Here is a 115,343-nt window from a genome sequence, read left to right as displayed (position 1 = left end):
GAGCAATACCTCATCTGCTATTTTGCCAATGAATATGCATCGAAACCAGAGCCGGATGCCATTCATACATTGATACAGGAGCACGACCTGCAACGCCGAGATATTCTAATGATCGGCCACACAAAAACTGACGAGCTAAGTGCAGAAGCCAGCGGAATAGATTATCTTGATGCCGGAAATTTTATAAGAACCACATCTAAATAAAAACTTATCGCATTTTATTCTGTCATAGGAATGATAAATAATTTGAGCTAATAAACTATTTATCAAAAAGATGCGTAAGAGTAAAAATGAACGCTATGAATAAAGTATTACTATTCCTGTTATTAAGTTTAGTTCTTTTCGGCGAAAGTTGTAAGAAAGATAAAGCATCCGGTCCAACAGGATCAACATTAGATCTGATTCGCGATTCGGTTTTCCTGTACGCTAAAGAAGATTATTACTGGTACGATGCCTTGCCTACTTATGATGTTTTTAACCCAAGAAGCTTTACCGCAACTGCCGATGTAGACGCGCTTACCAAAGAGGTAAATGCTATATCGCAATACAAAATAAACCCGGCTACCAACCTGCCTTATGAATATTATGCAGCCAGTCCTGGCCAGGCAAAATATTCGTTTATTGACGAAGGTGAGGTTTCGACCAGGTTAAACGCTGTAACCGGCGATTTTGGTTTTGCACCGGCATATCTATATAACAGCCTTAACGATTTAAGGGTTAAATATGTTTATACAGGTTCGCCGGCCGATTTGGCAGGTATTAAACGGGGCTACCGCATTACAGCTATTAATGGTAAAACCGATTTAACCTATGATGGTACCACAACATCAACCAACGTTAATTTTATTGTTAACGCTTACAGTAACAGCAGCTCTATAACCATGACGCTGCTTAAGCCCGATGGTACAAGCTTTAATGTAACATTAAATGCTGCTGTTTATACCATTAACCCGGTTATTACCAGTAAAGTAATTGATTTGGGCAATGGTAAAAAAGTAGGTTATATGGTGTTCAATAGCTTTGTAGTTTTAAAAAATGCCCAGCCGCAAATTGATGCTGCTTTCAACACTTTTAAAAACGCAGGTATTACAGATCTGGTGATCGATTTACGTTACAACGGTGGTGGTTACGTAGAAACTGCCGAATATTTGGATAACCAGATAGCGCCTGCATCAACCAATAACTCTTTAATGTATACTGCTTATTATAACAGTACCTTAACTGCAGGTAAAGCAGTATTGCTTAAAAACCAGGTGCGTAAGGATGATAATGGCAAAACGTATAATTACGCACAGGTTGATTTTTCGGTAGCGGGTAACCAAACCAAATTTGGCACCACTCACCCTTTTAATTTAAATCGTGTATTTTTTATTGTAACAAGTTCAACCGCTTCGGCCAGCGAGCTTACTATCAATAACCTGCGCCCTTATATGAATGTACAATTGATAGGCCGTACAACTTACGGTAAGCCGGTTGGTTTCTTTGATATCGATATTAATAAATACACCATGTATATCCCGGAGTTTGAAACCAAAAACTCGGCAGGGCAGGGTGGCTATTACACAGGTATGGTACCGGCATCAACCGATTATCCGGGCTATAACGCACCGGATGACCTGAGTAAAGAGTTTGGTGATGTTACCGAAGGTTTATTCGCTTCTGTGTTGAATGATATAAAGGCAGGTACCTACAAAGTAAGTTCTGCAAGTGTGCAGAGCTTAAATACAGCTACCATGTCGATCGATCAGCAAAATGCGCTGGCATCAAAGATGGATAACGATAAGTTTAAAGGGATGCTTTACAGAACCCCGAAACATAAATAAGATTTTTGATCAGATATTGAAAAGCGCTTTGGGAAACTGAAGCGCTTTTTTTGTTAGTCGGCCAGTTCGCGCAAATCGACAGGCACTACACGTGATACGCCCTGCTCAACCATGGTTACTCCGTAAATAACATCTGTGCTGGCAATGGTACGTTTGTTATGCGATACTACGATAAACTGCGAATCGACTGAGAATTTGCGGATAATGTTATTGAACTTATCAATATTGGTATCATCCAGCGGCGCATCAACCTCATCAAAAATACAGAATGGGGCAGGCTTTAACAGATAAAGTGAGAACAGGATAGCCGTAGCCGTTAACGTTTTTTCACCACCTGATAGCTGGTTGATAGAGAGCGGGCGTTTACCTTTTGGCTTGGCAATAATATCAATATCCGATTCTAATGGCTGGTTAGGATCAGTCAGGATCAAATCGCACGAATCTTCCTCATTAAACAGCGAACGGAATACCTTGATAAAGTTTTCGCGCACCATGATAAAGGCGGCCATAAACTTCTCGCGGGCGGTATCATCAATCTCTTGTATTGTTGCCAGGAGTGATGCTTTGGCCTCTAACAAGTCTTTCTTTTGGGCATTGATGAACTGATAACGTTCGTCCATCTCGTTGTAAGCTTCGATGGCCATCGGGTTAATGGCACCAAACTCGTCTAATTGCTTTTTAAGCTTTTCTGTTTTATCGCGCAACTCGCTTTCCGTTTCTTCGGCAGGGGGAGCAGTATCCAGCAAGTCTTCAATATCTACGCTAAACTCTACCGAAAGGCGTTCTTTTAATGCGTTCAGATCAAGCTTTAAATTATTGCGTTTCTCACGCAGTTCATTTTCAATTACCTCGGCTTGGTCTTTTCGGCGGCGCAAGGCACTTACCTCATTTTCGATCTCGGTAATTTTACCGCGAGATGCATAGTAAACTTGCTCGGCTTCGCTGGTAGCCTTTTCCATTTCCTCGCGCTGCACGTACATGGCAATCAGGTCCTCGTCCGAGTGGTCGGTGTCCTTCATGGTTTCCATCATATCAACCTTTAATTTCTCCAGTTCCGAAGCATTTTGGTTGATGCGGGTCTCTAAACTATCGTGCTGTGTTTCACGGTATTCGAGATCCTTAAATAACCCCGAAACCTTATTTTGTTGTTGATGAAAGCGGATATTCTCCTGGTTATAAGCGCCTGATTGTACGGTTACATATTCATTCAGCTCATTAAAAGCTTGTTGCTTATCTAACAGCAATTCGCTTTGTATCAGCTTTTGTGTTTTAAACTCGGCCAGCTGCGGCTCTGCTGCCTGCATATCAGCCAGTATGGTAGCTATTTTGGCTGCAATATCTTCTTTACGATTGCGGCTGTTCTCGATGAACGATTGATACTGTTCCTGCCGGGTTTTAACGGTAATGAGCTCAGTATTTAACCTGTTCAGATCCTGCTGTTTGAGGCGAATCTCTTCAACACGCGTTGAAGCTTTGAGCGCAGTAAGTTTGCTTTGTAATTGCTCAATATTCTGATTGGCCTTGTTTACATCAGCCTCCATTCCCTTAATCTCACGGGCAAGGTTCTCGAGATTTTTAGCGCGACCAATCCGTTTACCCTCAAACAAACCTACAGAACCACCGGCTACGGTATATTTAGATTTATTGAACTTTCCGCTTTTGCCCAGCAATACGATGCCATCGGGCAATTCAGCATTGTTCAAATCGTTTTCTGATGCATCATCTATCAGGTAAACATTTTTAAGCAGGTTGCTAACCAGGTTTTTATAACGATTATCTACCTCAACCACACTCAAAGCAGGCACATGGCCCGAACTTGGGATATCAGAAGTATTACTTGCCGGTTGGTAATTATTCAATACAAAAAATTGCGCACGCCCTTTTGCTGAATTACTTAACAGGTTGATGGCACTGATGGCATCATCGTAAGTATCAACCACGTAATAGTTCATCAAAGGCTCGAGATAATTCTCTATGGCGATGCGGTAATCTTCCTTACAAAAAAGGACATCACTAAACAATGGCGCGTTTTTAGACCAGCCTGCATTCTTCTTCAAAAACCGGATCGACTCGGGGAAACCCTCCAGGTTATCCACCATGCTTTTAGTCAGCGTATATTCGTTTTGTTTGGCATCCAGCTTACGGCTTTCCTGCCTTACATACTCTTTTATACGGGTAATTTCTGCGTCGGTATCTTTAATCTGCTCCTGTAGGTTGGTTTCGCTTTCTACAGCCTGGTTATATTCTGTTTGCAGGGTTTCGGTGCGATAATCCAACTCGGCTACCAGTTGGTTAAAGTGTGATAGCTCAACCTCTTTACCAGCCGCATCTTCCATATTACGCTGGCTTTCCTGCTCGAGGGCCTGTTGCTGGATGCGCAGAATATCAATGTTTTTCTCGGTTTGATAGATCTGGTTTTGCAGGCGGTTGTTGATGCTGTTCAGCTCGTTTAATTCCTCGCGCGATGCAGTTTGATCGGCTCTCAATTCATCAACAGCTTGCTTTAATTCGGCAACACGGCTTTGTACGGTTTGCAGGGTTTCTTCTTCCTGTAACTTTTCTTCACTTAAACGTTTGATGTTGTACAGTACGTGGTTTAACTGGTTGCGGTCGCGTTCCAGTTCCTCGTTCAGGCGGCTTTCTTTATCTTTCTGGTATTTAAGCTGCTCGTTACGTACTTTCTTCTCACTCTCGTAAGCACGGATCTTGCTGATAAACTCATTGGTAGCTTTTTGCTGAACAGAGAGGTTTTTCTCATTGGTCAAACTATCCAACTTTTGCTGCTGGATGCTTGCTTCCAGGGTATCTATCTGTGCAACAATGCCGGTTTTACCTTCTTTCTCCCTTTGTTCCTGCTCCTCAATACGGCTTAGCGATTCGCTGAAGGATACAATGCGGAACGAAGCCAGCATTATGCTCAGCGTTTTGTATTGCTCTTTTAAACGATAATAACGTTCTGCTTTTTTGGCCTGGTTTTCGAGTGTTTTTAAGTTCTTTTCGATCTCGAATAACAAATCCTCTACCCGTGAAAGATCCCCCTCGGTATCTTTTAACTTGCTGAAAGTCTGTTTTTTGCGGAGCTTATATTTAGAAATACCCGATGCTTCTTCAAACAAATTACGGCGCGAACCTTCTTTGTTGGTAATGATCTCGTCGATCATTTTCAGCTCGATGATAGAGTAGGAGTCGGCTCCGATACCGGTATCCAGGAACAGATCCGTGATGTCCTTCAAGCGGCATTGCACATCATTTAAACGATATTCACTTTCGCCGGTACGGTATAATTTGCGGGTAATGGTAACCTGCGAAAATTCGGTAGGGAGGATATTCTTTGTGTTATCGAAAGTTAACGATACCTCGGCCAGGTTGGCTGGCTTACGGCTTTTGCTGCCATTGAAAATGATGTTCTCCATTTTCTCCGACCGCAACATCCTGGTGCTCTGCTCACCCAGCACCCAACGGATACTATCAACCACGTTAGACTTACCGCAACCGTTTGGCCCAACAATGGCGGTAATACCCTCATTAAAATTGATGGTTATTTTATCGCCAAAACTTTTGAAGCCTTTAATCTCTAATCGCGTAAGCTGCATCTACAGGGTAATTTCTGTCTTTAATCAACCTTCAAAGTAATCATAAAAAACTGAGTTTTGAAAGAAAGATTAAAGAATTAAGGAGGAAAGAGAAAGGAAAATGGACTTTTGAAAAAAGACAAACACGGATGCGATACTGAGCTCCGTTGAAGTATGGTTTAGATGGCCTACGCTTATCCTTCCGACTGAGATCAGGATGACAACGCGCTTTTTTGTCATTCAGAGCGATAGCGAAGAATCTTCTTCGATCTGTATAACCGCTGTGCCTGGAGCAGAAGATTCTTCACTGCGTTCTGAATGACAAATTTGCTAAATAAATATGACGTGCAATTTTAAGAAGATCTTTAATCCTTTGTCTTTCCGTCCTTTATCCAACTAAACATAAATCTCCCCTTTTAAATAAGTAACCGCCTTACCGCTCATCAGTACCCGGTCGCCTTTTAGTTCGCACCAAAGTTCGCCTTTGCGGGCTGATACCTGGTAGGCGTGGAGTTTGTTTTTGCCCAATTTCTCTGCCCAGTATGGAATAAGGTTACAGTGTGCCGAACCGGTAACGGGGTCTTCGGGAACGCCTGCGGCAGGGGCAAAGAAACGCGATACAAAATCGACCGTGTTACCCGGTGCGGTAACAATTACACCGATGGTGTCAATCTCGGCCAGGGCCATGTGGTTGGGGTTAATATCGAGTACATCCTGCTCGTTTTCATAAACCAAAAAGTAATCGCGCGAGCGGAGTATGGCTATGGGTTCTTTACCATTATCGCCCAGAGCCTCTAACAAACCCGTGTTTAAGTCTACCGGGATAGGTGGCCTCGATGGAAAATCGAGTGTGTACTTATCATCGTGCTTTGACACTTTTAATATGCCTGCTTTTTGTGTGTTGAATAATATTTCTTCGCCTGTATAGCCAAGCTGGGTATAGATAATGTGAGCCGTGGCTAAGGTAGCATGGCCGCATAGGTCTATTTCCAGTTCTGGTGTAAACCAGCGCAGGTGAAAGCCGTGGGCTGTTTTAACGAAGAAGGCAGTTTCGGCCAGGTTATTTTCTGCCGCTATTTTCTGCATGGTTTCGTCGGGCAGCCACTCTTCGAGGGGACAAACTGCAGCCGGGTTGCCGCCAAACAAACGGTCGGTAAAGGCATCGGCCTGGTAGATAGGGATAGTCATGATGTCTCGGTTTATCTAATTACCACTAAGGTATCCGTAAGTTACCAATTCTTCTCTGTTTTCAATCAACCTGGTAGCGCCATTATTAATCAAAATAATTTTATCGCTGATCTCCAGAATGTTCTGATACTGATGATCTGTAATAATGAAACCTTTATAAGGCGAACGTTTGCGGATAATGGCCTTTATATCTTCGGCCTGTATGGGCGATACGTGTGTAAATGGTTCATCCAGCAAAATGTAATTGGCTTTGCTGTAAAGTATCATCAATGTTTCCAGCTTGCGTAATTCGCCACCTGAAAGGTCGCGTGGTTTTTTGTGCTGATGCTCCTGGTAAAGCGGATAGGAGCTAAATTCGTCCCAAGCCAGGGGATCAACCAGCATTGGCGCAAGCTGGTTAATTACCATGTTTTGCGGTAAATAATTATGCTGTGGTAAATAAGCAATTTTGTTATCCAAATAACCTTTAGCTATAAATTCGTCATCAATGCTTACATATTTATAATTGGGCGTAAGCGTGCCGAAGATGATTTTGAGTAAGCTCGATTTACCGCAGCCATTTCTACCTAGTAAACCGATTACTTCTCCGGCCTTGCAATCAATATAAACGCTCTGCAAAATTTTACGGCCGCCGAAATCCAACTGTACACTATCGACCTTTAACATGCGAAATATGTAAGGTGATTAAGTAGCCTGAAATGATTAACAGGTATGATAGAAAATCAAAAGAGAAAGCGTAGATATAGAGCTTTTTGATTGACTGGCCCGCATTGCGATAATAGAAGTATACGTATTTATAAAAATACGTCTGAAAGCTGAATATGCCCAAATACCCGATTAATTTGATAATGATACTATTACCTGTATTGCCCGGGCCGCCTATATAGACTGCGTATAGCGCAAAACCTGTGAATAGTAAGTTCCACGATAAAAAAGATTTGTAAAACTGTAGTAAGAGGGCGTAAGATTTGAGCATTTAGGTTTGAAAATAACTAAACGTCGGGTTGAATTAAATATTACAGCTTTACTCGATCCAAAGTACAGAGTTGCCTGTGCCGAACTGGTTTTGTTCCCATTGTTTGTTACCCGGATCGAGGATCCAGTTACCGTCGACCAAAAACTTGTAGAGATATTTGCCGGGCTTTAACCGCATACTGATTATCCATTCGTCGCCGCGATGCTCCATGGTATAACCTTGTTCGTTCCAGTTGGTGTAATCGCTCATAAAACGTACGGTATGTGCGTTAGCATAGCCTTTTAGTACAAAGGTGTGGTTGGGCCTTACAGATACATAAGAGTTGGTTTTGCCATCTACAGTAATCTGGTGTGGATTTGCCGGGTCTGTAATAAATTGATCATCTACCACAAATTTATACTGATAATTCCCGGCAGGAATAACATAAGTCAACACCCAACCTGTTGCTGTTTTAGTAAGCGGCAGCATATCGGCATCCCAATTATTAAAACCGCCTGTAAGGTATACTTTATGTGCTGTAAGATAGCCGTTCAGTTTAAAAGTAATTGTTTCGCCCATGAGCAATACCGAGTTTAATACTCCATTTTGCATTTGGGTCAGCTTATTAGCAGGGTCGGTTATAGTGGTGTTGTTTACAATAAAGCGATACAGGTAATTGCCATCATGCAGATAAAGCGAGGCTTCCCAAACCCCGTTTCTTAATCGCATTGGTATATCTGCCCATTTATTAAAACTGCCTTCTACACTAACTTTTTGTGCAGATGTATTGCCTGCCAGCTTAAACGTATAATTATAGCGGTAATAAATAGAGTTAGTGTTACCCGCGCCGTCGTCTTCAGTCAGGTAGTTGTTTACATCAATAGTCCAGTTACTGTTGATGATGAATTTGTAGGCATATTTACCAGGTTCCAGCCTGATATCTGCAACCCAACCGCTGTCGGTTTTATTCATCAGGCCTTTCATGGTGCTCCAGTTATTGAAATTGCCTGATACAAACACCCGCCTGGCCTGCGTGTTACCGGGCACGAAGAACCGGGTAAAGCCGTTAGGTAATTCGCGTACGGTAGTTTTAGCAAAATTATTTACGCCATAAGCTACCTCGGCAGGGTAGCCAGCTCTCGAACTTGCTTTATATACATTGCTGCTGAGCAGGTATGGTGTAGTGGGAGTGGTTTGTGTAACGTCTTTTAATGAGCGGTTAAGTTTGATAATGTTATGCTTTGCATTAACAGTCCAGCCGTTTTTAGTGGCGGCAGTGTAATTACCGCGAATTAACATTTCGGCAGTTTGGCCGGTAATGCCAGCTACTTTTAAAAGGCTGTCAATCTCGGTTTTACTTGTACGGGTATTAATAGTTAACAGTATTTGTTTGCGCTGAAATATTAATTGATTACGCGTCTGAGCCATTGCTGCAAATAAGCAGCAAAGCATCAGTAACATTGTAAATAAATGTCTCAGCGTCCTCATTTTGTACTATTGATGGTTGTAAATGTACATTTCAAATTCTTTTTTAGCGAAGTTTATACTGAAAATGCCGCGCGCAAAAAAGTCGTAACCCAATATCCCGTCAACCGAATAACCATAAGCCTTGCCTATGTTTTCGAGGTTTGATACTAATACCCTGTTACTTACAAACGGATAATCGCCAATAACAAGCTTGTCGAAATGGGCATAGATCATTTCATAAGATGAGCCGCCAACGCCAACCACATTACTGCGGTTAATAACCTGTAATGATTTGATCACCTTTTTAGGTACGTGTAAATCGAGCATATTGGTTTCGGCACCGGTATCAAAAGCAAACCAGATGCTTTTATCAGTTACATTACCTTTAATAAAAATCACATCGTTCATGTATTTAAAGGTGGTTTTCATGTCTGGCTTATCAAAAACCCGTTCATCGGGAAGGATGTCGTTATTTTTATCGAGTTTGTGAATGTAAAGCAGGTTCTTAGAAAGATCGATAGTGATGGCCAGCTTGGCAAACAGTCGTGTACCCAGCAAGCCAAGGATCTTTATCTTTTTGCTGTTTTCTATACCGGAAAGATCGGTTACATCGGCCACCAATCGATCGTAATGTAAATCGAAACCTAAGGAAAAGTTATGTACTACGGCAGTAAATGTTCCGCTTGCGCGACCGTTAACCCCGCCGGCATCCTGCTCAATGATTTTAGGCAGATCACGGAAGTAGGTGGAGTTTAAAATAAGGTAGGGTGCCCCGGTATCCAGTACAAAATTACCTGCTACCGAATCTAACTGGGCCTCTACAATAATCAGGTTACCAGCTCTTTTAATGGGCACGGTTAAAACTTTGAAATCGCCATAAGGCTCAGAGTCGCCATCAAAAGCTTTGAGGTTTACGCCACCGATCACAATTCCGCTTTTACCCATAGCCATATTGCAGCATAAAGCTGACAGTAATAAGGCCATAAATAAAACACGGTTGAGCATAGGTGTTGTGGTCTGCTAATAAGACGCAGCAAAATGAAATTCGTTACAAGGAGAGAATCAAGACAGCTTCGAATGTCGAATATTGAATTATGAATGTTGAAGTAGGGTGAGTTTTGTCTTGTTTCTTGGCTCTTGATTCTCTTTTGGGGGCTTAGAATAAATTCAGTTGCGTATCTTTTCCGCCATCATCAACCCTTACTTTGTTTACGAGAATATGCGCTTGCCTTGTAGGCTCGGGGATGCGATAACCTTTGATACAATTCTTAATCACTTCCACGCTTTGCTCCATACTGATACGGTGCCCGGGCGAAATGTAGATGGGGTTACAGTTCTTTTTGCTGCGTAGTGCTGTGCCAATTATTTCGCCCTTATCGTACATCGGGCTTTGGGCAAATACTTCATTGTCTGGTTCTGTATAACGGCCACTTAACCGGCTTTTAGCGCTGCCGATAGTTGGTGTGTCTGTTATCAGTCCGAAGTGTGTTGCTATGCCTAAGCGGCGTTCGTGAGCTATGCCTTGACCGTCTAAAACTAACAGATCGGGTTTAATGTCGAGTTTGTTCCACGCTTCCAGCAAAGCAGGTACTTCGCGGAAGGCTAACAGGCCAGAGATATAAGGAAAAGAGGTGCGGCTAATTACCGATGAGTGGCCAATAACGGTCATCTCCGGATATTTAAGCAGGATGATGCCGGCATAAACAATTTCAGAATATTTATTGAAGGAAATATCTGCACCACCGATAATATGGATTGGTTTATCCAATGGCTCAATCCTGATCTGTAGCCTTAACTCGTTCTGGTAAGCAATGGCCTGGGCAGGAGTGAGGGTTTCGTAATCGGAGGGTTGCATTATGTTTATATAAAACAAAATAACCGTGGTTGTTTACCAAGGGCTCCCCAATATTTTATTGGAAAGCGATCAATTATTTAGTCAGAAAGAAGGGCTTGTGAAAGATGGTTGCCTTATTAAGCGTTTGCTGAACCTTATAAAGCATTGTAGCAACTTCAAAACGTTCTTTATAGGTACGTTTTAAGGCTTCTTTTAGCAGCTTTAATTCCGCCTCATCAAATTGTTGATCTTTTTGCGTCATGCTATTTGCTTTGGGCTTTAACAAATTTACATAATTTATTAATACGCCTTTATAAAACAAAAAAGCCTCCGGTTGTTTACCGGAGGCCCTCAAATATTTTATCCTAAATAAGACTTCAGAATTTTACTTCTGGAAGTGTGTCGTAGCCTTTGCAGCGCTTTGTCTTTAATCTGGCGCACACGCTCGCGGGTTAAATTGAACTTTTCGCCAATTTCCTCGAGTGATAGCGGGTGGTTGGTGCCTAAACCGAAGAATAAAACGATTATCTCGCGCTCACGCTCGGTAAGTGTAGATAATGAACGTTTAATTTCTTCTGATAATGACTCGTTAATTAATATCGAATCTGTGTTTGGCTCCTGGTTTTCCAGTACATCTAACAAGGTATTTTCTTCGCCCTGTACAAACGGTGCATCCATAGATACATGGCGGCCCGAGTTGCTCAGTGTGTCAGAAATTTTGTCAACTGTAGTTTCCAGTATGTCGGCAAGTTCTTCTGGTGACGGCTCACGCTCGTACTCCTGCTCTAATTTTGAGAATGCCTTACTGATTTTACTTAATGAACCTACCTGGTTTAATGGTAAACGTACAATACGGGATTGCTCGGCAATGGCCTGCAAAATAGACTGACGGATCCACCAAACGGCATAAGAGATGAACTTGAAACCCTTTGTTTCGTCGAAACGCTTGGCTGCTTTAATTAAACCTAAATTGCCTTCGTTAATCAAGTCGCCCAAGGTAAGGCCCTGATTTTGATATTGTTTGGCAACAGAAACCACAAATCGGAGGTTTGTTTTTGTTAACCGCTCTAAGGCAGCCTGATCGCCCTCGCGAATCTTTTGTGCTAATATTACTTCTTCTTCGGCAGTGATTAGGTCAACCTTACCAATCTCGTGAAGGTATTTGTCGAGTGACTGTGATTCACGGTTGGTAATGGATTGAGTGATTTTGAGTTGTCTCATCTATTTTTATTACCTCTATTCTTGTTATAGAATTGAACGCGCAAAGCTATAAAATTGTTATTAAATTTTTTTGTTTATGCGAGAATTTACATTAAGCCAAAAATCTCAAAAATGAAATTTGCACATCAATAAAGACACTCTTTAGCATTACTTTTTAAAGATATAAAAAACAACTACAATTCGTCAAGTGCAAAGGTATCTTTTACCCTAATCCCTTTTTCTGTGTGTTGCAGGGTACAACATTCGTTAACAGAATCGTGTTCGAGATAGAGCACATATTCTTTTTCAACGGCTTCATTAAAAAACAATTTCCGTTCGGCCATAGTAGTCAGCGGGAACATATCATAAGCCATCACATAGGGGATAGGCAGGTGCCCAACAGAGGGCAAAAGATCGGCCATATACAAAATCTGTTTGCCTTTATAGTTAATGAGCGGCAGCATCATGGCTTCGGTATGGCCGGATACAAAACGGATACTAAAATCATTTGTAAATGGTGTTTGTTCAGATACATCTACGAACTTTAATTGTCCGCTTTCTTGAATTGGTAATATGTTTTCTGAAAGAAAAGATGCTTTCTCGCGTTCGTTAGGGTTTACAGCCCAGTCCCAATGGTTGGGATTGCTCCAGTAGGTTGCGTTTTTAAAGGCGGGGGTTAGTTTTTCGCCATCTCGTTTTACAGCACCACCCACGTGGTCAAAGTGCAGGTGGGTTAAAAATACATCGGTAATATCATCGGTACTGAAACCTTTTGCTGCTAGTGATTTTTGCAGGGTATCATCGCCGTGCAGATAGTAATGACTAAAGAATTTTTCGCTCTGCTTATCGCCAATACCGGTATCAATTAATGTTAAACGATCGCCATCCTCAACCAGCAAGCAGCGCATGGCCCAGGTACACATATTATTATCATCGGCCGGGTTTGTTTTTTGCCAGATGGATTTGGGCACCACGCCAAACATTGCGCCGCCATCTAATTTAAATAATCCGGTGTTGATAGTGTGTAGATTCATAGTTCGGGAGTCCGGAAGTAAAGAAGTCCGGAAGTCCGAAAGTAGTTATTAGTTAGAAAGTCCGCAAGTTAGGAAGTCCGAAAGACAGGAAGTCTGGAAGACAAGCAAGAACTATCAATGTCCATTAAAACAAGAAAGTCCGGAAGCTTAACACTTCCGGACTTTCTACCTTTCCGTCTTTCGGACTTCTTTAATTTCCGACTTCCGGACTCAATACTATAAGTGTATCACTTCACCATACGCATCAGCGGCAGCTTCCATAATGGCTTCGCTCATGGTTGGGTGAGGGTGTACTGTTTTAATAACATCATGGCCGGTAGTTTCCAGCTTACGTGCAGTTACTACTTCGGCAATCATTTCGGTAACGTTAAAGCCAATCATGTGCGCGCCTAAAAACTCGCCATATTTAGCATCAAAAATTACCTTAACAAAACCTTCTTTTGCACCGGCAGCGCTTGCTTTACCAGAGGCAGAGAATGGGAATTTACCAATTTTAAGTTCGTAACCTGCTTCGCGGGCTGCTTTCTCGGTGTAACCAACAGAAGCAACTTCAGGCGAGCAATAAGTACAACCCGGGATGTTGTTATAATTGATCGGCTCAACATGTAAACCTGCAATTTTCTCAACGCAAGTAATACCTTCTGCTGATGCTACGTGAGCAAGGGCCTGGCCTTTTACAATATCGCCGATTGCGTAAATGCCTTCAACGTTGGTGCGGTAGTAGTCATCAACCAATACTTTACCTTTGTCAAACTTAACGCCGGTTTCTTCTAAGCCGATACCTTCTATATTAGTGCTGATACCGATAGCCGATAATACAACCTCTGCCTCCAGCACTTCCATGCCTTTTTCAGTCTTAACGTTTACTTTGCAAAGCTCGCCGCTGGTATCAACAGATTCAACTGTAGAGCTGGTCATGATGTTGATACCTTGTTTCTTTAAACTGCGGTTCAGTTGTTTTGAAACTTCTTCGTCTTCTAACGGAACGATGTCGCCTAAAAATTCAACCACGGTAACTTTAGTACCTATAGAGTTATAGAAATAAGCAAACTCGATGCCGATAGCGCCCGAACCTACCACAACAATTGATTTTGGTTGTTTAGGTAAATTCATAGCCTGGCGGTAGCCGATAACCTTAACACCATCTTGCTTAAGGTTAGGTAACTCGCGCGAGCGGCCGCCCGTAGCTAATATAATATGTTTGGCCTGGTGTGTAGCAACGGTACCATCTGCAGCTTTAACCTCTACATTACCTTTACCTTTAAGTTTACCAAAGCCGTTAATAACGTCGATCTTGTTTTTCTTCATTAAAAACTGTACGCCTTTGCTCATGCCATCGGCAACACCGCGGCTGCGTTTTATTACTGCATCAAAATCAACCACACCCTGGCCTTCTATTTTAATACCATAATCGGCAGCATGGTTAAGGTATTCAAATACCTGTGCGCTTTTTAGCAATGCTTTAGTTGGGATACAACCCCAGTTAAGGCAAATACCGCCCAATGATTCACGCTCAACTACAGCGGTTTTAAAACCTAACTGGGAAGCACGGATTGCAGCAACATAGCCACCCGGACCAGACCCTATAACAATGACATCGTAGTTCATGATTTTTAAAGATTATGCTTTTTTGTTTGAGGCCAAAACTAAGTAAAAACCGTGAAATGCGAAACATGTAGTGGTATTGCTACAAAATTGATGACGCTCTAATTATGATAGGCTAATGTAATGCGGGTAATTGTTGCGTATTGATTGTAAAAAACGTAATAAAGCTGATACAATCAATTGGCGAAAATGTCAGTTTTACGGTTTAAATTAGGTTTTGTTGCGACTTTTATTATATTTTTGATATAATGTTGATAAAACCCAAGCTTTATTAACATTGCCTTAACATTGGAAATGAGCCTTATATATATCTTTGCTCGTTATTTTAAATTAAACATTAACAAACAAAACACGTATGAGGAAGATTTTACTTCTTTTATTCGCCACTGTTTTTAGCCTGGGCATTACTTACGCTCAGGGCAATGGCGGCAAACTGATTACCGGTAAATTGTTAGATTCACAAACTAAAGAACCGTTAATTGGTGCCACAGTTACCATTAAAGGTACAACTAAGGCAGTTTCGGTATCTCTGGATGGTACTTTCAAAATCCGGGTGCCTGAAGAGGGAACCACTACATTGGTATTCTCTTATATTGGTTACATATCAAAAACACTTGATGTAGCCGACAAAAATCTTGGAACTATTACGCTTGATCCAACTACATCTTCAGTAAAAGAGGTTGTGGTAAACGCCAGCTCACCTATTGCTGTTAACCGTTCTACCCCAATCGCTGCATCATCTGTTAACCAGGTGTACATTGAAGAAAAAGGCGCAGGCGCTGAGTTTCCTGAGCTTTTAAAATCAACTCCAGGCGTGATGACGTCAAGAACCGGTGGTGGTTATGGCGATTCACGTATTAACATCCGTGGTTTCAGCAGCAACAACGTTGCGCTTTTAATTAACGGTATCCCTGCCAACGATGTTGAAGCCGGTAAACTTTACTGGAATGACTGGGCTGGCTTGCAAGATGTAACTACATTTATGCAGGTACAACGCGGTTTATCTGCTACAGATATCGCAGTTCCATCATTAGGTGGTACTATCAACATCCTTACCCGCAACACTGAAAAAGATCCGGGTGGTACTATTTCACAATCAGTAGGTAGCTTTAACTCGTTTAAAACTGTGTTAAGCTATGCAACCGGTTTAAATGATAAAGGATGGGCAAGCTCATTCTTGTTATCAAGAACTTCTGGCGATGGTTATGCACAAGGCTTATACTACACTGGTTATAACTATTTTGCTAACATTTCAAAAGTTTGGAAAAACCAAACCTTGTCATTTAACATCATGGGTGCTGCACAAAGCCACGGTCAGCGTTATACCTTTAACACCATTTCTACTTACCGCGCTGCACCAGACGGTACACAGTACAACTCTGATTTTGGTATCTACAACGGTAAAGTTTACAGCGCAGAGCAAAACTTCTATAACAAGCCTTTAGCATCTTTAAACCATAACTGGACTATCGATAGCAAAACTTCGTTATCAACTATTCTTTACGGTACTTATGGTTATGGTGCTGCTGATTATTTATCTGCTGCCCCAGGCGTAAGTGGTACAACTCCACAAGGATATGTTACTTTAACTCCGGGTAGCCCTACAGGCGTGCCAAGAACAGGCGGTACTTATTCACCTATCGACTTTAACTCTATTATCCAAACTAACGTAAACAACCCTGATGGATCATCAACCCGTATTATGCAAAATGTTGTTAACAAACATGTGCAAGGCGGTTTAATCAGTACCTTCAAAAAGGTATTCGGTGATTTCCATACTTTAGGTGGTTTAGACTTACGTTACTACACCGGCGAACACTACAACACTGTAGCTGATCTTTTAGGCGGTGATTACATTACTGACGCAAGAGTAAACAGCGCAACTTCACCAACAGGTAACATTAATAACCCCAATGCTCACGTTGTTACCGGCCAAAGATTTAATAACGATTACCGTTATGATGTAGGCAGCGAGGGTGTTTATTTGCAAACAGAGTACATTAAAAATGACCTGAGCGCGTTTGTTTCACTTGCTGGTAACTATACCAACAACCGTCGTACCGACTATTTTAACTACACTCCGGGTAACCAAAACAGCCCATGGGTTAATTTCTGGGGATACCAGGCAAAAGGTGGTGTTAACTACAACATCGATGCACACAGCAACGTTTACGTTAACGGTGGTTATATCCAACGCTCACCACTTGTTGCAGCGATATTCCTGAACAAGCAAAATGAGGTTAACGCTAACGCGAAACCAGAAAAATTATTAGATTACGAAGTTGGTTACGGTTACCAGAGCGGTATCTTCACTGCTAAGGTAGATGCGTTCAGATCTACTTACCGTGACAGAACTGTTGTAAGATCAACAGGTGCGGTAGATACTGATGGTACTCCAATTGTAGTTAACATTTCTGGTTTGAACGAAGTTCACCAGGGTTTTGAATTTGAAGGTAAATTACGCCCTGTAAAAGATATAACCTTTACAGGTTCATTAACTATTGCAGATTACCATTACCTTACTAACACAGGTCCTGCACAAACTACAAGCTCAACCGGAACAACAGTTACCCAATCATCTTTATTATTGAAAGGCCTTAAAGTTGGTGAGTTTGGTAGTGCACCAACCAGTGCGCAAACTACTGCTGCTTTAGGTGTTGATGTACAAGTATTACCTGCAGTAAAAATTGGCGCTAACTGGAACTATTACGCCCGTTACTATGCAACCTTCGATCCTACGAAGCTTACTTCAACCGGCTATACCAACTACGAAGTGCCAAACTATTCTATCTGTGACTTAAACATCGTTTACCGCTTTAAATTTGCTGGTCTTGATGCTTCATTCGTAGGTAACGTTTACAACTTGTTTAACACTGAGTACCTGTCAGATGCTTATGAGCTTAACCCGCCACTTACCCCTGCAGGCCAAAACTTTGCAACACGTACAAATGCTTTAGGTGTTTGGTACGGAGCGCCAAGAATGTACATGACTACATTAAAAGTTAAATTCTAATAACGATATTAATTAAAAAAGATATGAAAAAAGGACATTATTTGTTCGCGATTGGGGCAGTAGTTATGGCGCTTGCGTCATGTAAACCCATGAACAAAACTTATGACGCGATTGACGGATTAGGAAAGCCGGCTGCCGGCCTCACTTATACAATACAAGCGGCAGATTATACTAACGTAAATATTTATGCAAGTACAACTACTGTTTACAAAAACAAGTCGTACGCTAATATTGCGGATGCAAACGCAAACATCCCGGCGTTGTTGAACTACAAGTTTTTTGATTATGGTGATGGTTCTAACGCAAGCATAACCTTTACCCCAGGTACGCAGAATGTTGTACAGCCAGACAGCGTTGGTGCTGCCACAAAATACACTTTAGTAAACAATGCTGACTATCTATTACTGCCGGGTAACAAGTTTGCCGACTTTAGCGTAGCTCAATTAATGAGCTGGTTGCCAAATAAATATCCAAACCCTGCTGCAAATGAGCAACACCTTTTAACCTGGATATTTTACCCAACTATTGCAACTACAGCACCTCAAATTTACCCTGGTCTTTCTATTGCCAGCACAGTAAGCGGTACTGCTACCACTACTTTGGCTACCGGTTCATTTGCTTATATTAATGGTGCATGGGTTCAGGATTATTACATTACTCCGGCTCAATATGCAGCAGTTGGTCGTGGTCAGTACAACCAGTTCACTTCAGCAGACGATGCTAACCTGGTATCAACTTTCAATAGTATTTTAAAGGCAGATGCAGGTATTATGGCTACTACCAAACCAGGTAGTGTGCAATATGTAAGCTTTAACTATTACAGCAGTACTAAAGTTACATCTCAACGTCTTTTCACAATGACTTTTGATGGTAATAACTGGGTACACACCTCGGCTCCTGTAACGTTAACATTTGTAAAAAGCAGTGGTAAATGGATACCAGATCCAACTATTTTCTATACCACAGTTGCAGCTGATTACGCAACAATTGGAAAAACTGATCCAAGCTTATTAGCTGGTGCAACTACCGGAACCACTGGTGCTATTGGCAACTATGCGCAGTATGGTACATTTACTACTACCACTACAAGTTCAAGCTATTGGTCACCTGCTCAAATTGATGCAGCTTTAATTGTAATTTTGAAATCAGAGTTCCCAACACCAAAAGTTGGTATACCTTACCGTATTACTTATTACACTTATTCTGGCCCAACTATAACTACCTTCGCAACATTTAAGTTCGATGGTACTAACTGGGTTAAACAATAACTAATACTTTATAAAACAAGAAAGGCCCCGATATTATCGGGGCCTTTCTTGTTTTATGTCCGAATCAGAATTTACAGAATTTGAGAATTTACAGAATGAATGTTATATCACATTGAATTAAAGTAATTCTGATTATTCTTAAATTCTGTAAATCCTGATCAATGATACACAAACTCGCCAAACTCAGAGCGGATAGTTACCTGCTTTTGCTCAGCAGCTTCAACGCGGCCTACAATTTGGGCATCGATGTTAAAGCTTTTTGATATGCTGATGATGTCTTCAGCAATCTCCTGTGATACATAAAGCTCCATACGGTGACCCATGTTAAACACTTTGTACATCTCCTGCCAGCTGGTGCCAGACTCAGCCTGGATCAGTTTAAACAAGGGCGGAACATCAAATAAGTTATCTTTTATGATATGCAGGTTATTTATAAAATGCAGAACTTTGGTTTGTGCACCGCCACTACAATGTACCATACCATCAATCTGCGAACGATATTTATCCAGTATGGCTTTAATTACGGGTGCATAAGTACGGGTGGGGGATAATACCAATTTACCGGCGCTTACCGTTTCGCCGTTACCGATGTCGATCTGATCCGACAGGTTTTTACTGCCCGAGAATACCAAGGAGTAAGGTACAGCAGGGTCATAGCTCTCCGGAAATTGCTCGGCCAGTTTTTTATTGAAAACATCGTGGCGGGCTGATGTTAATCCGTTTGATCCCATGCCTCCATTATATTCTGTTTCGTAAGTGGCTTTGCCTGATGATGATAAACCCACAATCACATTACCTGCTTTAATACGGTCATTGCTGATTACATCGCTGCGTTTCATGCGGCAGGTAACTGTACTATCTACAATGATGGTGCGTACTAAATCGCCCACATCGGCAGTTTCGCCACCAGTAGAATAGATGCCCATACCGGCATCACGCAGTTCTGCTAAGATTTCTTCAGTACCATTAATAATGGCAGCAATAACATCGCCTGGTATCAGGGTTTTGTTACGGCCAATGGTTGATGATAGCAGGATATTATCAACCGCACCTACGCAAAGCAAATCATCCACATTCATAATAATAGCATCCTGGGCTATGCCGCGCCATACCGAAATATCGCCGGTCTGCTTCCAGTATAAATAAGCTAATGATGATTTGGTACCTGCGCCATCGGCGTGCATAATGTTGCACCACTCGGCATCGCCACCCAAAATATCCGGGATTATTTTGCAGAAAGCTTGTGGAAATATACCCTTATCAATGTTTTTAATGGCGTTATGGACATCATCTTTAGAAGCCGATACGCCGCGCTGGTCATACCTTTGCGAAGAAATCATGGGCAAATATAAGCATCCCAATACTTTTAAGCAGTAAAATCCTTAAATTGCCGGCCTTCGCATTCTATTCTCATGATAAAGACTCTTCTTCATTATATAAACGTTAACCGCTGGAGGTTAGTTAAGGTAAGTAAACATAACTTTTTAATTTATTGCAGCGTATTTGTGGGCCTGGTTGCCGGGCTTGGTGCGGTATTGCTTAAATACCTGGTACATTTTATGGAAGACCTGAGCCGCAGTATTTCCCTGCACCTGCCTTACCATTATACTTACCTGTTTTTACCGGCAGTTGGTATTTTACTAACGGTAGCTTATCAGCACCTGATTAACCGCGACCAGATTCAGAAGGGAATAGGTACATTGATCTATATCATTAAACGCAACAAGGCCAACGTAAAGTTCAATAATGTTTATTCGCACTTAATTACCAGTTCGCTTACGGTAGGTTTCGGCGGCTCATCTGGGCTGGAAGCACCTATTGTTTCTACAGGTGCGGCTATCGGCTCAAATACGGGTCGGTTCTTTAAATTAAGCCCGTATCATAAAACGATACTAATGGCTGCAGGGGCTTCGGCAGGTATTGCAGCGGTGTTTAATAGCCCGATAGCGGGTGTACTGTTTTCGTTGGAAATCTTATTAGGGGAGATGACCATCTCTACCTTTATTCCCTTACTTATTGCATCGGCTACAGGAGTAGTGGTAGCAAAGGTTTTATACTCGCGCCAGTTATTTCACCTCGTTACTGAGGGTTGGGTTATGGGTGCACTGCCTTTCTATATCATATTAGGTTTATTAAGCGGATGGGTGGCTATTTACATTACTAAGGTAGCCGAAGACCTGGAGAAAGGCATCTTTAAAAAGCAGAACAGGTATGTACGTGCAATTTTAGGCGGGTTATTGCTTGGTTTAATCATCCTCATTTTTCCCCCTCTATTAGGCGAAGGTTACCATTACTTGCAGGAGGCCTTAAACGGCAATATAGATGTGCTGAAAGAAGGATCGATGTTCGGTGCCTATATGGAGCATCCCTGGGTAATGGCTGGTTTTATGCTGGCTTTAATATTGATGAAAATTGTGGCGGCAGGTATTACACTGGGTTCGGGCGGTAATGGCGGTACTTTTGCACCAACTATGTTTACAGGGGCTTTCCTGGGCTTGTTTGTTGCCTATACCGTTAACCAAACCGGGTTGATCCATTTAAACACCAGTAATTTTATTGCGGTGGGCATGGCCGGGGCATTAAGTGGCGTACTGCATGCTCCGCTTACGGCTATATTTTTGATTGCCGAAATCACGGGAGGTTATGTACTATTTATTCCGTTGATGATCGTGTCTGCCATATCTTATATCATATCACGAAACAGCAATCCGCACAATATGTACTGGCAAGGATTGATCCATGAGAAAAATGTATATCCCGGCCAGGATGACCAAATGCTAAGTTCGATTGATTTAAGTAAGATCATCGATCATCATTACGTTTCTTTAACTAAAGATCAGCCGATAGCCGAATTATATAAGCTGCTTAGTGAAACTAATGCTAACCTGTTTGCTGTTTTAACCTCTGATCAGCAATTGGAAGGTGTGTTATGGTTGGATGAAATGAGAAAGGCGCTGTACGATCAATCCTTATCTGCTGAAGCTACTATTGCCGATGTTATGGTAATACCGCCCGCCATTATAGATTATAATCAATCTGTACAGGAAGTGATGCAGTTGTTTGATACCATTGATGCCTGGCGCTTACCTGTTACACGTAACGGTAAGTTTGTAGGGTTTATATCTAAATCGGCGCTGTTAAGTAAATATCGCGACGCGATGGTGATGCAGCATAAACAGTCAGATCTGTTTCATCAGAAATAAAAAAAAGCCTTAAAAACAGTAGAGGCGCAATATTTTGCGCCTTTGTGATATTATTATAAGAGACACAAGATGTTGTGTCTCTACGGTTCATTGTTCTTATTTGATAAATAATAACTCTCTGAATTTTGGTAACGGCCAAAGTCTGTCGTCAACCAGTTGCTCCAGCTTATCTACATGGTAACGGATCGGTTGGAAGAATGATTTTACCGTTTCGTCATAAGCAATTGCTTTCTCGCGGGTATCCTCAATAATGTTAGCCTTTTTGCGGGCTTCAACCATTTGATCGACATTGGTTTTGATAAAGTTGATATGCTCGGCCAGTTTATTGATAATATCCAGCTGTACGGTGTATGTATCAGCTTTTAAGCCGATGTCTTTTAAGCCTTTTACGTTTTCAACCAGTGCGCTTTGGTAGTTAATGGCGGCAGGGATAATTACGTTATCAACCAATTCGCCCATTACTCGTGCTTCTATCTGGAGTTTTTTGTAAAACTCTTCCAGTAAAATATCGTGGCGTGCATGTGCTTCACGGCGGCTGAATACGCGGGTTTCTTCGAACAGTTTTTCCGTTTTTTCGGTAATTAAAACATCAAGTGCTTTTGGCGTAGTTTTGATGTTTGATAAACCTCTTGCTGCTGCTTCTTTTTCCCACTCTTCGCTATAACCGTTTCCTTCAAAGCGGATAGATTTTGATTCTTTAATGTAACGTTTAATTACAGTAAGCAGGGCTAAATCTTTTTTCTCGCCTTTTTTAATCAGCTTATCAACCTCCAGTTTGAATTTCCTTAACTGATCGGCAACAATCAGGTTCAGGATCGTCATTGGGTTGGCCGAGTTTGCTGATGAACCTACAGCACGCAGCTCGAACTTATTACCGGTAAAGGCAAAAGGAGAGGTACGGTTACGGTCGGTGTTATCTTTCAGTATTTGCGGGATCTTAGGGATACCTTGCCACAGCAAAGCTTCTTCCTTCAGTTTTTTGCTGATACGTGAAGTTTCGATCTCATCCAATACATCATTCAGCTGGCTGCCCAGGAAGATAGATATAATAGCCGGAGGGGCTTCGTTAGCACCCAAACGGTGATCGTTGTTTACTGATGCAATTGATGCCCTTAACAAGTCTGCATGTTCTGATACTGCTTTGATGGTATTTACAAAGAAGGTTAAGAACATCAGGTTGTTTTTAGGCGTTTTGCCTGGCGATAACAAGTTTTTACCTGTATTGGTAATCATCGACCAGTTATTGTGTTTGCCCGATCCGTTTACACCTGCATAAGGTTTCTCATGCAATAACACTTTAAAGTTATGGCGTTTGGCAACCTTATCCATCAAATCCATTAATAAGGAGTTGTGATCTATAGCCAGGTTTATTTCTTCATAAATAGGGGCGCACTCAAATTGTGAAGGCGCAACCTCGTTGTGGCGGGTTTTTAATGGGATACCTAATAATAAGGCTTCGGTCTCAAAATCCTGCATAAAGGCGTAAACACGTTCTGGGATCGAACCGAAGTAATGATCTTCTAACTGTTGGTTTTTAGCTGACAGGTGACCAAATAAAGTACGACCAGTTAAATACATATCCGGGCGTGCATTGTATAAGGCAAGGTCAACCAGGAAATATTCCTGCTCGATACCCAATGAAGCATTAACTTTCTCAATGCTTTTATCAAAGTAATGGCAAACATCAACAGCGGCTTTATCTAAAGCGCTTAATGCTTTTAACAATGGCACTTTATAATCAAGCGCTTCGCCGGTATATGATACAAATACGGTAGGGATACACAATGTGCGGCCCATAATGAATGCCGGAGATGATGGGTCCCATGCAGTATAACCGCGGGCCTCAAATGTATTACGGATGCCGCCGTTAGGAAAGCTCGAAGCATCCGGCTCTTGCTGCGCTAAAGCGTCACCGCTAAATTTCTCTATTGCACCATCGGCAGTAGGTTCAAAAAAGGCATCGTGTTTTTCGGCGGTTGTTCCTGTTAATGGCTGAAACCAGTGGGTGTAGTGGGTGGCACCTTTGCTCATGGCCCAGCCCTTCATGGCAGAAGCTGTTTGCTCTGCAGTATCGCGTGCAATTGGTTCGCCGTTGTCAATAGAATTTACAATGCTTAGGTAAGCTTCTTTCGACAGGTATTCCCTCATTTTCTTTTTATCGAAAACGTTGGCAGCAAAGTAATCAGAAATTTTAGCGCTTGGTGTTTTAACCTCTGGAATAGAGCGTGTTAAGACAGTTTCTAGCGCTTTAAATCGAATGTTTGACATTTTAAACAGGATTATTGACAATTAATTCATCAAAAATAAAAATAGGATTATAAAACCCGCTAATTATTTAAGATTTATTCGCTAAAACTGAAAATAATTAGAAAAATATAAGCAAAACGGCAGGTAAACGAAAAATTTGATTTTTAAGCATTTTTGCATGAGAAAAAATATTGAAACATTGTTGCATTTAATAACAACAATTCCGTTCTTTATTTCGTTATATCACTAAACATTAAAACTTAAATTCATTTCACCATGCTTATTCCCAAATTTGATTTGTACAAGTCTGAGTGGCTCGACCTTGTATTTGAAAACCGTAACAAAAATTATGGCGCTTACGAACTGAGACAACACTATTCGCAAACCATGGCGAAGGCAATGGCGTTTACCTTGCTTGGTTTTGTTTCAGTGGCTATTACTATGGCTGTTATTACACGGCTCAATGCCAAGCCGGATGAAATTGTTCATATAATTCATCTTTCTGATCCTAAAGTTATTTTGCCTCCTCCACCTAAAAAAATTGACGAACCATTACAACCACCGCCAGCAAAAGCTGCACCGGTTAAACCTTTACAGGCTACACCATCAGGCCCAAGCGTTGTTATTCCAACACACGTAACAACTGAGCCTGTAACCACAGATCCGCCTACAATGGCTCAAATTAGCCAATCAACTATTAGTTCAGAGGCGTCAAAAGGTACTGGTCCGGCAGTTCAGCCTATTGCAGAAGGTACAGGTAACGGAACAGGAACCGGCGATAAAGTTGATAACGATACAGGAATACGTGATTTTGCAGAAGTATCTCCCGAACCTATGGGCGGTATGGCTGGATGGAGTAAATTTATACAGCGCAACTTAAGATACCCTGATACCGATGCCCAAGGCCGTGTATTTGTAAGCTTTGTAGTAGAGCGTGATGGCAGCTTATCAAATATTAAAATTTTAAAAGGTGTTAGCCCCGAACTTGATGCCGAAGCACTGCGCGTAATACGCATGGCGCCAAAATGGAAGCCAGGTATGCAAGGTGGGCAAGCTGTACGGGTACAGTTTAATATCCCAATAAATTTTCAACAAAATAATTAATCAATTGCAACATACTTGCAGAGGGATTGGCGGAAGCGTTGATCCCTTTTTTTGTTATAATTATATTTTGTCATTGCGAGGAGGAACGACGTGGATAACCGACCGGAGGGAGCTCATTAATACCAATGAAAACAAATACATTATTAATAATCTCGTAGCTCTACAGATCGAATATACATAATGTAGAAAACAGGGCGACTAAACCCCTCCCTGTCATCACACCACTCAACGCGCCCCTCCCGAGGGACTACCGTGAATCCACAAGTTCGCTCAGCCTAAATTTCTACCCCTTATTAACGTTATGGCAAGTTGCACAGATAGTAGTGTTCCCCTAAATTAGGGGAATGCACTGACAGTGCTACCACTTCCAACATTAATAAGGGGTATAAACTGTAGCAGGTTAAAAGATGTGGGTACACGGTAGTCCCGAAGGAGGGATTTGAAAAGTCTTGATTCCTGATTCTTGACTCTTTTCCCAACAGTATTATCAAAAACCTTCAAGCCTTTCCAATCATTTTACTAATTTTGCGAATCCTTTCATATAACACTTACAACATTGGAGCAACAGGAATTAACTACCGTTGAAACCGCCAAAGAATTAGGCTTATTACCCCAGGAGTATGACCGCATTAAGGAAATTTTAGGTCGCGTGCCTAACTTTACCGAACTGTCTATATTTTCTGTAATGTGGAGCGAGCACTGCTCGTACAAAAACTCAATCAAATGGTTAAAAACCCTTCCACGTGATGGCGCGCGTATGCTGGCCAAAGCAGGTGAGGAAAATGCCGGACTGGTTGACCTTGGCGACGGCATTGGCTGCGCGTTTAAGATAGAATCACATAACCACCCATCGGCTTTAGAACCTTACCAAGGTGCGGCAACAGGTGTTGGTGGTATTAACCGCGATATTTTTACCATGGGCGCACGCCCCATTGCACAATTAAACTCACTGCGTTTTGGTGATTTGGCATTAGACCGTACCAAATGGTTAGTTAAAGGTGTAGTTAAAGGTATCAGCCATTATGGTAATGCCTTTGGTATCCCAACTGTAGGCGGCGAACTTTACTTTGACGAAAGTTTTAACGTAAATCCGCTGGTTAACGCCATGTCGGCCGGTATTGTTAAGACTGGCGAAACCGTTTCTGCTACTTCTTACGGTGTGGGCAACCCGGTTTATATCGTAGGTTCTGCAACAGGTAAAGATGGTATCCACGGTGCGGCATTTGCATCAAAAGATATTACAGAAGATTCTGTTAACGATTTACCGGCTGTACAGGTGGGCGATCCGTTCCAGGAAAAGCTGTTACTGGAAGCTACTCTGGAAGTTATTAAAACCGGTGCTGTTATTGGTATGCAGGATATGGGTGCGGCAGGTATTATCTGCTCAAACTCAGAAATGTCAGCCAAAGGCGAGCACGGTATGAAAATCTGGCTGGATAAAGTACCAACCCGCCAGGAAAATATGAAGCCTTTCGAAATCCTGCTTTCAGAATCACAAGAGCGTATGCTTATCGTGGTTGAAAAAGGTAAGGAAGCTTTAGTACAGGCCGTATTTGATAAATGGGATTTAAACTGCGCTATTATTGGCGAAGTTACCGATACCAAACGCCTGGAGTATTACATGAACGGCGAACTGGTTGCCGATGTACCTGCTGATGATTTAGTATTAGGTGGTGGCGCCCCGGTTTACGACCGCGAATACCGCGAGCCTGCTTACTACCAGGAATATCAGAAATTTAATATAAATGACGTTGCCGAGCCTGAGAACTTGGTTGACGTTGCTGAGCATTTGGTTGCTCATCCAAACATTGCATCAAAACGTTGGGTAACCAACCAGTACGATTCAATGGTGGGTACGGCTACCATGACTACCAATCGCCCAAGTGATGCAGCTATTGTGGCTGTAAAAGGTACCCGTAAAGCAATTGCTTTAACAACAGATTGTAACTCGCGCTACGTAAATGCCGATCCGCAGAAAGGTACTTCAATTGCTGTGGCCGAGGCTGCACGTAACATTACCTGTGCCGGTGGTGAACCTGTGGCTATTACCAATTGCTTAAACTTTGGTAATCCATACATTCCGGAAGTTTTCTGGCAGTTTGTGAGCGCTATTAAAGGCATGGGCGAAGCTTGTACCAAATTTGGTACCCCGGTTACCGGTGGTAACGTAAGTTTCTACAACCAGTCGTCAGATGATGGTCCGGTTTTCCCAACGCCAACTATTGGCATGCTGGGTGTGTTGGATGACATTGATAACATGATGACATCGGACTTTAAACAACCGGATGATTTGATCTACCTGATCGGCGAATCTGTGAATGATATTGCATCGTCACAGTATCTGTCGTCGTATCATAAAGTTAAAAAATCACCTGCTCCGTATTTTGATATGGAAAAGGAATACGAAATGCACCAGATTGTAAAAGAACTGATTTTGCATAAAGTAATCCAGTCTGCACATGATGTGGCTGATGGTGGTTTATATATCAATTTACTGGAATCTTCATTGCCAAATGGCTTAGGTTTCAATATTGAATCTGATAGCGAGATCCGTAAGGATGCATTTTTGTTCGGCGAAGCACAAGGCAGGGTAGTAGTAAGTGTTGCACCGGCTGATGAAGAACGTTTTGTTGAAATGATGGCAACATCAGAAACTCCGTTCAGTCTGCTGGGTACTGTATCTCATCAGGGCAACCTGTTTGTTGATGATGAGCTTTATGGCAACATTACCGACATTAGATTGGTTTACGATAACGTATTGCATTCAATCTTAGGCGAATAATGCTAAAGCTTCACCGGGTACACCACGTTGCGATAATTTGTACCGACTATGCAAAGTCGAAACATTTTTACACAGAAGTACTCGGCATGAAAGCTGTTCGCGAAGTATTCCGCAAGGAAAGAAACTCATATAAGCTTGATCTGGAAGTCGGAGGACTATACCAGATCGAGCTTTTTTCATTTCCAGAGCCGCCACCGCGTCCATCTCGCCCCGAGGCCGCCGGTTTACGCCATTTGGCTTTCGAGGTTGATGATATCGAGGTAGCTATTGCTGAAGTAAACGCGCACGGTGTAATAACCGAGCCTATTAGGGTAGATGAGTTCACCGGTAAACGCTTCACCTTTATGGCAGATCCGGATGGGCTGCCAATAGAGTTTTACGAGGTGTAGGTTAGAGTTCGGAAGAAAAATTAAATAATAACGTCATTGCGAGGAACGAAGCAATCGCGAACTTTACAGGGCCGCTCTGTAAGTCGGGGATTGCTTCGTTCCTCGCAATGACGTTTATGATGTAAAGTGATGTTCCAATTCAAACAATTTGCTGTAGACCAAAGCGGTTGCGCCATGAAGATCAATACCGATGGCGTATTGTTAGGGGCACTCACACAAGCAAATGAACTCCAAAGTATATTGGATATTGGCACAGGCACAGGCGTCATAGCCTTAATGTTGGCTCAGCGATTTGTCACCGCTAAAATAGATGCAGTTGAAATAGATGAGGCAGCTGCAACAACTGCAGACCGGAACTTTAAAGCATCAAAATTTGCTGAAAGATTAACTGCTCATCATATTGGATTTGAAGAATACTTTCGACAAAATCCCAATCTGAAATATGATCTCATTATAAGTAACCCGCCTTTCTATATCAACTCGCTTAAATCGCCAGGCAAACAACGCACGGTTGCCAAACATACCGATGAGCAGTTTTTCGATAAATTATTAAGCACTACATCAAAGCATTTAACAAGTGATGGATTATTGTGGTTGATATTACCTGTTACTACATCAGGAGTAGTACAGGCTATCGCCAAAAACTATGGTTTGTATTTGCATACGCAGATCGATATTAAATCTTACCCGCAATCAGAACCTCACCGGCATATAGTTGCTTTCTCATTGCATGAATTGCCGGTTACCGTCACTGATTTTACTATCTACGCAGAGCCTAAAAAATATACAGCTCAATACGAATCTGCTCTGAAAGACTTCTTCACCATCTTTTAAGTTCAGTCCCGATTCTTGTATCTTGGCTCTTGTTTCTCAAAGGAGTCTCAAATCTAATATCTCACATCTCATATCTATTCTAAAGCATGACAAGAATTGGTCTTATCTCCGACACGCATAGTTACCTCGACGACGCTGTATTTAAACATTTTGCCGATTGTGATGAGATTTGGCATGCCGGCGATTTTGGTACGCTGGAGCTTGTCGATCAGCTGGCTGCGTTTAAACCATTGAAAGGTGTTTACGGTAACATCGATGGTAAGGACATACGTTTAGTGTACCCAGAACACCTGCGTTTTAAATGTGAGGATGTAGATGTTTGGATGACGCATATCGGCGGTTACCCCGACAGATATAGTGCTAATATAAAGGGTGAAATTTACACTAACCCACCCAATTTGTTTATCACCGGTCATTCGCACATATTGAAGGTGATTTTTGATAAGAAGATTAACTGTTTACATATAAACCCCGGCGCTGCTGGCAAACAGGGCTGGCATAAGGTACGTACATTGGTAAAGTTTGCTATTTCTGGCGATAAAATTCATAACTTACAGATTATAGAAATGAACAGATAAACGTAAAAAATACACTAAGCCTATGAAAGTAACCAAAACCCTCGGTCAATTTATTATTGAAAAACAAGCAGATTTCCCTTACGCTAAGGGCGAACTTTCAAGACTGTTGCGGGACATTGGTATCGCCGCCAAAATTGTGAACCGGGAGGTAAATAAGGCTGGCTTAGTGGATATTTTAGGCGAAGCGGGCACCACCAATGTTCAGGGCGAGTATCAGAAGAAACTGGATATTTATGCCAATGAACAATTCATCAGCGCACTGCAAAGTGGGGGAGAGTGTTGCATTGTAGTATCGGAAGAGAATGACGAATACATTTATATCGATTCGGAAATTTCTAAAGACGCCAAATATATTGTAGCCATCGACCCTTTAGATGGTTCGTCAAACATTGATGTAAATGTTGGGGTAGGTACCATCTTCTCCATCTACCGCAGAAAATCTGTTGAAGGCAAGGCAACGCTCGAAGATGTGTTACAACGCGGTACCGAGCAGGTTGCTGCCGGTTATGTGATCTATGGCTCATCAACTATGCTGGTTTACACTACTGGTAAAGGGGTTAATGGCTTTACACTCGACCCATCTATTGGTGAGTTTTGCCTCTCGCATCCCGAAATGAGGGTGCCGAAGGACGGTATGATCTACTCCATCAACGAGGGCTATTATGCGCATTTCCCCGATGGGGTTAAAAAGTATATTAAATATTGCCAGGTAGAGGATGATGCCACAAACCGCCCGTATACCTCTCGCTATACAGGTTCCATGGTAGCCGATCTGCACCGTAATATGATTAAAGGCGGCATATTTATTTACCCCATTACAGCCAGCGCACCTAAAGGGAAACTGCGCCTGGTTTATGAATGTAACCCTATGGCTTTTATTATCGAACAGGCAGGCGGTAAGGCCAGCAATGGCTATCAACGGATATTAGAACTCGAGGTAACCAATTTGCACCAGCGCTCGGCCATATTTATTGGCTCGGAAAATATGGTTAACAAAGCCGAAGAAATGATGGCTTGCTTTTCGCCCCAGGTAATGAAAAAGAATTTCGAAGGCGCTGTGGTAATACAATAAAAAAGATACAAGAAGCGAGAAGCAAGAGACAAGACGTTATATTATAAAATAGAGACAAGAATTGAGACTATGCAAATCAGTCTTGTTTCCTGGCTCTTATTTCTTGTATCTATCAAACTATATCAAATTCACGCGTCCGTTCTCGGCTTCAAACACGGTATCAATCAATAATTCTTTCGATTTAGATGCTGCTACGGCTAATTGATCGCAACGCTCATTTTCGGGGTGACCGTTGTGACCGCGTACCCATATAAAACGAATTTTGTGCAGTTTGCTTATTTCAAGGTAACGCATCCAGAGGTCTTTATTCTTTTTATCCTTAAACCCAATTTTTAACCAGCCGTAAACCCAGCGTTTTTCAATGGCATCAATAACGTATTTAGAGTCCGAGCAGATAACCACATCCTGATTTGGTGTTTTTAAGGCTTCTAAGCCCTTGATGACCGCCAAAAGCTCCATGCGATTGTTTGTAGTCTTTCGGAAGCCCTCAGAGAGTTCTTTATAGTGTTTGCCGGCACGCAGTACCACCCCATACCCGCCCGGGCCCGGGTTGCCGCTTGATGCGCCGTCTGTAAAAATTTCGATCATAGTATTTGAGCTGCAATTATAAGAATTTACCCTCAGGCTCACAGAATGTTATATTTTTTTTGAAAAAAGAGTTTGCAAACAACGCAGATATTTCTACTTTTGCACTCTCCAAACGGTAGATGTAGCTCAGTTGGTTAGAGCATCGGTTTGTGGTACCGAGGGTCGTGGGTTCGAGCCCCATCATTTACCCTTTTTCTAAAAAGCCTTTTTACAGCAGTAAAAGGGCTTTTTTTATGCCTTCGAAAAACTGCCCAACTTGACGAAAATGTTTACAACGGGTTTCGCCGGCATGGCTGCAATCAATAAAGTGGTCTCAAACTCTACAAAAAGGGAAGGGGTAGCGCATCCCTTATTAACAGTCATCAATAGCCTCTGTGATTATTGAATTAGATGAATTATTTAACAGGTATGTTGCTGATTTTTAAGTTGATATATGTATTAATTACAACAGCGCTGTATTACACTATCTTGAACTTTCTACAGTGTACACAAAGCTGTCGGCTCTATAATAGCCCAAATTATATTCAATAGGTCGTTCACCCTGGTCAAATACAAAACGTTTACGAAAGAGGATAGGTGCGCCCACCGATAACCTTAGTTTTTCTGCAATAATGGAATCTGCGGCCTTTGCACTGATTTCTTCTTTTGATAATGTAGCTATAACAGAATGTTCCTGCTCCAGCATTTCATAAAGCGGGCGTTTAAAATCCTCATCGCCGGTAAGGCCTACACGTGGGTGAAAATAAGATACAAAGTACACAAATGGTTCATCTGGTTTTCCTCTTACACGTTCCATTTTCAGAATTTTACGGTCAGTTTTTATTTCGAAAAAATTGGCCAGAAACTCATCCGGATAAACCCAGGTAACATGTAGTTCGAAATTTTTAATGGTAATTCCTCTCAGCTTCATTTCCTGCGAAAAACTTAGCCAATTATTCGATTTTGAACTAACCGCAGCTTGTGCAACTTTAGTGCCTGTTCTTTTTTTACGCACCAGCAAGCCTTCATAAACCAATTTATTAATAGCCTGCCTAAGCGTGGTACGTGATATAGCCAACTGCTTGGCCAGCTCCACTTCATTAGGCAAAACTTTGCCGTTCTGATATTCTTCCTCTGTAATCAAGCTACGCAAAAGCGTTTCAGCCTGTATATGTAGTGGGATAGGGCTTTTATGGTCTATAGAATACCTCATTTGCTTTATTGAGTTACAATATTAAGCATTTTTAAAATACTTAATATGTTTATACATAATGTATGGTGGTAACAGCGTAATTATCTGATTTTCCTAAGCAGGATAAAAATAATTTGCAATATGTTTGGAATCTTAAATTTATTTATATGTTTGTACATTATAACAATAAACCAACCATTTTTAAATTTTATTGGTCTACAATTTATCAGCAATGATATTTTTATGTAGCATTTAATATGTACATACATTACTACAAATAAAAATGAACTTAAATTCTACTAATGGTCATCAAGAGCCTGTTGCTTTGCAAGCACGTAAGTCTACGCAGTTTCCAATGCCTAAAAAGCTTAACAGAGCCCTTACTCCAGAAGGCGTTTATAACATATACCCATTTTGTGCGCTGGGCCATAATCGTATTTTTAATGGTTATGCATCACTTGCCAACTGGATAATTGAACAAAAAATAGCTATAGTTGATGGTTACGCCGGAGTTTTTTGGGATGAGATAAAAAATGGCTTAAATGAAGAATTCTTAGCAAAGGGCTTAAGCGTTAATTGGGTGGCCACTGTTGATTATTTAAAAAGCCCGGAAGAAATTGAAACACTTGTACAACCATATTTAGGAGCTCCGGATGCCGTGTGGGGAACAAAATGTACATTGAACCTCAACGAATTTTTTTTAACAGATCAGCTTTCGGTACAAAATCCCAACACAGAATTTGATATCAATATTGTAATAGGTACGGGTGCTACCTTGGTTAATTGGGATGCGCCGGTAATATATATCGACCTGCCTAAGAACGAATTGCAGTTCCGCATGCGTGCCGGGTCTATCACTAATTTGGGTACCGACGAGATTACTGAGCCTTTTATAATGTACAAGCGGTTTTATTTTGTAGACTGGGTTTTGTTGAACAAGCATAAAAAAGATATCCTCGATCAGATTACTGTGGTTGCAGATGGCCAGTGGCTAAATGATGTCAACTGGATGCTAAAGGCTGATTTAGCCGAAGGTTTAAATAAAATCAGCAATTCGGTGATCAGGGTTCGGCCATGGTTCGAGCCTGGGGCCTGGGGGGGGCAGTGGATTAAAGAGTTTATCCCTAATATCAATAAAGATGTAATTAATTATGCATGGTCCTTTGAGCTGATTGTGCCCGAAAATGGGTTGGTTTTCGAAAGCAATGGTAATTTACTCGAGGTATCGTTTGATTTTTTAATGTTTGCCAATCAGCAGCAGGTGCTGGGTAAACATGCCGAAAAATTTGGCGATGAGTTTCCGATCAGGTTTGATTTTCTGGATACGTTTGATGGGGGCAACCTGTCTATCCAATGCCACCCAAGGTTAAAATATATCCAGGATAATTTTGGCGAAACCATTACCCAGGATGAAACCTATTATATTCTCGATTGCAAAGACAATGCTGAAGTATACCTGGGTTTTCAGGAAAACATCAATCCCGAAGAATTTAAAAAGACACTAATAAATAGCCAGACCGAAGGTGTAGAAATAGAGATCAGAGATTTTGTTCAGGCACATGTGGCTAAAAAGCACGATCTGTTTCTGATTCCTAATGGTACCGTGCATAGCGCAGGCGCTAACAATATGGTGCTCGAAATTAGTGCAACCCCCTACATTTTTACCTTTAAAATGTATGACTGGTTAAGGCTTGATCTGGATGGCAACCCAAGGCCAATCAATATTGACCATGCCTTTAACAATCTCAACTTCGAACGTAAAGGTAAGCGGGTACAGGACGAACTCATTTCCAAACCAGCTGTGCTAAAAGAAGGTACAGATTGGAAACTGATTCATATACCTACACACGAACAACATTTTTACGATGTACACCGCCTTGATTTTAATACCCAGGTACAAGTAATTACAGATAATTGCTGCCATGTAATGATGCTGGTAGAGGGCGAGTCTGTGTTACTCGAAACAGCCGACGGCACTAAACATGTATTTGCTTATGCCGAAACTTTTGTGATACCGGCTGCGGCAAAACACTATACGCTTACCAATTTGGGTAAAAGCAATGCAAAAGTGATTAAAGCATTTTTAAAATAAGAAAAGCATGATAACCGCAACAGAACAAGATATCACAGTGAAAAAAAATGCCGGCTATTTATACCTGGTGTGCCTGGTGGCCGCGCTTGGAGGCTTTTTATTTGGCTTCGATACTGCTGTAATTTCGGGAACGGTAAACCTGGTAAAGCACGATTTTAAGCTTGATGCTGTTAATGAAGGCTGGTTTGTAAGCTGTGCCCTGTTGGGCTGTATTATTGGCGTGGCATGCTCTGGTAAACTGAGCGACAAATACGGGCGTAAAATTATCCTGATTTTATCTGCGGTACTGTTTTTGGCCTCGGCTTTGGGTTGTATGCTTTCTACCTCATTCACCGTATTAATTTTATTCAGGTTAGTAGGTGGTTTGGGTATAGGTGTGGCCTCCATGGTGTCGCCTTTATATATTTCAGAATTTTCGCCATCCCGTTACCGGGGCATGATGGTATCGCTTTACCAACTGGCTTTAACAATTGGTATTGTACTGGCCTATTTTTCTAATGCTTATCTGGTTAATCACGCAGCTGACAGTTTCGATTCCGAGAGCACCAAAAAGATTTTCTCGACCGAGGTATGGCGCGCCATGCTGGGCTTAGGTGCCTTGCCTGCGGGTATATTTTTGATCTCGCTTTTCCTGGTGCCCGAATCGCCCAGGTGGTTGCTGTTAAATGGTGCTAAGGCAAAAGCCACGGCCATATTAATAAAAATTGATGGTACAGCAGCTGCAAACAAAGAGGTGGCAGATTTTGAAACCTCACAGCATAACGAGCAGTCAACATCATTAAAAGAACTGTTTACACCAGTGTATCGTAAGGCATTGTGGATAGGCTTGCTTTTACCATTCCTGTCGCAGGTATGTGGTATTAATGCGGTAATCTACTATGGCCCTAAAATACTGGAGCAGGCCGGTTTTACACTCAATAATGCTTTAGGCGGCCAGGTTACCATCGGGCTGGTTAATGTGATATTTACCTTTGTAGCCATTTTTACCATTGATAAATGGGGCCGTAAGCCGCTCTTATATGTAGGTATTGGCGGCGCTGTTGTTTCCCTGCTTATTATCGGTGCTCTTTTTGCCTTAGGCATAACGCAGGGGCCGTGGATACTCATCTTCATTTTATCATTCATTGCTTGTTTTGCTTTTTCTTTCGGCCCGGTTTGCTGGGTTGTTGTGGGCGAAATATTTCCGAATGCCATTCGCGGCAAGGCCATGGCACTGGCTACACTTTCATTATGGGTGGGTAATTTTCTGGTGGGCCAGTTAACCCCTGTAATGCTCGAAGGCCTCGGCTCATCATTTACTTTCTGGGTTTTTGCTCTGTGTTGTTCGCCGGCTTTGTGGATCACCTGGAAACTGATTCCCGAAACCAAAGGCAAATCGCTGGAAATGATCGAGGACTACTGGAAAGAAAGTTATAAAAAAGAAACCAAAAACTGACCAATCAATATCCCAATTCAATAAACGCATCCCCCAATTAAAACCAATTATTATGAGCGTAAAATTATTACACAACTTAAAAAAGATCAAACGGCTGCCCATCAGGCAAATGGCAGTCGCGATGGCATTTACCATGCTGTTAAATAATACCTATGCCGAAGAAAGTAGCGAACATACAGGCGAGGTAAAATCTAATAAACAGCATTTAGCCAGCACCACGGTTACCGGCCGTGTATCTGATGAGCAGGGCCAGCCTTTGCCGGGTGTAAGTATTGGTATAGTGGGTACTGCATTAGGCATGGTTACAGATGGTAATGGTAATTATAAACTAAGCGTCCCGGAGGCTTATGCTAATAAATCATTATCATTTTCATACCTGGGTTTTGCTAAGCAGGAAGTACCCATCGGCGGCAATACCACTATCAACATTAAGTTAAAGGCCGATGCTAAGGCACTTAATGAAGTTGTTGTGGTAGGTTATGGTACACAAACAAAGGTATCATTAACAGGTGCCGTAAACCAGGTGAGCGCCAAAGATATCGGTGATAAACCGATATTGAATACGTTGCAAGCGCTGCAGGGCGAATCGCCCAACTTAATTATCCAGCAAACTACGATGGATCCCGGTAGTGGTGTTAATTTAAACATTCGTGGTTTGGGTACCCTGGGTGATAATACCCCGCTGGTAGTTATTGATGGGATAATTGGCGGCGATATTAACCTGTTAAACCCAAATGATGTAGCCAGCGTGTCTGTATTAAAAGATGCTGGTGCTGCGGCTATTTACGGTTCTCGCTCGGCCAATGGGGTTATCTTGGTAACCACCAAAAGCGGCAAATTGAATCAGAAAGCAAGTGTGAGTTTCGATGCCAGCTACGGGATCCAAAATCCAGATGTATTGGTTAAAAAAGTAAGCGCTTCTGATAATGCTTATTACAAAAACCAATCGCTTATTAACTCAGGCTTGCCGCCTGCTTACACGCCAGAGCAAATACAGCAACTGGCTGCGCAGGGTAATGGCACCTGGGATATTAATCACCTGTTAAAAAATGCACCCCTGCAATCTGAAAACATGAGCGTAAGCGGTGGTGGCGAGAACAGTTCTTACTTTATTTCGGCAGGTTACCAGGATCAGGGTAGTAACCTCATTGGTAACGGAGGTTCTGGAGGCGATTTCGGTTACAAAAAATATAACCTGCGCTTAAATCAAACAGCTATTGTGGGCAAGTTTAAGTTTAATGTGGTTTTGAGTTATGTAAAATCGCAAAACAAAACCAATACCGTTGGTGATAATAACATTTTTGCTGATGCTAACCGGGTGCCTATTAATTATAGCTGGCAGGATGCCAATGGTAATTATCTGACTAATCCAATTGCATCGCAATACAATGAAAAAGGTGTTTTAGAGCATGGCGGCTACGGCTTAACCAATAACGACCAGCTTTTTGGCAACCTGAACGGTACGCTAAATATCACTAAAGATTTGAAGCTGACCGGTATCTTCGGCGGTACCATCAACGATAACAGCCAGTTTTTCAGACGTGAACAGGTTAACTATTTACCATCGGGCGTTTATGGCGACGATCATACAGTTTTTGATAACAGCTACAGGAATCAGTTATTAAATACCCAGGTGTATGCCGAGTATAATAAGCAAATTCAAGAGCATAAATTCAAGGTGTTGGTAGGTGTTTCTAACGAATCGTATTCATCTAATGCTTTTCAGTTACAACAATTATATACGGATCCTCAATTGGGTATCCCAACAACAGGGACTACTATCGACGCGCAAAATAGCTACAACAGCAACTATCAGGATGCCAGCGGTAACCGTGCTACACAGGAAACCAGCCTTAATTCCTTATTTGGGCGCGCTAACTACTCGTTCAAGGATCGCTATTTCTTAGAGGGAAACTTTAGGGAAGATGCATCTTCGAAATTCGCTGCAGGGCACAGAACAGGATTCTTTCCATCGGGTGCTGCCTCATGGCTGGTAACTGAAGAGCCATTTATGGCGAAATTGAAGAATACGGTTAACCTCTTAAAATTCAGAACATCTTATGGTGTACTGGGTAATCAAAACGTAAATGCTTACCAGTATCAAACCACCTATTTTAACTATCCAAATGCTTATGGCTTTAACAATACCGTTGTGGGTGGGGCTGGATATAACCTGGGTAACCCCGATTTAACCTGGGAAAGGGCAACCACTTTTAATGTTGGTTTAGATGCGGCTTTCTTAAATAATAACTTAACCTTATCGTTAGATTATTTCGACAAAACAACCAAAGATATTTTAGCTGCCCGCCAGGATGTAACGGCTATTTTTGGTGCCGGTTTCCCTGATGCCAACGTAGCAAAAGTAAGGAACCATGGTTGGGAGGTAAGCATTGCGTATACCTTGAAAACCAACCAGGTTACACAAAATTTCAGCTTCAATATTGCCGATAACCAAAACAAGCTGGAGGCTTTGTCTTACGGTGTAAGCCAGGAAATTGTGAACGCCGATGTGTTCTCGTTTCTCCGCCGCGTCGGTGACCCGATCACACAATATTATGGCTATAAAACCAACGGTTATTTCCAAAATGCATCTGATGTGCAAAGCTATCCAAAACCGGCCGGGCAGGTGGTTGCACCTGGCGATCTCAAGTTTGTAGATCAAAATCATGATGGCGTGATTGATGATAAAGATAAAGTGCCGTTGGGTAACCCATTTCCGCGTTATACATTCGGTTTCACTTATCGCGTTGCCTATAAAGGGTTCGATCTTTCGGCCTTTATACAGGGTGTTGGCAAAAGAGATGTGTTTTTACGCGGAGAGCTGGTTGAACCTTTCCACTACAATTATGGCGCAACAGTTTACGAGCATCAAACCGATTTCTGGACACCTACTAACCCCGATGCACGCTTCCCGCAATTGGCGGCTATTGGTTCGGCATCAAACAATAACAACTGGAGAAACGGGTCTGATCTTTACAAATTCGACGGTGCTTACGCCCGTTTAAAAAATGTAAACATCGGTTATAACCTGCCTGCGTCTCTCACTAAAAAAATCGGGATCCAAAAATTAAGGGTATCGGTTATCGGCCAAAACCTGGTTACATTAACCAAACTCAAATTTATCGATCCTGAGACTTCTGAGTTTAACAATGATCTGAGCTTAAATACCTCTTCAAACAGTGCCCGCGCTTATCCCATGCCAAGGTTTTATGGGGTGGGTTTAAACGTCACATTCCAATAGATTATTAAAAAATATTCTCATGAAAAATTATATCAAAATATTCATTATAACACTACTGGTAGTTACTGCCGGCAGTTGTAAAAAACTGGATCTGGTGCCAACCAACAACTTTACTGATCAGAACTTTTACACCACAAGCGAAAATGTAAATAATGCACTGAATAACATTTACAGCGGCATGTATAACAGCGACCTGTATTTTTATAACGATGCGATGTCTGATAACGCTTACACTGCTCAAGGCTCATCTTACGGTAACGTAGACCAGGTTGGTGCAGGTACTTTTACTTCATCGCTGCCTAAATTTATTAATGACTGGTCTTTTTATTACCAGGGTATTAAAGCTTGTAATCTGTTCCTGGCTGGTATCGACCAAAATAAAACTTTAGGTGCCGACGTAATTGCCCGCATGAAAGGCGAAGTTCGCTTTGTACGTGCATGGCATCATTTTAACCTGATGAAATGGTGGGGCGATGTGCCTTTGTTATCAGCAGACATAACACCGGATGAAGCTAAGGTTATTGCCAGGACCCCAAGGGCAGCTGTGCTGAGTTTTATTACCAGTGAATTGGAAGCTGCCGCTGCCGCATTACCATCAAAAGATAAATATGCCGCTGCGGATAATGGCCGCATTACCAATGGTGCAGCCCTTGCTTTGGAAGCCCGTGTGCTATTGTACGAAGGTAACCGCATGCAGGACGTGGTAACTATTTGCGAAAAATTATTAAACAATCCGTCTACTTACGGCCAGTACGCGTTAGCGAGTGATTATGGTAGCTTATTTAGTGACCCTGCGGTAAACAAAACCAATTCTGAGTCGATGCTTTCACTTCAGTATGTATCTGGCGTGGCTGGCCGCACTTGGGCAGATGGGTTCGATTTTTATCCGATCTCGGCAGGTTCACGCACCAATAACCTGGCACCAACTCAAGAGTTGGTGAATGATTATATTATGAATAATGGCAAGGGGATAACTGATGCAGGCTCTGGTTACGACGAATCAAACCCGTACACTAACCGTGATCCAAGGCTTACTGCAACCATTGTTTATGATAAAGCCAATTTTAAAAATGCAGATGGCACAACGCAGGTCATCTACATTAAACCAGGATCAGACCCTAACCGCAGTGCCTTAAATGAGTATAGCCCTAATGGCCAGGTTTCTGCAACAGGTTATTACTGGCGCAAGTATTTTGACCCTAACCACCTGCCTCAGTTTGTATCGGGCCTAAACCTGCACCTCATCCGTTGGGCCGAAGTTTTATTGGATTATGCAGAAGCTAAAAACAGCCTGGGGCAAATGGATGCAAGCACCTGGAGTAAAACTATTATGGTATTGCGCCAGCGTGCCGGCTTTACAGACCCTAATGCATTAAATTTCCCTACTGCTGGTGACATGACCACCATTATCAGAAGGGAGCGCCGTACAGAGTTAGCTATGGAAGGCATCAGGACAGAAGATATCCGTAGGTGGAAACTGTCTGAAACCGTATTAAACGGTTACGTGCATGGCGCCAAATTTGGCGATCCTACTATTGATAATGGTTACCTGAGGGTGCAAAAACGCCAGTTCGATCCGGCTAAAAATTATCTGTGGCCGATTCCGCTTAATGAAGTAAATAAAGATCCTAACCTGAAACAGAACCCCGGGCTACTAAGCAATAACCAATTAAATTAAACGAGATGAGAAGATTAATTAATTTGAGCTTTATGGTTATTGCAGCCATAACGGCTTTTACATCCTGCAAAAAGGATGAAAGAACCTTAGACCTGAATGTACACCCCGTAAGCGTATTAGGTGCCCCGGCAGATCAGGCCAGCATTAGCTTACAACCGGCAACAGGGGCCAGTATGGTATTTACCTGGAATGCTACCCAAGCCGCAGATGGTGATATGGTATTGTATGAGGTAGCTTTTGATAAGGCTGATGGCGATTTTAGCAAGCCGGTTTATAAGGCGCTTTCTGATGGGGGAGGTGTACAGGCACAGGCTACTGTTACACAGAAGGATTTGAATAAGATTGCCTCGCTAGCAGGTATCCAGTCTTCAAGTACCGGTAAAATAAAATGGACTGTGCTGGCTTCTAAAGCAACTAATGTGGTGGCTGGTTCAGCAAGCCATACTTTGCAGATCACCCGTCCTGCCGGTTTTGCAGTTCTGCCTACCGCACTGTATATCACAGGGACGGCTACAGAAGCCGGCGATGATGTAACCAAGGCCATCGCCCTTAAACAAACCAGCGATGGTGTATTTGAACTTTATACCTCTTTAAAACCCGGTACCTATCAATTAACCGATAAGCAGAGCGCCAGCGGCACCAAATACTACCTGGATGCCAATGGTATTATACAGCAAGGTAACTCAACAACCACAGTTACCGCTGCCACACAACCTTATCGTTTAAGTTATGATTTTAGCGTGGCTACATCAAGCATTGTGGGCATTCAATCGCTGGGTTTATATGTATCTGCCTACGCTACAGAAACCGGGCAGCTAAGTTATATCGGGAACGGCACCTGGGAAGCAGCGAAGATCCCGGTTACGTTTTACCAATTTTCATGGGGTCGTGATGATCGATATAAATTTATCCTGCATACCGCTAAAGGTTTAGAGTATTATGGCAGCGAGAATGTAAATAACGACCCGCCTGCGGGTAAACCGGCTGATTATTTTTACCTGCTCCCGGTAACCAACGATCAATGGAATAACACCTATAAGTTTCCACCAGCCGCAGATACCCATAATGTAAAAGTGGATGTGTATTTCCAGGCTGGTGGCCCATACACGCATACGGCTACTGCATTTAATTAACGCACAAGTGCACCTACATTGCAGGTGCACTTTAATATAACATACTCATGAAAAACTTATTATACGGTGGCGTTGCGATATTGGTAGTTTTAATTGCCTCCTGTAGTAAATCGAAAGATACACCCAGCCCTGCTCCTCCAACAGGTGGTGGAAGTACGCCTCCGGTAACTACCGTGTCAACTTATTTAACTAATGCCAAGGCAACGCATGATTTTGTGACGGCGAATTATCTGACTGCCTATGGCAGTTACCGGGTAAATACAACTACCAATGTTAACAGCGCGTTCGAATGGTATAATGCCAGTCAGCTTTATGCTGATGCAGCCATGGTAGGTTTGGGCGATGCCACTTACACAACCGGCATGAACAAAACTTTCGCCTGGTTAAATAATCTTATTGACAAGAACGATGTAAATGGCGGTTACTTTGCTTTTGCCAACCTCGACGGTTCGGGTGGGAGCGGTACCAAATATGTAGATGATGATTCGCTAACGGGCATGGCCTACCTCGAAGCGTACGATGTAACTACAGGTACCACACAAACCAACTATTTAAATGCAGCAAAAGCATGTGCCAACTGGTTAATGAATAGTGGCCAATGGGATACAACTTTTGGTGGCGGTTTTTGGTGGGCGACTGATAAAACAGTTAAACCAACGCAATCAAATGCGCTTGCTTTACAGCTGTTTTTACGCTTATATAAAATTACCGGGCAATCTGTTTATCATGACTGGGCCGTATCTGTAAACAACTGGTTAAACAGCCAGATGTATGACAGCGCTACCGGGCTTTACATCTGGCAGATTGAAAAGAACGGGACTAAAGACCTTGCCAAGTTTACTTACGATAATGCCATTATGCTTGAAGCCGAGTTATTATACGTGCAGGCCATGAATGACGATACCTATTTAACCAAAGCACAGGCATTAGGCAATGCCATGATTAAGACACTTTGGGATGCCAATCATAACGTTTTTATATTCAATACAACAGACATCAGGATTAACCCATGCTATTGCGTTTGGGCTTCGCAGGCTATGATTAAGTTATACGAGGCTGATCATAACAGCAGTTGGCTTACTTATGCGAAAGCAAATATCGACCAGATTAACGTGGTGATGAAAAGCCCTGCTAGCGGTTATTACCAATATGCCGGTTTGGATGGCGCAGGCCGCTATACCAATATGGAAGGGGTAGACCAAGCCTGGATGCAAAGGGTGCAAACCTTGTTATCAAAATACAAATAATATACTTGCTGATCTGCTTTGTAGAAAAGCATGCAAATATCATCTAACATGAAAATAAATTTTAAATCGCTTGTTTGTCTGCTGGCACTGCTGCCATTAGCATCGCAAGCGCAAGATGTACTTCAATACGTAAACCCAAACATTGGTACTGCACATAGCCGATGGTTTTTTTATACCCCGGCTGCCGTACCCGATGGTATGGCTAAACTTGCACCATCAACCAATGGCCATTATGGTAACGCACAAGGCTGGGAAGCTGTAGGTTATGATACCCGCCAAAACTCTATCGAAGGTTTTGTGCATTTCCATGAATGGCAGGTAGGCGGCGTAAGCTTTATGCCCACAATCGGCGAGCTGAAAGTAAAACCCGGCGATCTGGATGTGGCCAACAGCGGCTACCGTTCGCACTTTGACCGTAAGAACGAGATTGCCCAACCCGGTTATTATAAAGTGCTGCTGGATGATTATCACATCACCGCAGAGCTGACTGCCACAAAAAGGGTAGGTTTCCACCGATATACTTTCCCTGCAAGCGAGCAGGCACATATTATATTAGATATTGGCAGTACGCAGGGCGAAAGCGGTGCGGTTACCGATGCAGGGGTTCACATGGTTGATGCTACCCACTTTGAGGGTTTTGTAAATACCTATCCCAAATATGTGGCTAATTATGATGCAAGCGGTACAGTAAATATGTACATCTATGGCGAGATCAGCAAAAAGCCTTTACATGTGGGCTCATTTACAGCGGCAGGGGTTGATCAGGCATCCTCATCGGCAAAAGGAAAAGGTGCCGGTTTGTATCTGGATTATCAAACAAAAGCCAACGAGTCGGTAGAAATTAAAGTAGGCTTATCTTATACATCAGTCGCTAATGCGAAAGCAAATTTACAGGCCGAAGCCGGTAAATTAACATTTGATCAGGCGAAAGCCAACGCACAGCAAACCTGGCAGCATGAGCTCAGTAAGCTCTATGTAGAAGGGAATAATACAGAAGCAAAGACCAAATTTTACACCGGTTTATTTCATGCTTTGCTAGGCAGGGGAGTAGCCAGTGATGTAAATGGCGATTATCCTAAACATGCCGGTTTAATTGGCCACCTACCGCTCAACGCACATGGTAAGCCCCTCGCCAATTTTATTAATACCGATGCTATATGGGGCGGATATTGGGATTTAACCCAGCTGTGGGCACTTTCGTATCCGGAGGCTTATGAAGATTTTGTACACACCCAGTTGCAGCTTTATAAGGACAAAGGCTGGTTTGGCGATGGCATTGCCAATAGCGAATACATATCGGGCGTGGGTACCAACATGGTAGGTTTAACAATTGCAGCTGCTTACCAGTTGGGTATCAGAAATTATGATGTTAACCTGGCTTATGAGGCGGTAAAAAAGAATGAACTGGGTTATAAAAACAGGCCGGTGGGGTCTGGAAAAATGGATACCAAGGCATTTATTGATTATGGGTACGTGCCCTTTCTGGAAGGCGACGGCCGTAATTTCGTGACTGATTCTACAGGTTCTAATTTTTCGGCGTCACATACGCTCGAGTATAGTTTCAGTACTTATGCGGCGGCTCAAATGGCGAAATCAATGGGTAAAACCGCCGATTATAATCAAATGATCAAACTTTCAAACGGTTGGAGGTATCTATTTAACCCGGAGAATAAATTACTCCAGCCTAAAAAAGCTGATGGTAGTTTTATTACTAAGTTTGATCCTTTTGCACCGTGGAGAGGATACCAGGAAGGCAATGCCATGCAGTATACTTATTACGTTCCGCAAAACCCTGCCGGATTGATCGCAGCTATTGGTAAAAAGAATTTCAACACCACGCTGAATGATATTTTCGAGAAGTCTGAAAAAGATGGTTTTGGTGGTGGTAAAACCATTAACGCTTTTGCTGGCATTACCTCCATCTACAACCATGGTAACGAGCCGAGTTTGCACATCAGTTGGTTATTTAATTTTTCTGGCAGCCCCTGGCTCACCCAAAAATGGACCCGCTTAATTTGTGATGAATTTTATGGTGTTGAACCTATACATGGCTATGGCTACGGTCAGGATGAAGATCAGGGGCAGCTAGGCTCATGGTATGTGATGGCAGCATTAGGGATTTTTGATGTAAAAGGTTTTACCGATGCCAAACCCATTGTAGAACTAAGCAGCCCGGTATTTAATAAAGCCACCGTGGCGTTAGGCAATCATAAAACACTGGTGATTGAGACAAAAAACAATTCAAAAAAGAACCTCTACATCCAGTCGGTAAGCTTTAATGGCAAGCCACTAAATAATAGCTGGCTATACCGCGACGAACTGATGAAAGGTGGTAAGATGGTATTTACAATGGGTAGTAAACCGAATGTAAACTGGGGTACTAAAGTGATTCCACCATCTGTACAATAACCAATATAAATAAACTCCCTATGTTAAAATCTTATAAAATAAAATTGCTGGCCGCTACCCTCTTGCTAATGGCTGGTGTCAGCGTATCGGCACAAAATAAAAAAGCCGATGTATACCTCGGCCGGGCGCAAGCGATGTATAACCTGATCTGGAAACATTACCGTAAACCACAATATGGTTTATTTGCCGAAAACTTTCCTTCGTCGGGTAAGGCAGATTCGCTGAACTATCTTCAGGGTAGCAGCGTGAAAGAAAAGGAGGTAAGTTTTTTATGGCCTTATTCGGGCATGTTTTCAGCTACTAATGTATTAATTAAAGTACCTGCATTTCGAAGTGCATACCGGATGAGGTTAGACACTATTGTTGCCGGTATGGAAAAGTACCATGATGTTTCGCGGCAGCCTCCGGGTTATCAGGCCTACCCGGTAATGTTTGAAAAAGCCGACCGTTACTATGATGATAACGGCCTGGTTGGGATTGACTACATGGAGTCATACTTCAATACCAAAAATCCGGTTTACCTGGAACGGGCAAAAGGAGTTTTTAAATTTATTATTAGTGGATGGAGCGATGATCTGGGCGGAGGGATAACCTGGTTAGAAGGCCATAACGACCAAAAGCCAGCCTGCTCTAACGGTATGGCCACCTTGGTTGCCTTGAAGCTTTACCAAGGCACAAAAGATCCATATTACCTGGATTGGGGCAAAAAGTTTTATAGCTGGATGTACAAAAACCTGCGCGATAGCAGCGGTGTTTATGTAAATGATAAAAAGCCCGACGGATCTGTAAACAGAACTTTTTGGACTTATAACTCGGGCTCTATGCTTGAAGCCGGCGTACTGCTTTACCGTTTTACCGGTGATAAACAATATCTAAAACAAGCTCAAGCTGTTGCTCAAAGCACTTACAAGCATTTTAATGAAGCTAAACATGACAGCCATCTTAGTATGCAGATTGATTTACCCTGGTTTGTCACTGTATTATTTAGAGGATATGAGGCTTTATATAAAGAGGACGGCAACTATAGTTATATCTCGTCCATAGAACAAAACCTTAATTACGCCTGGCAAAATTCAAGAGACAAGTATGGTTTTGTTACCCACAGCTGGACTTCAAGACCTGACGAACTGGGTAAACCCAAATGGTTATTAGATGAAGCCTGTATTGCGGAATTGTACGCAAGACTGGGGGTGTTGGCACAAAAAGAAGGTAAATAGATTGTTGATCAGGAACAAAAAAGATTATGCTGTAAAAGGTGGTTCAAGAGTTTATTATTTCGATCTTTTATAGGTTGAAGACCAGGGAAAAACCCATCAACCAAAATATTTAAACCTTCATAAATTTAAACGTTTTAGAATTTTTCCAATCACAATTTTTACAAAACAGAAATACTAATTTTACACCCGGGAGTTGTAACTATTGGCGGTAAAAATTATTTTTAGCCCATAATTATCAACCTGATTAACCTATGTCCTATCTGATAATACCGATTCAGGTCGATGCACTTTTGCTCAATCAGGGCAGTAGTTGTATCGGGCAGGATATAGATTTTAAAGAGCTCCCTTATTATAATAATTCTAAGGAAATATTTATTAATCAGGACAGGCCTTTTCTGGCCGAAAGTATCATCAGGCAGCCTTTCGCAAATGATAGTCTTTACCTCGAAAAGGGGGTTCATTTACACTGGGCTTTGCCGGGCCTGGTAACCAGCGGTAGACAAATAGAAGGGAAAACAGTTTTTCCGGCCGCACCTAATCGATGGTATATTCTTAAAGAAAAGAATGGTATTCGGGAAGAGTGGATCGTTGAAAGCGATTATATATGGGCTCCCGATGATTACACCTGTCCTATAAATAAACTTTGCACAGGCCCGTTAAACACCAATCTCGATTTAAAAGGTGCAGAACAGCCATACGCGTATCTCGGAAGAAAATACAGTTTAGAAGAGTGGCTTAATGCTTCATACGAGGCTAAACGCTACTGGCGCAATACACACAAAGAGCACCTTACCGCCACCGGCTGGGGCTCACTCGCTTTTGATACGTTTTATGCCAACAGCCGAAGCGTTTTTGGGATGCATGATGCCGATACGGATAATGCAGACCCTAACCAAACATTTCGCTATACAGTTTTAGGCTGGTATGATAAAGAGTCGGATGCTGCACAACACGATTTTATCCGTAATTTATTAAGCGAATGGAAAAAAGACGTAAATATAAATGAAACCGCTGCCGAAAACAGGCTTAAACTCTTTACAGAACGGGTAAACGCGTCTGTTTTAAACGCAGATTTAACCCCCATTAATGAAGCCGGACTATCTGATATTACAAACACAATGTGCTATGGCTTTATTGAGATGCATAATTGTACCGATGCCTTTCCTGCTGCGGATAACATACAAGTATCAGTTGCCACTACGCCTGCCGAGGCTATTTCTGCAATTATTATTGATTCGAAACACGAGGATCTGTCACTTGCCGGGCAACTTGTGGAAGAGGAAAGGCTGGAAGCAATACTTAACTTTGATGATATAAATGATTTACGGCTGGACCTGGCGCATCGTTTGCGGGAAACCCGGCATCAGAATGGTTTTATTCCGCGTGATGGCTTATTTAACTGGAGTATAATTTTGGAGGATACCCGTGGTAAGGCAACACCTGGTAACACGGAGGAGAACCCGGACGATGATGATGACGTAGATAGCCCCATCTTGCAGCTAACATCCAAACTTACATCCTTAGAGAAATCTTTGCGTAATGCGCAGTACAATTACGACTTAACAAAACACGAACTGAGTTCGGCGCTTGATGCCTTATACATAGATTGGAGCAGGTACATGATGTCGATGTATCCGCCCGAAGGGCAAACAAGGGATTATCCGGATGCAGATGAGATCCGGTTTCATATCGCCAATGGTTCGCTCAAAAATGCTGAAAAACTAAAACAAGATTTAGGCATATATCCTGATTTAAACAAGAGGGGCAACATAACTGAAAATACTTCGGGCGTGGGCAATAAAGTGGCTATGCTAATCAGCCAGATAGATAATGAGCTCGAAAAGCTCAATAAAAAACTTCACGAAAAATATCCACGCAAAAATTATAAACTGATACAGGAAGCAGGCACACAATACTGGGAGGCTTTGCCGCCAACACTTGTGCTGTTTACCGATGGCAGCAATAAACAAGCAAACGAATTACTTAAGTTTTCTGATCGCTTTTTAAAAGACGAAGAAATAGCTTTTTTAGTTGTAGATGATCAGAAAATTTTAAGTGACCAGATGCTGCAGCATGGTAGTGCTTTTTCGCTTGCACATGTAATGAAGTTCCTGAAAAATATCCGCCCTAAGCAAACAACATTTTTTGGGGAGTCGGGCAGTCCGGTAAATGCCTGGCATACCTTTAGGGTAGAGTGGAAGGTAGAATTATTTCCATTAGCTACGGGTAATGAAATTACTAAAAGCACCCGCAAGTTTGATACAGGTTTTATTACGCAAAACTATACCTTACCGGAAGATGATGTGGATTTGGGTGTTCACCAGTCGCTAAGTGGTTTAAGTTTGCTGGCCACTGGTTCTGTTTACACCGGTTCTTCGTTTGTAACAGATACAATCAGGCAGGGGTACATTAACAGGTTGGAGGGGTTTAAAACCAACGATAATACCGATAATGTATCAGGCGTAAAGCGTGCCAAAAAATACCTGGATACCTTAAAAGAAATTACTTTGCTGGGGCTTAACCTTACCGGTTTTAATGCGGCAATGTTACAGCAAAAAAACATATCAAGACTTGCCCCTGCAGACCCTTTCGGCTTTAATACACATCAAAATTTTGCCGGGCAGGTAGGCAATTTACTTGTTGGGGGAGAAGGCCGGAGCCCCGACCCCAGGTTTGCCTTCAATCCGATAAGGAGCGGTGCTGTAAAAATAGCCGCTATCCGGTTAATTGATATTTTTGGCCGGTCGCGCGATGTAGTTCCCACACGTTTAATTACGCCCACACCAAACAAGATAGCCCAGAAGGAGAGCTGGGTAAATTTACCGCCACGGCTTAGCCAACCGGCTACCATGAGTATGCGTTGGGTTGAATCGCGTACTAAAATTGTTGATAAAGATTCAAATTCCCAGGTTATTGAATCGCCTGTTTGCGGTTGGATGCTGCCGGTTTACATGAATCAGCGTATCGAGTTTTTTGATGCTGCCGGTAAGCACCTGGGGGCTATTACGCACAAAGGACAGTGGGAAAATTCAGTATTCGATCATGAGATTGCGCAATCAAAAAATCTGAATTTTGTTTCCAATATACCATTGCGGAAAGTAATAGAATGGATAAGGTCAAGATCATCAGATGCGAAGTTTCATGAAACCTTTATCCGTATTTTTCGTGAAACTACAAATAACATTCTCCCCGAATCGGCAAATAATCACTCACTTTTCGAAATTATTGCCGGTACGCCAATTGCAATCACCCAGATCAACCTTAATTTATATCTAAAGGGAAAAGCTTCTTTTGATGTGAGCTGGAATACCTATCGCTCAGAACTTGCACATAAAACAGGCCGCCATTCAAAAGGATTTACAGAAATAGAGTTTCCGTATGTGTTAGGCGATTTTCATCAACTGAACGATGGCGTTGTGGCTTATTGGAAGAACGATGGGGAAAAGATAGATGGCCCTGTATATTTTAATAATGCGATGAATGCCCGGCTTACTTTACCAAAACCGGTTTTAACCACATCGGAAGACGAAATATTACTACCATCAGGATTAGAAGACGAAATAGAATACAGGTACAATAAAAGGAAGAAATTTATCGACCTGCTTTTCGAGCTTAATGAAAATAATAGCCTTTGTAAGCACGAATTTACAAGGCGCTATGTTAAAAACGGCGCTAAATATTGGGACATTTTGATAGATGCCCAATGGATACAGTTAAAAGACAAAGACCATAAAGACATAAAGCGATCATTGGATAATGATAACATGACATGTACAATAGATGATCCGGCACAGCTATTTACCATGTTGATGCATCCAAAAGGTATGGTACATTTATCTACAGGTATTTTACCTGTAAAGAAATTACAATTACCCGAAGAGAGCTTTAAACGGGCATTACGAAGTATTGAGCTTGCATTTTTAGCTGCTCCTGTTATTACGCCGGCAAATCAATTGCAACTTTCACTACATCAGGATAGCCGCTTTGAATGGAGTTGGCTTAAAGCCGAAAAAAAGAAGAAAGAAGCATGTTCTGCAAGTAACCCGCCTGTATTTAAACGAACCTTGCAGCGCCCGCATATCCAAATGGATCATTTTATAAAAAGCTGGAATGATTACTACAGCAGTATAGCCGAAGCTGGTATAATGCTGGCAACTGATGCTTGGAAAGGGATGCTTGAATTTAAGTTTATAGAAAAGGCAAGGGTTTATGGAAAAGAAGGTTTTTTCTTTTTTAAACCAGACAAACTAAACGAAATAAAAGAACAACTTGAATCGGGCGGGCCAACGGTGACAAACGAAAATACATTACAAATGTACCAACTGGCAAAGCTATTAGAACCCTTGCTTCCCGCACTTATTAAAGGTATAACCCCTTTTGATGGCAAGGCCACTAAAGTAGTGCAGCAATGTATTACAGAAGGTTGGCTGGCAATTAAATCAACAAGATGATATGAACGAGAACAATAATGTCATTCGTAAACCGGTTTTCAATATCCCGATGGATGAACTTCGGGATAAAACGATTGTAAACCTTGCAGAGTTTCCAAACTCGCCGTTAAGGAAAATCTCTATGCTGGGCGAACCACAGGTGTACTATGATTATTTTATGGGTACATCTATAGCTTTTAAAGGCGCAGAGGCTACTGAAAAGCAAGAATTTACGCTGGCGTCCGCTACCGGTTTCTCGGCCGAATTATGGTTTAACGCCAATGTCTTAAAGAATAGCTCTCAACGGTTGTTGAGTTTAGATATTTCGTTGCCGGGCGATACAGGTGATACGTTTTATATTGACCTGGAGAGTGATGAGGAAAAAATGTGGCTTAAGGTATGCGCAATACGTGGAAACGAAGACTTGTTTAGTACAGAGATTATAGCTGATAGGTGGGTGCATGTTGCACTGGTTGCCGGGGCTAATAAATATGTGAAATGCTATGTAGATAACAAACAATTAGAGCCAATTATGGAATTGCCTAATTGGAACGTTCAGCAGTTACATAAAAGCAGTTTGGTAATTGGAGCCAGCGATTATGATGCATACTTTTTTAACGGAAAGCTATGCCAGTTTAAGTTGTACAACGATGTACTTTCTGAAGCTGATATTGATTTAAGCTTTGACAAAGGAAAAAACGCAAATGCTACTTTCAAAAGTACTTACCCGATTGATTTTACGCTTAACACAGTTGACAACGGAAATGAGTTACCGGTTTTATATATTGGTGATGGCACTACTGCCCACGAGCTAAAGCTGGGGATTATAAACGTATCGGGTACTCATATGCGGTTTGAAAATATACCCCAAATATCAGTATCAAACTATCACTTTCAGTTAAGGTTTAAAAAGCAGGTACTTGATAATAAAACGATAATCGAATTAAGTAATCATTCTAAACTGGGTGATAACTGGACTTACCTGGTAGGCAGCGATACCGAATTTTTGGAAGATTGGATCTCCTTTACCTGTAGCGGGATCGATGTGTTTTCGGGCTTGCTTAATATATTACTTAGCAATGTACAGGCAGCTGCGGCTACGGGTGCGCGTAATACCGTTGTTGAAATTAAATATAACAACATCAAGTATAAAGATTCTGCCGATATTCTTAGTGGATCGCTGACAAGGCACCTCGATATTATTAGCTACGGAGGTAAAATATTACAACCCTTCGATGCCGGGATAAAAGGTGCAGCCGAAATACTGAAGAGTGAAGCTGGAGAGTTCAAGATTTCTATTACAAACATAACCGGCAAGGCAATTAATTTTACTCCCGCAGGTAACAACAGGGTGTCAAAGTTCATTGTCTCGCTGAAAGAACCGGCCAAAGGAGTCCCTAATGCCGTGTTTGAAAAAAATAAATTTTCACCAAGAACTGTTGCGCAACTTGGAAACTGGAAGCAGCCTTTTGAATGTAACCAGGAGTACACTAAGCTTGATGAAAACGGCAGCCTCGTTATCGAAATATCTAATTTTCAACTTGAGCGCGCTTATGGTGGTATTGTAACCCTGTATATCGATTATCAAAACATACCGGGTTATGCTGATGGCTATTTAACCGTAAGTGTTAACCTGAGTAAGCAGGTAGATCATGATGCAAGAGCCGGGATAAAGCAGGCAGAGCAAAATACCGATGTTTCCCTTTACGTAGATGGCCGGGTAATGGATCAAACCGGTTACCTGATGCCTATAGGTGCAATTATCGCTTACGGCGGCAATAATGCGCCAGCAGGATGGTTGCTTTGTGACGGACAGCCGATTCTTAATGACTCTAAATACAGCGCGCTTAAAAATGTTCTTGGAAACGAAGGCCGCACCCCGGATCTGAGAGCAAGATTTATAGTAGGGGTGGATAATAGCAGGCCCGAATATAAACTTCGTGTTGCAAAAGGGGAAGAGCGGGTTACATTGGGAGAAAATGAAATGCCTGATCATTCGCATGATGTAAAGGAAGATTCTGCGAATATTTTTAACGGCAACTCTGGTAACCTGGTATTAATGCCAGAGGGCTCATATAATAATTACGTTTCCAGCGGTGGTATAACAGTGTTAGACAGGGCTGCAAAAGAAGGGGTTTTACTTAAAAATGCAATCATCCAGCATCACTCACACAATGTAAGGATCAATAGGGCCGGCGGCGGCGGCTCCCACAACAATTTACCACCATACTACGCACTAACTTATATTATTAAATATTGATTTAAATCTTAAAAATCTAAAAAAATGGCAGATCAACCAAACCCAACAACCACAACTAAACCGGCATTGGCAACCACAACAGCCGAAGCTTTACCGGTAACAAAAGAAACAGAAAAAGCCCCGGTATTAAAAGCGAAACCCGAAGATCCTTACAAGCCAATAAACATTAAGGTTATTCATTACCTAAAGGCAAAAGAATCTGGTACAGGCTATGAAAAAGCGAAAGACACTGAAAACTTTAAAGGCGTTGTAATATCATTCGATATGCCAACCGATGCTAACAATTCAATTGAATATGAATTTCAGCACTTTAACAAGGCCTTATTTACTAATAACCAACTTAAAACTTTCAGCTTAATAGAGCTTAAAGGTAATGATCCTAAAAATGAAGAATTCTTAATAGAAAAAGGTGATAACGATTTATTATACTATTTTTTAGATACGGGAGGCTTGAAAATCACAGTTAGTAAGTGCACGAAAAATTACCTCATTCAGGCTCGTCGAAAAAAAGCAGATGGCACTTTTAGCGATTGGGGCACTGAGTTGCATACCGAATTTATGATTAACGGAAAAGGCCAGATTTTTGGTGGTGATGTAGATGTCACCTACTCTACACGTAAACAAAGCGTGGGCATGACCGAAAGTAAATCATTCAAAATAAAATATGCGAGTATTCGTAAATCCGAAATGGGAAAGAATTTACCAGCGCAAATTTTTGAAGATAAACCAGAATCAACATTAATGGGTGTAACAGTCGAAGTTTCTAAACTAAACTATAATTTACGCAACAAAAATTTTCAGCTGGCGGTAAGTTTAAAGACCAACGATATTGACTTGAGCACAGACGATAAAAAACTTGAATATTGTAATGATGTGTTAGGTAACGAGCAGAAAAGTGACATAACAGAAAGAAAAAAAGATTACCCTAAGCTTACAAGTGATGATAATATGAAAAAAGCGCTGGAGACTGCAAAGAAAGTACAAGAAACGGGTTTAGAATTATTTCCGGGAGTTGTTATCAAAGAAATCAATTTTGCGGTTGAGATCACAGACGAAACTCCAACACTAAGTATTGCATAATTATCAGTATTGCACATGTATATAGGCATGCGCAAAAAGGTCAATTGTATTAGCCATGAGTGAGTCTCAACCTTCCAAAACAAAACTGGTTCTTACTGCAACCATGCAAATGGAAGTGTTCGGTGTGCCCGTTACTTTAAGCGGGCAATATGCCGGGGATGTGTGCACACTATCCTGTAAGGCAGATTTGTCTGAAAAAGGCGGAGAACTGAAAAAGCACTTTAGTGAGGTTGTACCCAAAGATTGGTTATATGTAATTGATAAAATAGATCTTCGGCAAATGCTTGTAGAAGTCCGGTTCTCACAAAAAACCGGGCTTCTGTATTACTCTATCGGGGCCGCAATATCGGTAGGGGGTAAATTATTAACTTTCCTGCTATTTAAACAAGATAAGGAGCTGCTGGTGAGCATGCACATGCAAGGTGCAATTGCTTTTTCTGCACTACCACTTGTAGGTGAATACCTTAGCAGAGATGATGGTATAGATGATTTGCAGGTTGTTTACTATAAAAGTAGCGATAATGCAGGCAATAACAACTTATACAAGTTTGTAAGCCCGCCAAAATTACTGTCGCGGTATCCGGATAAGCGCGCATTGCTGAAACCGGGTGTAAACATTTTTGCACATGCCCAGCTTGGCGCATTCAAAATGCCTTTATCTTACCCGCTTGATGTTATTGTTGATAGTCAATCGCAACCCGAAACATCACCTGCTCCTGATACTTTACCTGCAACTACAGCAGGCGTTCAACCGGTTAAAACGCAACCGGCGGGCAATCGTCAGTTTTTAGAGGTTAAAAAACTGGAGTTACTGTATACAGGTGGGCAAATTGGTGTCAAAATATCGGGTAAGGTTAGCGTAAGCATATTTGAGTTAGAAGTATTAGGCTTGCAGCTCTCGGCACCGCTGGATATATTCAGCAACTTTGATATCAAAAGGCTGAATTTCGACCTCGAAGGCCTTAGTCTTGATATACAAAAGCCCCCACTCTCTATTACCGGGGCATTTTTAAGGGTAAAAGATGATGCCGGTGATGATTACCTGGGATTGATCAGTGTTGGGTTTAATCAGTTTCAGTTTGCGGCCGTAGGTGCTTATTCCAAACGTGGCGATCAGAGCTCGCTGTTCATATTTGCATTTATTGGTATACCGCTTGGTGGCCCTGCGTTCTTTTTTGTAACGGGTTTAGCTTTTGGCTTTGGCCTTAACCGCGATTTTATATTGCCCGATATTAGTAAGATAGGTAGTTTTCCATTGGTAAGGTTGTGTGTAGAAAATAAACCGGCAACACAGTCGGCCGAAAAAAGCAAAAAAGACAGTGTGCTGGATATGCTCAAAATCCTGAGCGAATCCATTCCGCCTAATATAGGGTCGTATTTTATTATTGCAGGGCTTCGGTTCGAAACCTTTAAAATTATACGCACGGTTGCCATCGCCGTTGTAAAGTTCGGTAATGAATTCGAGATTAATCTGTTAGGGATCAGTACCCTTACCTTGCCTTCTGTTTATCTTGAACTGGCATTTTCTGTACAGTTTGCACCGGCAAAAGGCATCTTTATGGCCAGGGGCCAGTTTACCAACCGGTCGTACCTGCTATTTCCTGATGTGGCGCTTACCGGAGGTTTTGCCGCAGGTTTCTGGTTCTCCGGGATCTACAGCGGAGATTTTGTGATCACAGCAGGCGGTTATCATCCTAAATATAAAGTGCCTCCCCACTTTCCTTCCAATATACCACGTGTAGGTATAAGGGCGGTGCTTGGCGATGCTGTAATTATATCCGGCGAGCTGTATTTTGCCATAACACCCCAGGCTATTATGGCCGGTCTGGCAGTGTCGGTAATTTGCAATAGCGGCATGTTATACGCATGTATCAGCCTTAGGGCAGATTTGATTATCTTATGGAAACCGTTTTATTATGAAGCAATTGTTTCGGTAGATGTTTATGTGAAGTTTACCATCGGCAAAGGTTTCTTTAGCAAAGATTTTGATTTCAACCTGCATGCCTCAGTAGCGGTTTGGGGCCCGGATTTCTCTGGCAAAGCACACCTGGATGCCGGTATTAAAACCTTTGAGGTAAGTTTTGGGGCCAATGCACCAAGGTTTGCACCACCACTAACCTGGAACCAGTTTAAAGACGACTTTATCCCGCAAAAGCCTTGTGTTATTAATGTAGCCGGCGGCCTTATTGATAAGGTTAAAATTACGCCACAAGGCCAGGAAAATGAGATTGAATACCTTATTATCAACCCTAAAGAACTGGTGCTGGTAACAGACTCTGCCATACCCGCAACATTTGCCTTTTTCGGTGATCAAAAGCTAACCACTGCAAATATTGGCCGCCCGGGTATTGCCCCTATGAACCGCGCCGAATTTAATGCCAGGCATTCGGTATCGATTTACAAGATAGAAGCAGGCCGAAAGCAAATTGTAAATTTTGATAAACAGGGAGAACGGTTTAGCTATAAACAGTTAACTAAAAACCTTCCGATGGCAATTTGGGGCAGCCGCCAGCCGGATTCAAAGCAGCCACCTGATGCCAATAACAGCCTGCTCAGGGATGCCTTAACAGGTATTGAGATCAGGCCGGTAGAAGTAACTGGCGGGCAATCTGACGAACTTTCGGACAATAGCCTCAACTATCGTGAGCTTATCCATAAAAAGAATTATCATTCTGTAAAGGGAGTTCTTGAAATTGATGCCGAAAATATAGACATGAAAACATCACATCAGAACTATGCCGACGCTGCAAGAACGCGCGCAGCAGCTGTTACATTACTTATACCCAATATTAATGTTGATGAAATAGATATATCGGATATAGCAGGGGATATACCGGTATACTCTTATACCGAACCATTTATAGCAACGCACCTTGTCGACAAATAATTGAAACTGTGAATTCATTAACAACAAGCTTTCAGGCATATCATTACCCGGCACTCGAGGCAGGAGAGTATCTTGTTGAGCAAAAGCTGGAGGTTATATCGGATTATGCTGCGCAAAGCGTATTTCAGGCAGATAGCCAACGTATATATGTAGCCGGCGAACGTTTTAACATACCGCCACACCTCGTGTATTCGGCCTTCCCGCCTAAAGATAATGAAGGATTATATAACGCAGTATTACCACATATTGAGCTTATGAGAAGTACTTTACCTTGGGAAAGAAGTGCTTCGTTGAGCAACGATAAAGAGCGTACACCCTGGCTAGCTTTATTAATTGTTGCTGATGATGAGTTAGATGGGCTAAATGCCTGGTTGGGAGGCACTAAGATAAGCGATTATATTAACCTTCATCAATATAAAAAGGAGCTGGAAATTGATACGGATAATACGCAATTACCTTTATTTCTCTCTAAACCTGTTTTTTTAAAGAAATTGCTTCCATCACTATCCGATCTTAGGCTGCTTACTCATGTCAGAACGGTGAAAAATAAGGATCCGCTAAGCATGGCACATATCCCTTCGGAGCGGGCTGTTGTTGTAGCAAACCGCATGCCTGTGCCAGGGAAAAAATATACAGCATTGCTGGTCTCCCTGGAAAACAGGTACCGCAATGATGAATTTGATTACAAAACCGATAAAGACGGATTTATACAATTGGCTGTATTGTATAAGTGGAACTTTACAAGCATTGCAGACCAATTATATAAGATAGATACCGCAGCTATATCTCGTATTCTGCAATTAAACCAGCAATACCCGGGTGATAAATGGAATGGCGTAGTAACCAAGTTATATAAAATAACAGCGACGGATAAGAAAGTGCCACTGATAAGGGGCCGGCAAGAGTTTTTGGATTACCTTATCAATAATGGAATATTACCAAAAGCAGCCGATGACAGGCGAAAAGAATTAATACTTTCGGCCTGTACATTTGAGGCAGCTACTTCGCGGTCATTGTTAGAGAACCTAAACGTGGGAGCGTTTCATTTGCCCTTTTTTGAAGATAAAACAGAGACCCGCGAGATCAATAAATATTTACAACTGGGCTCAGTTGCTTTGCCGCACAATTTGCGGGCCGGGGGTAATACAGTTTCCTGGTATCGCGGGCCACTTATTCCCTTCGATGCTAAATTTCCGCCTTTTGATAAAGAGACAACTCAGCAGCATGCAGATGAGTTAATGCAATTTAATACGAGCACAGGTTTATTGGATTTAACATATTCGGCTGCCTGGGAGCTTGGCCGCCTATTGTTTATTAACGAACCTAAGTTAATTCAGCAGTTACAACGGTGGAAACTGGAATATACGCAGCAACTTAGGTTAGAACAGCAACGCCTGGATTTTCCGCATCTCAGCAGCTTTATGTCTAAAACAGAAACTGAGGCTTTTCCCGAACCTGTAGCCGGGTTCCTGGCCGAATGTCTGAAACTCAGAAATATTCCTTATAACTATCTCATTGCTGATGAGCGTCTTTTACCTGAAGAGTCATTGCGTTTTTTTAAAGTAGATGACCTGTGGCTTAAGGCCTTGATGTACGGTGCTTTGAGCTTAGGCGAAAGCATCGCCATGAAAAAAACGAATGAGATTATCGACAAAATTATAGCCGATAGTAATAAAAGTATGCCGCTTACTCCAGTAGGCCAAAAGCAGGCTATACATGGAGTACTGATTAAGTCTGAAGTTGTTGCCGGCTGGCCGGGATTGCAGGTAGAGGCTTATCTGGGTAAGTTGGGTGTAGCCTTATTTCATAAGGTTTATCTTTCAGATGAGGTAATGCTATGCTTGTTTGCCAATGCCTTTGACCATTTAGTTTTTTATTTACCGCAAGGGACATCACATTTTGGATTTGAGCGGCGTTCAAACAACCAGATAGTACTTATTAATGCCGATTCAAAACAGGAAACAGTGGCCCGTGTAAACGAATTAAATTGTGTTGATATTGAAAAGCTATCTATTGAAAGTAAAAAACGCACATCGGTTGAACTGGCGTTGGCATTATTGTATAAACAGGATAAAGTGATATTCGATATTCAATAATAAAAAAGGCCTTCATTTGAAGGCCTTTTTTATCCCCTTATAAGTAATAATTTAAAAGCAAACCGGATGTTAATCCAACAATGTCCAGGTACGTTTAGCCTGCACGGTTTGTACCATTTGCTGCTCGGCTACTACAATGTTTTCTTTACGTTGGCCGATGTATTCAAGTGTGCTTAGTTTGTTCCATAAGGCAATTATCACCCTTAAAAACTCATCAACCACGGTCATCGAAGATTTAATATCATGATGATTATATACCACTTCTATCAGGCGGGCTAACAGCTCCTCAAAGTTTCCGGGGGTAACATCTTTCCATTCGTAAAAGTATTTGAGCAGTTCTTCACGTTCTGCACCGGCTATGCTTTTTATCGAACTGAAAAAGATATGTGCCATCTCAGAAAAATAACCTACCAGTACTAATGGCGTTTGCTGAAAGGCTATGTTACGATACGAGAAGTAAATATGGGCAATATAGTCCAGCATTTTGTCGCATAACATCTTTACGTTTTTGCCGATAGGAGAGATGGTATCCTTTGAAGTTATTTTATCGATAATCCTAAAAGACAAAAGCTGAAAATCATTAAGCAAACTGCTGAATGATTCGTAATATTTAATTAAATCGCTATGGCTTAAAATGGCAGTGCAGGGCGGTATATAATCTGTTATTAATTGTATGCCTGCGCTGCTGCGGGTTAGTTTTCCAACTTCCAGGTAATGGTTATTTTTTGCACTGATCTGTGATGCCGGTAGTATGGTAATGCCATAAAAGCTATCCACTTCGGGGTAACGTAAAGGTGTTTCTTCGGCGTCGGCTTTCCCGGTTGCTATGCGCTCGTGTGGGTTAACCGTTAAAATGATATAATAGGTTTCAACGGCATCTGTTAACTGTTCCTGCGTAAAGTAATGGTTAAAAACCAGTTCTTCGCCCAATGCCGTTGGCGAAATACGAATGCGGTAACCTTCGGCAGTAATAGCGTTACACTGTTTGATTTTAACCTGGATTTGATTAGATGCCCGTTCGGTTATCTGGATATCCAGCGATGTGTTTTCGCCGGTGAAAGGGGGGAGCAGGCCAAAATTGTTATTGTTGAGGGTTATGGCATTGCTATCCCTAACCATATCCTGGATAAAGTTATCTGTTTGTACAAAATGGCCGCTTGAAATTTTCATTCCATCCACCCAGTTAACAGATCTATATTTTATTGGTAAATACATGTTTTGCTATTTTGTTAGGTTTATAAATAAACGGCTTCATCGCCTTTTCGCACGGGTGCATTGGCCACCTCCGAAACTCTTTTGGCAAAAATGGCAAAGCTTTCGGTTATATTGTTCTGTTCAATGTCCAGGTCCGGGTCTATAAATTGCCTTTGTTTAAAGAAAGAAGGCTTGATGTAGAAGATCCATTTATAAGTATCCTTACCGGCATTTTGATATTGTATCGGCGAATCGGGAAACTTCAAATTATAATCATCAATAAACTTCTGGAACCATAAACCAAAGTTCATGTTACGCGGGGCTTTGGCTTTTACTTTCAACGGTTCGGCATCATCGGTATGTTTATACAGGTTTACTTCTAACACCAACAGGCGGTTAAAGTCAAGATGCTCCATGCTGATGTCGACCGGGTACACCGGGTATTGCCAAACTTTGTAGATTTCGAGCGGGATGTTTAAGAAAGCTATATAGGCCCACCAGAAAACAACGGGTACCAGGAACACAAAGACTGATGATGATGCCCATAAGCCATATTTCAGGTCGTTAAGCCAGTCGAACCCAAGCTTAAACAGAAATACGCCCAACAAGCAGGTAATGAGGCAGCACACAAAGAAAAAGCCTTTGCGTTCTAATAGCTCTGTTTCGTAATAAATGCCTGCCAGCCATACAAACAGTATACCTATGGCCAGGTAATAAAGCTGGCAAATGAGGTATCCCCAAGGCATAAATTGCAGATCTAAGAATCCAAGTAATCCGGGCAGGCCCAAAATGATGCTTGTGACCAGGATAATAATAATAAGTTTTTTGTTGTTAAGAAGTTTGTTCTTTTTATTGATAATGGTCATTATCGCCGTGGTGATAACAACGATTACCGGGAACAGCAGGTAACGGATAAAGAAGGATTTAACGTCCATAAAAGTTATAGGTGTAGATGGCTAAAAAAGTCCAAATAATTAAATCTGAACTTTGTCTAATCAATTACCAATAATTGTGGTTATTGTTTTATAAAACACTGCAAAATCAGGTAAAATGATTGTAAAACAACCAAACCAGTTAGATACAGATTTTAAAGCGGTAACACTTGCTGCTGAGTTGATAGAACGAGGTGTTGTTAATGCCGATGAGGTAATTATTTTACCTGTAGGTGCCAAACAACGCGCTTATGCTAAAGAAATAGCCAGTGTAACCAATTACGAATCGGTTTACCGTAACCGTAAAATGCTGTCTGTCAATATTAACCGGGAGGGTTTATATGATATGCTGCCCGAGGGTTTGTTCCACTTGCCGCCATCTTCGAGCGTAATGATTACCGAGGAGGAGATGGTTAAAGATGTTGTTGCCCGCCGTGAAGAAGAAAAACAGGCCCGCGCCTTTTTTGCCCCTTTTGAAGCCGAGCTATATCACATCCGTACCATTGTTGAACTTTACGAAAGCCGCCTTGATAAAAAGAGCGAATACGACGAGCTGGTCAATATTTTCCTAAAAGAATGGCGCGAGTTTAAATGTTTTACCAATCAGCAAATGGTAATATTAATGCACGTATTGCCGGTAATACATGAGCAGCGTAACAACCTGCCCTTTATTAGTAATGTATTGAGCATTATGTTTAATGCCAACATCAGCCTGCAATATCAATTTAATGACAGTAAGCCGCTGCCAGCATCAGCCAAAGCTTTAGAAACCAAATTAGGATCTGGCGTATTGGGTGTAAACTTTATAGCAGGGCTGGTTAATGAGCCCGAAGAAGAACTGACTATTACCATCGGCCCGCTTAGTGCCAAACAGATGCTTACCTTTTTACCGGGTACAAGGTCTGCCGAGGCACTCGATGTTTTACTATCCTACTTTATACCACTGCAAACCGGCATCATTACCAAATTTATAGCCGAACCCGAATATCAGAAACTGGTATTAGGATTCGGCGAGGAAAATGCGTGCCTCGGTTTCACTACTTTTCTGGGTAATTAATTTACGAACAACCTATAGTTTGAATTAATTACGCTGCGGCTGCTTAATTTGGATTGTAACAGGCTGAGCAAAGTGTCCCAATCATCAGCAGATAACTTGGCATTACCTGCAGGCTTTAAAAATATGTCGACAGTTTTCTTAAAGCCTTCTTTGGGGTTGCTCGATACTTCGAGGCCTTTGCCAATTTTTACGTCGGTAATTTTATTGCCCAACTCGTAATAGCAAAAGCTAACCAGGTCTGCCTGCGTAACAATACGGTCTTTGGTGGTGAGGCCATATTTGTAGGCTTGTATACGGTCGGTAGCGCCTAATCTGTCGCGGCCACCAATAGTGCCGGTCATCAGGCGCAGGCTATCAGGTTTAATCTTTAACATTTCAAATTGCTGCAAACGTGTTCCCCGGCGTATGTTATTAGCGGCATCGGCCAGGGTGGTCCAATATTGCAAATAAATCATGCTGGCTTTTTCACCTGGCTTTACAATGAGGTAATTGAGCAGTTCAGAACCGTTTTCGGCCAGGCGCGATTTCTTTTCTATCAGGGCTAGGTTCTGCTCCAGTGTTTTCAGTATGTTGTTCAGAAAATCGGTACCGTAGCTTGCAAAAGCCGCTTTTTCATCCCTTAATAATTCAAATAAATATTCGATCAGTTGCTGCGCATTGCGCGAATCAAAACGTTCGGCACCGCCATTTCTAATGGAGTAGCTGCCCTCAAAACTTTGGTTAGCCTGTGTGTACGGGATTTCGCTATAATGCACATTACGGTCGTCGTATAGCTCTTTTACTGATAGAAAATGGTCGTTAACACCCACCTTTATCGGTATAATGTTATTCATTTCCCTAAGCCTGTATTTCTGCTCATGTCGCCTTCGGTTAACAACCGGGAGGCAATTGACCGAGATCTGCAATTCATCAATCACATGCGGCGTAATTACAGCCGGGAACACCAGCTTAATCCAGACGCAAGATTTTAACCTGCTAAGTTCGCTTGTATTAAATCCATTGGTAAAAGCCTCAGGGAAAGCCGACGTATAGTTGCTTGTATCGGTTAAGCGAATATCTGTCAGTGATATAAATCTATTGGTATAATATTCTTTAATATCACGTGTAATGAGGTTTATTACATCCTGCTCATAAAATACAGGGCGGTTTTTGGCTTCCTGCTCTTCCCGGTAAATAAGGCCGGGTTGGGTTTCCAGTTCATAATCACCCGCATAGCATTTTACTACCGAAAGTAGCTTGTAGAAATCATCGTTAGCGGTATAATCAGGCCATTCAAAAAACAAGGCGAGGTTTTGCAGGTTGATTAATCCGGGTACCGCCTCAATGCCCAGCCACAAGGTATTAGGCTCGATACCAAAGCCGGATGCCGAGGTTAGCAAGGTGTTTTTGCGCATATTCTCGTCATGCTCATACAAATTGCGGCCATTGGCGGTGTAACGGATATTGGCATTAAACAGGTTAACATCACCAACGGGAGAGAAAAATATATCTGCATCCTTGGTTTGCGCGGTATCTTTTGTCGCCTGGGTTTTATAAAAGAAGTGATTGTTGATATTGATTACCTCCTTAGCCTCTACTGGTTGTGCCTTTAAAACGGCATGAGCAGGCAGGGCAGAGGTCAAATAATCTGAAGCCAGGATCCTTGAAATTTTACTCAGTACCCGGTTCTCCAGGTTCTTAACATCGTTTGATACGTTAAAAAGTTCGGTGCTTAGCGCTTCTATCAGCAGCTTTGCCATGGGGTCAATATCATTTACGTTTGCCGTGCCCCAGTAATCCATGGCATTGCGCATCATACGTGTCCTGATATCTTCTTTGGTATTAAAAAAAATGTTGCTCATAAGTTTAGGCCGATAATGGGCTTAGAAATAACGATGTTGTAAACGTATAGTTTTCGCCGGTTTGGTGCATTTTGCCGTTTATTACAATTTCTACCTTCTTCTTAATCTCGCTCACATTACGTAAAGGATAAAATTTGTTAACCTCTTTAATGTGCGCATCGATCTGTACGTCGTAAATACGCTGCTCGTATTTGGTAATGGAACGAAGCAGCGATTGACGGAGCCTTTCTTCCCACATCCGCTCACTTACAATGAGCTCAAAATCAAGATCCCAGATCTCGCAGCCGAAGTTTGGATCATAGCGGTGCTCGCCGTAACGGGTAAAAATAATGAGCTCGATATATTGCGAAATTGAGGCTCCAATATCCTGTGATTCAAGGTCTTGTCCCTGTAAAAGCCGCCCCATTCCAAATGGTTTTTTATATAGTGGTATAGGCATATTTTATACTTGAAAATAACTGTGAGTTTAAATTTTTATAATCTGTAAACAAATCATTTCTTAAATAGTTGTATAAACATTCGTGCAGGTTGAAAAGTTATCCGTCTCGTCACAAGGACAGGTAGCTGATTTGAGGCGTCAGAACATTCGGATGCTTAATATTTGAACATTTTTTTCAGGAGAATACTTAAACCGTTTACTGATAAATTTTTTAATGAAACCAGTTAATAATAACGAACTACGAAACGCCTATATCCGGTTCATCTTATACTTTATTGTTTTGTTAGCCTGCAGCATCGTTGCTGTTTATTTCTTTTTCCTTACATCAACCCGCGAAGTGGCTTTGCTTAATGACAGGGCTAAGGAATCAGACAGGCTGGTATCCATCCGTAACGATATCAACAACAACTTCGATGTCATTTTGCAGCGCATGCAGCAGCTTTCGCAGTACACCAAAATGAATGCCGATGAGCTGAATAACCAAAATTTATTGCTGAATGATATCCAGGAGAGCAACCTGAAAATACAAGCCAAGCTGCAGCAAAACCCTATGCCTTTAAAAAGTTTCGAGCTGTACAAAAAGCTGAGTGATAATATTTCTACCGCAGCAAATGTTAAGGATTCGCTTTTTACAACCCGCTACCAGATCGAGAGCCTGCGTTCGCAGCTCGAATCGTGTAACAAGACCAACACCACCGCAGTTAACAAAATTAAAGGACGATTTGGCCGGTAAATATTATGATGAAGTTTAGCTTAAAAGAAAGACGCGAACGGTTCCTGTTCTTCCTGGCCCTGTTCTTATTTACCGCAGGGATATTATGTACAGCCATATTTTATAACTACGATAATGGCAGCAATGTATCCAAAGATGAATTTGCCAAGCACCTGCAAGAAGAAGAACGGTTTGAAGCCACAGTAACCGAAGCCATACCCACTATTGATACTACTTATGCCCGCATTGTAAAATTTAACCCCAACGTGCAGGCCCTGTTTTTGGAGAATGACATTAAAAACTCCATCGGTGCTGTACGTGCTTATTACAACAGCAGGCCTTATGATAGCCGGTACAAGATTTTCATCTACGCATCAAAAATACACGAAAACCTGTTCTATGATAAACGCGAGCTCAGAGGTAATTATAACGATATGAGCCGCTTAAATAAATTATTAGACGATTGTAAACTTTCTACCCGGCAGCTGCAGCAAAGTTTGGGTGCAGCCGGCCATTAATTAACCAGATCCTGTACAATAACACAACAACCACCTTTACCCATGCAAGACGAGTACAACAACGGCAGGCCAATTAATACCAACAGGCAAAACTATATTTTCCTGTACATAATTGTGAGCATATTGCTCTTAGCCGGCCTCATCTTTTTATTTAAAAGTTCGCTGTTTGATAAGAGAACTATAAACGCCCGGATTTTAAAAGAAGAGATTTTCCTGAACGAAGATCTTGTTTATTCAGACAATACGCCCAACGCCAAAACCTGGCAATGGGAGTTTGGTAACGGCGACCACGCTAACCAGCAAAACGGTACTTATCGTTTCAAAAAAGCGGGTGCCTACATCGTTCGCGTAACTGTGGACGGTAAACTACAGCAGCAGTTCCCGGTAAATGTTAAAGATACTGTGGCTACAGCTGTTAAAGACACCCTGCTTACCATTAACGGTCCAACGCGCGGCATTGTGAATGAAGAAATAAGGCTCGAAGCACAAGGCAACGCCCGTATCTACGAATGGTCGTTCGGTGAAACCGGCCGGGTTGATGTTAAAGGCCCGACAGCGCTTTATACTTACCATAACCCGGGAACTTATTTTGTAAAACTGAGCACCGATAATGCGACACACCCGGTATATCAAAAAGTATTAATCACCAATCCCGACTCTACCGTTAATGCGATTGTTGCTCCTGGTGAAGGCGAGGCTAAGGTTATCGACGATATCCGATCACACCTGCAAGCTATAGCCAACGGTGCTGATTTTAATGGTCAATACTATTACCTGGTGAACAAATATTTCTGCGGAGATGAAAAAGTAACCGTGAATGTGGAATCGAACGGCGAAAGTAAGCAGACTGATTTTTACTCGTACTGTATGCGCCTGACCTTTGGCGGCGGGGTAAATATTGATGAGGCACAAGTTACGCTGAAGCCTAAATCAACCTGCTCAAGTATGCTGAGTGTGAAACAGCATTCGGCCGCATCAAATGGTATTAAACATATTAAATAATCAGCCTATCCGCATCGCTATGAAAAATCTATTATATATCGCATTCATATTAACTACACTGGCGGCCAATGCCCAATCGCCGGTATCTATCAATAAAAAAGTAGCCACCTTACCGGCTGCTTTCGAAAAACCGAATAACAAAACCAACGTGTACGACGATGGCAAAAGCACATCGCTACCGTGGATCGTATTCTCTGACCGCGACGAGAACTATACCTATACCGCACCGGGGGGATCATTGGTAATGAAGAAGATCAAATTTATGGAGCCGTTTTATGTGAGCGAAACCCGCAACGGCTACCTCAAATTGATTAAATACCAGGATGGTATGGTGCAAGGCCGCAAGCTAACCAATAAAAAAGCTGCCTTAAGCTACGGCTGGATCAATAAGGATAAAGTATTGCTATGGCAATCAGCTTATGTAAATGCTAACAGTGGTTACCCAGAAAAAGCAATTGCCATAGTATCGGGCAAAGGTCCGCTGATTAACCCACGTGTTTATTACGATAAAAAGGATTCACTTTTTGTGTATACATCGCCAGAGATGGAGCATAAAAAAACTAAAGTTGCTTTAAACCAGATCGTATACATTTTCAAGAAATCACCAGATGGTAAAACTGTATTGGTAGGTTCAGAAGGCCAGTTACTGGCTGATAGTGCTGCCCGCAGTATTTACGGTTGGGTACCATCAGATGCGGTACACAGCTGGGGCGAACGCTTATACATCGGCGCTGCAAAACCCGGTTATGATGCCGAAGATTCTGCCGCTGTGATTATTAATCAGGGCATAACTTTCAATGGCCCTTCAACACCGTTTGTTTTTGATCCGCTGATGGATACTGGTGAACCTTTATTGCGCAGCTTACCTGTAACCTCTTATCCAACAGATAGTAATGCAACTGGTAATCTCAAAGTGGGCATCGCTACAGATGTTTACGATAAATCGCACAACAGCATTATGAATATCAAGGGCGGCCATTTAAGCTATAACGAGTATCTGGCTATCCGCAAAAACATTCACAAAATCAATGTCATATTTGTGGTTGATGGTGGTAGCGCTATGCGCAGCTATTTCTCGGGTTTAACCAGCACCATCCAATCGTTCGAAAACATTTTCGCACCATATTATAAAGGTAACCAGATTAGTTATGGCGCGGTTGTATATCGCAGCTCTATAGGTTGCAATGCGGGTGGTATCGATCAACAGCCTTTTAGCACCGACTATAGAAAAGTGATTAACTTTTTAGATAAGCAGGCTGCCATTACAAACGGTTGTACCGTTGGCGCTAACAGCCAGCCTGTGTTCGAGGGTTTGCACACTTCGTTAAATATGTTCAACGCACATAAAAACGAAACCAACCTGATTGTGCTGATAGGTAGTACCGGCAACAACCCAGAATCTGATAATACTTATGATATGGCCACCGAAGTTGCCAATGCTGATGCGCGTTTGTTAGCTATACAGGTTTATAGTGATTACAACCCGATCTATAACAACTTCGTAATCCAATCACGTAAGCTGGTATCAGAGTCAGCTGTTTTACTGGCCGAGCGTAAAAAGAACCGTATGGTAGTAGGCGAGGGCCTAAGCAATACGCAACAGTTCAATGTATCATTGTCAGATTCTATTTCTTTCTACCTCGATTATCCTAAAAACAGCTTAATCCAGGGCGCGGTTATTTTCCCGCCGAAAGGTGTGGTTAAAACCAACCTGGCTATGGATGGAGCATTGAAACGTTTAATGATGGAAACCCAGACCGACATTTACACCCAAACGCATACGCTGGACAGTGTGTTCCGTTTAACTGGCCGTGAGCATCGTTATGTAAACACCATTGTATCGTCGCAATTAGCTGCTCCGGTGCCTGATAGTTTGGGCGACAATATGCCGCATAACGCTTTCAAGTATTACATGAATGCAGAAGTGCCTGCCAACCTGGTAAGTGCGCACCCGGATCAGCTACAGTATCTGGTAATATTAAACCAGGCTGAGTACAAACAATTGTCAGACCTGCTTTCCTTAATGATTGGTGAAAACTTACAGCAGGATGCCGGTAATTATCGCAAACAGCTGTATAAGAACTATATCAACATTGTACGTAAAAATATGGGCTTAAAGGATTTCCCTAAGTCAGACATTAAGAACATGCAGTTGGGCGATTATATCCGTAAAACCACAGGTATAGTTGTGCCGGCTAATAAAAAGGAATTGTTGAAATACAAGGTTGTTGACCTGAAAGATGCCAGCGATATGCCGCAGCAACAGTTTGAGGCCTACATCAATTACCTGATTAAAAGCCGTAACACCATTAAACAGCAAGCCTTGCTGCAGCAACATTTTACATCAAACGGCAAAGTTTATTATTACATAACCCAGGCAAACTGGAGCAATTAAGCAATAAAAAATGAGCGTAATTAGTTTAAGCGAGTCGGTAAAAACAGCCGTAAGGGTGGCGCAATCTTTAGCAAAAGAGTACCATCATAAAGAATTCGGCCCGGCGCATTTGCTCAAGGGCTTAATGCACAACGAGGTTGGATTAAAAAACTTCCTGAACTCCATTGGTAAAGATGCCGCTTACATTAGCGACTGGGCCGATGTGCGCATGGAAGAGTACCCGCAATCTATCACCGTGCCCGATGAAATGCTGGGTAACGATGCTGTAAAGCTGGTGTTTGAAGAAGCCGACAATGTGCGGGTAAAATTAGGCCTTGATAGTATTACACCCGTTTGTGTACTGGTTGCCTTAACCAAACCCAACGTTGGGTTTGATGCCGGTCAGCTCAAATCATTCCCGGTAAAAGAAAAAGAAATACTGGATGTGTATATCCAGGATGAAGGCGTGCAGCATGCGGTTGCACCGTCAGCTCCGGGTGAAGATGGTAGTTCAGGTTCGAAATCAACCACAGCGTTATTAAAATATTGTATAGATCGTACTGATCTGGCACGTCAGGGAAAAATTGATCCTATCATTGGCCGTGATAAGGAAACACGGATGATTATGGAGATCCTGAGCCGCCGTACCAAACCCAATGTAATTATTACCGGTGATGCAGGGGTAGGTAAAACAGCTTTGGTTGATGGTTTTGCGCTGGATATTGTAAACAACCTGGTGCCTCAATCTTTGCTGAATGTAAACCTGTTTGAACTGGATTTGGGTTCGTTAATCGCCGGTGCATCATACAAAGGTGAGATAGAGGACCGATTGAAAAACATCCTGCGCGAGATTAAGCAGTTTGATAAAGCCATCTTGTTTATTGATGAGATCCATACCTTGTTAGATAACAAAGGCCCAATCGGCGGTGGCGTGGGTAATTTACTAAAGCCGGAATTGGCACGTGGCGAGATCACAGTGATTGGTGCTACTACCATTGATGAGTATCGTAAAATTATTGAACCCGAGCAGGCATTTAGCCGCAGGTTTGAGGTATTGCAGGTTAACGAGCCGGATATTGACACTGCTATTAAAATGCTGGAAAAACTGGTACCTTATTATGAAGAGCATCACGGTTTAAAGATAGATGACGAAGCCGTGAAAGATTGCGTTCGCTTAGCAAAACGCTATATGAAAGACCGCAGACTACCGGATTCTGCATTTGATTTGATGGACCGTACAATGGCTGCTATCAGGCTGATGAATGATACATCAGACATGACGCTAACCGAGCTTCAGGACAAGTTTAATGAACTGAAAAATACAGAAGTTGACACCGTTGATGTAAGCGATTACAAATGGTTATACAGCCTGATGCAGAATAAAACCAGTGCTGTGCTTCTGGGCAAGCTGGAGGACGAAACACAGGTAAGCGCCTTTGAAACACCTGATGAATATATCGAATACTTCGACCGCAATTTACCATTGTTGGAAACCCTTGCCAAAGATAAAAGCACGGTGGTTGATAAACAGGATATTGCTGCCATTATATCCTATAAAACAGGCATCCCGATGGGCAAAATACAAGCCCAGGAAAAAGAGCGCCTGTTAAATATGGAAAGCTTTTTAAACAAGCGCGTGATAGGGCAGGATCAGGCATTGAAAGCAGTATCGGATGCCATACTCGAATCGCGTAGCGGATTGAATAAGAAAGGTCAGCCTATAGGCTCGTTCTTCCTGCTTGGCCCAACCGGTACCGGTAAAACAGAACTGGCTAAATCTATTGCCGACTTTCTGTTTAATGATGAAAAGGCGATGATCCGTTTCGATATGTCGGAGTTTAAAGAAGAGCACTCTGCCGCCTTATTATACGGTGCGCCTCCGGGTTATGTGGGATACGAAGAGGGAGGGCTATTGGTGAACAAGATTCGTCAGCAACCTTACTCGGTATTGTTGTTCGATGAGATCGAAAAAGCCCATCCATCTGTATTCGATATCTTCCTGCAAATCCTCGACGAAGGCCACATGCACGACAGGCTGGGTAAGGAAGGCGATTTCTCTAACTCGCTTGTATTGTTTACGTCTAACATAGGCAGTGAGTGGCTAGCCGAGCAATTGAGCCAGGGCCATCTGCCAACTTCAAACCAGCTAATGGAGGTAATGGCCAAACATTTCAGACCGGAGTTTTTAGCGCGGTTATCTGAGATTGTTCCGTTTAAGCCAATCTCGGAAGAGAATGTGGTTCGCATTTTCGACATCCAATTAAAAAGCCTTACTGATTCGCTGGATAAAATGGGTATTGGCTTCAGTATCAGCGATGATGCAAAAAGCATGCTGGCTTTGGGTGGGTTTACACCTAAATACGGCGCAAGGCAGTTATCGGGCGTTATACGCAACCAGTTGAGAAGGCCAATATCGCGCTACATTATTTCTGGCGAACTAAAAAAGGGGCAAAGCGTTAACATCTCGAAACAGGATGATGGCAATGAACTTACCTGGTCAATTAATTAATTACTAAACAGTTAATGAATGTTGTTTAATAAAACAATTTTATAACAAAAGCATTATTATATAAATAAATTAAAGCATCTACACTTATCCTACATACCTATGTTCAACTACGAAATTGGAGGAAACGAGAAAAAAGTCGATACCTCAGAAGCATTTGGGGAGATAGCTCCCAATAAAACACTGTTTATCCAAAAACTGACTGACAACGAACCGCTACGCCCCGAAAAGGTTGAAGGTTTGAAAACAGTTGAAGATGTTTTTGAGCACTACAAGCCAAACGTTAATGTTTCGCTTGATAAACAGGATGGTTCAACCATATCAGAAAATTTGAAGTTCGAAACCCTGGGCGATTTTGGCGTTAAAAAACTGGTGCAGCAAAGTAATTATTTACGTAAGCTGAACATTGAGCGCGAAATGTACTTAAACATTATTAAGCAGCTTAAAACCAACAAAACGCTTAAAACCACTTTGGATAACGAAGAAACCCGTGCAGCATTTGTAAGCGCACTTAAAAACTTTGTTAAAGAACTCGAACAATAATTTCCCGATACCTTAAATAGCAATACTTACCACTATGGCAACACAAAACGAGCAAGCGCTCAACGAAACCTCGTCACAACCAGGGTTTAAAACCGCAGAGAGAACAGCTGCACCGGCGCTTAGTTTAAATGATAGCCTCGACAAGCTTTCGAGGGTCGGCGGATTTGATTTACTGGAAACCACCATTGACGGTTTGCAGAACCTTAACCCCGAGCGTAAAGCACGCAAGCAGATCTTTTTAACTGATGACGAAAAGAAACAGGAGCGTGAAGAGCTTAAACAAAAACTAAACCAATGGATTGAAGCCCTTGAAACCGGCGGTTCTGTTGGCGAAATGGTTGAAAAAAGTACAGAGAAGCTACAATCGGCGGAAGAAAATCTAAACCAAAATATTCATAACGTACTGCAAAGTACCCGTGAGCTGGAGCAGGCTTATCGTTCGCTGCATTTATTCTACAAAAATACCGAGGCTGATAAGCTGAAAAATGTGGTGCTGATGAATGCCAGCCTCGATCAGTTAAAAGAGCTGGATAACCCGCGCTTTATCGAGTATGTCGGCAATGAGCTTAAACAAAATTACGACCGTCTGGATCTTCGCCAGAATTATTCGATCATGGTTGTTCCGGGTTACCTGGGATCAAACAAGGTGGTAGAGCGCTGGTCTAAAATGGCCTTTGATAATAAAGTAATGCTGGTAACAGATTTTGCCGATCTGGATCAGCCGGATGATGTGATCGACTTGTTTACCTCAGCTAATTTAACCGGTGGCGACGCCTTTAAATCAAACACCATCATGACCTGTAACTGGATGGTTGGCCGCGGCAAAGTTGCCGAAGTAGGCGAGGAGGACGATCTGTATGTACCGGGCTCAGCTGCATTGGCAGGTAAAATGTATTATACGCTAATGTCTCAGGTTACGGCAGGTAAAAAACACGGTGCCGTTAACGAAGTTGATGGTGTACGTTTCGACCTGAAAAAGAGCGAGATCTCTCATCTTGAACGTATTGGCTTGGTTCCAATGGTTAACGAGTATGGCAAGGTAATGGCTTTCTCGGCCAAAACATTGTTCAATGGCGATAACATTGGTTTACAGACTTACTCGGTAGTACGTGTATTCGATTATATCACTAAAGTACTGTTCGACTTTTTGAACAGACGTGCCTTCGAAAACTGGAACTCTAAAACAGAGCAGGACCTGCGCTCGCAGATCGTTAAATTTTTAGATAATATCCAGGGACCAGACCGATTGATCGAGCGTTTCAAAATCGTGCGCTTCGAACGCGACGAGCAACAGAAAGACAGGATCCATTTGGATATAAATATCACTCCTTACTTCCCAGCCAAGAGCTTTGTTGTAAAGCTCGACGGTCATAAAGGCGAAGATGCCAGTACTACCTGGAACTCGGAGTACAAGCAGCAATAAGTACTTCAAAACCATCAATAATTCCATTACTTAAATAAGTAATGGAATTATTTTAATTTAATGTTAGCTTAAGTTTAACACCTGCTACCTTTATCGGTAATATCTGCTATTTTTGCCTTCGTAAATGAGGCAGGTAGTAATTATAAATGCAGATATTAACAAAGGCGAAACTACGCAATCGCTTATCGATGCCTATCGTAATGGTGCCGAAAGTGCAGACGCGCAGGTTAAGGATATTGTAATTGCCGACCTCAAGTTTAACCCCAATAAACAACTCCCCAACCGCATCGAGGAACCGGAACCCGATTTGATCGATGCCCTCGCAAAATTAAAATGGGCCAGCCATATCGTGGTGTTTTGCCCGGTTTTTAAAGAGTCTATCAACTTTAAGATCAAAGGTTTCTTCGACCGTATTTTTTTGCCAGATCAGGTGTTTGTGGTTAACCAGCCTAATTTTAGTAATGATTTTCGTGGCCGCTCGGCACGTATCGTATCCATCCTGGATGAGGATGCCTGGAACGACTGGCAAACCACACAAAAGGCCACTTACTTGACCATCAAAAGGAGTCTGCTTGAGAAATGCCACATCCAGCCGGTGCATACCAGCGCCATCGGGCATTTGTATTCTTTAGAAAATGAATACGCCCAAAAATGGCTTAAAAAGCTCTACAGCTTCGGTAGTAAGCTTTTGTGAAAATAATTATAGATTAATTAAATTTTCTCCAAACAATATATCGTACTTATCTGTAGTTAATATATAAATGAAATAGATGGTCTATTTCACAATTATTAACAGTAACCTTAAAATTTATCGTTATGGCTTTCAAAGCAAGATTAAATTTTTCGGGCAAAGAGTACGATGTACTTAATTGCTCGTATGCCTTAAACCGCGATGTTGACTCTAAAGGACGCCCGTCTTCAGGAGTATATGGCGGAACCATTGACATCGAAGTAGAATCAACAGAAGACACTTCAGTTATCGAATCAATGGTAAACAATCAGTACAAACCGCTTACCGGTACCTTACTGATCAAAAAATCGGAAGAAGATTCAAAAATGAAAGAGCTGACCTTTGAGGACGCTTACATTGTGAAATATTCTGAAGGTTTAAACATTATTGGTGATACACCGATGAGCTACAAATTCACCATTTCGGCACGCAAGTTAAAACTTGGTAACGCAGAGCATGTGAACGATTGGCCAGGCGTAAGCGCTAACTAATCCACAAAGCAATTAAGGGAGAATAAATAAGCCAACATTTTATGGTTCGGCCTGTTCTCTGATTACATCAATTTTTAAATTTTACAACAATGGCTTTCAAAGCAAGAATCAATATAGGCTCGAAAGAGTTTGACGTACTGCAATGCAGCTACGCGCTAAGCCGTGATGTTGATGCCAAGGGGCGTCCGTCATCAGGCGTATATGGTGGTACCATTCAGGTAGAGGTTGAATCTACCGAAGATACCTCGGTTATCGAATCAATGGTAAACAACCAGTTTAAACCACTGAGCGGTACTATCACCTTCAAAAAATCAGAAGAAGATGCCAAAATGAAAGAACTTTCTTTCCAGGATGGCTATATCATTCAATATAATGAAGGTATATCGATAGTTGGTAATGCACCAATGACCTTAAGTTTTGTGATCTCGGCCCGTACCTTAAAAATTGGTAACGCCGAGCACGAAAACGACTGGCCGAAATAAGCCGTTTAACAATTACTACTAATAGATACGGAGAAGATAGGGAATGTATCTTCTCCGTTTTTTTATCCGATCCAGTTCTTGATTTTTTATGAAAAAAAAGAAAAGAATAATAAAGCCGGGTTCGCCTACTGTGCACAAAAAAGTGAAGTCTGTAGCTCCTACAGCTATGGAGTACATTTTGCTTTTTAATACATGCGAGATCAACAAAGAGAAAATAGCCCAGGTGGATAAGATCATTGATGAAAAGATAGTTGTTAACCGGTCGAGGTACGAGGGAATTTCCAATTTGGTACGTGGGGGAGGTAACACCAATTTACTGTTTAATAACCAACAACCTTTATTTCAATCATCTTACACACCATTTTATAACCGTTTTGCCACTTCTCCTTTATTGGCTGATACGTCAATAACTTCAAGTCCATTTGGTATTACCAATAAGCCATTTGGCCAAACAGGGGGCCAGGGATTTGATTTGTTGCAGGGCAAGTTTACAGATAACAGTAATACATTCGGTTTAAATACAGATTTTTTCTCTAACAGCGGCTTCTTTAACAGTTCGGGCGTACCCTGGTATTTTATTGCCTGCGTGCATTATATGGAGTGTTCTTTTAGTTTTAAAAGGCACCTGCACAACGGCGACCCTTTAACCGGTTTTACCGTGCATGTACCGGCGCACAGGCCAAAGGTTGGACATAACCCACCGTTTACCTTTGAAGAAAGCGCGGTTGATGCCATTAAGCTGATGAAATACGACCAGGTAACCAACTGGAGCCTGCCTTTTATATTGTTGAAACTGGAGGGTTATAATGGTTTCGGCTACAACAAAAAAGGTATACATACACCTTATTTGTGGAGCTACTCTAACCATTACACCAAGGGTAAATATGTAAAAGACGGGGTTTACGATGCCGATGCTGTTTCGACCCAATTGGGGGCGGCTGTAATTTTGAAAAGGATGGAACAACGCGCCCTGATTAGCATACCAAGAAATTAAACCAATGATACCGCCTAAATTTTATACCTATACCATTATCCTGCTGCTGCTTATACAGTTTGGTTATGGCTGCAATAATAAACCTGCCAGCAATACATCATCAGTAACAGTTGTAAAAACAGTAAAAAAAGATTCAGTAATAGTTAAGGAAGAAGGATTAACCGACGAACAGCAGTTTAGACAATTTTTAAAGCAATTTAAAGATGCTGTTAAAACTAAAAGCAAAACGCAGCTCGTTACCATGTTTCATTTCCCACTGCAAACTTTGCCGCAATGGACTAATGATGAACTGAACAATACCACGGTTAAACCACAGGAAGGCCTCATCAGCCAAAATGAATTCCCGACCTATTTTGATGATATTTTTACCAAAGATGCTGTAAAATTGATACCGGCGAGCGGTGAAAATGATCTTTCGGAAATTGATAAAACTACTACAGAGAACTATTATAAAACCTTACAGCAGGCAACCGATAAAGGCAGCACTTTATATGAGCTGCAAAAGCAATATACAGAGGATAACGGTAAAGAAACCTCATTTGGATTTGTGTTTGGCAAAATTGGCGGTAAGTATAAAGCAATAAGCTACTACCGCCCATGGCCATTAAAATAATACTAAGCCTCATAATATGGAAACCAAGATAAAAGTAGATATAAGTATAGAGGGTACCCAGATAACGCATTTTTCGAGTTTCACGCTCGAGCAGCGTTTTAACGAGCACCACACCTTCCAACTGCGTTTTAATCACGATCAGGTAGAAAACACCAATAAAATAACCCTCGAAAAATCGAAAGAGTTTATGGGTAAAAACCTTACCGTACAATTTGGTCGCGGCGAAGAATATGAGCATCAGTTCATCGGTAAAATTACCCGGGTTGAAATTTCACAAAGCCATGGTTTCCAGGGCGATATTGTGGTGAGCGGTTTTAGTCCGAGTATTTTGATTGATCGCGGCCCGGATCTGGGATCGTATCTGGCAAAAGATCTGAAAACCATTGTACAGCAAGCAACCGCCGATGCACCGCAGAACGACATCAGCCTAAATATTAACCCGGCTTACACATCTCCAATAGACTATATCATTCAATACCGCGAAAGCGATTTCGATTTTATAAACCGTCTTTCGGCCGAGTATCATGAGTGGTTTTATTACGATGGTGTTAAACTTAATTTTGGTAAACCATCTAAACTGGATGAAGCACCGTTGATATACGGACGCGATTTACACAGCCTGCAATACGGCATGCAGATTGCGCCGCTCAATTACAAAAAATTCTCGTACCACTCACAACAGGATGAATTGCTGAGCTCGCAGCCATCAGATAACAGCTCTGGTTCGCCAGATCTGGCACACGCTGTGGCGGCATCTAACCAGGTATACAGTAAGCAATTTAATGAGCCACTTGACGTACGGGTTAACTCCCAACAAGAGATAGACACCTTTGTGAACGATGAGCATAAAGCCCTGATCTCTGAACTGCTTACCATTATGGGTAATGGCGATAACCCACAGGTAAAATTGGGCTGTATTGTAAGCATCAGTACCAGTATGCGTGCCGATACGGGTTTCCAGGTGCAGGATTTCGGCAAGTTTCTGGTGACTGCTGTGTACCATCAGTTAGATGGGGTAGGACATTATCAAAACACGTTCGAAGGAGTATCTGCCGATAGCGAAAAGCTACCGGTACGCGATGCTGATAAACCGTTTGCTGATATGCAGTTAGCTACTGTATTGGATAATGACGACCCGCAAAAGCAGGGCCGTATTAAAGTACAGTTTAAATGGCAATGTACCACTAACGACCCAACCGAATGGCTAAGGGTAATGAGCCCCAATGCAGGTCACGGCGATACTGGTAAGAACCGCGGCTTTTTAGTAGTACCCGAAAAAGGCGACCAGGTAATTGTAGGTTTTGAAGAAGGCAATATTGCTAAACCAGTTGTAATGGGCAGTGTTTATCACAGTAACAACGTGGATAGTGGCGGCTTTACCAATAGCAATATTAAGGGCATGATGTCGCGTAAGGGGAGTAACCTTACTTTTAATGATGCAGAGCATGCTTTGATGCTGGCCACTTCATTATCAAACATGATCCATGTTAATGAGCCCAATGGTACAATAGAAGCCACTGCTGCCAGCATGATAAGTAATAAGACCGGTAAAAATGCTATTGTAATGCAAAGTGGACCAGGTACCATTGGTATCGCCGCCGAGCATGAAGTTGCGCTTACAAGCGATGGAAATGGTATAAATATTACCCAGAAAGATGGTTCGATCTTAATTTCTGCGCACCAAAAAATAACCATTCAATGCGGTGGCAGTTCAATTGTATTAGATAGTGGTTCAATCACAATTAAGAGTGGTAAAGTTGATATCAATTAATAGACGATGAGCAATTTTAAATTTTTTGATGATCAGGCAGAAGCAACAGTCGGTAAAAAACTGACTAATAAAAACGCGGATGAAAAGAGTTTTAAGCAAAATACGGAAGACGATTTGCTTAGCTCATACAGATACAGGTGCGAGCAGTTTAATACCACGAAGGTAGAAGACCATATTAATTTCCATTGTGATACAAAAAAACAGTACCTGCTCCAACTAAAATCAAATAATAGGGCTAAGGTATTATTAGAGCAATATTTGTACAAAATAAATCCGGAGGCATTAAGCGAAGCCATCGCCGCGACCGAAGAGCTGGAGTACAAAAAGGAAAATGTTACATTTCGTTTAAATGAAGACAGATCAATCAACAGCATTGAAAACTTCGGTGAACTGCAGCAAAGCTGGGAAGATTTTAAGTTAAAACTAATAGATTCTAATTTCTATAAAACGCTTAATCTGCATAGCCCGGCTGCGGCAGAGGGGATTATTTCGGGCGGGAATATTGAGTTTGGAACAGAGGAAAGTTTGAAAAAAACGTATGATAAATCCCTGTTTTACCATGTTATGTTTAACGATTACGACCCCTTAAAGGATAGGGATGCGAAACAGATTTTGAGTTTTAATTCACAAATTTTTGTGAATATCCCGATAGAGATAGAACTAACCCACGGTATAATAGATGAGAATCAAATTACGACCGAAATTATGACGGTAGGAAAGCTTAATAAACAAAAGCTTGATAACGCAACATTAGAAGAACAGTATAACAAGTTTTACAGACCTTTAATTGAATATAACTTTACAGAGTATGATTATGAGTACATAATCAGGAGAACTATTGATAATAAATCGGGATTAATTATCAATGCAAGTGCCCGGTTAATGGAAGCTGTAAAATATAATTATCAGTTTGTTACCCAGTTTGATTTGAAAAGATTGGACGATTAGTAACGACAAGTAATGTACTAGCATTAAATCTTAGTTGCCATTGGTGTAAACGTATTTAAAATACTTATGGAAACGCAGCAATATACACAGCGGTTTTTATTGAATAAGGTGGTTACATTTCCTTATTATATAAATTATTTATTGGGGCTGATCATAGTTGTTCCATTATGTTTTTTATATGGCGAAATGGGCATGAGATACTTTGGTGTATTGGGCCTGATATTTACTTTTTTCATCTCAGGGCTAATTGTTCTTTCGGTTATTAAATTTCTCTCAAAGTCCGTAACTATTTATTTCGATAAGGACTCTTTATACGTTCTGTATGATGATAAAGATCCCGAGGTATATCCGAAAAAAGACGTAGCCGGCTTTTATAGTTACAATTACGAACAGGTAGAAAAATCTTTTATATCAATCCAAATACTATTAAAAAATGGGAAAAAGATTGACTTTACAGATATTAACATATCAGAAAAGGTTGATAAACAAAAAGCTCAAATGTTAAGAAACTTTTTAGTTGTTGCAAAAAGGGAATTACAGTTCACCTTAATTAAAAAAAATACTGCGCGTAGCTTACAAAAGCTTGGAGCAGAGTGGTATGCAAAAGCAAGCTAAAATTTTATTAATAAGAAGAGCCAATTTTAACAATTAATTTATAGATAATGAGCGCCTCATATATTCCAAAAAACGTAAACGCTATATGTACCTTTTCAAAGGACAGTTCACCGAGGATGTTTATAGATACCAGACCTCAGATAAGTGTTTTCTATAATAAAAATCAGGAAAGAACACTCCTGACAATAGCTGACCGTAATGTAAATGCTGAATTTCCCTGCAAAAGCCCTAAAAATGCGATGTGGAGTTTTCTGGCATTCGGCGCAGGGCTAATAGTAGGTGCGTTATTGCTATCAAACCCGGTGGGGTGGGTTATAGCTGCGGGTATAGGGCTTATGGCTGTAGGGGCATATTACGCAACTCAGGTAAACCACAAATGTACAGGTGCGCTGGGTAAAGGGAATTGGAAAGTTGAGCATCTGAGCGTACGGTTTAATCAGGAACGGGCAATCACGCATAACTCAATGCTGGTTTGTGATGCCGGCGGTGTTTTATCTCCAATTTTTAGCTCGGTTGTAGCTAATAAATATGCACAAAAAATTGAAGCTAATAACGCCAGCGAAACCACACTTAATACTATCGCCTCATTCTTTGGCGGGGCAGGAGCTGTACTTGCCATTGCTGAGGGCGCTGCCGCAGCAGGAACCTGGGGCGTTACAAAGATATTTATGTGGATGGGGGGTACCATGGCGGTTGTTTCGGCTGGTACTTATGAAGAAAAAGAGTTGATACGGTCAAACTCATTGAAAGATAATCAGCATTATCAGGATTTAAATAAAGCTGATCCTAATGATATTATGCCTGGTTATACAAAAGATCCTGCTACAATGACACCTGGAGATCTGGGTAGCCCGGATATACTGGAGGTAGATGGAAAAACCGGTTGGTTTGCCAAAGATGCTGAAGGAAAAACGATTGTTGTTTTTAACGGCAAGCAATATATTCAAGACATTAAAGGAAACTATACCGAATTAAAACAAGGAACACAGCTTGCCGGTGACCTAAAAAAGATAGAAGGGGTAGACCCGAGAGAAATGTATAAAAATGAGGATGCCAAGGCGATAGTAAAAAATATCAGAGAAGGTAAGTATTCGGAGAATTTGATCAAATCTTCGAAAGACGGAAACCAGGTCGTACGTCCGAGAGACCTAAACAAAGTTTTACCCGACATTAATACGGTGAAAATCCAGAATATGAAAAGTTTAGGAAAGTTGGGTGTAAAAGGCGGGGGCTTAGTGGCCTTTTTGTTCCCCTTTATAGCAACGGGATATTCAGAAGCGGCAAGGATGGATCTGGCAAATGCCATGGCCGAAGATATGGGTAATGGCATCTCAATCTACGCAGATCTGGCTTGATGATTTACATGCAATGATGCGTCTTTAATAATCAACTTTATGAAAAGGGTAATAGTTATTATAGTAGGCTGCCGATTTGGGTAGTAATGAAGCTGCCAATAATTTAAAATTACTTGAAGAGCGAACAGGGGCATAACGAATATACATCATCGTCATAGAAGATGAGATATAATCTCTATTTAGCAGGATTTATACTAATCCCTTTATTTTTTTTCTTCTATCTTATTTTACAGGTAGTACATGTAGATAAGGAAAATATCAAGCAGGAAGGTACAATTGCAGATTTTATTTCAAAATCTGCCGGGGCACGATCTGATAGAGAGGATGCTTTTATGCTTGAACAGTATCCGGCAATATTCAGCCGTTCTTATTCTGGGTTAAACAGGGTTATTGCACCAAATCTCAGGGCGCTTATATACGAACCTGCTCCCGCTAACAGTATTCCGGATATATATTATGAGCATCCGGTGCTAAAATCTAGAACAGATAGACAGGTTGACTTTTATATACCTAAACAGGATAAAGAGAAACTTAGTATTAAAGATTACAAAATTCCGTATATCTATCTAAAATTTAAAAATGAGCCCCATTCATCAACAGGCTATTATCTGGATGTATACTTATACGCCTATAAAACTTATTGGGGCGTAGCGTTAACATTTGCTTCACTTTTACTATCCATTCTATGTTGTATAGGAGCGGCAGGCGCGTATCAGCATAATAAATTTTTCCTGGCATATACTGCCTTTATCGTTGTTCTGCATTTTTTAATTCTAATTTTCTGATATGAAAACACCCATTGCGTCTGTTCGTATGCGTTTAGCAATCCCAATGCAATAACTTTCTTTTAAAAAACTTAGAGGTACTAAAAGTCAATTATCTCCCACAAACGGCAATTAATAACTTATTAAGCTTAAATTAATATCATACACTTAATTAGTGGTTAAAACGATATCAAGTCGTATTAACCAATCCTAAATAATTATGTGTAGAAAATTACTTACTATCACTCTCCGCTTATTTGCGATTTTATTTGTAACCAGCGTTAGCCTATGCTGCGTTTTAGATAAAGCTTTTGCCGAAAATGGAAAGTTGCTTGCCGGAACCTCTAAAATCAACATCACGCCCAAAACCAATGAACCGATACATGATTCGGTATATGCCCGTAGCCTGGTGCTTGATGCAAATGGCAAACGGCTTGCTTTTGTATCTGTTGACCTCGCCATTTTTACGAGCGACAGGCTGGAAAAAATATGCAAGGAAAAATATGGACTTACACAATTGATCCTGTGTTCTTCCCACACCCATTCAGAACCTCAGGTAGGCAACAAAATGGCTTTTCAGGGTAATCCGTACAATTCATTTTATGAAGATCAGATCATTAAGGTTGTTGGCGAGGCTGTGAACCATTTATTTGAAGCCAGGATAGGGGCAGGGCAACGATCATTTCCGCAACTTGGTTTTAATCGCTTAATTGTACGTGAAGATGGGCACGCTAAACAATCATGGATAGGCGACGCTCATTACAAGGTTGAAAACCCCGACCGTATCCCTTTTGGTCCGGTTGACCCTGAAGTGGGGGTAATTAAGATAGAGGACATGAAAGGTAATACCCGTGCACTGGTTATGAATTATGCGATGCATGCCGATATTGTTTGTTTTAATTACGCCATATCTGCCGACTATCCCGGAGTGGCGAGCCGTAAGGTAGAAGAAGCTTATAACAATAAGGTAAATTGCCTTTTCATACAGGGCGCAGGAGGTAACATCGAGGCGTTACAAATTAGTCCGCGCAGATCAGGCCCCAATGATGCTGTGCAAACCAATTATGCTCCAATGGAAAGAACCGGCGAGCTATTGGCATGGGAAGTGCTGAAACTGGCCAAAAGCATTACACCACTCGATGGTCAGACTGATATTAAATATGTGACTGATTCATTGCAGTTTACAGGCCGGTATCATAAATCGCTCAAATATGATGTTCATTTGTCAACACTTATACTAAATAACCAGATTGCAATAGCAATATGCCCTGGCGAATTATTTGTACAGTTTGAACTGGAATGGAAAAAGCACATGCAACTGGCTGATAAAAAAGGCTTCTTTTTCGGTTATAGCTGGAGCGGCGGCAATTGGCCGGGTTATGTTGCCGATGTAAGATCTGCTGCCTTGGGTGGCTACGGTGCCGATGAAAACGATGATTTAATTGAAGTAGGAGCCGGTGAAAACATCATGACGCAGCAACTGAAAAACTATTATAACCTGACGGGATTGATGCGACAAGAGCCACCAAAACAATAAACTAACACGCTGTGTTTGGTGGGTTAAAAAGGGTTATTTATCCCACCAAACACGGCCTGTTAAAACATCACCGCCGGGCAGGCGGGCAACCGCAGCTTTATAGTTATCAGGGTTATTGAGTATTTCGGTAGATAGGTAGATCATTCGGCGTGGAATGGTTCCATTGGTAACATTACCCGGATAATTTATAGGTATCAGCTTAGGGTAGCCGGATCTTTTCCAGTTAAACCAAGCCTCAATAAAGTTAAAATCGGTACCAGTTGTGGCCCAATATTGGTTATTGATCATTTCTAAAGCGGCATTGGTACTGCTTATATTCAGCGGGTGGGCGCTTATATAAGTTCCTATAGTAGCATCGGCGATGGCAGCCCCTGTATCTATCTGGGCCATAGATTGCAAAGATCCTTTTAGTCCATTGGCATAATGTTGCGCCGCCGATCCTGTTATATTCCATCCCCGTAAACTGGCTTCGGCAAGTAGTAGTTCGGTTTCGGCATAGGTCATGATGATGTTGGGGCCACCCAGTTTAAGATATACCGATGTACGCGGGCGCGAAAACTTACCCAAGGGGGCAAAGTCGCCACCTGTACCTGTGCCGCCCGGATAGTTAGGAGAAGTGCGAATGTCTGTAGTACCGCCTTGTAAATCGTATCCGTTAGGCATACCGGCTTGCACGGCCGGGTCTGTATTGCCTGCCATATTTTGGTTATTGTTATTGGCTAAGCCATCTTTAGCAACTTCGGCTATTACACCAAGCCGTGGGTCATTCGTATTCCGCAGAAAATCGATCAACGTTTTACTCCAGCGCACCTCACGGTAATCTGATGCGTTACGCATGGCAATAGATGTGCCATTCTGGTTTTTATAATTGGTGGCATCTGTAAGTACAATGGCGTTATCGTTCACATCATTAAATGTGCCGCCGGCAGCTGCTTTCTCTGCCCATTTTTGTGCCGTTACCGGGTCGGCTTTGGTTAAGCGCATAGCTACGCGCAGCATTAGTGAATAACCTAAACGCTTCCACTTATTAATATCACCGTTGTAAAATAAATCGGCTGTAGGTTGTGATTTATTGGGATCGAGCTTATTTACAGCGCGGTTCAGATCATTTAACATGCTGTTATAAATATCCTGCTGCAGGTCGTAAACAGGGTATTTAATGCCCTCGGTAGCTTTATCTGCTTGTGAGTAGGGGACATCGCCATACATGTCGGTAATGCGTTGTAATATCAGCACAAACATAATATCCCCTACGGCATTAAGGTTTGAGTATTTTACCGAATCCTTTTGCATGGCGAGCGTCTGCATTTCGCGTATGGTTGACGATTGGGCGTAACCTTCATCAAAAACACGGCCCTGGTAATCAGTAAAATTGGCTACGTTAATATATTTATCGCCGTTGTTATAGTAGTAATAGGTTGATGACAAGAGTTGCATCATCGTGCTCTCGTACAGCAATTGGTAATACCCGATGTTCGAATAATTGAACTGTGCGTTAGAAAGTAAAATATTAGGATCGGTATTGGCGGCGGTTGACTTGGTTGGATCGGTATTAATGTTATCCAACTGAGCTTTGGTACAACCCATTACAAACAGACTGCATATCAGGAAAACGATATAAATGTTTTTCATCGCCATATACTACCTGAATTTGATGTTAAAGTTTACACCCAATGTGCGTACCGATGGGAGCGAAGCACCCTCGATACCTGCATAAGTAAGGTTGGGCGAAAACTCAGATTCCGGGTCGATATTCTTTGAATATTTAAGCAAAGTAAACAGGTTTCTGCCAACCAGATCAATGGCTATCGACTGAATAAAACGCGTTTTTTCCGAATGTGGTATAATGGTATAACCCAAAGTTAACTGCCTGAATTTGATAAAGCTGCCATTAATAACCGATAGCTCAGAAATATTGGAAGCCAGCTGTGGGTAATAATTATAAGCAGGCACATTAATGGTGTTAGGTGTACCATCTTCATGCACGCCTTGTGCCACTACACCGGTTTCCCTGCCCACCAATGTGGCTTTATTTAAGCCATAAGTGTACGAGTAGTTCTCGGTAGCCGATAGAATCTTACTGCCCAATTTAAAATCAACTAAAAACGACAGACTGAAGTTGCGGTATCTGAACGTGTTGGTTATACCGCCAAAATCAGTTGGCAAGGTGCCGCCCATAGGTTTAAGATCTCCGCGCTCGGGTATGCCGTTGTTATCAATAATAATTTGTCCCTGTGCATTGCGCTTATAATCGTAAGCCATAATCTGGGTGATGGATTTACCTGTTACCATGGCTGTATTGGCATTAAGCGGCCTGTAGGTACCCGTAAGTACGTAGGTGCTCGAGCCGTCTATCGATAGTAATGTATTTTTAATGTGCGTATAATTCAACGTAATGTTCCAGCTAAAATTGCGGCATTTAACGGGTAAAGCAGTCAGCACAATTTCGGTGCCTTTGTTCAATGTCTTACCCAGGTTTACATACGCAGAAGTAAAGCCGGTTGTAACAGACTGTGCCGCATTTGTAATCTCATTATTGGTAACACGGTGAAAATAAGTGGCATCAATTCCTAAGCGGTTATTTAAAAACATGAGGTTTATACCTGTTTCAAACTCGTTTAGGGTAAATGGTTTCAGGTTATAGTTGGGCAAATCACGACCAAAGTCGCCGGTAGGTGTTTTATTGATAGGGTCGCCGGGTGTAAAATAGGTTTGCGTAGTGTAAGGCTGGCCAGGCTCGCCGCTGGTTTTGGCAAAGCTCATGCGCAGTTTACCATACTCAACAGCTGGTAAATGAACAAGGTCTGAAAATATAAAGCTACCTGAAACACCCGGCACAAAGATGTTACGATTGTTGGAGGGCAGGGTAGAGTAAACATCATCGCGCCCGGTTATGGAGAGGTTTAAATAACGCTTAAAATTTAAATCGGCAGTATAGTAAGCCGATTCTGTAACCAGCTGGTAAATATTATGGGTTGAAGTAATACTGGCCAGGTTTGATATTTCGTACACATAAGGTATAATGAACTGCGAGCCGCTGTAAACCAATTGATCCTGGTATCGTTTACGGAAATTGCCCCCTGCCGAAAAATCGAAGCTTAGATCTTTGGTTATATTTCTGTTTGTAGTGAAAAGTAGATCGGTATTGAGCTCGTAAGTTTGGCTGTTAATTTTATCGTTAAGTGTGCCTTGCTGGTTAATAGTAAATGCTGTGCCGGTAGGTAAAACATTAAGCAGGTTATCATTGCTTATATCGTAGCCGAAACGTGCCTGTAAATAAGTACGGTCGGCAATTTTATACCGGGCAACAGTAGAGGTTATAAAACGGTTGCGGGTTGAATTATCAACCTGTTTGTTAATTACAAAGTATGGGTTGGTTTTATATTCATCGCTATTCCAGGTTGTTTCAACACCAGTTTGAGGGTCGAAGCCAGGTTTTAATAAAGCCTGTTGCGCACTGGTAGCCAGAAACTCGATACCGTAATTTGCGTTCATCGGCCCATCGCTCAGGTATGATCTGTTTTTGCCGAGCTCGTAAACATAGTTGCCGTAAAAACTTACGTTAAGGCGCGGTGTAATATCGTACCCGGTATTTAAATTGATGGTTTTACGGTTAAGGCCGCTATTAGGCAACACTGATTCGTAACTAAGATTGGATGCTGACAGACGAAAAATTCCCTTATCATTACCTCCGCTCACGGCAACGGTATTGGTGAATGATGGGCCGGCGCGATAAAACTGCTGCACATTATCTTTTACAGCTACATAAGGTTGAGTTGTGCCATTTAGTTGCACGCTCGGCTGGCCATCCAGTTTTTCACCCCAGCTCGAGAGGCTCGATGCAATGGCGTTTTCCAGGTCATTTGGCCGTTTGTTTTGTATACCCTGCCCGTATACATATTGAAAATCGGTATTGTTCACTGCCTTATCGTACGACAGGTTCATGTTATATTCAACTGCAATTCCCGTATTCTTTTTAGCAGTTTTAGTGGTTACAATGATCACGCCATTGGCAGCCCTTGCACCATACAGGGCCGAAGCCGCAGAGCCCTTCAAAACGGTAAGTTTATCAATATCATCGGGATTTAAGTTACTGATACCATCGCCGTAATCTGCACCACCGTATTCGTTTGCACTGCCGCGTTGGGTGTTATCAATAGGCACACCATTTAAAATTACTAACGGCGAACCCGCATTCATACTGGTCGCACCGCGCAGTAAGATCCGTGAAGAGGAGGAAGGCCCGCCATAAACCCCGCTGATATTTAAGCCTGCTACTTTGCCCTCTAAATCCATCACCATATTGGCTTCGCGGGCACGGGTAATATCATCACCGTTAATCGTGCTTACAGCGTAACCTACTTTCCGGTCTTCTTTGCCGATGTTTAGGGCGGTAACTACAATTTCATTTAGCTGGTTGAGGTTTTGTTCCAATGCAATAATCAAATGGCCAATGCTTAGTTGCAATGCTATATCCTGGCTTTTGTAGCCAATATGTGAGATGATCAACTTTTGACCCGGGAGAACACTGATTGAGAATTGCCCTTTCTCATCTGTAACCGTACCGTTTTTACTACTGGGTAAGGTGATAGAAACACCCTGCATAGCAATACCCTCACTATTGATTATAATTCCGCTAATGGTAATTTTATTTGTATTGAGGTTGCGGGGGCTAACGGCAATCAGGTTATCGGCAAGCAGGGTGTATGTATAATCGGTACCGGTAAATTGTTTATCCAATACAGATAAAGCTTCCTGGTTTTTAACTTTTAGGCTGATTTGTTTGTTGGGTAAGTCGGCAGGGCTGTAAACAAAGCGGTAATTGGTTTGCTGTTTAATGGCGTTGAGAAACTCCTCGAACGTTGCACGGCGCAATGATAAGGACACCTTTGTTTGCGCATAAGCAGGCAGGCTTAAAACAACCATCGCCAAAGCAATGATAAATAGATGTATTACCCTAACAGTATTGCTGCCAAAGCTAAATTGCCTAACTCCCACACTTAGTTTAAATATAATCGGACCAATATAACCCTTAAAAGGATTTTTAATGGTATGGCGGTTAATATATCACTACACTGTTACCCTTTATCCGGTAATGGAAAGGCTTAACGGTTTGAAGTGATAATAATACCTGGTTTAAATCTTCTCTGTCGTAATCGCCGGTAAAGGTAGAATTTTTCAGGTTGTTATTATCAAACTTTATTGCAATGCCAAATCTGCGTGAAAGTGTGTTGGCTAATTGGTCAAACGGCTGATTCTTAAAGCTTAACTTATTGCTTAACCAGGCTGTTTCAACAATATCGCCGCCGGGCTGGTTGTAATAAGTTTGTTTGGTAAGCTGATATTGGTCGTTTTGCATTAACAGTTTATCAGTTGGTTTCAGCATTACTGCAGTGTTGGGTTGGTTTGGAAAAGTAACCCTGATGCTTCCGCGAATTAAAGTAGCTTCTTTAACCGCATCGTTATCGTAGCTCTTTACATCGAAAGCAGTACCCAGTACCCTAATGTTAAATTTTGAGGTATGTACAATAAATGGATGCTGCGCATCGTGCTTTACATCGAAATAAGCTTCGCCATTTAAATAAACTTCACGGGTTTTACCATCAAACGAAGCCGGATATTTAATGCTCGATTCTGAGTTAAGGGTGACCTGCGTACCATCGGCCAGTATCAGGTGCGATGTAATGCGGCTTGGGGTATGCAATTGCTTTAAAGCAGCATAAGCTGTTGCAGAGGTGTTTTTATTTAACAGTTTATAAGCGCCGAATGATAACAACAATACTGCTGCAGTTGCGGCAACGCCACGTAGCCAGTTATTTTGTTTTTTAAGCTGATAAATTTTTACTTTTTCCTGCTCTTCACGTTCGTGAATGTCGGTTCTTCTTTTAATATCTTCAAAAATACCGGCTATGTTGTTTTGAGGTTCCTCATCTTGCTGCCAGTAAGTTTTTAATGATTCATACTCTTTACGATAGCCTTCATTGCTGATCAACAGGCTGTTAAACTCCTGAGATTCTTCGGGAGATATTTCGCCTGTTAGCTTTTTGGCCAGCAATTCTGTAAAGCGGTCTTCGATCATTAGTGTAATTCGTACAATATAGGATAATCCCTTTTATTTTAAAAATGCCTACAAGCTATAGTAAAATAATAGACAAAGTTTAAAAATACCACCAGGGAGAGTAATTTATCGACGTGAGTAGATTTGCTGCCGGGTAATTGATCGGCATGCAGAATGGTTCTAAGCTTGGCAATTGCCCTGAAAAGTTGGGTCTGTACAGTGCGGGGCGAGATGTCCAAAATATCTGCAACCTCCTTGTATTTTAAGCCATTCTCCTTAATCATCTTAAAAACCATTCTCGACTGGTTGGGCAGCGTATCAATGGCAGTATCCAAACGGTGGTGCAGTTCCTTTAACTCCAGTTTCCTGGCAGGGTCGGCCAGATCTACCATTTGTACTTCGTGCGTACTCTCGATCTCCACCAGGTGAATACCCGAGAATTTTTTGCAGTGCTTTAGCGATTGATTTTTAACCGCAACAAACAAATACGTTTCCGGAAACTCGATATGGGTTAATGATTTCCGGTTGTTCCAGCAGCGTACAAATACTTCAGATACAATTTCTTCGGCAGGTTCACGCTGGTCTACATAATACATACAAAAGCGTATGAGCTTGTTAAACAACGTATAATAGAAGCTTTCAAAGGCTTTTATATCGTCGTTATTACAAATTTTGCTCCAAAGCTCTGTTACGTCCGGCTTCAATTTTCAGGGATGTTTTACAAGTAGGTGTTTTTGCTAAAATGGTTTTGCAAGGTAGTAAAGTGGTTAATAAAATCAAATATGAGTTAAGTTTTTATAAAAATAAAATTTCCTGTAGGCAATTTAACGCTGCGCTGGCTTTAGTATTATAATGAGGTGCACGGTTCGCAGCCGGGTATTTCAGGTCTCACATGTTTAATGAGTTTAAAGGACATTTAAACTGAGTATTGGATTTTTAGTTGTGGCCGGGGATTGAGTCTCCCCGGCCTTTTTTGTGGTAACATTTTGGAGATCCCATAAATATTATCATCAAAATTTTACCCCTTATGAATTTCTCTGCAAAGAGCACTTGCTGTAGTGTTCCCCTAATTTAGGGGAATGCAATGACAGTGCTATCACATCTCACATTAATAAGGGGTATAAATTAACCCGGCTAAAGATTCCTGACATGCCCTCATGTAAAGCCAAAATTACCCCACTGTAAAAAAATAAAAATTGTTGTAGGCAATTTTTTGTGGCTGTGGCTCTATACTCTAAACCATGCCATGTGTAAGCACATGGTATAAACTAAATCAACGAAAATCTAATAAATCAATTAATGAGTATGAAAAAACCATTACATCTAACATGTTTGCTGGTTTTTGCTTCTGCAGGTGCTTTTGCATCAACGCAGATGGCAAAATCTGCAGATGTTGCGAGATCTTTAACAAAGGCTAATGTGGTTGCGTTTACTAAAACAGTAGGGGCTGCCGCTGTGCAGGGCACCGTGCGCGACAACGGCGGTTTACCGCTTATCGGTGTAAGTGTTACCGTTAAAGGCACAACCAACGGTACACAAACAGATACCCAAGGTAAATTTAGCTTATCAACCAAAGCAGGCGACGTGCTTGTATTTAGCTACATCGGCTACAAAACGCAGGAAGTACCGGTAGGCGATGGCACCGCATTAAACGTTGTGTTGTTAAGCGATGAGAAAAGCTTACAGGAAGTTGTGGTAACTGCATTTGGTATAAAACGTTCGGAGAAATCACTTACTTATAGCGCACAACAAGTATCGGGCGATGAGTTAACCAGAGCAAAAAGCGATAACCTGGTAAACAGCCTGAACGGAAAAGTTCCGGGTGTTACCATTACGCCAAGCGCATCAGGTGTTGGTGGATCTGCCAAAGTTATTTTGCGTGGTAATAAATCTTTTTCAGGTAACAACCAGCCACTATATGTTATTGATGGTATCCCGATGACCAACAATGCTGGCTTAAACAGCACTGCTGGTAGCGGAACTGCAACAGGCCAGCCTAATAACCCATTCGGTGGTTCTACAAGTGTTGATAACGGTGATGGTATCAGCAACCTTAACCCCGACGATATCGAAAGCATGAGCGTTTTAAAAGGCGCTGCTGCTTCGGCATTGTATGGTAGCCAGGGTGCAAATGGTGTTATCTTAATTACCACTAAAAAAGGTAAAGCCGGTAAAACACAAATTAACTACAACTCATCTTATCAGCTTAGCAATATTGCCTATAAGCCAGAGTTCCAAAATGACTACGGTAGAACTACAGCAACTGCTAACGATAGCTGGGGAGCCAAAACCTCAGGCGCTTCTCAGGATAACCTGGATGCCTATTTCAGAACAGGTTATAACTGGACAAACTCAATTAACCTTTCGGGCGGAAATGAAGTTGCACAAACTTATTTTTCTTATGCAAACACCCGCGCCAATGGTGTTGAGCCAACCAATGAGTTAAGCAGAAATAACTTTAACCTACGCGAAACGGGTAAGTTTTTAAACAATAAGCTTACCGTTGATGGTAATGTTAACTACATTAGCCAGCGTATTAAAAATACACCTGCTTTAGGTTTGTATTTTAACCCGTTAACAGGTTTGTATTTGTTTCCAAGAGGGATGGACATTACCCCTTATAAAAACCAATACGAGTTTGCTAATCAAACCGGTTATGCGAGACAAAACTGGGATGTTAGTGAAGATCTTCAGCAAAACCCGTGGTGGATTGCCAACCGTAACCCTAACTTCTTAAACCGCGATCGTTTCTTATTTAACGGTAGTGTGAAATATGATTTTACGAATTGGTTAAGCTTCCAGGTAAGAGGTAACTTCGACCGTTCTGCCGATAGCTACGAACAGGACCTGTACTCGGGTACACAGGCTACCTTATCAAAACCAAACGGACAGTTTATCTTAAATAACCAAACCCAGGAGCAAAAATACGGTGATGCGTTATTGACATTTAAAGTGCCAATGAGCGGCCCGATTAAAATTGATGGTATAGCAGGCGGTAGCATTACCGATTCGAAAGTTGTTGGTACCAATCTTGGCGCAGGTTTAGGTTTATCTACTCCCAACTTATTTATAGCGCAAAATACAATTGTTAGCGGTACAAACAGTAACGCATCAACATTGCCATTAAGCCACAATCAATTACAATCTCTTTACGGTAACGTAAACTTATCGTACAAAGAGTGGTTATTCTTAAACTTAACCGCAAGAAACGACTGGTCTTCAAACCTTTCTTATACACCTAACGGTTCTTATTTTTATCCATCTGCCGGTTTATCAGTATTGCTTAATCAGGTGTTGAAACTACCTGCATTTATCAGCTATGCTAAAGTAAGAGGTAACTATGCCGAAGTTGGTAACACCGTACCACAGTACGTAACCAATCCGGTTAACTATTTAGATGCAACAGGTTCAGTAGTATTAAGTACAGTTGCACCTTTCGGTACATTGAAACCAGAAAGAACAAAAACCTATGAATTTGGTGCTGATGTACGTTTCTTTAATGACGATCTGAACCTGTCATTCAACTACTACAAATCAAACACCCGTAACCAGTTTGTACAGGTTACGCCTTCTGTAGCAACCGGCTATAGCGTTGGTTACATTAATGCAGGCGAGGTTGAAAACAAAGGTTTCGAGTTTTTAATCGGATATAACATCATCAACAACGGTAAGTTTAAATGGAACTCATCTGTTAATGCCAGCAGAAACATCAATAAAATCCTTGATGTAGATAGCAAAGACGGTATCAACCAGTTTATTTTAACAAGCAACGCTAATACCAACTACGAATCTATCCTGGCTAAAGGTGGTTCTTATGGCGATATTTATGGCTATACTGTAAAACGCGATGCTTCAGGCCGTATCTTATTAAATGATGATGGTACGCCTCAAACTAACAACGGCTTTAACAAAATAGGTAACCCAACACCTAAATTCTCAGCTGGATGGAATAACACATTCAACTACAAAAACTTCAATTTAAGCGTATTAGTTGATGGCAAATTTGGCGGACAAGTATTGTCGGAAACCCAAGCCATTATGGATCAGTACGGTGTATCAAAAACTACCGGCGATGCCAGGAATAGTGGTGGTGTTAGCGTTAACGGCGTAAATGCAACAACAGGCGCACCTGTATCAACAGTAAATGCCAAAACATGGTATACCAGTATTGGCGGCCGTCAGGGTGTTTCTGAGATGTACATGTACAGCGCTACTGTAGTACGTTTGCGTGAGGCATCATTTGGATATACTTTCCCTATTGATAACAAAGTTGTTAAAAACCTGAGATTGTCAGTTGTAGGCAGAAACCTGCTGTATTTCTACAAAAAAGCACCATTTGATCCTGAATTGTCAATGTCTACCGGTAACGGTTTAAGCGGTATCGACATATTTAACCAGCCGGCTACACGTAATATCGGTCTTAACCTGAATGTTACTTTCTAATGTCTGTTAAAAATAAAGCAATGAAAACTAAATATATAGCTACAATTACCGGGAGAAAGTGTATATCGCTTTTCTCTCTATTGATACTCATCATAGTTGCAAGCGGTTGCCAGAAAAATTTTGAGAAGTTCAATACCGATCAAACTGGTATATCAAATGCCAACCTTGATATTACCAGTGTGTTTAAACCACTGCAGCATGAGATTTTCCACGATTATCAAACAGCGCAAAATTTAAGCGCGGATGGTTTTGGAGGATACATGATGTCGCCAACCCCGTTTGCAGCGTCTTATGATCTTAACTATTCACTGGTTGATAACTGGGATAAAAACGGGTTTAACGATATGTATACCTACATCTATGCGCCTGTAAATAAAATTGCAAGCGTTGGTACCAAGAAAAACCTGCCCGATTTTTGGGCTATAGCTTTAATTGTTAAAGTTGAAGCCATGCACAGGGTAACCGATAAATTTGGCCCTATACCTTACAGCCAGGTTGGTAAATCATTGGTTGCTACACCTTACGATAGCCAGCAAGCAGTATATAACCAGTTTTTCCTGGAGTTAGATACTGCGGTAAATACACTGCAAACTTACGTAGCTGCTAATCCTGGTAAAACACCGTTTGCAAACTACGATCTGTTATATAATGGCGATTATACCAAGTGGATAAAATTTGCCAACTCGTTAAGGTTGCGTTTAGCGATGCACATTGTTAAGATTGACCCGGCAACGGCTAAACTACAAGGCGAAAAAGCATTGGCTAATACAGGCGGTTTAATGTCGGCCCCAAGCGATGATGCTGCTGTAACTGTAACCACAGGTACCAGCGATTTATACATGATTACCCACGATTGGGGAGACAACAGGCTGAACGCTACAGTAGGTACTTACCTTACCGGTTATAACGACCCTCGTTTAAGCATCTACGCAGCTCCGGCTACAGATCCTGCTGTTGCAGGTCAATACACAGGTATCCGTATTGGTTCAGCGCTTGCATCTAAAGATGATTATGAAGGTTATGCTTCACTTAATACGGCCACAACCTTTACGCCTTTAAAAGCAGAGCAATTAATGTGTGCTGCCGAAAGCTGGTTCTTAAAAGCAGAAGCAGGTTTACGCGGCTGGACCGGTGCCGGCGATCCGCAAACCAACTATGAGCAAGGTGTGAGAGTATCTATGCAGCAATGGGGAGCAAACGTGGGTAATTACCTGAGCGATGCAACAAGCACACAAGCTGCTTATACAGATCCTAAAAACTCGGCAAATAACTCTCCGGCGGTATCGTCAATCACTATTAAATGGGATGCAGGCGCTACTAATGAGCAAAAACTGGAGCGTATCATGACCCAAAAATGGTTGGCTATGTTCCCGGAAGGGCAAGAAGCCTGGACAGAGTTCCGCAGAACCGGTTATCCTAAACTGTTTACTGTTGTAAATAATAAAAGCAATGGTACAATTGATACACAGATACAGGTACGCAGATTAGCTTATCCTCAAAATGAATATACTACCAACGGTGCTGCCGTTCGGGCAGCCGTTCAACTACTTGGCGGTGCCGATAATGGAGGTACCCGTTTATGGTGGGACGTAAATAAAGCAAATTTTTAATATCTAAAATACACAGGCGAAACCTAACAGTTTCGCCTGTGCTACTTCATACTTATGAGAAAGAACGGTGGGTTTTTATTGTGTTGTTTAATTCTGACTACTTTTTTAAGTGCTAATGCACAAACCAAACTAACAAAATATGTAGACCCGTTTATTGGTACGGGCGGGCACGGGCATACATTCCCGGGTGCTACGGTACCTTTTGGAATGGTACAGCTAAGCCCTGATAATGGCCGTACAGGCTGGGACTGGTGCGGTGGTTACCATTACAGCGATTCTGTTGTAGTGGGCTTTAGCCATACACACTTAAGCGGCACAGGTATCGGCGATTGGTACGATATTTCTGTAATGCCCGAAACAAGGCTGATTACCGACACTGCCGACCATGGCGAGGTGAAATACAGCCACAAAAATGAGAAAGCAACACCTGGCTACTACCAGGTTAAATTAAATAATGGTGTAAATGTAGCATTGACTACCACCGAAAGATGCGGGTTGCATGATATAAGTTTCCCGACAGGCGTAACACCTGTAGTTAAAGTAAACCTCGGCTTTCATATCAACTGGGATAAACCAACATCTACCTATATTAAGCAGATCAACGACTCTACTATTGTTGGTTATCGTTATTCAACCGGTTGGGCAGAGATGCAAAGGGTTTACTTTGCTATCAGGTCATCGAAACCGTTTAAAAAACTATACCTCAATGCCGATGGTGCTAATGTAAATGGATCGGAAGCTAAGGCAACTGCGGTTATGGGCCAATTGTTGTTTGATGCACAATCTAACAACAAAGTGATGCTGAAAGTTGCGCTGTCGACTGTTAGTACCGATAAAGCAATCATCGCGTTGGGCGAAGTTAAAGGTTGGGATTTCAACAAAACCAAAGCAAACGCCGAGGCGAAATGGGAGCACGAATTAGCGAAAGTGCAGATTAAAACTGATGATGCTAAGTTACGTCGTGTTTTCTACACTGCACTTTACCATACCTGTATGGCACCTGCTTTATATTCTGATGCTGATGGTAGCTACCAAAACGCTAAAGGCGAGGTACATCAAATGCCGGCAGGTCAGCAGCGTTATACAGAATATTCATTGTGGGATACCTTCCGCGCCTTAAACCCTCTGTTTACCGTTACACAGCAAGAGCGCTACCTGGGTATTTTAAACACCATGCTCGCTTTCTACAAAGAAACTGGCTTGTTGCCGATCTGGGATTTAAGCGCTAACGAAACCAATTGCATGACTGGCTACCATGCCGTGCCTGTATTGGCCGATGCGGTTTTAAAAGGTATTAAAGGTGTTGATGCTAACCTGGCTTATGAGGCCATGAAAAAAAGCTCAATGCAAAACATCCGCGGAACAAACTTCTACCGTCAGTATGGCTACATCCCGCAGGATAAATTTGGTAGCAGCGTTACCATCACTTTAGAGTATTCTTATGACGACTGGTGCATTGCGCAGGTTGCCAAAAAACTGGGTCATAACGATGATTATAATTATTACATGACCCGTTCGACTTCGTGGAAAAACCTGTTCGATCCTAAAATTGGTTTCGCAAGGGCTAAAAATTCTGATGGTAAATGGGTAGTGCCTTTCGATCCTTATTATTCTGAGCACGATCCTGATAAGGCTATGTTTACAGAAGGTAACTCATGGCAGCACACCTTCTTTGTACCACACGATGTTACCGGTTTGGCTATGAAGTATGGCAGCTACGCCAACTTTGCTAAAAAGCTGGATTCATTGTTCTCGGTAAGCTCAAAAATGACAGGCGAGCACCAGTCACCAGATGTGAGCGGCATGATTGGTCAGTACGCACACGGCAACGAGCCAAGCCACCACATTGCTTATATGTATGATTTTATTGGTATGCCATGGAAAACCCAATCGCGCGTGCGTATGATCGTTGATTCAATGTACCACGATCAGCCTGATGGCTACGCCGGTAACGAAGATTGCGGACAGATGAGCGCCTGGGCAGTATGGAGTATTTCGGGCCTTTACCCGGCAAACCCGGCCAGCGGCAAATACATGTTCGGCAGCCCTTCAGCTAATGAGGTTGCCATTACCACCACTACCGGCAAATTCGTTATTAAAGCTAAAAACAATAGCAAAAAGAATGTATACATCCAAAGCGTAACGCTTAACGGCAAGCCTTATACCAAAGGATATATCACCCATCAGGATGTGTTAAAAGGAGGGGTGCTGGAGTTTACAATGGGGCCTGATCCAAAAATCTAACTGACCATAATAGATACAATCAATCCTATGTTTAACCCTAAAATCAATTGCCTATGAATTAAAATGTGAGTAGCAACTATCTTATTTAAACAGCTCCAACAAGAACCAAATTATACAAAAACCAAAAAATGTTTATGAAAAGATTTAGTAATTCGTTGTTAAAAAATGCGGTAGTACCATCGGCTTTAGTTATGCTGATGTTTGCTTCGGCTTGTAAAAAAGATGCAAATTCTGCTAACCCTGTTGGCACACCAGAGGCCAGTAAAGTAAAAACTGATGCCATTGGTGTTAGCGGGCCAAAAGGAGTTTGCTATGTTGAAGTGAACAATAATGACATCCGTGATGTGGGTAAATACAAACTATCTACCGGGCAGCAATTGTTTGATATTGCTATCATTTTTGCGGCCAACATCAACTATAATACCTCTACCCAGCAAGCGGTATTATACTACAACCCACAGGTTACTAACGTGCTGAATAATAAAGCTACTTACATTCAATCATTACAAGCCAAAGGGATTAAGGTTTTGCTGTCTATCCTGGGTAACCACCAGGGTGCCGGTATTTCTAACTTCCCTACACAGGCAGCGGCTACCGCTTTTGCACAGCAATTAAGCAATGCGGTTACCACATACGGCCTGGATGGTATTGATTTTGACGACGAATACGCCGATTACGGTACCAACGGAACCGGACAGCCTAACTCAAGTTCATTTGTTTATTTAGTTACCGCTTTGCGCCAGCTGATGCCGAATAAAATTATATCATTTTATTACTATGGCCCAGCTGCTTCCCGTTTATCATACAACGGTGTAACAGTAGGTTCTAAAGTAAACTACAGCTGGAATGCCATTTACGGTTCTTACTCGGTACCTAATGTACCTGGTTTAAGTGCGGCTAATTTAGGCCCTGCTGCTATTGATATTCAAAGCACCAGTGCAAGTACTGCAGCGTCATTGGCAACACAAACAGTAAATAACAACTACGGTATTTACCTGTATTATAATTTACCTGATGCCGATTCGCATACTTACCTAACCAGCGTATCTAATGCACTGTATGGTAAAGCAACAACCTACAACCCGTAATGGTAAGGTTGTAATACATTAAAATTAATTCGCCTGGTGATGCGTTATGTCATCAGGCGAATTTTATATTTATATCTATGCAAAGAAAACTTTACGCTTCTATTTTACTGTTATTTTCTACCCTGCAAGTTCCGTTGCTGAGTAAAGCACAGAGCCAGTATGAACTCAATTCGGATTGGAAATGTGCCAAGGCCGATGGGCTTAATCAATCCGGCGCGCAGATCAGCAAACCCGACTTCAATACAAATGCCTGGCTGCCTGCCACAGTGCCCGGTACGGTATTAACGACCCTGCTAAACGATCACAAAATCCCCGATCCTTTTTACGGGATGAACAATAAACACATTGCCGATATTTACGATAAAGGCAATGCCTACTATACTTATTGGTTTGTAAAGGATTTTACTGAAAAAAAGCCCGCTGCCGATAAAAAGATATTTCTGAACCTTAGAGGCGTTAACTATACCTGCGAGATTTATTTAAACGGCCAGCCGGTTACTGCTAAGCCCCATGAGGGGATGTTTCTGCGTCAATCGTACAACATTACTAACCTGCTAAGTGCAACCGGTAAAAACAGGCTGGCTATTCTGGTTCATCCGGCACCTGTACCGGGTAACCCCAATGGTGGCCAGGGTGGCGATGGTACTATTGCCCGAAACGTAGCCCTGCAATACACCGCAGGTTGGGATTGGATCCAGCCCATTCGCGATCGTAATACCGGGATTTGGGATAAGGTAACCATCCAGCAAACAGGCTTGGTGCGTATTCAAAACTCTCATGTAATAACATTGGTGCCCGGCATCCGTATGCCCGAAGGCCCGCAAAAACCGGCAACCATTAAAGCTGCTGCCGAACTCGAAAATGCAAGCAACAAACCCGTAAAAGGTGTTTTAAAATATATGATAGATGGCCGTATTGTTACCAAAGCAGTAACGCTTGCACCATCCACGACAACCGAAATAGCATTACCGGATTTAACGCTGAACAACCCCAAACTATGGTGGCCAAACGGTTATGGCACACCAAACTTATATGCAAGCCAGTTCCAGTTTTTAGTTAACGGACAGGTAGTATCCGACCAAAACAATGTGGAAGTAGGGGTAAGGCAAATTGAAACCACATGGAATGCTACCACCCAAAGCCGCCAGATAGCAGTTAACGGACAAAAGATCTTTATTAAAGGTGGCAACTGGATTGTATCAGACGCGATGCTGCGTTTAAGTGATGCACGTTACGATGCCGAGGTGCATTACCACAAGGATATGAATCTGAACCTCATTCGTGTTTGGGGTGGGGCATTGATTGAGCGACCAGAGTTTTATGCAGCCTGTGATAAATATGGTATGCTGGTTTTCCAGGATTTCTGGATGTCGGGCGATTGTAATGGCCGTTGGGTTGACCCGATGAAAAAGGAAGACCAATGGACTCGCCGCCAGTATCCGGATAATCATTCGCTTTATTTGGCTTCAGCTGCCGATCAGATTAAATTGGTTCGTAACCATCCATCACTGGCTATCTGGTGTGCAGGTAATGAGATCCCACCAACTGATGATATTTTGATCCCGCTTCGCGATAGTATCATGGCTAAACTGGATGGTACACGCTGGTTTATCGAATACTCTAACTCGAGCGAGATGTCGTACAATACCATTGGCGGTAATGGGGATGGTCCTTACGGGATCCAACCGATCGAAAGTTTCTGGAAAGACCGTACGTTCCCTTTTAACTCAGAAGTAGGTTCGGTTGGTGTGGGCGATTATGAATCGTTAACTCGGTTTATCCCTTCCAAAAATCTAACTACACCAAAATACAGTGCCAAGGTTGATGATGTGGATTCTGTTTGGGATTACCATAAATACAAAGGTGTTAGCTACCGCGATTATTTAAAACCTTACGGTGAGCCCGAAAGCGTGCGCGATTTTGCCATGAAGGCACAACTGGCCAATTACGACCAGTACCGTGCCCTAATGGAAGGCTTTAGCTCGCACATGTGGGAGTGGTATACCGGTACCATCATCTGGAAAACACAAAACCCATGGACTGCCATGCGAGGCCAGATGTATGATTATTACCTGGACCCCAATGCTTGTTTATACGGTTTGCGTACCGGCAGTGCGCCATTACAAATGGCCTATAACCCGGTTGATGGTATGGTTACCGGTATAAACAATACCTTTAAAACACACCGCAACATGATGCTGGTTGTTAAAACCTATGACATGACAGGAAAGGATTCTGTTTTAACGCAGGTGTTTACATCGATAGGCCCATCATCGGTACAAAAAATCCAATCTTTCAAAAAAGAAATTGATGAGCTGCGCGAAAAGCAAGGTGTGTTTTTGAGCCTGCAATTATTGGATCTGAATAAGAAAGTACTCAGTAATAACTTCTATTGGTTGCCGGATGCCAAAGGAGAATACTCGGGCTTGCAAAAAATTAAAAAGTCTGAGCTGAAAGTATCAGCCAAGCAGGTTACTAAAGGCAAGGTAGAGGTAACTTTGAGTAATCCTTCAAATGCGCCTGTTGCATTTTTCAACAGATTGGCGTTAATTAGCGGCCAAACCAAGCAACGCATACTACCAGCATTTGCAGATGATAATTATTTATCGGTTATGCCCGGCGAAACCAGGAAAGTTATTATCACTTACCCGCTGGAACAACAAACCGATATGCAATTAAACATCAAAGGCTGGAACGTTGCCGAGCAAACAGTTGCCATAACTAATTAACAAATACCTATATCTACATATTCTATATCAATGCAACGACGCAAATTTGTACAAAACATAGGCCTGCTATCAGCCGGTGTAATATTATCTAAAACAGGGCTGGCTGCGGCACCGGGGCAATTCCCGGTGGTGCGTGTAGCGGCAGATAAGAGACACTTCAGAAGTGAAGCTATCGAGGCCGCCATTAAACAATTTAAATCATCAGTTAAAGATGCCGAGCAAAGCTGGTTGTTTGAAAACTGTTTCCCAAATACCTTAGATACCACGGTATTTCATGAAGTAGTTAACGGCGTGCCCGATACTTATGTAATAACCGGCGATATTGACGCGATGTGGCTGCGCGATAGCTGTGCGCAGGTTTGGCCATACATTACCTTCATTAAAAATGATGCTAAGTTACGCGAACTGATTGCCGGTGTAATTAATCGCCAGGCCAGGTTTGTATTGAAAGATCCTTATGCTAACGCATTCTACAAGGATGCCAATAAAATAAGCGAATGGAAATCTGATCATACAGATATGAAGCCCGGTGTGCACGAGCGCAAATGGGAGATAGACTCGCTGTGTTACACCATCCGCCTGGCTCATGGCTATTGGAAAGAGAGCGGCGATACAAAACCTTTTACCAGCGAATGGAAAAATGCTATAGCCCTCATCCTGAAAACCTTTAAAGAGCAGCAACGCAAAACAGGCCCGGGTAGTTATCATTTCCAACGCGAAACAGATAAACCAACCGATACCATCCCGATGGACGGCTACGGTTTCCCGGTTAAGCCAACCGGCTTAATTTGCTCTATGTTTAGGCCGAGCGATGATGCTACCATTTATCCATACTTAATACCATCTAACTTTTTTGCGGTAGTAAGCTTAAAACAAGCTGCAGAGATGGTTAAAACCATAAGCGGCGACAATGCACTGTCGGCCGAATTACTGGCACTGGCTACAGAGGTTGAAGCGGCCATAAAACAACATGCCATTTACAAACACCCGGTATTTGGCGATATTTATGCTTTTGAGGTTGATGGTTTCGGCAACCATAATTTAATGGACGATGCCAACGTACCAAGCCTGCTTGCCCTGCCATACTTAAATGCAGTAGAGCTGAGCGACCCGATCTATCAGAATACGCGCAAGTTTGCCTTATCAGATTCGAACCCTTATTTCTACAAAGGTAAAGTTGCCGAAGGCATAGGCGGTCCGCATGTTGGTAAACCCGATATGGTATGGCCACTAAGCATTATTGCCCGCGGACTAACCAGTACCGATAACGAAGAAATTAAGCTGTGTTTGGCCATGCTGAAACGTTCGCATGCCGATAAGGGTTTTATGCACGAATCTTTCAATAAAGACAATGCTGCCAACTTTACCCGTAGCTGGTTTGCCTGGGCAAATACTATATACGGCGAGTTTTTATGGGAAACGCTGAAGAACAGGCCTCAGTTACTGGGTTGATAAATAACAAAGCCCGCTAAACGATTTAAACGCTTGCTTTTGGCAGGCGTTTTTTGTTTTCTCTGTTAATTAAATATCTTTATTGATAGATTATTAATCTATGACTTTCCCTTTCTCAGTTAGCTTTGATAGACGATTAAAAGCAACAATAACATCGGATAACCAACAGGAGATATTTCAATATATAAAGACAAGTATATTGAATGACAAAGCAGATAATGTTGTTATTGAAGATATGCATGTAATTTACAAAGGCTCGACATCTAACTGGAGAGGATCTTTATTTGGAAGTGTTGATGATGGTATCTTTAAATTAATCTATAAGGATAATAGTTGGTGGCTAAATTACCAGATAAACATGCGTAAGCTTTTTATTGGCACAGCAATATTATCAGGCTGTATGGGCATTTTTTCATTGGTAAATGACGGGCCCTGGTGGTTTGGCATAGCCGGATTTTTATGGTTGTGTGGTGCTAACTGGATTATCATTTTACTTACGCACGGAAGTTTAGCTACCGATATTGCAACTGGGATTGATGAATTAATATACGGTAAAATAGAGCTGCCTGAACAGGATAAAATGAACGGTGAGCTTAAAAGTTGGTTTTAATAAAATTAGTTTAATTGCCATTGATGTCCGGTCACAAAAAGTTCGCAGGTACTGCCAAAATCTGTGGAACGTTCCACCTTTGCGATATATTCTTATAACCGCTCCTTCATTAAATAAACATATTTTGATGCCTATCTTTGCCATCAATGAAAATTCTAATAATTGAGGACGAGCCCAAAGTTGCTTCATTCTTAGTAAAAGGCCTTCAGGAAGCTAATTACCAGGTTAGTTTGGCCGGTGATATTGCATCAGCCAAAAGAACGTTCGACAATGATCATTTTAACCTGCTTATTATGGACGTGCTGTTGCCGGATGGCAGCGGGATGGAACTTTGTCGCTATGTTAGAAAATCAGACACGGCTATCCCCATATTAATGCTTACGGCTTTAGATAGCGTCGACAGCAAAGTTACCGGACTGCAAGCCGGTGCCGACGATTATTTAGTTAAACCATTTCATTTCAGTGAATTATTGGCGCGTATTGAAGCCTTGCTGCGCAGATCGAAGAGTCAGCAAACAGATGCTCAAATCCTTACTTTTGCCGATCTCAAACTTAACACCTGGAACAAAACTGCCGAACGTGCCGGCACCGAAATTACTTTGACCGCCAAAGAATATGCCCTGCTGGAGCTGTTTATGCAACACCCCAACAAAACGCTATCCAGAGAATATATTGCCGAGAAAGTTTGGGGGATTGACTTCGATACCCGTACTAATTTTATAGATGTGTACGTTAATTACCTGCGCAACAAAATAGAGAAGGGCTTTAGCAGTAAGCTTATTTATACCATTATAGGCATGGGCTACATTTTAAAAGAAAAATAGCGGATGAAAATTAAAAACAGGCTGGCCTTCAATTTTTCGCTCATTACGTCGGGGGTGCTGCTTGGTATTTTAACCGTTATTTACTTTGTTTTCTACTCGTTTGTAAAGAATGATTTCTACGAACATCTGAAAGACCGCGCCAAAGTTGCTGCCCAACTCTACCTCGAGGCAGATGAAATTTCGACCGATTCACTCGGCCACGTGCGTGAGCGTTACCTCGATAAATTACCTGAAGAACTTATCGGTATTTATGATGAGCGCAACCAATCCTTCATCGCTCATAAGCATCAATACTGGTCGGATAAGGTTATCGATGACGTGCGCCGTAAAAAGCATGTCCAGTTTGCCGAAGGTAAAAGGCAGGCCGTAGGTATTTACTACAATGATAACCAGGGTAATTTCGTGATCTTGGTTTCTGCACTCGATGAGCAAAACAATAACCAGTTACTGGATATGGCCAAAATTATGCTGGTGGCCTTTATCATTATCAACGGTGGGATCTTTTTTGTAGGCCGTTGGTTTGCGCAGCGGTCACTATCACCTATTGACGGCTTAATCCGGCAGATGCAGCGTATTACCGTTAATGACCTGCATTTGCGGGTGGCAGAAGGCACAGGCAAAGATGAAATTACCGAACTGGCCCAAAACTTCAATCGCCTGCTCGAACGCCTGGATAATGCTTTCGAACTACAACAGACCTTTGTAACCAATGCCTCGCACGAGTTGCGCACGCCTGTAACCAGTATTGTAGGTGAGATCGAGATTGCCTTAAACAAGGAAAGATCACCGGATGAGTACAGGCACTTATTGAACTCCGTGTTAAATGATTCGGAAAGGTTAAACGATACGATAACCGGACTAATGGAACTGGCCCAGTCTGACATGGCGTACACCCGCGCCACCCTAAGCCCGGTAATGATTGATGAACTGATCTGGGAAATGCATGATTACTGGAGCAAACGAAGGGATGCGGGTAAGCTTATCATCGATATACAACAAATGCCCGATGATGCCAACGCTTTGGCTATTATGGCTAACAGGGCATTATTAACTATAGCTTTTAATAACGTTGTTGGTAACGCGTTTAAATTTTCCAATAATCAGCCGGTTACCTGTACTTTAAATGTAGATGATAGCTTTATCAATATCAGCATTAAAGATGTAGGCATAGGCATCCCGACTGAAGATACGCAGAAGATATTTACCTCGTTTTACCGCAGCCCTAACAGCCGTTCATTTAAAGGCAGCGGCATCGGGCTATATGTAACCCAGAAAATAATCCAGCTTTTTAATGGTACCATTGCCGTAAACTCAACCAAAGAAGGGTCAGAATTTCTGCTCAAATTCCCTGTTTCGAAATTCTAATCCCGTTCTAATGTGGTTTTAATACGGCTCTAATTCGGCCCGCATAGCTTTGTACAAACAAATAAACTATGCACCGAAAATTTGTTATCGTTCTTATCCCAATTCAACTATGGTGTATGGCTGTTATCGGTGCTTGTGCTTATGCGCAAGCACCTAACAGTGATACATTGAAGGTCAATATTAAGCAAGTTGAAGAACAATTCCTAAAAAATAACCTCACACTTATTGCGCAAAAGTATAACATAGACAATGCCAGCGCACAAATTATCACAGCAAGGTTATTCCCCAATCCAGATTTTAATTTTCAGAATGGTATCCTCAACGATACACACGATGCATACAAAAATCAGTCGGTAGGTATTTCTCAATTGTTTACTACTGCGGGTAAGCGCAATAAAAACATCCAGTTAGCCAAAATTGGCGTAGAGCAGGCCAAAGATCAGTTCTTTGACCTCATCCGTACATTAAAATTTACCCTGCGGACAGATTTTTATACCATTTACTATAACCAGCAATCGGCCAAGGTATATGATCAGGAGATAGGTTCATTAAGCAAAACCTTAACGGCGTTTAAAGAGCAATACGCCAAAGGCAATATTGCCCAAAAGGAAGTGCTGCGTATCCAATCGCAACTATATTCTTTACAGGCTGAATATAACGGCTTGGTTACCGATATAGACACAACGCAAAGTGAATTGAAAATGCTAATCAAGGCATCGCCCAACAGCTATATAGTACCTGTGGTAGATGCTGATCTGAACAGTAAGGAATCAGTTACTTCAATCCCTTATGGTAAACTGCTCGATTCGGCTTATGTAAACCGTTACGATCTTAAAAATGCCCGTGCCACGGTTGATTATAATAACATGAATTTGCAACTGCAAAAAGCTACTGCCGTGCCCGATGTTAATCTTTCTTTAGGTTACGATAAGTACGGATCATTCAATAATAATTACGTAGGAGGGGGGATTGAGTTTAACCTGCCATTCTTTAACCGCAACCAGGGTGGGATTAAACAAGCCCGCATTGCGATAGACCAAAGCAAGGTTCAACTCGAAAATCAGCAGAACCAGATAGCGATGGATCTGGCAACATCATACAAAGGTGCGTTGCGACTGGAGAAATTGTATAACAGTTTCGACCCGGCATTTAAAGGTGATTTTACGCACCTCATTCAGGAAGTATATAAGAACTATCAACTGAGAAACATCAGCCTGCTGGAGTTTATAGATTTCTACGATTCGTTTAAAACCAATACCATCCAGTTAAATAGTATCCAGCTGAGCAAAATCACCTCGCTCGAGCAGCTGAACTACGTTACAGGCACGCCATTTTTTAACCAGCAATAATATTTTAAGATACTGAAATGAAAAATTTATTGAACAAGCATAGTTTACCGGTAATAGCAACAGGTTTGTTATTGTTGAGCTTTTATTCATGCCACTCTAACGAAAACACCGAAGAAGTAAGGGAACCCTACGTAGTGCCCGATTCTTTAATGAAAACGTTGGAGGTGGATACGGTTAAAATGCAGAATATTACCTATGCCATTAAATTTAATGGTGCGGTTGATTTTAATACCGATAAAGTATCCAACATATTTCCACTGGTGAGTGGGGTGGTACAAAACATCAATGTAATGCCCGGCGATTTTGTAAAAGTAGGGCAGGTGCTGGGCCTGGTTAAAAGTAGCGAGATGGCCAACTATTCATCGTCATTAACTACTGCTGATGCTAATGTTCGCCTGGCTAAAAAGCAACTGGATCAACAACAGGATTTGTTTAAAAGCGGTCTGGCATCTAAGGTTGATATTACCAGTGCAGAGGTTAACTATGAGCAGGCTGTAGCTGCGAAAACCGCAGCGCAACGCGTACTGAGCGTTAATGGCAACAATACCAGTGGCGATTACTTTATCAAATCGCCTACAGATGGCTTTTTGGTGCAAAAGAATGTGACCAATGGCATGGCTATCCGCCCGGATAATTCGGCACCTATGTTTACGGTATCAAATCTTAAAAATGTATGGGTTGAGGCCAATGTTTATGAAGAAAACATTAGCAAGGTACATGAAGGCGATAGTGCCGATATAACAACCATATCATACCCCGATAAAGTGTTTAAAGGCCGTGTAAACAAGCTGATGAGTGTGATTGACCCTAACACTAAGGTAATGAAGATGCGGGTAATCATTGATAACCCAAACTACATTCTCAAACCGCAGATGTTTGCTACTGTAACGGTTAACAATACCGAAAATGATAAAGCCATTGCCATACCGAGTAGTGCTTTAATTTTCGACCATAGTCAGTATTACGTGATTGTGGTAAAGGGTAAAAAGGACGTGCAGATTCGACCGGTTGATGTTTTGAGTACCAATGGTAAAACCACCTACATTAAAAGCGGCGTTACACCCGGCGACCGTGTAGTTGCTTCGGATGCAATCCTGATCTATGGATCATTAAATAGTTAATCACCCCAATAAATAAACGAGCAAATGACTAAGTTTCTTAAGGGGATCATTGGATTTTCTTTAAAAAATAGAATACTCATCCTGTTTTTGGCAGGGGCGCTGGTGGTAACCGGTATCATTACCTTTATTCAGATGCCCATTGAGGCCTTCCCGGATGTAACCAATACCGAGATCGATATTATTACCCAATGGCCAGGACAAAGCGCCGAGGAGGTAGAAAAATTGGTAACCATACCGCTCGAAATTGCCCTTAACCCGGTGCAAAAGAAAATGAGCCTCCGCTCAACTTCCATCTTCGGGCTAAGCTATGTAAAGGTAATTTTTGAGGACGGCGTTAAAGACCCCGAAGCACGCCAGCAGGTAATGTACCTGCTTAATAATGCTACTTTACCTAATGGTATTGTGCCATCTGTACAGCCGCCGGTTGGGCCAACTGGCGAGATCTTCCGATATACATTAAGAAGTTCAGTTAGGGATCCGCGCGAGCTAAAAACCATTCAGGATTGGGTGATTGACAGGCGCTTGCGGGCCATACCCGGTATAGGTGATATTAACGCCTTCGGTGGTAAAAGTAAAACCTACGAGATTACCGTTAATCCCGAAAAACTGGCTACGCTTAACATTACGCCATTAGATGTATTTACTGCCGTACAGAAAACCAATATTAACGTTGGCGGCGATATGATTATCCAGAACAACCAGGCTTTTGCTGTGCGTGGTTTGGGTTTATTGAATGATATAAACGAGATCCGTAACATCATCGTCAGCAATAACAACGGTGTGCCGGTATTGGTAAAAGATGTTGCCGATGTTGAGATCTCGAACCTGCCCCGGTTGGGTTGGGTTGGCCGTAGCGATGCCGTAATTAAAAACGGCAAGCGAACTGTTACCGATGACCCGGATGCAGTGGAAGCCATTGTTGTAATGCGCAAAGGCGAAAACCCAACCGAGGTAGTAAAAGCACTAAAGGCAGAAGTTGATAAGATAAACAACGAGGTATTGCCTGCTGATACCAAAATTGTACCTTATTATGATCGTACCAACTTGATAGATTATGCAACGCATACCGTTTTGCATAATCTGATAGAAGGTATCGTGCTGGTAACCTTCCTGGTTTCGCTGTTTATGTTTAACTGGCGTACCACGCTTATTGTGTCTATCATTATTCCGCTGGCTTTGTTGTTTGCCTTTATCTGCCTGCACTTAATGGGCATGTCGGCCAATTTGTTATCACTGGGTGCGGTCGATTTTGGGATTATTATAGACGGGGCCGTGGTAATGGTAGAGGGGATGTTTGTAATCCTCGATCATAAAGCCATTCAATTGGGCATGGATCGCTTTAACAAGATCGCCAAACTGGGCCTCATCAAAAATAACGGTGCCATTTTAGGTAAGGCCATCTTTTTTGCCAAGCTCATTATTATAACCGGTTTGCTGCCTGTATTTGCGTTTCAAAAGGTAGAAGGTAAGCTATTCTCACCGTTGGCTTATACTTTGGGTTTTGCTTTGCTAGGTGCTTTAATTACTACGCTTACCCTGGTGCCGGTATTAATCAGCTTGTTGCTGAAAAAGAACGTACACGAAAAACACAACCCGTTTGTGCACCACCTTACTGCATTTATGCTGGGAGGTTTCGTGAAATCATTTAAGATGAAAGAGATTGTAGTAACGGTTTCTTTAATAGCGATGGTTGTGGGCTTATTCTCCTTTAAATTCTTGGGAAGCGAATTTTTACCCGAACTGGATGAAGGTGCAATATGGCTGCGGGTACAGCTACCTTACAGCGTATCGCTCGATCAGTCTGTGGCTACCTCCAAGCAGGTACGTCAGATATTGATGACTTTCCCTCAAGTGAAATACGCCGTTTCACAAACCGGTCGGCCGGATAATGGTACTGATGTGGCCGGTTTCTACAATAATGAGTTTGACGTGTTGATGTATCCCGAGGAAGACTGGAACCCTAAGATCAGCAAAGAGCAACTCATTGCTCAGATGAATGCCAAGCTGGATAAAATACCTGGTGCCGAGCTTAACTTTTCGCAACCGATTAGTGATAACGTGGAAGAAGCGGTATCGGGTGTAAAGGGCTCAATCGTAGTAAAGGTTTACGGCGATTCGCTCAATTACATGGAAACCAAGGTTAACCAGGTTTACCGTATCCTGAAAGATGTTAAAGGTATTGAAGATTTGGGTGTGCTGAAAAGTATCGGCCTGCCCGAACTGGATATTCAGCTCGATCAGCAAAAGATGGCGCAGTATGGCGTAGCTACTGCCGATGCCAACTCGGTAATTTCAATGGCTATTGGCGGTCAGGCAGCATCAACACTGTATGAAGGCGTACGTACGTTCGATATCAGAATCCGTTTCCCGGAAGCCTTCCGCCGAACGCCTGCTGATATTGGTAACTTGTTAGTGCCAACCCAAAGCGGTGCGAAGGTGGCTATTAACCAGATTGCCTCCATCACACAAAAAACTGGTCCTTGTTTAATTTTCAGGGATGGAAATGAGCGTTATGCTACGCTTAAATTCTCGGTACGTGGCCGCGATATGGGTAGTACCATTGCTGAGGCACAGCAAAAAGTAAACGCTAAAGTTAAACTGCAACGAGGTTACCACCTGGCATGGCAGGGCGATTTTGAAAATCAGCAACGTGCTCAGAAACGTTTAACACAGGTAGTGCCGATCAGCTTAATTATGATTTTTGGCTTACTGTTTATCATGTTCGGTAATGTGAAAGATGCAGCGTTGGTATTCCTCAATGTTCCGTTCGCCATAGTAGGAGGTATCATCGCTTTATTTTTAACCGGTACTAACTTCAGTATCTCGGCAGGTATTGGTTTTATCGCGTTGTTTGGTATCTGTATCCAGGATGGGGTATTGCTGATCACCGTTTTCAAACAAAATCTCGAAAACCTGAAACAAGGCGAAGGCTCAAATCTATATACGGCGATTAAACTGGGTGTAAATTCACGCATCAGGCCGGTAATGATGACCGCTTTGATGGCCGCCATCGGTTTATTCCCGGCTGCTATCTCGCACGGTATCGGGTCTGAAAGCTCGAGGCCTTTGGCACGGGTAGTAATTGGTGGTATTTTATGTGCTATGTTGTTCAGCCTTTGGGTATTCCCGTTAATATTTGGATGGGCATACCGTAAAGCTGACAAGCCGCATGGCGATAATTAAATTCTCAAAAACTGACTGACTATATAGAAGCGGCGGGCGATTTTGCCCGCCGTTTCATGTTTAAACAACGCCCTCAACGCTGATTTGCGCTCTTGCCTGTTTAGCAGCAGCAACCATGTTTACTAAAGCTGCCTTAGTTTCTGGCCATTTGCGGGTTTTTAAACCGCAATCAGGGTTAACCCAAAGATTTTGAGCCGGGAGCAAATCTGCCGCTTTGGTTAGCAACGCCACCATCTCTTCGGTGCTTGGTACACGTGGCGAGTGGATATCATATACGCCAGGACCGATCTCATTCGGATATTCGAAATGAGCGAAGGCATGCAACAGCTCCATTTGCGAGCGTGAGGTTTCAATCGTGATCACGTCCGCGTCCATTGCTGCAATATGTTCAATAATATCGTTAAACTCACTGTAGCACATGTGGGTATGGATCTGAGTCTCGTCCTTTACACCACTGGCGGTTACACGAAAGGCTTTTACTGCCCAATCCAGGTAGTGGGGGCGTTTGGCTTTACGCAAAGGTAAGCCCTCGCGAATTGCCGCCTCATCAATCTGCACAATACCGATGCCTGCTGCCTCCAATGCTAATACTTCATCATGAATAGCCAAAGCGATTTGATTGGTGGTCACATCACGCGGTTGATCATCACGCACGAACGACCATTGCAGAATAGTTACCGGGCCGGTTAACATACCTTTCATTGGCTTGTCGGTTTGCGCAGCAGCAAATTTACTCCAGCGCACAGTCATGTCTTTAGGGCGGCTCACGTCACCATAAATAACCGGAGGTTTTACACAACGGCTGCCGTAGCTTTGTACCCAGCCATTTTTGGTGAAAAGGAACCCATCCAGCTGTTCGCCAAAGTATTCAACCATATCGTTACGCTCAAATTCGCCATGAACCAAAACGTCCAGGCCAATTTCTTCCTGCCAGCGGATTGAGTCGATAGTTGCCTGTTCAATCTTTTTTTCATACTCATCCACCGTAAATTCGCCTTTTTTGAATTTGGCGCGTAGCTGACGGATATCATCCGTTTGCGGGAATGAACCAATGGTAGTTGTAGGGAAGGATGGAAGAGTAAAACGTTCGCGTTGAATTTGCTGGCGTACCGGGAATGCGCTTGTACGGGTGGCATCGGCTTTGGCAATGGCTTCGACACGGATCTTAACCGCCTGTTTATGCACTTTTTGCGAGGCACGGCGACTTTGAATTGCTTTTTTATTGGCGTTAAGCAATTCGGTATTGCCTACGGCAATTTGCTTTAATTCATCTACCTCGTTCAATTTTTGTTTAGCAAAAGCCATCCAGTTTTTAATCTCGGGGTCAATCGCAATTTCCAAATCAAGATCTATCGGGCTATGCAGCAACGAGCATGATGGTGCAATAATTACCCTATCGGTGCCCAGCTTTTCAACTGCTTTATTGATAAAGCCCAACGATTTCTCGTAGTCGTTTTTCCAAACGTTACGGCCATCAACCACGCCTAACGAAAGCTGCAAATGTGTAGGGATTAATGAAAGTACTTCATCCAGTTGTTCAGGAGCGCGTACGAGGTCGATGTGCAGGGCAGCAACCGGCAGGTTAACTGCTAATGCGGTATTATCCAGCAATGCTTCAAAATAGGTAGCAACCAATATCTTAATACCGCTTACACGGTTGGCAATAGCACGGTAAGCAAACTCATAAGCTTCTTTGTCTTTTTTAGAAAGGTCGAGCGCCAGGCAAGGTTCGTCTAACTGGACCCATTCGGCGCCTTGTTGTTTTAAACGGTTGATTATCTCTACGTAAACCGGCACCAACTGTTTAATCAGGTCTATACGCTCAAAACCCTCTTCTTTTTCTTTACCCAGTAACAGGTAGCTTACCGGGCCTAATAATACAGGTTTAGCTTTTGTGCCAACGCTTTGTTTGGCGGCATTGTACTCGCTAAATACTTTTTCAGAAAATATCTTAAATTCTTGTTTAGCCGTAAATTCGGGTACAATGTAGTGGTAGTTGGTATCCAGCCACTTGGTCATTTCCATGGCGGTAATATCCAGCCCGTCTTTCTGGTAACCACGCGCCATGGCAAAATACAGGTCGGTTTCCTGGTTGGTTTTTACCTCGGTGAGCACTTTACTGTAACGCTGAGGGATTACACCCAGTAGCAGGCTCATGTCAAGTACCTGGTCGTAAAAACTGAAGTCGTTGCAAGGGATCAGGTCGATACCTGCATTAACCTGCGTTTGCCAGTTTTCTTCCCTGATAGTGCGGGCTATCTGCTTTAATTCATCCAGGCCGATTTTACCTGCCC

78 protein-coding genes and 1 tRNA gene (2 of these 79 running past the window's edge) are annotated in these 115,343 nt (G+C 42.1%); 56 read left to right on the top strand and 23 right to left on the bottom strand.

Annotated elements, in window-relative coordinates; genetic code table 11:
- Both PQO05_RS17405 and PQO05_RS17400 read left to right on the top strand, forming a co-directional pair.
- Nucleotides 1-204, top strand: the end of a protein-coding gene (locus PQO05_RS17405) for an HAD family hydrolase (RefSeq protein ID WP_273628705.1). It extends 420 nt beyond the left edge of the window; 204 of the gene's 624 nt are visible here — the last part of the coding sequence; its start codon lies off the left edge, out of view; the stop codon is at nucleotides 202-204.
- 95 nt (nucleotides 205-299) lie between these two features.
- Complete coding sequence (locus PQO05_RS17400; RefSeq protein ID WP_273628704.1) at nucleotides 300-1,823, top strand: S41 family peptidase; 1,524 nt, start codon at nucleotides 300-302, stop codon at nucleotides 1,821-1,823.
- 53 nt (nucleotides 1,824-1,876) lie between these two features.
- On the opposite strand, the gene smc is transcribed toward PQO05_RS17400, so the two are convergent.
- The 10 genes from smc to lpdA all read right to left on the bottom strand — a co-directional run bounded on the left by smc (nucleotide 1,877) and on the right by lpdA (nucleotide 14,681).
- Nucleotides 1,877-5,416, bottom strand: a complete 3,540-nt coding sequence (gene smc / locus PQO05_RS17395; protein ID WP_273628703.1) for a chromosome segregation protein SMC — start codon at nucleotides 5,414-5,416, stop codon at nucleotides 1,877-1,879.
- 375 nt (nucleotides 5,417-5,791) lie between these two features.
- Nucleotides 5,792-6,583: a PhzF family phenazine biosynthesis protein gene (locus PQO05_RS17390; RefSeq protein ID WP_273628702.1), complete on the bottom strand. Its 792-nt coding sequence runs from the start codon at nucleotides 6,581-6,583 to the stop codon at nucleotides 5,792-5,794.
- Nucleotides 6,584-6,598: 15 nt separating this feature from the next.
- Nucleotides 6,599-7,249 carry an ATP-binding cassette domain-containing protein gene (locus tag PQO05_RS17385; protein WP_273628701.1) on the bottom strand — a complete coding sequence of 217 codons (651 nt, stop codon included), beginning with the start codon at nucleotides 7,247-7,249 and terminating at the stop codon, nucleotides 6,599-6,601.
- 358 nt (nucleotides 7,250-7,607) lie between these two features.
- A complete protein-coding gene (locus PQO05_RS17380) occupies nucleotides 7,608-8,966 on the bottom strand; it encodes an early set domain-containing protein (protein WP_273628700.1) in 1,359 nt (452 codons plus the stop codon).
- A 66-nt stretch (nucleotides 8,967-9,032) separates the two neighbouring features.
- Nucleotides 9,033-10,010, bottom strand: coding sequence for an aspartyl protease family protein (locus PQO05_RS17375; RefSeq protein WP_273628699.1), 978 nt, complete (start codon nucleotides 10,008-10,010; stop codon nucleotides 9,033-9,035).
- Nucleotides 10,011-10,161: 151 nt separating this feature from the next.
- On the bottom strand, nucleotides 10,162-10,860 hold the full coding sequence (nfi, locus tag PQO05_RS17370) for a deoxyribonuclease V (RefSeq protein WP_273628698.1): 699 nt from the start codon (nucleotides 10,858-10,860) through the stop codon (nucleotides 10,162-10,164).
- 73 nt (nucleotides 10,861-10,933) lie between these two features.
- Nucleotides 10,934-11,101 carry a hypothetical protein gene (locus tag PQO05_RS17365; protein ID WP_273628697.1) on the bottom strand — a complete coding sequence of 56 codons (168 nt, stop codon included), beginning with the start codon at nucleotides 11,099-11,101 and terminating at the stop codon, nucleotides 10,934-10,936.
- 98 nt (nucleotides 11,102-11,199) lie between these two features.
- On the bottom strand, nucleotides 11,200-12,060 hold the full coding sequence (locus tag PQO05_RS17360) for a sigma-70 family RNA polymerase sigma factor (protein ID WP_090466905.1): 861 nt from the start codon (nucleotides 12,058-12,060) through the stop codon (nucleotides 11,200-11,202).
- A 173-nt stretch (nucleotides 12,061-12,233) separates the two neighbouring features.
- Nucleotides 12,234-13,073 carry an MBL fold metallo-hydrolase gene (locus PQO05_RS17355; RefSeq protein WP_273628696.1) on the bottom strand — a complete coding sequence of 280 codons (840 nt, stop codon included), beginning with the start codon at nucleotides 13,071-13,073 and terminating at the stop codon, nucleotides 12,234-12,236.
- Nucleotides 13,074-13,289: 216 nt separating this feature from the next.
- Complete coding sequence (lpdA, locus tag PQO05_RS17350; protein WP_273628695.1) at nucleotides 13,290-14,681, bottom strand: dihydrolipoyl dehydrogenase; 1,392 nt, start codon at nucleotides 14,679-14,681, stop codon at nucleotides 13,290-13,292.
- A 352-nt stretch (nucleotides 14,682-15,033) separates the two neighbouring features.
- Between lpdA and PQO05_RS17345 the strand changes: the two genes are divergently transcribed.
- Both PQO05_RS17345 and PQO05_RS17340 read left to right on the top strand, forming a co-directional pair.
- Nucleotides 15,034-17,691, top strand: a complete 2,658-nt coding sequence (locus tag PQO05_RS17345; RefSeq protein ID WP_273628694.1) for a TonB-dependent receptor — start codon at nucleotides 15,034-15,036, stop codon at nucleotides 17,689-17,691.
- Nucleotides 17,692-17,714: 23 nt separating this feature from the next.
- Nucleotides 17,715-18,959 carry a hypothetical protein gene (locus tag PQO05_RS17340; RefSeq protein WP_273628693.1) on the top strand — a complete coding sequence of 415 codons (1,245 nt, stop codon included), beginning with the start codon at nucleotides 17,715-17,717 and terminating at the stop codon, nucleotides 18,957-18,959.
- 158 nt (nucleotides 18,960-19,117) lie between these two features.
- On the opposite strand, the gene PQO05_RS17335 is transcribed toward PQO05_RS17340, so the two are convergent.
- Nucleotides 19,118-20,299, bottom strand: coding sequence for an AIR synthase related protein (locus PQO05_RS17335; protein ID WP_273628692.1), 1,182 nt, complete (start codon nucleotides 20,297-20,299; stop codon nucleotides 19,118-19,120).
- 72 nt (nucleotides 20,300-20,371) lie between these two features.
- Between PQO05_RS17335 and PQO05_RS17330 the strand changes: the two genes are divergently transcribed.
- Nucleotides 20,372-22,162, top strand: coding sequence for a chloride channel protein (locus PQO05_RS17330; RefSeq protein WP_273628691.1), 1,791 nt, complete (start codon nucleotides 20,372-20,374; stop codon nucleotides 22,160-22,162).
- A gap of 96 nt (nucleotides 22,163-22,258) precedes the next feature.
- Here the strand turns inward: PQO05_RS17330 and PQO05_RS17325 are convergent, their stop codons facing one another.
- Nucleotides 22,259-24,430: a glutamine synthetase III family protein gene (locus tag PQO05_RS17325; RefSeq protein ID WP_273628690.1), complete on the bottom strand. Its 2,172-nt coding sequence runs from the start codon at nucleotides 24,428-24,430 to the stop codon at nucleotides 22,259-22,261.
- 255 nt (nucleotides 24,431-24,685) lie between these two features.
- Between PQO05_RS17325 and PQO05_RS17320 the strand changes: the two genes are divergently transcribed.
- The 6 genes from PQO05_RS17320 to fbp all read left to right on the top strand — a co-directional run bounded on the left by PQO05_RS17320 (nucleotide 24,686) and on the right by fbp (nucleotide 31,168).
- Nucleotides 24,686-25,513 carry an energy transducer TonB gene (locus PQO05_RS17320; RefSeq protein ID WP_273628689.1) on the top strand — a complete coding sequence of 276 codons (828 nt, stop codon included), beginning with the start codon at nucleotides 24,686-24,688 and terminating at the stop codon, nucleotides 25,511-25,513.
- Between the two features lie 556 nt (nucleotides 25,514-26,069).
- Nucleotides 26,070-28,295, top strand: a complete 2,226-nt coding sequence (purL, locus tag PQO05_RS17315; protein ID WP_273628688.1) for a phosphoribosylformylglycinamidine synthase subunit PurL — start codon at nucleotides 26,070-26,072, stop codon at nucleotides 28,293-28,295.
- A complete protein-coding gene (gene gloA2 / locus PQO05_RS17310) occupies nucleotides 28,295-28,684 on the top strand; it encodes an SMU1112c/YaeR family gloxylase I-like metalloprotein (protein WP_273628687.1) in 390 nt (129 codons plus the stop codon). Before purL ends, gloA2 begins: the two co-directional genes overlap by 1 nt.
- 129 nt (nucleotides 28,685-28,813) lie before the next feature.
- A complete protein-coding gene (locus PQO05_RS17305; RefSeq protein ID WP_273628686.1) occupies nucleotides 28,814-29,518 on the top strand; it encodes a tRNA1(Val) (adenine(37)-N6)-methyltransferase in 705 nt (234 codons plus the stop codon).
- Nucleotides 29,519-29,604: 86 nt separating this feature from the next.
- Nucleotides 29,605-30,096: a metallophosphoesterase family protein gene (locus PQO05_RS17300; protein WP_273628685.1), complete on the top strand. Its 492-nt coding sequence runs from the start codon at nucleotides 29,605-29,607 to the stop codon at nucleotides 30,094-30,096.
- A 22-nt stretch (nucleotides 30,097-30,118) separates the two neighbouring features.
- Nucleotides 30,119-31,168 (top strand): class 1 fructose-bisphosphatase, encoded by a 1,050-nt coding sequence (gene fbp / locus PQO05_RS17295; RefSeq protein WP_273628683.1) that lies wholly within the window; start codon nucleotides 30,119-30,121, stop codon nucleotides 31,166-31,168.
- A gap of 117 nt (nucleotides 31,169-31,285) precedes the next feature.
- Here fbp and rnhA read toward each other — a convergent pair whose 3' ends face one another.
- Nucleotides 31,286-31,756 carry a ribonuclease HI gene (rnhA, locus tag PQO05_RS17290; RefSeq protein WP_273628682.1) on the bottom strand — a complete coding sequence of 157 codons (471 nt, stop codon included), beginning with the start codon at nucleotides 31,754-31,756 and terminating at the stop codon, nucleotides 31,286-31,288.
- 115 nt (nucleotides 31,757-31,871) lie between these two features.
- Here rnhA and PQO05_RS17285 point away from each other — a divergent pair.
- Nucleotides 31,872-31,945: transfer RNA gene (locus PQO05_RS17285), tRNA-His, on the top strand.
- A 274-nt stretch (nucleotides 31,946-32,219) separates the two neighbouring features.
- Here PQO05_RS17285 and PQO05_RS17280 read toward each other — a convergent pair.
- On the bottom strand, nucleotides 32,220-32,948 hold the full coding sequence (locus PQO05_RS17280) for a GntR family transcriptional regulator (protein WP_273628681.1): 729 nt from the start codon (nucleotides 32,946-32,948) through the stop codon (nucleotides 32,220-32,222).
- Between the two features lie 262 nt (nucleotides 32,949-33,210).
- Here PQO05_RS17280 and PQO05_RS17275 point away from each other — a divergent pair, with 262 nt between their 5' ends.
- From PQO05_RS17275 to PQO05_RS17215, 13 genes are all read left to right on the top strand, one after another.
- Nucleotides 33,211-35,019: a class I mannose-6-phosphate isomerase gene (locus tag PQO05_RS17275; protein WP_273628680.1), complete on the top strand. Its 1,809-nt coding sequence runs from the start codon at nucleotides 33,211-33,213 to the stop codon at nucleotides 35,017-35,019.
- 7 nt (nucleotides 35,020-35,026) lie between these two features.
- On the top strand, nucleotides 35,027-36,454 hold the full coding sequence (locus PQO05_RS17270; protein ID WP_273628678.1) for a sugar porter family MFS transporter: 1,428 nt from the start codon (nucleotides 35,027-35,029) through the stop codon (nucleotides 36,452-36,454).
- Nucleotides 36,455-36,506: 52 nt separating this feature from the next.
- Nucleotides 36,507-39,695 carry a SusC/RagA family TonB-linked outer membrane protein gene (locus tag PQO05_RS17265; protein ID WP_273628677.1) on the top strand — a complete coding sequence of 1,063 codons (3,189 nt, stop codon included), beginning with the start codon at nucleotides 36,507-36,509 and terminating at the stop codon, nucleotides 39,693-39,695.
- A gap of 19 nt (nucleotides 39,696-39,714) precedes the next feature.
- On the top strand, nucleotides 39,715-41,373 hold the full coding sequence (locus tag PQO05_RS17260) for a RagB/SusD family nutrient uptake outer membrane protein (protein WP_273628676.1): 1,659 nt from the start codon (nucleotides 39,715-39,717) through the stop codon (nucleotides 41,371-41,373).
- A gap of 5 nt (nucleotides 41,374-41,378) precedes the next feature.
- A complete protein-coding gene (locus PQO05_RS17255; protein ID WP_273628675.1) occupies nucleotides 41,379-42,506 on the top strand; it encodes a SusE domain-containing protein in 1,128 nt (375 codons plus the stop codon).
- A gap of 47 nt (nucleotides 42,507-42,553) precedes the next feature.
- Nucleotides 42,554-43,753, top strand: a complete 1,200-nt coding sequence (locus PQO05_RS17250; protein ID WP_273628674.1) for a glycoside hydrolase family 76 protein — start codon at nucleotides 42,554-42,556, stop codon at nucleotides 43,751-43,753.
- A gap of 48 nt (nucleotides 43,754-43,801) precedes the next feature.
- On the top strand, nucleotides 43,802-46,162 hold the full coding sequence (locus tag PQO05_RS17245; protein WP_273628673.1) for a GH92 family glycosyl hydrolase: 2,361 nt from the start codon (nucleotides 43,802-43,804) through the stop codon (nucleotides 46,160-46,162).
- Nucleotides 46,163-46,182: 20 nt separating this feature from the next.
- Entirely contained in the window at nucleotides 46,183-47,379 is a 1,197-nt protein-coding gene (locus PQO05_RS17240; protein ID WP_273628672.1) for a glycoside hydrolase family 76 protein, read from the top strand.
- Nucleotides 47,380-47,630: 251 nt separating this feature from the next.
- A complete protein-coding gene (locus PQO05_RS17235; protein ID WP_273628671.1) occupies nucleotides 47,631-51,830 on the top strand; it encodes a hypothetical protein in 4,200 nt (1,399 codons plus the stop codon).
- Nucleotide 51,831: 1 nt separating this feature from the next.
- Nucleotides 51,832-54,069, top strand: a complete 2,238-nt coding sequence (locus PQO05_RS17230) for a LamG-like jellyroll fold domain-containing protein (protein WP_273628670.1) — start codon at nucleotides 51,832-51,834, stop codon at nucleotides 54,067-54,069.
- Nucleotides 54,070-54,093: 24 nt separating this feature from the next.
- The gene (locus tag PQO05_RS17225) at nucleotides 54,094-55,149 is read left to right on the top strand and encodes a hypothetical protein (protein ID WP_273628669.1); all 1,056 of its coding nucleotides are present in this window, start codon (nucleotides 54,094-54,096) and stop codon (nucleotides 55,147-55,149) included.
- Between the two features lie 55 nt (nucleotides 55,150-55,204).
- Nucleotides 55,205-58,036, top strand: coding sequence for a DUF6603 domain-containing protein (locus tag PQO05_RS17220; protein WP_273628668.1), 2,832 nt, complete (start codon nucleotides 55,205-55,207; stop codon nucleotides 58,034-58,036).
- Between the two features lie 8 nt (nucleotides 58,037-58,044).
- Nucleotides 58,045-60,132 (top strand): hypothetical protein, encoded by a 2,088-nt coding sequence (locus PQO05_RS17215; protein WP_273628667.1) that lies wholly within the window; start codon nucleotides 58,045-58,047, stop codon nucleotides 60,130-60,132.
- Between the two features lie 69 nt (nucleotides 60,133-60,201).
- Here PQO05_RS17215 and PQO05_RS17210 read toward each other — a convergent pair whose 3' ends face one another.
- A complete protein-coding gene (locus tag PQO05_RS17210) occupies nucleotides 60,202-61,302 on the bottom strand; it encodes a hypothetical protein (protein ID WP_273628666.1) in 1,101 nt (366 codons plus the stop codon).
- 65 nt (nucleotides 61,303-61,367) lie between these two features.
- Nucleotides 61,368-62,261 (bottom strand): TssN family type VI secretion system protein, encoded by an 894-nt coding sequence (locus PQO05_RS17205; protein WP_273628665.1) that lies wholly within the window; start codon nucleotides 62,259-62,261, stop codon nucleotides 61,368-61,370.
- A gap of 115 nt (nucleotides 62,262-62,376) precedes the next feature.
- Here PQO05_RS17205 and PQO05_RS17200 point away from each other — a divergent pair, with 115 nt between their 5' ends.
- Nucleotides 62,377-63,315 carry a type VI secretion system baseplate subunit TssG gene (locus tag PQO05_RS17200; RefSeq protein ID WP_273628664.1) on the top strand — a complete coding sequence of 313 codons (939 nt, stop codon included), beginning with the start codon at nucleotides 62,377-62,379 and terminating at the stop codon, nucleotides 63,313-63,315.
- Here PQO05_RS17200 and PQO05_RS17195 read toward each other — a convergent pair.
- Together PQO05_RS17195 and PQO05_RS17190 are read right to left on the bottom strand one after the other, a co-directional pair.
- Nucleotides 63,312-65,156 carry a hypothetical protein gene (locus PQO05_RS17195; RefSeq protein WP_273628663.1) on the bottom strand — a complete coding sequence of 615 codons (1,845 nt, stop codon included), beginning with the start codon at nucleotides 65,154-65,156 and terminating at the stop codon, nucleotides 63,312-63,314. The genes PQO05_RS17200 and PQO05_RS17195 overlap by 4 nt on opposite strands.
- Before the next feature lie 4 nt (nucleotides 65,157-65,160).
- The gene (locus tag PQO05_RS17190; RefSeq protein ID WP_273628662.1) at nucleotides 65,161-65,595 is read right to left on the bottom strand and encodes a GPW/gp25 family protein; all 435 of its coding nucleotides are present in this window, start codon (nucleotides 65,593-65,595) and stop codon (nucleotides 65,161-65,163) included.
- A gap of 214 nt (nucleotides 65,596-65,809) precedes the next feature.
- On the opposite strand from PQO05_RS17190, the gene tssO (PQO05_RS17185) reads away from it, so the two are divergent.
- The 18 genes from tssO (PQO05_RS17185) to PQO05_RS17100 all read left to right on the top strand — a co-directional run bounded on the left by tssO (PQO05_RS17185) (nucleotide 65,810) and on the right by PQO05_RS17100 (nucleotide 84,973).
- Nucleotides 65,810-66,328, top strand: coding sequence for a type VI secretion system TssO (gene tssO / locus PQO05_RS17185; protein ID WP_273628661.1), 519 nt, complete (start codon nucleotides 65,810-65,812; stop codon nucleotides 66,326-66,328).
- 5 nt (nucleotides 66,329-66,333) lie between these two features.
- The gene (tssO, locus tag PQO05_RS17180) at nucleotides 66,334-66,825 is read left to right on the top strand and encodes a type VI secretion system TssO (RefSeq protein ID WP_273628660.1); all 492 of its coding nucleotides are present in this window, start codon (nucleotides 66,334-66,336) and stop codon (nucleotides 66,823-66,825) included.
- 42 nt (nucleotides 66,826-66,867) lie between these two features.
- Nucleotides 66,868-67,827 carry a PKD domain-containing protein gene (locus tag PQO05_RS17175; RefSeq protein WP_273628659.1) on the top strand — a complete coding sequence of 320 codons (960 nt, stop codon included), beginning with the start codon at nucleotides 66,868-66,870 and terminating at the stop codon, nucleotides 67,825-67,827.
- Between the two features lie 19 nt (nucleotides 67,828-67,846).
- Nucleotides 67,847-70,222, top strand: coding sequence for a type VI secretion system protein TssR domain-containing protein (tssR, locus tag PQO05_RS17170; RefSeq protein WP_273628658.1), 2,376 nt, complete (start codon nucleotides 67,847-67,849; stop codon nucleotides 70,220-70,222).
- Between the two features lie 10 nt (nucleotides 70,223-70,232).
- Nucleotides 70,233-72,710: an ATP-dependent Clp protease ATP-binding subunit gene (locus PQO05_RS17165; RefSeq protein WP_273628657.1), complete on the top strand. Its 2,478-nt coding sequence runs from the start codon at nucleotides 70,233-70,235 to the stop codon at nucleotides 72,708-72,710.
- Between the two features lie 99 nt (nucleotides 72,711-72,809).
- A complete protein-coding gene (locus PQO05_RS17160; RefSeq protein ID WP_273628656.1) occupies nucleotides 72,810-73,250 on the top strand; it encodes a type VI secretion system contractile sheath small subunit in 441 nt (146 codons plus the stop codon).
- 34 nt (nucleotides 73,251-73,284) lie between these two features.
- The gene (locus PQO05_RS17155) at nucleotides 73,285-74,673 is read left to right on the top strand and encodes a DUF5458 family protein (protein ID WP_273628655.1); all 1,389 of its coding nucleotides are present in this window, start codon (nucleotides 73,285-73,287) and stop codon (nucleotides 74,671-74,673) included.
- Between the two features lie 124 nt (nucleotides 74,674-74,797).
- A complete protein-coding gene (locus PQO05_RS17150; protein WP_273628654.1) occupies nucleotides 74,798-75,367 on the top strand; it encodes an NAD(P)H-dependent oxidoreductase in 570 nt (189 codons plus the stop codon).
- 122 nt (nucleotides 75,368-75,489) lie between these two features.
- Nucleotides 75,490-75,894: a type VI secretion system tube protein TssD gene (gene tssD / locus PQO05_RS17145; protein WP_273628653.1), complete on the top strand. Its 405-nt coding sequence runs from the start codon at nucleotides 75,490-75,492 to the stop codon at nucleotides 75,892-75,894.
- Nucleotides 75,895-75,983: 89 nt separating this feature from the next.
- Nucleotides 75,984-76,376, top strand: a complete 393-nt coding sequence (gene tssD, locus PQO05_RS17140) for a type VI secretion system tube protein TssD (protein WP_273628652.1) — start codon at nucleotides 75,984-75,986, stop codon at nucleotides 76,374-76,376.
- A gap of 88 nt (nucleotides 76,377-76,464) precedes the next feature.
- The gene (locus tag PQO05_RS17135; RefSeq protein ID WP_273628651.1) at nucleotides 76,465-77,370 is read left to right on the top strand and encodes a hypothetical protein; all 906 of its coding nucleotides are present in this window, start codon (nucleotides 76,465-76,467) and stop codon (nucleotides 77,368-77,370) included.
- Between the two features lie 4 nt (nucleotides 77,371-77,374).
- Nucleotides 77,375-77,983: a hypothetical protein gene (locus tag PQO05_RS17130; protein WP_273628650.1), complete on the top strand. Its 609-nt coding sequence runs from the start codon at nucleotides 77,375-77,377 to the stop codon at nucleotides 77,981-77,983.
- A 16-nt stretch (nucleotides 77,984-77,999) separates the two neighbouring features.
- Nucleotides 78,000-79,754, top strand: a complete 1,755-nt coding sequence (locus PQO05_RS17125; protein ID WP_273628649.1) for a type VI secretion system Vgr family protein — start codon at nucleotides 78,000-78,002, stop codon at nucleotides 79,752-79,754.
- 6 nt (nucleotides 79,755-79,760) lie between these two features.
- Nucleotides 79,761-80,702 carry a hypothetical protein gene (locus PQO05_RS17120; RefSeq protein WP_273628648.1) on the top strand — a complete coding sequence of 314 codons (942 nt, stop codon included), beginning with the start codon at nucleotides 79,761-79,763 and terminating at the stop codon, nucleotides 80,700-80,702.
- Nucleotides 80,703-80,768: 66 nt separating this feature from the next.
- On the top strand, nucleotides 80,769-81,317 hold the full coding sequence (locus PQO05_RS17115; protein ID WP_273628647.1) for a PH domain-containing protein: 549 nt from the start codon (nucleotides 80,769-80,771) through the stop codon (nucleotides 81,315-81,317).
- 47 nt (nucleotides 81,318-81,364) lie between these two features.
- Nucleotides 81,365-82,672, top strand: a complete 1,308-nt coding sequence (locus PQO05_RS17110; RefSeq protein WP_273628646.1) for a hypothetical protein — start codon at nucleotides 81,365-81,367, stop codon at nucleotides 82,670-82,672.
- A gap of 161 nt (nucleotides 82,673-82,833) precedes the next feature.
- Nucleotides 82,834-83,457, top strand: coding sequence for a hypothetical protein (locus PQO05_RS17105; protein WP_273628645.1), 624 nt, complete (start codon nucleotides 82,834-82,836; stop codon nucleotides 83,455-83,457).
- A gap of 199 nt (nucleotides 83,458-83,656) precedes the next feature.
- On the top strand, nucleotides 83,657-84,973 hold the full coding sequence (locus PQO05_RS17100; RefSeq protein ID WP_273628644.1) for a neutral/alkaline non-lysosomal ceramidase N-terminal domain-containing protein: 1,317 nt from the start codon (nucleotides 83,657-83,659) through the stop codon (nucleotides 84,971-84,973).
- Between the two features lie 33 nt (nucleotides 84,974-85,006).
- Here the strand turns inward: PQO05_RS17100 and PQO05_RS17095 are convergent, their stop codons facing one another.
- The 4 genes from PQO05_RS17095 to PQO05_RS17080 all read right to left on the bottom strand — a co-directional run bounded on the left by PQO05_RS17095 (nucleotide 85,007) and on the right by PQO05_RS17080 (nucleotide 91,627).
- Entirely contained in the window at nucleotides 85,007-86,605 is a 1,599-nt protein-coding gene (locus tag PQO05_RS17095) for a SusD/RagB family nutrient-binding outer membrane lipoprotein (protein ID WP_273628643.1), read from the bottom strand.
- A gap of 9 nt (nucleotides 86,606-86,614) precedes the next feature.
- Entirely contained in the window at nucleotides 86,615-89,899 is a 3,285-nt protein-coding gene (locus PQO05_RS17090; protein WP_273628642.1) for a SusC/RagA family TonB-linked outer membrane protein, read from the bottom strand.
- Nucleotides 89,900-90,032: 133 nt separating this feature from the next.
- Nucleotides 90,033-91,052: a FecR family protein gene (locus PQO05_RS17085; RefSeq protein WP_273628641.1), complete on the bottom strand. Its 1,020-nt coding sequence runs from the start codon at nucleotides 91,050-91,052 to the stop codon at nucleotides 90,033-90,035.
- A gap of 38 nt (nucleotides 91,053-91,090) precedes the next feature.
- Nucleotides 91,091-91,627 carry a sigma-70 family RNA polymerase sigma factor gene (locus PQO05_RS17080; RefSeq protein ID WP_273628640.1) on the bottom strand — a complete coding sequence of 179 codons (537 nt, stop codon included), beginning with the start codon at nucleotides 91,625-91,627 and terminating at the stop codon, nucleotides 91,091-91,093.
- Between the two features lie 709 nt (nucleotides 91,628-92,336).
- On the opposite strand from PQO05_RS17080, the gene PQO05_RS17075 reads away from it, so the two are divergent.
- From PQO05_RS17075 to PQO05_RS17020, 12 genes are all read left to right on the top strand, one after another.
- Nucleotides 92,337-95,474 (top strand): SusC/RagA family TonB-linked outer membrane protein, encoded by a 3,138-nt coding sequence (locus PQO05_RS17075; protein WP_273628639.1) that lies wholly within the window; start codon nucleotides 92,337-92,339, stop codon nucleotides 95,472-95,474.
- A gap of 20 nt (nucleotides 95,475-95,494) precedes the next feature.
- Entirely contained in the window at nucleotides 95,495-97,084 is a 1,590-nt protein-coding gene (locus tag PQO05_RS17070) for a SusD/RagB family nutrient-binding outer membrane lipoprotein (RefSeq protein ID WP_273628638.1), read from the top strand.
- Between the two features lie 54 nt (nucleotides 97,085-97,138).
- Nucleotides 97,139-99,328 (top strand): GH92 family glycosyl hydrolase, encoded by a 2,190-nt coding sequence (locus PQO05_RS17065; RefSeq protein WP_273628637.1) that lies wholly within the window; start codon nucleotides 97,139-97,141, stop codon nucleotides 99,326-99,328.
- Between the two features lie 134 nt (nucleotides 99,329-99,462).
- Nucleotides 99,463-100,416 (top strand): endo-beta-N-acetylglucosaminidase H, encoded by a 954-nt coding sequence (locus PQO05_RS17060; protein ID WP_273628636.1) that lies wholly within the window; start codon nucleotides 99,463-99,465, stop codon nucleotides 100,414-100,416.
- Between the two features lie 77 nt (nucleotides 100,417-100,493).
- On the top strand, nucleotides 100,494-103,145 hold the full coding sequence (locus PQO05_RS17055) for a glycoside hydrolase family 2 protein (RefSeq protein WP_273628635.1): 2,652 nt from the start codon (nucleotides 100,494-100,496) through the stop codon (nucleotides 103,143-103,145).
- Nucleotides 103,146-103,175: 30 nt separating this feature from the next.
- Complete coding sequence (locus tag PQO05_RS17050; protein ID WP_273628634.1) at nucleotides 103,176-104,597, top strand: glycoside hydrolase family 125 protein; 1,422 nt, start codon at nucleotides 103,176-103,178, stop codon at nucleotides 104,595-104,597.
- A gap of 100 nt (nucleotides 104,598-104,697) precedes the next feature.
- Nucleotides 104,698-105,207, top strand: coding sequence for a hypothetical protein (locus tag PQO05_RS17045; RefSeq protein ID WP_273628633.1), 510 nt, complete (start codon nucleotides 104,698-104,700; stop codon nucleotides 105,205-105,207).
- A 146-nt stretch (nucleotides 105,208-105,353) separates the two neighbouring features.
- Complete coding sequence (locus PQO05_RS17040) at nucleotides 105,354-106,031, top strand: response regulator transcription factor (RefSeq protein ID WP_273628632.1); 678 nt, start codon at nucleotides 105,354-105,356, stop codon at nucleotides 106,029-106,031.
- A 3-nt stretch (nucleotides 106,032-106,034) separates the two neighbouring features.
- Nucleotides 106,035-107,396: a HAMP domain-containing sensor histidine kinase gene (locus tag PQO05_RS17035; RefSeq protein ID WP_273628631.1), complete on the top strand. Its 1,362-nt coding sequence runs from the start codon at nucleotides 106,035-106,037 to the stop codon at nucleotides 107,394-107,396.
- Nucleotides 107,397-107,464: 68 nt separating this feature from the next.
- Nucleotides 107,465-108,745, top strand: a complete 1,281-nt coding sequence (locus PQO05_RS17030) for a TolC family protein (RefSeq protein WP_273628630.1) — start codon at nucleotides 107,465-107,467, stop codon at nucleotides 108,743-108,745.
- Between the two features lie 17 nt (nucleotides 108,746-108,762).
- Complete coding sequence (locus PQO05_RS17025) at nucleotides 108,763-109,866, top strand: efflux RND transporter periplasmic adaptor subunit (protein WP_273628629.1); 1,104 nt, start codon at nucleotides 108,763-108,765, stop codon at nucleotides 109,864-109,866.
- 24 nt (nucleotides 109,867-109,890) lie between these two features.
- On the top strand, nucleotides 109,891-113,049 hold the full coding sequence (locus PQO05_RS17020; RefSeq protein ID WP_273628628.1) for an efflux RND transporter permease subunit: 3,159 nt from the start codon (nucleotides 109,891-109,893) through the stop codon (nucleotides 113,047-113,049).
- A 60-nt stretch (nucleotides 113,050-113,109) separates the two neighbouring features.
- Here PQO05_RS17020 and metE read toward each other — a convergent pair whose 3' ends face one another.
- On the bottom strand, nucleotides 113,110-115,343 hold the 3' portion of the coding sequence (metE, locus tag PQO05_RS17015) for a 5-methyltetrahydropteroyltriglutamate--homocysteine S-methyltransferase (protein ID WP_273628627.1). Its footprint extends 73 nt past the window's final position; the window shows 2,234 of its 2,307 coding nt (coding positions 74-2,307); its start codon lies off the right edge, out of view; it ends in the stop codon at nucleotides 113,110-113,112.

Source organism: Mucilaginibacter jinjuensis (assembly GCF_028596025.1).
In the GTDB taxonomy this organism is placed as follows: Bacteria; Bacteroidota; Bacteroidia; order Sphingobacteriales; family Sphingobacteriaceae; genus Mucilaginibacter; species Mucilaginibacter jinjuensis.
The sequence above is the reverse complement of the archived record's forward strand: the minus strand, read 5'-3'. Positions and strand labels throughout refer to the sequence as shown.

Excerpts from the sequence above, each read along its gene's own strand:
- PQO05_RS17300 (WP_273628685.1), top strand. The coding sequence starts at position 29,605 with ATGACAAGAATTGGTCTTATCTCCGACACGCATAGTTACCTCGACGAC.
- PQO05_RS17100 (WP_273628644.1), top strand. The coding sequence starts at position 83,657 with ATGTGTAGAAAATTACTTACTATCACTCTCCGCTTATTTGCGATTTTA.
- PQO05_RS17210 (WP_273628666.1), bottom strand. The coding sequence starts at position 61,302 with ATGAAAATTTCAAGCGGCCATTTTGTACAAACAGATAACTTTATCCAG.
- PQO05_RS17105 (WP_273628645.1), top strand. The coding sequence starts at position 82,834 with ATGAGATATAATCTCTATTTAGCAGGATTTATACTAATCCCTTTATTT.
- PQO05_RS17195 (WP_273628663.1), bottom strand. The coding sequence starts at position 65,156 with ATGAGCAACATTTTTTTTAATACCAAAGAAGATATCAGGACACGTATG.
- PQO05_RS17245 (WP_273628673.1), top strand. The coding sequence starts at position 43,802 with ATGAAAATAAATTTTAAATCGCTTGTTTGTCTGCTGGCACTGCTGCCA.
- PQO05_RS17275 (WP_273628680.1), top strand. The coding sequence starts at position 33,211 with ATGAACTTAAATTCTACTAATGGTCATCAAGAGCCTGTTGCTTTGCAA.
- PQO05_RS17075 (WP_273628639.1), top strand. The coding sequence starts at position 92,337 with ATGAAAAAACCATTACATCTAACATGTTTGCTGGTTTTTGCTTCTGCA.
- PQO05_RS17080 (WP_273628640.1), bottom strand. The coding sequence starts at position 91,627 with ATGTATTATGTAGACCAGCGTGAACCTGCCGAAGAAATTGTATCTGAA.
- PQO05_RS17020 (WP_273628628.1), top strand. The coding sequence starts at position 109,891 with ATGACTAAGTTTCTTAAGGGGATCATTGGATTTTCTTTAAAAAATAGA.
- PQO05_RS17355 (WP_273628696.1), bottom strand. The coding sequence starts at position 13,073 with ATGAATCTACACACTATCAACACCGGATTATTTAAATTAGATGGCGGC.
- PQO05_RS17250 (WP_273628674.1), top strand. The coding sequence starts at position 42,554 with ATGAAAAACTTATTATACGGTGGCGTTGCGATATTGGTAGTTTTAATT.
- PQO05_RS17225 (WP_273628669.1), top strand. The coding sequence starts at position 54,094 with ATGGCAGATCAACCAAACCCAACAACCACAACTAAACCGGCATTGGCA.
- PQO05_RS17090 (WP_273628642.1), bottom strand. The coding sequence starts at position 89,899 with ATGGTTGTTTTAAGCCTGCCTGCTTATGCGCAAACAAAGGTGTCCTTA.
- tssR (WP_273628658.1), top strand. The coding sequence starts at position 67,847 with ATGAAAAATCTATTATATATCGCATTCATATTAACTACACTGGCGGCC.
- PQO05_RS17340 (WP_273628693.1), top strand. The coding sequence starts at position 17,715 with ATGAAAAAAGGACATTATTTGTTCGCGATTGGGGCAGTAGTTATGGCG.
- PQO05_RS17360 (WP_090466905.1), bottom strand. The coding sequence starts at position 12,060 with ATGAGACAACTCAAAATCACTCAATCCATTACCAACCGTGAATCACAG.
- PQO05_RS17190 (WP_273628662.1), bottom strand. The coding sequence starts at position 65,595 with ATGCCTATACCACTATATAAAAAACCATTTGGAATGGGGCGGCTTTTA.
- PQO05_RS17130 (WP_273628650.1), top strand. The coding sequence starts at position 77,375 with ATGATACCGCCTAAATTTTATACCTATACCATTATCCTGCTGCTGCTT.
- PQO05_RS17255 (WP_273628675.1), top strand. The coding sequence starts at position 41,379 with ATGAGAAGATTAATTAATTTGAGCTTTATGGTTATTGCAGCCATAACG.
- PQO05_RS17230 (WP_273628670.1), top strand. The coding sequence starts at position 51,832 with ATGAACGAGAACAATAATGTCATTCGTAAACCGGTTTTCAATATCCCG.
- PQO05_RS17135 (WP_273628651.1), top strand. The coding sequence starts at position 76,465 with ATGAAAAAAAAGAAAAGAATAATAAAGCCGGGTTCGCCTACTGTGCAC.
- PQO05_RS17385 (WP_273628701.1), bottom strand. The coding sequence starts at position 7,249 with ATGTTAAAGGTCGATAGTGTACAGTTGGATTTCGGCGGCCGTAAAATT.
- PQO05_RS17280 (WP_273628681.1), bottom strand. The coding sequence starts at position 32,948 with ATGAGGTATTCTATAGACCATAAAAGCCCTATCCCACTACATATACAG.
- tssD (WP_273628653.1), top strand. The coding sequence starts at position 75,490 with ATGGCTTTCAAAGCAAGATTAAATTTTTCGGGCAAAGAGTACGATGTA.
- PQO05_RS17330 (WP_273628691.1), top strand. The coding sequence starts at position 20,372 with ATGATAAAGACTCTTCTTCATTATATAAACGTTAACCGCTGGAGGTTA.
- PQO05_RS17205 (WP_273628665.1), bottom strand. The coding sequence starts at position 62,261 with ATGGACGTTAAATCCTTCTTTATCCGTTACCTGCTGTTCCCGGTAATC.
- PQO05_RS17265 (WP_273628677.1), top strand. The coding sequence starts at position 36,507 with ATGAGCGTAAAATTATTACACAACTTAAAAAAGATCAAACGGCTGCCC.
- PQO05_RS17110 (WP_273628646.1), top strand. The coding sequence starts at position 81,365 with ATGAGCGCCTCATATATTCCAAAAAACGTAAACGCTATATGTACCTTT.
- PQO05_RS17155 (WP_273628655.1), top strand. The coding sequence starts at position 73,285 with ATGGCAACACAAAACGAGCAAGCGCTCAACGAAACCTCGTCACAACCA.
- tssO (WP_273628661.1), top strand. The coding sequence starts at position 65,810 with ATGAAACCAGTTAATAATAACGAACTACGAAACGCCTATATCCGGTTC.
- PQO05_RS17160 (WP_273628656.1), top strand. The coding sequence starts at position 72,810 with ATGTTCAACTACGAAATTGGAGGAAACGAGAAAAAAGTCGATACCTCA.
- rnhA (WP_273628682.1), bottom strand. The coding sequence starts at position 31,756 with ATGATCGAAATTTTTACAGACGGCGCATCAAGCGGCAACCCGGGCCCG.
- nfi (WP_273628698.1), bottom strand. The coding sequence starts at position 10,860 with ATGCAACCCTCCGATTACGAAACCCTCACTCCTGCCCAGGCCATTGCT.
- PQO05_RS17235 (WP_273628671.1), top strand. The coding sequence starts at position 47,631 with ATGTCCTATCTGATAATACCGATTCAGGTCGATGCACTTTTGCTCAAT.
- PQO05_RS17220 (WP_273628668.1), top strand. The coding sequence starts at position 55,205 with ATGAGTGAGTCTCAACCTTCCAAAACAAAACTGGTTCTTACTGCAACC.
- PQO05_RS17040 (WP_273628632.1), top strand. The coding sequence starts at position 105,354 with ATGAAAATTCTAATAATTGAGGACGAGCCCAAAGTTGCTTCATTCTTA.
- PQO05_RS17115 (WP_273628647.1), top strand. The coding sequence starts at position 80,769 with ATGGAAACGCAGCAATATACACAGCGGTTTTTATTGAATAAGGTGGTT.
- PQO05_RS17125 (WP_273628649.1), top strand. The coding sequence starts at position 78,000 with ATGGAAACCAAGATAAAAGTAGATATAAGTATAGAGGGTACCCAGATA.
- lpdA (WP_273628695.1), bottom strand. The coding sequence starts at position 14,681 with ATGAACTACGATGTCATTGTTATAGGGTCTGGTCCGGGTGGCTATGTT.
- PQO05_RS17305 (WP_273628686.1), top strand. The coding sequence starts at position 28,814 with ATGTTCCAATTCAAACAATTTGCTGTAGACCAAAGCGGTTGCGCCATG.
- PQO05_RS17335 (WP_273628692.1), bottom strand. The coding sequence starts at position 20,299 with ATGATTTCTTCGCAAAGGTATGACCAGCGCGGCGTATCGGCTTCTAAA.
- PQO05_RS17030 (WP_273628630.1), top strand. The coding sequence starts at position 107,465 with ATGCACCGAAAATTTGTTATCGTTCTTATCCCAATTCAACTATGGTGT.
- PQO05_RS17120 (WP_273628648.1), top strand. The coding sequence starts at position 79,761 with ATGAGCAATTTTAAATTTTTTGATGATCAGGCAGAAGCAACAGTCGGT.
- PQO05_RS17325 (WP_273628690.1), bottom strand. The coding sequence starts at position 24,430 with ATGTCAAACATTCGATTTAAAGCGCTAGAAACTGTCTTAACACGCTCT.
- PQO05_RS17365 (WP_273628697.1), bottom strand. The coding sequence starts at position 11,101 with ATGACGCAAAAAGATCAACAATTTGATGAGGCGGAATTAAAGCTGCTA.
- PQO05_RS17070 (WP_273628638.1), top strand. The coding sequence starts at position 95,495 with ATGAAAACTAAATATATAGCTACAATTACCGGGAGAAAGTGTATATCG.
- fbp (WP_273628683.1), top strand. The coding sequence starts at position 30,119 with ATGAAAGTAACCAAAACCCTCGGTCAATTTATTATTGAAAAACAAGCA.
- PQO05_RS17240 (WP_273628672.1), top strand. The coding sequence starts at position 46,183 with ATGTTAAAATCTTATAAAATAAAATTGCTGGCCGCTACCCTCTTGCTA.
- PQO05_RS17260 (WP_273628676.1), top strand. The coding sequence starts at position 39,715 with ATGAAAAATTATATCAAAATATTCATTATAACACTACTGGTAGTTACT.
- gloA2 (WP_273628687.1), top strand. The coding sequence starts at position 28,295 with ATGCTAAAGCTTCACCGGGTACACCACGTTGCGATAATTTGTACCGAC.
- tssO (WP_273628660.1), top strand. The coding sequence starts at position 66,334 with ATGATGAAGTTTAGCTTAAAAGAAAGACGCGAACGGTTCCTGTTCTTC.
- PQO05_RS17175 (WP_273628659.1), top strand. The coding sequence starts at position 66,868 with ATGCAAGACGAGTACAACAACGGCAGGCCAATTAATACCAACAGGCAA.
- PQO05_RS17045 (WP_273628633.1), top strand. The coding sequence starts at position 104,698 with ATGACTTTCCCTTTCTCAGTTAGCTTTGATAGACGATTAAAAGCAACA.
- PQO05_RS17065 (WP_273628637.1), top strand. The coding sequence starts at position 97,139 with ATGAGAAAGAACGGTGGGTTTTTATTGTGTTGTTTAATTCTGACTACT.
- PQO05_RS17060 (WP_273628636.1), top strand. The coding sequence starts at position 99,463 with ATGAAAAGATTTAGTAATTCGTTGTTAAAAAATGCGGTAGTACCATCG.
- PQO05_RS17345 (WP_273628694.1), top strand. The coding sequence starts at position 15,034 with ATGAGGAAGATTTTACTTCTTTTATTCGCCACTGTTTTTAGCCTGGGC.
- PQO05_RS17375 (WP_273628699.1), bottom strand. The coding sequence starts at position 10,010 with ATGCTCAACCGTGTTTTATTTATGGCCTTATTACTGTCAGCTTTATGC.
- smc (WP_273628703.1), bottom strand. The coding sequence starts at position 5,416 with ATGCAGCTTACGCGATTAGAGATTAAAGGCTTCAAAAGTTTTGGCGAT.
- PQO05_RS17165 (WP_273628657.1), top strand. The coding sequence starts at position 70,233 with ATGAGCGTAATTAGTTTAAGCGAGTCGGTAAAAACAGCCGTAAGGGTG.
- PQO05_RS17035 (WP_273628631.1), top strand. The coding sequence starts at position 106,035 with ATGAAAATTAAAAACAGGCTGGCCTTCAATTTTTCGCTCATTACGTCG.
- PQO05_RS17270 (WP_273628678.1), top strand. The coding sequence starts at position 35,027 with ATGATAACCGCAACAGAACAAGATATCACAGTGAAAAAAAATGCCGGC.
- PQO05_RS17380 (WP_273628700.1), bottom strand. The coding sequence starts at position 8,966 with ATGGCTCAGACGCGTAATCAATTAATATTTCAGCGCAAACAAATACTG.
- PQO05_RS17050 (WP_273628634.1), top strand. The coding sequence starts at position 103,176 with ATGCAACGACGCAAATTTGTACAAAACATAGGCCTGCTATCAGCCGGT.
- PQO05_RS17055 (WP_273628635.1), top strand. The coding sequence starts at position 100,494 with ATGCAAAGAAAACTTTACGCTTCTATTTTACTGTTATTTTCTACCCTG.
- PQO05_RS17390 (WP_273628702.1), bottom strand. The coding sequence starts at position 6,583 with ATGACTATCCCTATCTACCAGGCCGATGCCTTTACCGACCGTTTGTTT.
- PQO05_RS17095 (WP_273628643.1), bottom strand. The coding sequence starts at position 86,605 with ATGAAAAACATTTATATCGTTTTCCTGATATGCAGTCTGTTTGTAATG.
- PQO05_RS17320 (WP_273628689.1), top strand. The coding sequence starts at position 24,686 with ATGCTTATTCCCAAATTTGATTTGTACAAGTCTGAGTGGCTCGACCTT.
- PQO05_RS17200 (WP_273628664.1), top strand. The coding sequence starts at position 62,377 with ATGATTGTAAAACAACCAAACCAGTTAGATACAGATTTTAAAGCGGTA.
- tssD (WP_273628652.1), top strand. The coding sequence starts at position 75,984 with ATGGCTTTCAAAGCAAGAATCAATATAGGCTCGAAAGAGTTTGACGTA.
- PQO05_RS17400 (WP_273628704.1), top strand. The coding sequence starts at position 300 with ATGAATAAAGTATTACTATTCCTGTTATTAAGTTTAGTTCTTTTCGGC.
- PQO05_RS17150 (WP_273628654.1), top strand. The coding sequence starts at position 74,798 with ATGAGGCAGGTAGTAATTATAAATGCAGATATTAACAAAGGCGAAACT.
- PQO05_RS17085 (WP_273628641.1), bottom strand. The coding sequence starts at position 91,052 with ATGATCGAAGACCGCTTTACAGAATTGCTGGCCAAAAAGCTAACAGGC.
- PQO05_RS17025 (WP_273628629.1), top strand. The coding sequence starts at position 108,763 with ATGAAAAATTTATTGAACAAGCATAGTTTACCGGTAATAGCAACAGGT.